Source organism: Delftia sp. WSY_16, from assembly GCF_043104415.1.
In the GTDB taxonomy this organism is placed as follows: domain Bacteria; phylum Pseudomonadota; class Gammaproteobacteria; order Burkholderiales; family Burkholderiaceae_C; genus Comamonas; species Comamonas tsuruhatensis.
The window spans coordinates 734,052-843,570 of sequence record NZ_JBICKS010000040.1 but is presented as its reverse complement, the minus strand read 5'-3'; the positions used below and the strand labels follow the sequence as shown (position 1 = coordinate 843,570).

Here is a 109,519-nt window from a genome sequence, read left to right as displayed (position 1 = left end):
CCGTGCGCGGCCCCGGTCTACGCTGCTTGTGTCGCCACTGCCAAGGAGTTCTCCATGAACCATGCCCTGAACAGCCTTGCTTCGGAACTGGACCTTGCCGCCGAAGCCGGCGAGCACCTGAGGCTGCAATTCACACAGGCCTGCGTGGACCGCATCGCGCACCTGCTAGAAGACCCGGACGTCATCCGCTGCGCACAAGGCCTTCGCCGCTACCTGGACGGCCAGATCGACAGGCAGGAGCTGGACCGCCTGGCCCGCGAGGCCGCCAGCCTGGCCAACCACCACCAGGGATCACGCTCCCTCGACGGCTGCGGCCATGCCGCCGTGTCCGCCACCTATGCCACGGCCCACGGCCTGGCGGGCCGGGCGCTGCAGGCGGCCGACTATGCGGCCTATGCCATGGTCTATGGCGAGGGCGGCCACGGCGCCGTCACGGACCGCGAGTCCTTCGAGCCTGAATACCAATGGCAGGCGCGCTGCCTGGCCTCGCTGGCGCAGGCCGCTCAGCAGCGCACGTAGCACCAGGCCGACTGCTGCAGCAGGGCCAGTGACTCGATGCCGCCCTGCGGCAGCACGCGCATGCCGGCAGGCGCCTCGCGGCCCAGCTTCCTGAGCGTGTTCGGGCAGACCAACGCATGGGCCAGGGCCTTTGCATCCAGATGCTGCGGCGTGCCCGGCGCTGCGTCCAGCAGCGCCTCGACGGCCGGGCCGTTGATGACGATGCGGACTTCGGCACCGGGCCGGTCCTGGCGCAGGTTGGCCAGATTGCTGCGTGCACGGGCCAGGGCGCCGGGTGTGGGCGCATGCAGCACGATGCGCAGCGGCGGCGCATCCGGCCGGACGGGGAACAGGTCGCTCCAGTCGCTGGAGGAGGTGGAAGCGGCGGGACAACGGCTTGTGCTCATGGTCGTCCTCGTCATTTCCTGCCACGCGGCCCCATGACCTCTTCCAGCAGGCCCGGCGGCAGGCCGGTGCGTACCTGCACCAGCCCCTTGTCATCCTTCCAGACCAGGGCCGGCGTGGCACGCAGGCCCCAGGTGGACATCAGCGAGGCATGGCTGGCCAGCACCTGCCGCGTGGCCTGCGGCACCGGGGCCAGCGGCGTGGCGCCCGCGCCTTCTGCGCTGGCGCGGCCGGCCTTGGCATAGGCACGTGCGTGCTCGGCCAGGGCCTGCTCTGGCTGGCGCGCGGTCAGCAAGGCGGCGGCCTTGCCCTCGCTGCTGGGCTTGAGGATGCCCACCAGAATGTGGCGCAACTGCACCTGGCCACTCTCCACCCAGGGCCGGGCATCGTTCCACAGCTGGTTGCAATAGGGGCAGTTGGGGTCGGTGAACACATAGACCGTGCGCGGCGCGTCGGCGCGGCCATCCGGTATGGACTGGGCGCGCTGCACATCGCTCCACAGTTGCTCGCCCATGGGCTTTTGCACGGCGGCCTGCAGGGCCTGGGCGTTCACGTCGCGGCCCTGGGCATCGATCACCGTGCCCAGCACCCAGTGCTTGCCGTCAGGCATGCGGTAGATGGGCACGGGCTGGCGGTCGCGGTAGGCGGCCCAGGCCTTGAGTCCGCCCACGGCCGGCAGCGGTCCCACCAGGGTCAGTCCCTGCTGGGCCAGGAAATCCTCCGATGGCAGCTCGGACGCCGCAGCCGGCAGGGCCAAGGCTGCCGACAGTGCCAGGGCTCCTGCCAGTGCAGGCAGGGGGAACAGGGGGGAAGCGCTCATGAACATTCCTTCAGATGCTGGGCCAGGCTGGCGCGCGACAGCTCGCCCATGCGCATGCCGCACAGCCGGCCGTCGGCGCCATAGAAATAGGTGGAAGGCAGGCCCCGCTGGCGCCAGTGCCGGCCGGCCTGCTGCTGCGGGTCGAACAGCACCTGGGCCAGCGGCAGCGGGGCCGTCGCCTGCTCGCGCCGCAAATAGCCCATCACGGCCTCTGCCGTCTCGCCCTGGTTGATCCAGATGAAACGCACATCGGGCCGCTGCTGCTGGGCCTGGGCCAGCACCGGCATCTCGCGCCGGCAGGGCGGGCACCAGGTGGCCCAGAGGTTGATTACCATGGGCTTGCCATCGGCCTGCTGCAACTGCTGCAGCGAGACCGGCTGCGCCTGTCCGTTGACCAGGGTGAAGGCCGGCAGGGCCGGTGCATCTGCGGAGGGCCGCGCCTGCAGCAGGCTGCCCAGCACCAGCAGGGCCGCCCCCGCGCCCAGCGCCAGCCCTGTGGCGCGGCGCAGCACCGGGGAGCGGCGGCTGCGCCACAGCATGTACAGCAGCGCGGCCAGCAGGCCGGCCCACAGGTTCCATCCCCCGTCGCGGATATCGATGATGCGGCCTGCGAAGGCCGGCATCCCGCTCCAATCCCAGGGGGCCGGCGCGTACTCTGTCCACCACTGCGCGACATAGGCCAGGCGCGCCGCCAGCAGGCCGGCCAGGGTGCTTTGCCACAGCAGCGCATCCACGGCCTGGCCCGTGCGCCTTTCATTCCTGCGCGCCAGCCGCTGCGCCAGCAGCCAGGCCAGCATGGCCACCACCACGCCCATCGGCAGGACCAGCGGCCCCAGCGCCAGGCTGGCGGGCAGGTGCAGCCAGGCGCCCAGCGCCGATAGCGCTGACGGCCCGCCAGGCTCTGCTGCTCCGGCAAGAACAGGCGAAGGCGCCAGCAGCAGGCCGGCAAGCAAGGGCAGGAATGACGAAAGAAGAGGGGATGACCGGAGATGCATGGAAGGGAGTTTCAGCCATGCGGGCTGACAGGCCGTGGATGCTGGCAGCGGGGAATTAACGGGGGGTTAACGGCCTGATGGCCTCACGGCCTCACCTGGCTTGCCGGGCGGCAGCGCCACCTCTTGCGCTCGCAAGAAAATCCACCTCATGGATCGAGTGTCAGAACTTATTCCAGAGTGCTGCAAATGCACCGAAAGAAATGGCAATGAAGAGGGATGCCTTGAAAACCAGCTTGTTTTTCGATGAAGTCGATGGCTTCACTATCTCGTATTTGGAAACGAGCATGACGACGACAAGGGTCAGCACGCACACGACGATAAGCCGTGTCTGAAGTTCGTTCATTGCATATCCTTCCATCAAGCGGAATACGGGGTCGCGAGCGATGCGAATCCGTGAGGGCAAGGCCTGGATTGTGCATTGGTAATTGCGTGAATTTCCGCTGTGGAAGACAAGGAGAATTCCGAAATATTTCAGGATATTTCCTAGGTGGCATAGGACTTGTCCTGAAGTTCCTGCGGAATTCAGACTTGGTGATTCTTTGCCTGTTGATGGCCCCAATCCGCTTTGCTTCCAGTCCCAGCCAATCCCATGGCCGCAGACAGCAGCAAGGCCGCAGCGGCAAATCCGCCTGACAGCCAGAGCGTGGCGTGCAGCCCCCAGCCATCGACCAGTTGGCCGCCCGCCCATGAGCCCAGCGCAATACCGATGTTGAAGACGCCAACGTACAGCGCCGTGGCAATTTCCACGGCGCGTGGCGCAGCCTGCATCATCCAGGTCATCAGGCCCACCGATACGCCGCCGTAGGCCAGGCCCCAGACCAGCAGCACGGCGCCACCACCGGTTGGCGAGTCGCCCACGGACAGGAACAGCACAGGTGCCAGCAGCAGGCCCAGGGCGATCGCCGCCAGACTCGGCACCGTGCGGTGCGCCGCGATGATGCCCGCCAGGAAGTTGCCCGCAATGCCCGCGATGCCGTAAGCCAGCAGCAGCGCGCTCATCCATTGCGCATCGAACCCCGACACCGTCAGCAGCAGCGGGCGCACGAAGGTGAAGGCCATGAAATGCCCGGCCACCAGCAGCAGCGTCAGTGCCAGCCCGGCCTGCAGCCTGCGGTTGGCCAGCTGATGACTGAATTGGCGCAGGCTGGCCGAGCCTGTGGCAGGCAGGGCGGGGAGAACGGCCATGTGCAGCGCCAGCACCAGTGCGCTGAAGCCTGCCATGCCACCGAATGCCCAGCGCCATCCCGCGAAATCGCCGATCAGCGCGCCCAGCGGCACGCCCAGCACCGAGGCCGCCGCCACGCCGCCAAAGATGATGGAGGTTGCCAGGCCCATCGACGCCTGGGGTACCAGCCGTGCCGCCAGCCCGCCCGCGATTGCCCAGATGCCGCCCATGCAAAAGCCCACCAGGACGCGCGCGGCCAGCAGCCAGATCAGCGACGGCGCCAGCGCCGAGGCCAGGTTGGCCAGCACGAGCAGGGCCAGCAGTCCGCACAGGATGCGGCGCCGGTCCATGCCGCCCGCCGCCATCACCACCAGCGGCGCGAACAGCGCGGCCAGCAGCGCCGGCAGCGAGATCATCAGGCCGGCCCTGCCCATGGAGGTGCCCAGGCTGCCAGCAATGGATGTGAGCAGGCCGACCGGCAGCATTTCCGTGGTCACCACGGAAAAGGTGGCCAGGCCCACGGCGGACACGGCCAGCCACGGGCGGCGCGCGGCGGGTTCGGGCCGCGTGGAGGAAGACGAATTCATGGTCCAGATCCCTTCAAACAGGTGGGGGGGTGTTGCACCGCCGTCGCGGGACAGAGAAAATACATACGCTGCGTATGAATAGAATCCTATATACATACGCATCGTATGTAAATAATCATGCACGCCGTATGTAAGGAGATTGGCCATGGTCCGCCGCACCCGCGCCGAGATGGAAGAAACCCGCGCCACGCTGTTGGCCACGGCCCGCAAGGCCTTTGGAGAGCAGGGCTACGCCGATGCCTCCATGGACGATCTCACCGCGCAGGTGGGCCTGACGCGGGGCGCGCTGTACCACCATTTCGGCGACAAGCAGGGCCTGTTGGCGGCCGTGGTCGAGCAGATCGATGCCGAGGTGGATGAACGCCTGAAGGCCATCACCGCCCATGCCCGGGATCCCTGGCAGGGCTTTCGCAGTCGCTGCCGGGCCTACCTGGAAATGGCGCTGGAGCCTGAAATCCAGCGCATCGTGCTGCGCGATGCGCGCGCGGCTTTGGGCGGAGCGCTGCCGCAATCGCAGCGCCACTGCATTGCGTCCATGCAGGCACTGATTGCGGACCTCATGGCGCAGGGCATCGTGGCCCGGGCCGATCCGCAGGCGCTGGCATCGCTGATCTACGGCAGCCTGGCCGAAGCGGCTTTCTGGATTGCCGAGGGCGAGGACGCCGACCTGCGGCTGGAGCGCGGCGCGGCGGCGCTGGACCTGCTGCTGGGCGGGCTGCTGGCCCGGCCCTGAGCGGGCCGCCTGGCCGCATTCTTGTGCACCCGCCTGCGAAATTCGGCGCACCGCCGCGCCAGCGCGGCAAATCTGCGATGCTCAGTCGCTTTTCGTTCCCGACTTGGATACAGACGGCGGGGCCTGGCGCCAGGCCCTGCGGACAACAACATGCATGTTCTCTTGGTGGAAGACAACGCGCTGGTGGCCAGCGGCGTGCGGGCCGGCCTGCAACTGCAGGGCTTTGGCGTGGATACCGTGGCCTCGGCCGGGCAGGCGGATGCTGCCATCCGTTCCTCGCATTTCGATGCCTGCGTGCTGGACCTGGGCCTGCCGGACGAGGATGGCCTCTCGCTGCTGGCGCGCTGGCGCGGCCAGGGCCTGCAGGTGCCCGTGCTGGTGCTGACGGCGCGCGATGCCGTGTCACAGCGCATCGAGGGCCTGCAGACCGGCGCCGACGATTACCTGGTCAAGCCCTTTGACCTGCACGAACTGGCGGCGCGCCTGCATGCGCTGCTGCGCCGCGCGGCCGGCCGCAGCGTGGACTGGATCGAGCTGGGCGAGGTGCGCATCAACCCCGCTGCCGGCCATATCCAGCGCCAGGGCCGCACCGTGGAGCTGTCGCGCCGCGAGTGGTCGCTGCTGCGCGCGCTGCTGCAGTCGCCGGGCCGCATCCTGAGTACCGAGCAACTGCGCGACAGCCTCTACGGCTACAGCCAGGACGTGGAGAGCAATGCCGTCAACGTGCATGTGCACCACCTGCGCCGCAAGCTGGGCCATGAACTGGTGGAGACGGTGCGCGGCGAGGGCTACCGCCTGGGCCTGCACCCATGATGCGCAGCCTGCGCGTGCGCCTGCTGGCATGTCTGTGCCTGGCGCTGTGCACGCTGTGGGGCGGGGTGGCGGCCTGGATGTTCTCGGACATGCGCAACGAGCTGCGCACCGTGCTGGATGACCGGCTGATCGCCTCGGCGCGCATGGTGGCAGGCATCGTCCACCAGTTCCGGCCTGCCCGGGAGCTGCCGCAGGACTGGAGCCCCATGCTCAACGTGATCGCGCGCGACGGCGTGGCCTGCGAGGTCAGCCTGGTGCGCGGCGAGGTCCAGCCCGTGCGGCCCGAATCGGCCCTGCCGCAGGTGCTGGCCAAGACCGAGGGCAGCCCCGTGTTCCCGCAGAGCATGCCGCTGGGCTTCTCGACCATCATCAAGGGGGGCAAGCCCTGGCGCACCTATGTGCTGGAGGACCACGGCGTGCGCATCGCCACGGCCGACCGCATCGATGTGCGCGAGGGCCTGATCCACGGCTTTGCCTACACCATCGTCCTGCCCTTCGTGCTGGCCCTGCTGGCCAGCATGGGGCTGATGTGGTGGGCCGTGACCCAGGGCCTCAGGCCGCTGGAGGCCCTGCGGCGCGAGCTGGCGCACCGCCCGCCCGGCGACGATTCGCCCGTGGCCCAGGGCCTGCAGACGCGCGAGCTGGCGCCGCTGGTGGGCACGCTCAACCAGCTGCTGCACCGCGTGCGCGCGGCCATCGACCGCGAGCGCCGCTGGAGCGACGACGCGGCCCATGAGCTGCGCACGCCGCTGACCGCCATCAAGACCCATGTGCAGGTGGCGCAGATGGCGCTGGCGGCGCCCGGCATGCCTGCCGGCCTTCTGGCCGCGCCGCCTGGTTCCATGGCGCGCGATTCGCTGGCACAGGCGGGCGAGGGCGTCGAGCACCTGCAGCACACGCTGGAGCAGTTGCTGCTGCTGGCGCGGCTGGAGCAGCATGAACCGGGCGCCGCCAATGCGCTGGCCTGCGGCGATGCGCCTGCCGATGCGCTGCAGGCGCTGGACAAGGCCTGGCAACTGGCGGTGAATGCCGTGAGCGCCGGAGCACCGGCGCCGGCGCAGCGCCAATGGTTGGACACGCACCAGCAGCCCGGCAATGGCGCCTGGCCGCTGGCCATCTCCGAGCCCCTGCTGGTCTCGGCCCTGCGCAATCTGCTGGAAAACGCCCTGCGCCATGCGCCGCAGCATGCCGTGGAACTGGCGGTGCGGCCCATTGGCGCCATGCCGGGCAAGACACAGCAGCCGGGCTCAGGCTATGTGGAGTTCACCGTGGCCGACCATGGCCCGGGGCTCAGCGCCGAGGAATGCGAAGAGGCCACGCGCCGCTTTTGGCGCAAGCGTCCCCAGGAGCATGGCAGCGGCCTGGGCCTGCCCATCGTGCAGCGCATCGCCGAATGCGCAGGCGGCTGCCTGCTGCTGCAGCCGCGCAGCCTGTGGAGGCCCGAAGAAGGCGATGCGAGCGGGCTGGTCGCACGCCTTTATCTGCCGTTGGCGGCGGGCGCCGGCGCACTGGTGCCGACGCACTGACGAGAGCGCACCGACGCCGGCGCATTAACGCCGACTTAATCTGCGCTGCGTATCGTGCCGACCTGGCTGGCCAGCCGCGCAGGCATTGCGCCGTGCGGGGGCAGCCGCAGGTATCCAGAACTGACCCTGTCCGCCGCTGCCGCGCACCTGCCGGCGCCCACGCATGGCAGGGCAACAGCCTCTTCCCACGATGAACCGCATGAACAAACAGACCCTGTCCCGGTCGTGCATCGCCATTGCTGTCGGCATCTGCATGCCGATGGGCGGCGCCTGGGCACAAGACACCTCCGCTGCGCAGGCGGCAGTGCAAGGCAACGCTGCCGCTGGCCAGAAGATCGCCCAGGCGGGCACGCCCCAGGGCGCGGCGGCCTGTGCCACCTGCCACGGCGCCAAGGGCGAGGGCATGGCGGGCTTTCCGGCCCTGGCCGGCCAGCACGCCGGCTATCTGGCGCGCCAGCTGCAGCACCTGGCCGACGGCAGCCGGCAGGCGCCCGTGATGGCGCCCATGGCCAAGGCCCTGTCGGCCCAGGACCGTGCCGACGTCTCGGCCTACTACGCCAGCCTGCCGCTTCCCATCCAGCCCGTGCGCGGCCCGCTGCCCAAGGGCAAGGACGATGACGGCGCCTGGCTGGTCGAACGTGGCCGCTGGGCCGACGGCATTCCTGCCTGCGCCCAGTGCCATGGCCCTGGCGGCGTGGGCGTGGGAGCGGACTTCCCCGCCATCGGCCACCTGACGGCCGACTACATGCAAAGCCAGGTCGCCGCCTGGAACAAGGGCCAGCGCGAGGCCGGCCCCCTGGGCCTGATGGGCAAGATCGCCCGCAAGCTCACGCCCGAAGACATCCAGGCGGTGGCGTCCTACTACGCCCGCCTGCATGGCGCGGGCACAGCCACCGCAGCCACGGCCTCCGCGCCGGCCAAACCCTGATGGACCGGGAGCCGATCATGTCCGACACACCACGCAATCCCGCCCCCGGCAGTTCCAACACCGCCGAATACATCGTCGTTGCCTGCCTGTTCGCCGGTCTGGCGGGCACACTTGCCTATGGCATGTACGTCAGCCGTCCTGCCCGGCCCGACGTGCCGGTCAACGTGGCCGCCGCACCCGCCGCACCCGCTGCTGTCCCCGCAAAGCCCGATGCCCAGCCCGTTCAGGGGGCTGCCGACGGCGCAGCCTTCACGCCGCCCGGTGCCCGCGACATTCCGGACACCCCCATGGGCGAGTGGATCCGCCGTGGCGAGGCCATCTTCCTGCGCACGCCGGCCAACGCCGTGGGCTTTTCGGGCAACACCCTCAACTGCGTGAACTGCCACCTGGACGCAGGCCGGCTCAAGGGCGCCGCACCCATGTGGGGTGCCTACCCGCTGTACCCGGCCTACCGCAAGAAGACCAACCACGTGGACACCTTCGCCGAGCGCGTGCGCGGCTGCTTCATGTACAGCATGAACGGCAAGGCGCCCGACGACGGCCATGACATCCTTGTGGCGCTGGAGGCTTATGCCTACTGGATGGCGCAGAAGGCGCCCACGGGCGAGAAGCTGCCGGGCGCGGGCTTCACCAAGGTGGGCAAGGCCGCGCAGGAGCCCAGCTTCGAGCGCGGCGCCAAGGTCTACGAGGCCAAGTGCGCGCTGTGCCACGGCCCTCAGGGCCAGGGCCAGGAAGTAGGCGGCGTGACCGTGTTCCCGCCTCTGTGGGGCAAGCAGTCCTACAACTGGGGCGCGGGCACGCACGAAGTGGACAAGGCCGCCAGCTTCATCAAGGGCAACATGCCCTACGGCAACCCCACGCTGGATGACCAGGAGGCCTGGGACGTGGCCACCTACATCAACAGCATGGAGCGCCCCCAGGACCCGCGCTTCACCGGCAACGTGGCCGACACGCGCAAGCAGTTCCACGACAACCCGTACTCGCTGTACGGCACCGAGGTCAACGGGCGGCTGCTCAAGGGTCTTTGAGCGGATCGGACAGGCAACGGCAGGCCGGGCGCAGGCCTGCGTTGCTGCAAGGGACAGGGCGCTGACGGCCGCCCTGCAAGCGCATCTGCGCCGGTGCGGCCTTTGCACCAGGCGGCGTACGGTCATCGGTTTGACGGCCGGCATTTCATGATTTAATAAGAATCATTCTCACTGATTTGCCGACGCATCCGGCTTGCACCGCAGCACACCGCCTTGCCGGCAAGCCCGGCCCGTGCCGCACGCGGCCATGCGCACAGGCCTTCGCGCGACCGCCGCGCGATGCTCAGGTTTGCCGAGGAAACCATGACCCAGACCTTGGACGACATTCAGCAGCTGGCGCACGAGCACCAGGTGCTGCTGCGTGGCTACGGCCACGCCCAGTTGCGCAGCAGCGAGCTGCTGTGCCTTCAAGCCCAGGAAATAGAGAGGCTGCAAAGGCTGGTGATCCGCCAGCGCGCGGCCTTGATGGCCAAGGAAACCCAGCTGCTGTGGGCGCGCGAGGAGCGCGAGGCGCTGGAGAAGGCCATTCCCGGCCTCTCGCGCCGCGTCACGCTGGCGCGGCGCGTGGAGTCGCTGCTGGTGCGCGTGCAGGACCTGTTGCGCGAGCGCGCACGCTGGCAGCGCCAATCGGCCGCGCCCCTGGCGCAGCCCGCCGTGCCTGCAGCGGGCGCGCATGCGCGGGAGCCCGAACAGGACGCCGAGGCCTTCGAGGCCAGCCTGCGCGAGGCCGACCTGGTGATCTGCCAGACCGGCTGCCTGAGCCACGGCGAGTACTGGCGCGTGCAGGACCATTGCCAGCGCACGGGCAAGACCTGCGTGCTGGTGGAGCAGCCCGATGCGCTGCGCATCGTCCGCATACACCGGGGCGCCGACGGCGGCGACAACCCCGCCATGACGCTGAGCCACGGAGACACGACCGCATGACACGCAGCAAGATGCCCCTGAGCCCGGGTGGCGAACCCGAACTGCGCAGCGTGGGCCTGAAGGCCACGCTGCCGCGCATGCAGGTGCTGGAAATCTTCAGGCAGAGCGCATCGCGCCACCTGCATGCCGAGGACGTGTTCCGCCTGCTGGCCGAGCGGCGTGCCGAAGTGGGCCTGGCCACCATCTACCGCGTGCTGTCCCAGCTGGAGGCGGCGGGCCTGCTGCTGCGCCAGACCTTTGAAAGCGGCAAGGCCGTCTTCGAGCTCAACGAGGGCCCGCACCATGACCACCTGATCTGCCTGCAGTGCGGACGCGTGGATGAATTCAGCAACGACCACATCGAGGCACTGCAGCACCAGGTGGCCCAGGCCCACGGCTACCGCCTGGCCGACCACCGCCTCGCCCTGTACGGCCATTGCAGCGCGTGCTCGCAGCTGCCACCCGAATCACCGGCACAGCCCGAGCAGGCAAGACAGCCTGCGCTGCAGGACAACGAATGAGCACCAACGACAGATCCCTGACCCCCGAGCAGCGCGTCGCCCTGGACCTGCTGATGTCGCGCCAGTCGCGCTGGCCGCTGCAGGACCCGGCGCCGGGCGCAGACGTGATCGACACCGTCATCGATGCTGCACTGCGCGCCCCCGACCACGGGCAGCTGCGGCCCTGGCGCTTCGTGCTGGTGCAGGGCGATGCGCGCCATGCGCTGGGCGAGGTGTTCGTGCAGGCCGCCAGGGCGCGCGACCCGCAGGCCGACGCCGAGAGATTCCGCGCCAAGGCCTTGTCCGCCCCGCTGATCATTGCGCTGGGCGTGCACCTGCAGCCCGAGCACAAGGTGCCAGAGAGCGAGCAACTGCTGGCTGGTGGCGCTGCCGCCATGAACATGCTCAACGCCCTGCACATCCTGGGCTTTGGCGGCTTCTGGGCCAGCGGCGCCAACAGCCACGATGCGCGCGTGCGCGAGGCCCTGGGATTCGAGCCCCATGACCGGCTCGTCGGCCTGCTGTATGTGGGCACGCCCGTCTCGGCCGGCCGCGAAGCCCTGCGGCCGCCGCGCAACCGCTTTGTGCGCGAATGGCAGCCCGGGCAAGACCTGGTGCAAGGCCTGGCCCTGGCCCTGTCTTCCAGCGCGGACGACGAAGGCTGATCCTGCTTCCTTGAAGCAAAGATGCCCGGCTTGACCGGGCATCTTTCGTTGCGGCTGCGCAATCGGCCTAAGCCGCCGTCTCGACCGACTTCAGCTGGTAGATGGCATAGAAGTGCACGCCAAAGGTCCAGCGGAATGCCGGCCCCACTAGCGAGTAGGGCGGGCCGTAGCCTTCCATCACCTGGTGCGCGGCCACCAGCTGCAGGCGGGGATGGGCTTGCGCCAGATCGGCCTCGCGGCGCAGGCCCCAATGGAACTGGGCCTGGGTGAGCCGGACCGAAGGGTGCTGGCTTGCGCGCCCGGCCGCCAGCCAGCACATGGCGTCGAACACCAGCTCCGAGCCCGGCGGGCTGCGTTGCGCAAACGTGGTCCACAGCGCCTGCATCTGCTCTGGCTGCAGGTACATGGAAACGCCCTCGGCCATCATGAACACCGCAGGCCCGGACCTGTCGGCCGGCAGTCCCAGCCGCTGCCACCAGTCGGCATCGGCCAGGTCGAATTCGCGGATCTCCTGGCGCTCCGATTGCCGGGGCAGCAGCTGCCTGCGCAGCGCGGTCACCGGTCCCAGGTCCGCATCCGTCATGTGCATCTGCCCGTTGTCCAGCCATTGGAAATAGTCGCTGAGGCCGCAGCCCAGGTTCACCACATGGCCCTGCGGCTGGCGCTGCAAGAAGTCCTGCGCCAGCGCGCGAAAGCAGTGCGTGCGCGCCAGCACGCCGTAGATGCTTTGCCGGTCCTGCAGCCACCGGCTGCCGTCGTCGCCCAGCTGGGTCAGGGTGTCCAAGGCGTGGGCGTCGCTGACGGCCATGCCGGGAAACAGCCGCTCGCCCAGGGCGCGTGCGGCCAGTGGAATGCGCAAGGTCTCGCTGACATCGGACAGTTTTTCCTGGCGTGGCGAGGAGGGCTGCGCGTCGGGCAAGGCCGTTGCGGCCGTCGGGGCAAGAGATTCGGGCATGGCGGGCTCCTGTGCGTTGCCGGCCGGGGCGGGCGGCATCCACCTTCCATGAATTGCTTCAAGGGCTGATACCCATATTAGGGCCTGTTCGCACGAATGCAGGCAACCCGAAGGGAAGCTGCCTGCCATCAATCCTTGTTCACCTTGTGGTCCTCGCCCTTGGCCTGTTCCATGGCCTCTGGCTCCAGCTCCTCGGCGGAGCGGTTGAGGTGGATGAAGGCACCCCAGCCCAGCAGCAGGACACCCACGGCGCTGACCAGGGCGGCGGGATAGAGCAGGTGGGCCGGCTCTTCCTGCGTCTTGAAGGCAGCGACCAGGGCTTCGACGGCCAGGGCCACGACCAGCACCACCAGAAAGCGCGAGAGAAACCGGCGCACGCGCGTGGGGCCGCTGATATGGGCCTCGCGTATGACCTCCTCTTCGGTGATGGTCTGGGCGATCTGCAGCGCGACCACGCCCGAGGCCAGAATGCCCAGCGCCTCGACGATGCGCAGGCCCGAATCGCCATCCACGCCATGCGCCATGGCGTTCCAGCCCTTGAGGCCTGCAATCCACAGCAGGGCGATGGCCGCCAGCGAAAACAGCAGGGCGATGAGCGCGTGCACGACGGTGAAAAGGGTATGGAGTGCTTTCATGGCAAAGGGCGGAGAGTGGGCCGTGGCGCATGTTTCCACGGCGCCGGCGCGCCGCTTGTAGGAAACGGCGAACAGCCGTGGACAGTGGCAGGCAGCGGTGGGCAGGCGCGGTGCCTGCCCGCGGGTGCGGCGCATGGATAAAATCCCCGGACCATGTCCAGATGGTTCATCGTGGCTTTTTCCCTGCACTTCGTCGTCAGCGTGGCCTTGTCCACGCTGGGGCTTGTGCCATGGCGGGCCCTGCCGGGGGCCGCTTGCGAGCCGGCCGGCGCCGCCTGCGCCAGCGTGCAGCGCACGGCAGCGCCGCTGGTGGACACGGCCTCCCTGCTCGATGACTTCGACCATGCGCTGATGGACGATCAGCAGGACCTCCCCGATGTCATGCATGCCGTCGATGGCGCGGATGCCCCCCGGCTGCAGGCCGATCGCCATGTCGCCAGCAGCCTTCGCGAAGGACCGTGGCGCAGCCTGGCCCCGCCCGACCGGCCTCCCCGGGCGGCCTGATCCCCTTTGCGACCTGCCGGGGCCGTTGGCTCCGCCGGGTCGGCGCATGCGGCATCCACGCCGTTCGCCGGGTCCTGTCCGGCATGCCCCGTCTGCGGGGCTGGCCTATCGCTTCCAATCTCTCCGGACCCAGCGCAGCATGGGCCCTTTTTGCCGCAGCGGCGGCTCCCGGTTCCCAGAACAAGCATCATGGAAATTGCCATTCTTTTTGCGCTGATCCTGCTCAATGGCGTCTTCGCCATGTCCGAGATCGCGCTGGTGACGGCGCGCAAGGCTCGCCTGCAAAAACTCATAGACGAGGGCGATGCCGGCGCCGCCGCAGCCGCCCAGCTGGGGGCCGACCCCACGCGTTTCCTGTCCACCATCCAGATCGGCATCACCTCCATCGGCGTGCTCAACGGTATCGTCGGCGAGGCCGCGCTGGCCGCTCCCCTGGCCGAGTGGCTGCAGCGCCTGGGCGTGCCCGCGCCCTATGGCGGCTACACGGCCACGGCGCTGGTGGTGGTGCTGATCACCTATTTCTCCATCGTCGTCGGCGAGCTGGTGCCCAAGCGCATCGGCCAGACCTATCCCGAGACCTTTGCGCGCCTGATCGCACGCCCAGTCAACTGGCTGGCCCATCTGACCAAGCCCTTCGTGGTGCTGCTGTCCGTGTCCACCCATGCGCTGCTGCGCCTGCTGGGCGTCAAGGAAAACAGCGGCAGCGCCGTCACGGAGGAAGAGATCCACGCCATGCTGGCCGAAGGCACGACGGCCGGCGTCATCGAATCGCACGAGCACACCATGGTGCGCAACGTGTTCCGCCTTGACGACCGCCAGATCGGCTCGCTGATGGTGCCGCGCAGCGACGTGGTCTGCCTGGATGCCGATGCGCCATTCGAGGACAACCTGCGCGTGATCGAGCAGTCCGACCATGCGCGCTTTCCCGTGGTGCGCGGCGGCATGGACTCCATCATCGGCGTGCTCAACGCGCGCCAGTGGCTGTCGCGCGCGCTGCAGGGCAAGGATCAGGGCCTGACCGACCAGCCCATGCAGACCGCGCTCTATGTGCCCGAGACCATCACCGGCATGGAGCTGCTGGAGAGCTTTCGGCTGTCCGACGTGCACATGGCCTTCGTGATCGACGAGTACGGCGAGGTCCAGGGCATCGTCACCCTGCAGGACCTGGTGGAGGCCATCACGGGCGAATTCCAGCCCCGCGATCCGCGCAACTCCTGGGCGCTGCAGCGCGAGGACGGCAGCTGGCTGCTGGACGGCCACATCCCCGTGCCCGAGCTCAAGGACCGGCTGGAGCTGGCCACCGTGCCCGAGGAGGAGCGCGGCCGCTACCACACGCTGGCCGGCATGGTCATGCTGCTCACGGGCCGGCTGCCGCGTGTCACCGACACCGTGCAATGGGAAGGCTGGCGCTTCGAGGTGGTGGACATGGACGGCAAGGCCATCGACAAGGTGCTGGCCATGCGCGTGGACGTGTCGCTGCAGGTGCCCGGCGACGAAGACGCAGGAGCAGCCCATGCACCGCGTTGAACGACGGGCACCGCGCTGCGCCTGGAAACTGCTGGCATGCGCGGCGGCCGTGGTCTTCATGGCCGCCTGCCTGGACGGCGTGCAGGGCTACCCGCAGCAGCAGGCGCCCATCATCAGCCCCTACGACATGACGCAGGAGCAGCGGCTTGCCGAAATGAACGCCATGGGCGCGGCCGGCCATGCCGACCACCGCTGGACCTACGAACTTCGCCCCGGCTGCGTGCTGCGCGTGGACCTGGACGGCCCGCAGGGCCCCAGGCCTTCGCATGACATCGCCCTGCTGGGCAGCGTGGTGGCCGTCACGGCCCAGCGTGAACGCGGCAGTTTCCGCGTGGAGTTGCAGCCCGGCGACGGCCTGCAGTCGGCACGGTCCCTGGTGCTGGAAAGCACCAAATGGGCCGACGCCAGCTGGACCCAGCTGCTGCTGCGCCTGATGCAAAAGGGTTGCATGGAAATGCAGGGCCGCCCGCACGGCAGGACCGCCAGCCGGCACTGAGAGACAGCGCACAACGGCACGGATCGGCATGCATCGGCAGGGACCGGCAGGCCAGGCAAGCGTGGCTTGCCCGGTCCCGCAAATGTGAGGGGCGGAAACGACAAGCGGCACCGAAGTGCCGCCGGGTAGGGCGCGGGGCGCAAGGTCCCGGGCCAAGGCAGATCGCCGGCTTACTTGGCCAGCGTCAGCGTGCCCTTCATCAGCGCGGAATGGCCGGGGAAGGAGCAAAAGTAGCTGTAGGCCTCGCCCGCCTTCAGGGCGGCGGTGGAGAAGGCCACGGAGTCGGTCTCGCCGCCGCCGATCACCTTGGTGTGGGCGATCACGCGGGCGTCCTTGTCCTTCACGAAGTCCTTGGCGGCGCCGGCGGCGATGCCGTCATTGGCCACGGGCTGCAGGTCGGCCGTCTTGCTCAGTACCCAGTTGTGGCCCATGGCCGTCTTGGGCAGCTTGCCCACGTGCTTGAGCTTGACCGTGAACTGCTTGCAGCTGGCGGGCACGCTGATGGTGGGCTTGTTGAACTGCATGGCGTCATTGCCTTCGATCTCGACGGCGCAGTCGGCGGCCAGCACAGGTGCGGCGACGGCAGTCATTGCGAGGGCCAAGAGGACGGGTTTCCATTGCATTGCCATTGTTTTCTCCTTGAAAAGCGGGTGAGGTGGCTGGCATCCGGTGGCCATGGACCGGCAGGCGGTCTGTCGCCATGGATGCTTTGTATGGCTGCCTCCAGCATAGACAGGATGGGGGAGGGCGGGTTGATTTGAATCAAGTCAAAACAGTTCGAAGACCTGCGCTCCAAGCATGCGGTATGGCGTCACGCCGGCAGGGTATGCGCGGTGGCTGTCGCCGGGAATCACTTGCCGTCCGTCGTCTTTTGGCGACGGGCAACCCCACAGCTCGCATGCCTCTACTCACCTCAGTCACATTTGGGTACGATTGCGGAGCATAGAGGGGGTTTATGAGAGTGATAGTTTTCATAGGTGCTGTCATTGGCGCCATCTTTCTGCTGACGGCGTTCTTCGTCGACAGCTCCCAGCAACAGACGGCGCTGGCGGGCATGGCCTGTGCCAGCGTCCTCATTCCGTACGTGCTGTTCAGGTTGCACTCGATCGCCGTCGAGCAGGACAAGCTCGATCAGATCCTGCAGCTGATGCGAAAGTCCGGCAGCCAGCCCGAAGGGGTGGCTCCGGGCGGCGAGGGGTCCCGTGAGCCGGGTGGCCCCTCGGCGCCCAGGTCCTGGATGTCCTGAGGCACGGGGCGGCAGCCAAGGCAGGTCCGGCAGGCCAGGCAGGTCTGGCAGGCCTCAGGCGAACTGCACGACCACGCGCCGGTTGGTGCGGCTTTTCTTCTCGATCTTGGTGACGGCCACCGTGCCGATCTCGGCCGTGCTGCGCACATGCGTGCCGCCGCAGGGCTGGCGGTCCAGGCCGGGGATGTCGATGATGCGGATCGTCGCCGTGCCGCCCGGGGGCGCCGCGCCTGCGGTGCGTACCAGGTCGGGCTGGGCGGCCAATTGCTCGGGCGTGATGCGGTCCACGTTCACGGCATGGCTGTCGGCGATCAGGGCGTTCAGGCGCTCCGTCAGATCGGCCTTGTCCAGCGTGGATTCAGGCAGGTCGAAATCCAGGCGTGCCGAGTCCGGCGAGATGCTGCAGCCCGTCACGGGCACGGGCACCAGCACGCCCAGCAGGTGCAGGCAGGTGTGCAGGCGCATCAGACGGTGGCGCCTGTCCCAGTCGATGGCTACCTGCACGCGCTCACCGACCTGGGGCGGCGCATCGGTCTGCAGCACATGCAGGATGCGCTGGCGGTCATCGGCATAGACGGTGTCGATGACCGCCAGGCTGCGTCCGTCGGCCAGGATCAGCGTGCCGGTGTCTCCGGCCTGGCCGCCGCTGCGGGCATAGCAGACCGTGGCATCCAGCTCGATGCCTTCGGGGCTGACCGCGATCACGGTGGCTTCGCAGCGGTCCAGGTAGGCGTCGTCGTCAAAGAGCTTGTGCGTCTGGGACAGGGGCATGGGCATGGGCATGGGCATGGGGTGTCTCCGGGGTCATGTCGCGGTCCATGGTATCGGCGGCATGGCGGGGCCGGGCAGTACGCCTGGGCGAAAAGTCCCCAGTACAGTCCATTGCCCGCAGCGGTGGCAGTCGGCTGCTTGACAGCCTGTCAAGTGCCCGGGTCCGCGACCTGACAAGATCGGCGCCCGCGCCGCGCGCGTGCCGCTGAACAATGGCGCATTCCTTGCCGACGGCGCTACAGATTTTTCCGAAGCTGACGACATACGCAGGGCATGAATCTGTGAGTTTTCCGAGGAACTGTCCGAATGGATCAAGAACCTTTGCGTCCATCCCGTGCAGGCTCCACCCCCGTCTCCATCCCGGCAGGCCCCGGTTTGCGGCTGTCCACATTGTTCATCTCCTCATCTTTATGAGCACTACCGATCTTCACGCAGCTTCCCTGAGCGATCTCTATGACCGGCTGGACGAAGGCCTCAGCGAAGAGGCCTTTGCCGCCGAACTTGATGCCCGGCTTCATGACGGGCGGGCCGATGAGGTGCAGGTTTTCCTGCGTGATTGCGAGGAGCGCTGCCTTTACATGCTGGGGCGCCTGAACAGCAGCGAATCGCCCTGGACACATGACGGTGAGCGCTGGCTGGCCCTGGCACGGCTCACGGTGCCGCGCGGCCATGCGCCGGCAGGGCTCAGCGAGAAGCTGACCAATGCCAAGGTGGCCGCCGAAGTGCGCGTGATGGCCGAGCAATGGCTGGCCCATGCCCGCAGCGCGGATCTGCCGGTCTTCAAAGGCATAGGCATGGTGCTGGGCAACCTGGTGCCCTGGCTCTGCTATCCAGGCATGCCCTACGAGGAAGTGACGGCCACGCTGGACTGGACGCTGGCGCTGCGCAAGGAAGGTGAGTACAAGCCCGACACCGAGTACCACGCGCCCTGGAAGCGGCTGATCGCCCAGCTGAACGATGCCGACCTGCAGCGCTACGCCGCCGTGGGCGGCAAGCTGTTCGCCGACGTGATAGTGCACTACCGCGAAGAGCGCCAACCCAAGCAGCCCAAGGGGCAGGGCTGGAAGTCCTGGATGGGCTTCTTTGCCGCGCATCCCGAGCTGTATGACCAGACCTACATAGGCGATCCGGACCTGATAGAGCAGCGCTGGGCCAGCGCAGATGCCCCACGGCGTGAGGAACTGGCGGGCACCCTGATGGGCCAATTGGGCCATGCCCAGGGCGGGGAGCGTACCCGTGCGCTGCAGCTGCTGGACCGCCTGGTGGCCGAGGATCCCGCGCCCTTTGCCAGGCAGCTGCGTGAGAACGGCGGCTATCGGATCAGCCTGGCGCTGGCCATGCATGTCATGAAGCAGGACGATGCCGCCTTGCTGCCCCTGCTGCTGCCGGCCATTGCCCAGCACTGCGACCGCGAGGACGAGCTGCGCCGCTACCGCAGCGCGATCCGCGAACTGGTGACCCGCCGCCCGGCCGATCTGGCCGAGGTGCCTGTCAAGGACCTGGTCAATGTGCTGCCCGCGTTCGACACCGCCAGCCTGAAGGCCACGCTGCCCACCCTGACCCCGCTCATCGCAGGCAGCAGCGCCAAGGGCCTGCGCGCCGCCATGGCCGGCCTGGCCGCCCATATTCCGCTGGCCAGCTTGGTGGATGCCGGCTGGCTGAACAAGCCGCCCAAGAACCTGCTGTTGACCTGCCGCGACGTGCTGCTGGCCCACCCCGACCCCGCCGTCGGTCCCTTGCTGGCGCAGTTGCTGGCCGGCGGCAAGCTGGATGCGGCCTCGGCCAGCAGCGTGCAGCAGCGGCTGAACCAATTGGGCCTGACCGGGCAGGGCGCCTCGGCATCGGAAGAAAGCCAGGCGGATGCCGCATCGCCAGCGTCTGCCGCTGGCGGCGTGGACCTGGAAGCCCAGATCGCCTCCATCAAGCGCCTGAGCGCGGCCATCAAGCCCTTCGACACGCCCGAGCTGCTGGCGCTGTGCGCGCCGCTGTCCGAGCACGCGGCCCGCGTGCTGCTGCACGTATCCGCCATTGCCGAAGGCGGCCTGCCGCCGCTGGCCCACGAGCTGCTGGCGCGCATTCCGGCCGACAACCGTGCCCGCCTGGCGCTGGCCCTGGTGCAGCAATGGATTGCTTCCGAGGGCGAACCCAAGCAGCGCTGGGCGCTCAGGCTGCTGCCCGGCCATGCCGATGACCGCGTGGTCGATGCGCTGGTGGCCGCCGTCCAGGCCTGGAACCGCCCGCGCCTGCAGCGCGCGGCCGCCGCTGTCGAGCATCTGGGCGAGGTGGACAGCCTCTACGCTCTGCTGCGCGTGCAGGAGATCTCCGAATCGCGCTCGCTCAAGGACCAGGTGCAGCGCACGGCGCGCAGCGCCCTGCGCGCTGCCGCTGCCCGCCGCAAGATGAGCGTGCCCGAGCTCTTCGACGAGCTGACCCCCGACTTCGGCCTGGGCCAGGGCCTGACGGTCACGGTCGGGCCGCACAGCTACCGCGTGGAGCTGCAGGGCGATCTGAGCCTGCGCGTCATCAACGACAAAAACAAGGCCAGCAAGACCATTCCTGCGGTCAAGGACGAGGCGCTCAAGCCCGAATGGGAGGCGGCCACCGCGCAGCTCAAGACCCTGGCCACCAGCCTCAAGACCGTGGTCAAGCAGCAGGCGCCGCGCATGCTGGCGGCCCTGGTCAGCGGCAAGCGCTGGCCATTGGATCGCTGGCAGCGGCTGTTCGTGGCCCACCCGCTGCTGCGCATCGTGGGGCGCAGCCTGATCTGGCGCGCAGAGGATGCGCCGGGCCTGGCGCGCACCAGCTTCCGCCTGGCCGAGGATTTCTCGCTGGTCGATGTGGAGGATGAAACCGTGGCCCTGCCCGCTGGCTGCAGCATCAGCCTCTGGCACCCGGCTACGGCCCAGCCCGGCGAGCGCGAGGCCTGGCAGGCCTACATGGCCGACTATGAGCTGGAGCCCCTGGTCGACCAGCTGGGCGCCTGCGCCGAGCAGCCCGCGCCAAGCCAGTTCAGGAACGGCATGCTGCTGCCGCCCGCGCCGATCACGCTGGCGCAGGAGCAGCTCGGCGCCATGCTCAAGAAGTTCGGCTACCGGCCCGGCCCCGTGGGCGATGGCCCCAGCATCAACGAGCATGTGTGGCGCCTGCCCGCGCTGGAGCTGAGCCTGGAGCTGTCGCACGGCTATTTCCCGCCCTACCTGGACCTGGGCCTGCCCGTGGCCGTGGAAGGCCTGCGCGTGCACGACCTGAGCAAGGGTTACGGGGCCAGCGCCGACCCGGCGCGGCTGCCCAAGCCGCTGCTGGCCACGCTGCAAGGCCAGTGGCTGGCCCTGGCGGCCAAGGCGGCTGCCTGAGCCCTTGTCTTTGTGAACCTTTGCTCCCTTGAAACGTTGGCCGGCCGATCGCCCATCACCGAAGACTCCACAGACCATGAGCAACAACGAGACAGCAGCGCTTCCCCTGCAGGCTTTGTACGAACTGCACACGGCCGCGCCGGCCGGGCGCGAGGGCATGCCGGCCTTTGCCGCCGAACTGGCAAAGCGCCTGGCCCAGGGGCGCGATGCCGAGGTGGCGGACTTCCTGCGCGACAGCAGCAGCCTGTGCCAGGAGCGGTTGCGCCAGCTGCCCGGCGAGCATGCGCCCTGGCAGCGTGACCACGCGCTGTGGCTGGCGCTGGCGCGCATCAGCCTTCCGCTGGGACAGTTCTATGGGGGCAACCCGGGCGTGCCCCGGCGCAGTGCCGAGCTGACCGCAGAGCTGACGGCACTGGCCCGCGCCTGGCTGGATGACTGGGGCAGCCGCACCCACCAGCCCTGGAGACTGCGCGATGGCTACGACCTCGTGCTCAGGCAGGTGTTTGGCGTGCTGGGCCATGAAGGCATGTCCAGTGCCGATATCACCGGCCTGCTGCGCTGGGCGCGGGAACTGAGCGCAAAGGCCGGCATTGCGCCCGGCGCGCAGTACTACTGCCAGTGGCAGCACCTGCTGCACCAGCTGCCCGAGCCCGAACTGCTGGCCATGGCCATCGAGGACGGCGGCGGCCAGCTCAGCCGCGACATCGTCCAACGCCAGCTGCCGCTGCAGCGCACGCGGCCTGCAGCGCAGCGCTGGGCGCTGTGGCGGGATTTTTTTGCGCAATTCCCCGCCGTGCTTGACCAGCTGCGCCTGCCCGAGCCCGTGCTGATCGCATCGCGCTGGGAGACGGCCGATGCCGCGCGCCGCGACCTGCTGGCCCAGGACCTGTTCAAGGCCTTGTGCTTTGCCTCGGACGATGACTGGCCGCATGACCGTGCCCTGGTGGAGCGCATGCTGCAGACCGACGCTGCGCCCCTGGCCGCCTGGTTCAAGCAACTGGGCCACCTGGCGATCAATCCCGCCGTGGCGCAGCGGCTGTGGGAAGCCCGGTGGCCGGCCCTGCTGCCGCTGCTATTGCCGGCCTGCGCAGACGGCTGCAAGCACGAATCCGACCGCGCCGGCTACGCCCCGGTGGCCGAAACCTTGCTGGCCGATCGCCCTGGCGACCTGGCCCGGCTGGCCGCCAGCCCGCTCACGCACCTGCTGCCCGCGCTGCGCGTGGACACGCTGCAGCGGCTGCTGCCGCAACTGGGCAAGGCCGCCTCCGGCAGTGCCTCCAAGGGTTTGCGTGCGGCGCTGGCACAGGCGCTGTCTGCCTTGCCCGTGGATGCGCCCCAGGCCGCCGGCTGGCTGGCCAAGCCCAACAAGAACCTGGTGCTGGCCTACCGCGATGTGCTGTTGGCCCATCCTGATCCGGCGTCTGGCAGCCTGCTGTCGGCACTGCTGTCCGGTGGATTGCTGGACGTGGCCGAGCAAGGCCCGGTGCAGGCGCGACTGAAGGATCTGGGTGCCGCAGCCCCGGTTGCGGACGCAGCCGGGTCACCTGGCGGCGAGGCCGTGCCTGCGGGCAGCGATGCCGGCTCCCTGGCAGAGCTTGAAGCCCAGGCCGCCAGCCTGCAGCGCCTGTCGCCCGCCATTGCCGCGCTGGACCAGCCGGCGCTGCTGGACCTGCTCGCGCCCCTGTCGGCCCAGGCCGCGCGTGCGCTGCTGCACCTGGCGGCCTCCAGCCCGCAGGAGCTGCCTGCGCTGGCCCACCAGCTGCTGGCCCAGGCCGGCGCGGAGAACCGTGCGCGGCTGGCGCTGGCCCTGGTCCAGCACTGGGTGGCTGCCGATGGAGCGCCCGAATCGCGCTGGGTGCTCAAGCTGCTGCCCGGCGCGGCGGACGACCGCATCGTCGATGTGCTGTCCTCGGCCGCCCTGGCCTGGCACAAGACGCGCAAGGAGCGCGCCGTGGTCGCGCTGCAGCAGTTGGGCCGGCTCGACACGGTCTATGCCCTGTCCTGCGTGCAGGCCCTGGCCACCGGCAAGACCCTCAAGCCCAGCGTGCTGGCCGCCGCGCAGGCCGTGCTGGCCGAGGCCGCCACGCGGCGCGGCATGGCGCTGGCCGACCTCGGCGACGAGCTGACCCCGGACTTCGACCTGGGCCGGGGCGTGCAATTGCAGGTGGGCGCGCAGACCTATGAAGTGCTGCTGCAGGGCGACCTGTCGCTGCGCCTGCGCACGCCGGCCGGCAAGCTGGTGCGCAGCCTGCCGGCCCTGGCCGACGAGGGCCTGCGCACGGAGTGGGATGCGGCCGCCGCGCGGCTCAAGACGCTGTCCAAGGGCATCAAGGCCGTGCTGCAGCAGCAGGCGCCGCGCCTGCAGTCCTGCCTGATGCTGGGCCGGCACTGGCCGCTGGACACCTGGCGCCGCCTCTTCCTGGAGCACCCGCTGCTGCGCGTGGTAGCACAGGGCCTGGTCTGGCGGGTGGAGCCCGCAGCCGGCCAGCCGTTCAGCCTGCGCATTGCCGAGGACCTGTCCCTGGTCGATGCCGAGAGCGACGCGGTGCAACTGCCGGCCGAGGGCCGCATCGCCCTGTGGCACCCCGCGCAGGCCACCGAACAGGAGCATGCACAGTGGCGCGAATGCCTGGCCGACTACGGCCTCAAGGCCCTGATCGAGCAGGTCGATGCGCCCGCCGACCTGCCGCTGGCCAGCCAGTGGCAGCAGGAACTGCTGCAGCCCCTGGCACCGATACGGCTCACGCAGCAGGCGCTGGACGGCCTGGCAGGGCCATGGCGCTTTCATGCCGGCCCCGTGTGCGATGGCCCCGGCATCTACCTGCACCTGCGGGACTTTGCCGTGCAGCACTGGCGCGTGGAACTGCTGCACAGCGCGGCCATGCCGTACTACGAGCCCGGCCATGAGATCGACATCGAAGGCTTTGCCCTGCGCGACATGGCCGCCGACCGCCTGCTGCCCCCGGCCGAATGGCCGCTGCCGCTGCAGGCATCGCTGTGCGCCATGCTCCAGGCCCTGGCCTCGCGTGCTGCGGGCGCGGCTGCAGCCCAGGTTTGACTCCCTCCAGAACCCCTGAATCCATGAACTCTTCGACCCTAGAACACACCGACCAGGCCACGCTCGAGGAACTGAGCGCCTCGCTGCCACCCGCCGAACTGGTCCAGGTGCTGGCCAGCCGCATGCGCGCGGGCCGGCATGACGAAGTGGGCGCCTTCACGCGCAAGGCCTTCGACGACTATTCCAACCCCATCCGCGCCCTGGGCAACTTCGATCTGCCCTGGACCCATGACCATGACCTGTGGCTGGCCTTCGCGCGGCAGACCATCCCCTTCGGACGCAGGATCGACGGCAGCCTGGACGGCGACATTCCACGCCACAGCCCCGAGCTTGCGGCCGAGTTCGAGCAGATGGCGCGCGCCAGCCTGGCCCGTCCACCTGCGCCGGACGGCGACAACGACTACCGTGAAATCCGCATCCTGGACATGTTCGGCTGGCTCTGGTACCCGGGCATCAGCCGTGAACGGGTGATGCAGCTGCTGGACTGGGCCGCAGAGCTGAACGTCCAGTCCGGTGGCGGGTATGACAGAGCCGACTGGAAGCTGCTGCTGGGCAGCCTGGACGACCAGGACCTGATGGAGCTGGCCGAGCGCGGCGGCGCGCTCTATGCCGACATCCGCGATGTCTACATGACGCGGCACAGCGACGTTCCGCACCCGCAGCGCTGCGCGCCCTGGTACGACTTCTACCGCCGCCATCCCGACTGGTTCGACGACAAGCCCATCAACGAAGACCCGGGCCTGATCGCGCTGCGCTGGGACCTGGGCGCCGATGCCCAGCGGCGCCTGGAACTGGTCAACCTGCTGCTGGGCAGGGCGGACCATGAGCCGGCCGACTACTTCATCCCCATTTTCGACCGCCTGGTGCGGGAGGATTCCGCGCCCTTCGTCGCCTGGATCGAAGGATGGCAGCCCAAGTACCACTTCGATGCGGTGGTCGCCCAGCAGATCTGGAAGGCACGCTACCCGGAGCTTTTGCCCCATCTGCTGCGCTGCATATTGCAGAAATCGCGGATCGAGCCCTTCATCGGCCTGCTCAACCAGATGCTGGCCGAGCAGCCCGACTACCTGCGCGAGATTCCCACCGTGCGCCTGGCCCCGCTGCTGGCGCAGCTGGACCCGGCCATGCTGCATGCCCGGCTGCCCCTGCTGGGCGAACTGCTGGCTGCCAGCAGCTCGCGGGCGCTGCGCGAAGCGGTGGCGCGCTTCATGCAGGGACTGGATGCGCACGCCGTAGGCGCTGTCTTCGAGTCCAACGCCTGGCTGCAGCGGCGCGAGAAGGCGATGCAGCTGGCCTGCCGCGACATCCTGCTGGTCCACCCCGATCCCGGGGTCGCGCCGCTGCTGCAGGCGCTGCTGCGCACGGGCCTGGACCTGGGCTCCGAAAGCATGGTCGAGGGCCGGCTGCTGGCCCTGGGTGTGCCAGTGCCGGGTGCTTTGACCGTGGCGCAGGGGGAGGGGGGCAGGGTGCCGCTTGACGCACTGGAGGCCCGCGTGGCGCGCTTCAAGCGCTTTTCCAGCAGCATCAAGGCCTATGACCAGCCAGAGACCCTGGCCCTGTTCGCGCCGCTGTCCGGGCATGCGGCCCGCATCGTGCTGCATCTGGTGGCCACGGCCGAGGAAGAGCTGCCGCCGCTGGTGGAGCAGTTGCTGGCCCATGTGCCGGCCGAAAGCCGCGCCCAGCTGTCCCTGCACCTGGTCAATGCCTGGGTGGCCCTGGAGGGCGAGCCCAAGGCGCGCTGGGCGCTGCGACTGGCCAACGGCCATGTCGACGACCGCCTGGTGCAGACCCTGGTGGCCGCCGTGAAGGCCTGGGGCTGGAGCAAGAAGCTGCGCGCCATCATCGCCGTGGAGCAGCTCGGTGCGCTGGACACGCTGTACGCGCTGTCCCAGGTTCAGACCCTGTCCAGCTCGCGCAAGCTCAAGGACCTGGTGATTGCGGCAGCGCATGACGCGCTGGAGGCAGCCGCCCAGCGGCGCGGCCTGAGCCTGATCGAGCTGTATGACGAGCTGACGCCCGATTTCGGCCTGGGCGGCGAAGGCCTGGTGCTGGAGGTGGGCCCGCAGCGCTACCGCCTGCAGCTGCAGGGCGACCTGAGCCTGCGCGTGGTGAGCGACAAGGGCAAGGCCTCCAAGACCCTGCCTGCGCTCAAGGACGAATCGCTGCGCCTTCAGTGGAATGCGGCACAGGCCGAATTCAAGACCGTTGCCGCTGGCGTCAAGGCCATCGCCAGGCAGCAGGCGCCGCGCATGGGTACCGCCTTCATGACGGGACAGCGCTGGTCCGTCCCGCGCTGGCGCCGCCTGTTCCTGCAGCATCCCCTGCTGCGCATCATGGGCCGCACCCTGATCTGGCGGCTGGAGCAGGGCGCCAGCTTTCGCATTGCCGAGGACTTTTCCCTGCTCGATGCCGCAGACGATGCCGTGGAGTTGCCCGACGATGCGCAGGTGCTGCTCTGGCATCCGGTCGATGCCGCAGCGGGCGAGGTTGAGGCCTGGCGCACCTGCCTGGCCGACTACGAGCTGCAGCCGCTGATCGACCAACTGGGCGCGGGTGCGCAACTGCCCGACGCCAGCCAGTGGAAGAACCATGCCCTGCACCCTGCCGGCCCGCTGCAGATACGCCAGGGCGCGCTGTCCGGCCTGTTGGCCAAGTGGAACTACCGCCCTGGCCCCGTGGAAGACGGCCCCGGCATCTACGAGCACAGGCTGGACCTGGCGGGCCCGCAGCTGTACATCGAGCTTCACCACGGGCGCTACATGCCGTTCATGGAACTGGACCACCGCGTGGACATCGCCCACGCCGTGGTCTATGACAGCAGCCACCGCGGCGAGGATGGCCGCTGGCCTCGGCTGCAGCCGCAGCAGTGGCCGCGCGCGCTGCAGGCCACGCTGATGGCGCAGTTCGCGGCCATCGCCGCCAAATCGGCCAGCACCAAAGAGAGCGACTGATGGCCACCAAACGCATTGCAGCGCCCACCCCGGAACCTGCCGCCCAGCGGCTGCCGGCCGAGATGGCCCACGCCCAGGAACTTGCGGCCCTGCAGGCCGCCGACCAGGGCCCGCGCCCCGACGGCTGGCGCCTGAGCCCGCGCTCCGTTCGGCGCTTCATCCTGGGCGGTGCGGAACCTGACGGCGGCGGGCCGGCCATCGCGCGCAAGATCCACGGCAACGATGCCCTGGTCGAACGCGCCATCGTCACCCTGGCCGGCCAGCGCGGCCTAATGCTGGTGGGCGAGCCGGGCACGGCCAAGTCCCTGCTGTCCGAGCTGCTGGCCGCCGCCATCAGCGGCGACAGCAAGCTCACCGTGCAGGGCGGTGCCGGCGTGGTGGAGGAGCAGATCCGCTATGGCTGGAACTACGCCCTGCTGCTGCGTGACGGCCCCGGCCCCGAGGCCCTGGTGCCCGGCCCGCTGCACCGCGCCATGGGCGAAGGGCGGCTGCTGCGTTTCGAGGAAATCACGCGCTGCTCCACCGAAGTGCAGGACTGCATGGTGCCCGTGCTCTCCGACCGGCTGCTGCAGATTCCCGAACTCAAGCACGAGCAGCCCTGGCTGCTGGCACGGCCGGGCTTCAATGTGATTGCCACGGCCAACCTGCGCGATCGCGGCGTCAACGAGATGTCGGCCGCGCTCAAGCGCCGCTTCAACTTCGAGACCATGCGCCCGCTCGAAGGCGTGGCCGCGCAGGCCGCATTGATAGGGCAGGAGGTGGGCCGCGCACTGGCGCAGCAGCGCATCGGCACCACCGTCGCGCCCGATGTGCTGGCCCTGCTGGCCACGGCCTTCCAGGAGCTGCGCATCGGCAGCGTGGAGGGCACGGCCGTGGAGCGGCCGGGCACCGTGCTGTCCACGGCCGAGGCCATCGACGTGGCCTTCAACGCCGCCTGCCAGTGCTGGTACTTCGGGCAGGAGCGCGTGGGTCCGGCCCACCTGGCGCGCCACCTGCTGGGCACGGTGATCAAGGACGACGACGAGGACCGCCGCCGCTTCGCCGAATACCTGCGCGTGGTGGCACGCCAGCGTGCAGGGCAGCCGGCTTGGCAGGACTTTGTCGCAGGCGGCCGTGAGCACTGACGCTGCCGCGTGGCTGGCGCCGCTGCCGCAGCTGCGCCTGGTGCCCGTGCGCCACCACAGCCCGCGCTGCGCCCATCACCTGCGCGCGCTGATGCGCGAGTTCAAGCCCAGCCACGTGCTGATCGAAGGCCCGGGCGAACTCGATGCCCTGCTGCCTGCGCTGCAGCACGCCCAGGCGCGTCCGCCGCTGGCGGCCTACCTGCATGCGACCGTGGCAGGCGGCGATGGCGCACATGAAACGAATGGCTCGAATGGCGCTTTGGAGGACGACTGGCGCTGCCGCTGCTATGTGCCCTTTGCGGCCTTCTCTCCTGAATGGGTGGCCCTGCGCGAGGCGGTGCGGCTGCGCAGCCATGTGCGCTTCATCGACCTGCCCTATGCGGCGCGGCTGGCCCAGGCCGCGCAGCTGGACTACTTCGCCTGCGCGCCCGAACCCCTGCTGGCCGACGAGCCCTCGCGGCGCGCGCCCGACGTGCTGGCTGGCCTCATCCAGGCCGGCGGCTGCCGCGACTTCGACGAATGGTGGGACCGGCATTACGAATCGGGCAATGAGGACGCCTCGCCCCAGGCGTACTTTGCCGGCGTGCTGGCCTTCAGCCAGCTGCTGCGCGAGCGGGACGAGGCAGCGGGCGGCGCGGGTCCTGATGCCGAAGACAGGGCTCGCGAGGCCCACATGGCCGCCCAGGTCCGCGAGGCCCTGGCCGAAGGCGGGCGCTGCCTGGTGGTCTGCGGCGGCTTTCATGTGGCGGGCATCGTGGCTGGCATCACCGCTGGCCTGTCGGCGCCCGAGCGTCCGGCTGCGGCCGGTCAGCCCATCGATGTGGGCGTGCATCTCATCCCCTACACGCTGCAGCGGCTGGAGCGTGCCAGCGGCTACGCGGCCGGCATGCCCATGCCCGGCTACTACCAGGGCGTTTGGCAGGCGCTGGAGCAGGGCGCCTCGCAACCCGATGCCCAGGCCTGGCCCGAGATGGCGGCACGCACCGTGAACGGCCTGCGTGCCCGGGGCCTGCCCGCCAGCCTGCCCGACGCGGCAGAGGCCGTGCGCCTGGCCCATGGCCTGGCTGCACTGCGCGCCTGCCACGGCGGCCGGGCCGAGCTGCTGGAAGCGCTGGACAGCGCCGTGTTCAAGGAGCATGCCCAGGCCCTGCGTCCGCAGCCTATGGTGCAGCAGACCGGGCAGCAGACCGGGCAGCAGACTGGTCAATGGCTGCTGGACGCCGACGACTACGGCCAGCTGCCACCCAACGCGCCGGCCGCCCCGCTGCTGGTCGATGTACAGGCCTTCTGCCTGCGCCACCGCCTGCCCGTGCGGCCTGCCGCACCCGTGCGCAAGGAGCTGGACATCTACCGCAGCGCCCGTCACCGCCGCCTGTCGCAGGGACTGCACCGGCTGCGCTACCTGGGCGTGCCCTATGCGCAATGCCTGGCGGGACCGGACTTTGTGGCGGGCACCGGCCTGGCGCGCGTGCGCGAGGTCTGGACGCTGGGCTGGCAGGTCGAGACCACGGTGGCACTCACCGAGGCCATGCGCCACGGCTCCAGCCTGCAAGAGGCCGCTGTCCACCGCGTGCTGGAGCGGCTGTCGCAGACCGCCGACACCGAGCCGGCGCAGCGCGTGCTGGAAGTGCTGGTCATGGGCCTGGACGGCATTGCCCAGCAGGTGCTGGACACCGTGCAGGCCTGGATGGAGCGCAGCCACGACGCCCTGGCCCTGGCCCGCGCCACCGGCTGCCTGGCCCTTGCCTACGAGGCCCGCCATGCGCTGGGCGGCGTGGGCCTGGCGCGCCTGCTGCCGCTGCTGCGGCGCTGCTTTGCCCAGGCTTGCCTGCGCCTGCCCTGGCTGGGCGAGGGCGATGCCGTCCAGCAGGTGCAGGCCCTGGATGCCCTGGCCGATCTGCACGGCATGGTCTGCCGCGCCGTGCCCTGGGCCGACGCCGGCCTGTTCCACGATGCCTGTGCCGCCTTGCATGAGGCAGGCGCCGACAGCACGCCCGCGCGCGTGCGCGGCGCCACCGCCGGCATCCTGAGCATGGCCGGCCGCTGGCAGATTGCGCAGACCGATGCCGCCCTGCGCGCCATGCTGGGCCTGGCGCAGGTCGATGCTGCCGCCATGGGCGAGTACCTGCAGGGCTTTGTGCGCGTGGCCAAGGGCTGGCTGCTCAGTCATCCGCCGCTGCTGCGCCTGCTCAGCGACGGCATTGCGCACTGGCCGCAAGACGCCTTCCTGGCCGGCCTGCCGGCCTTGCGGCTGGCCTTTGCCCAGCTGACCCGTGCCGAACTGCGACAGCTGGCCGGGCGGCTGGCGGGTCTGTCGGGCGCGGCCACGCCACCCGGCGCAACCACGCTGGGCCCGGTGCACCTGCCATCGGACGAGGCCCTGGCACACAGCCGCGCCCTGGCGGCCCAGGTGGGCCGGCTGCTGCAACCCTGGGGACTGTCATGAGCCGGAAAGATCCGCCAATGCACGAACTGCCAATGCACGAGCCGCCAATGCAGGAACAGGCAATCGATGCCGCCACCCTGCGGCGCTGGCGCCTCATCCTCGGGCCCGAGGCGGCCCAGCCCCTGGCTGCGGCGCAGCCGCTCGATGACGCCGATGCGCGCCGCGACGCGGCACTGGACTATCTCTACCAGCGCGAGCACCGCCTGCGCGAGCAGCCCGACGGTGCAGGCACCGACGCCTGGCAGGGCACGGGCGGGCTGTCCGCGCGCCAGGGCGGCAGCGGCGTGCCCGAGCCCCAGGCCGTGCACTGGCTGGGCGAGGTGCGCGACCTGTTCCCGCGCAGCGCCGTGGAAACGCTGCAGCGTGATGCGCTGTCGCGCTACGGGCTGCACGGCCTGCTCGGCGACCCCCAGGTACTGGCCCAGGCCACGCCCAGCATTGAATTGGTGGCCGCGCTGATGGCCGTGCGCGCCAGCCTGCCCGTGCAGGTGCTGGACGAGGCCCGGCGGCTGGTGGCACGCGTGGTGGCGGATCTGCAGGCACGGCTGTCCTCGCGCGTGCACTCGGCCCTGGGGCGGCGGCGCAGGCGCCGCAGTAGCCGGGGCCAGGGGCAGATGAGCGATCTGGACTGGCCGCGCACCCTGCGCCACAACCTGCGCCACTACCAGCGCGAGGAGCAGGTGCTGGTGCTGGAGCGCCTGTTCTTCAGGGAGAACGAGGCGCAGCGCCTGACCTGGGACCTGTGGCTGCTGGTGGACCAGAGCGGCTCCATGTACGAATCCGTCATCCACAGCGCCGTGATGGGCAGCATCTTCGCGCGCGTGCGCGCCCTGCGCACCCATGTGCTGCTGTTCGCCGACGCGGTGGCCGATGTCACCGGCCAGTTGCATGCGCCCGAAGAACTGCTGCTGGGCGCGCAACTGGGCGGAGGCACGAATATCGGTGCCGCCCTGGCGCATGCGGCCGGGCAGCTGGCCGCGCCGCGCCGCAGCGTGGTCGTGCTGATCACCGATCTCTACGAAGGCCATGACGAGGCCCGCGTCATCGCCGAGACCGAGCGGCTGATCGCCAGCGGTGCGCGCGTGCTGGTGCTGGCCGCCCTGGATCGCCGCGCCCATCCCGACTACGACAGGGACCTGGCTGCGCAACTGGTGGAACGCGGTGCGCAGATCGGCGCCATGACGCCCGACCATCTGGTGGACTGGCTGGCCTGTGCCATGCAGGGAGGGCGATCCTCATGATGCAGCAATGGCTGCGCACCCTGGACGATGACGCCATTGCCGACTGGGCCAACAAGGGCCTGCTCAAGCGCGGCGCAAAGGCCCTGGCGACATTGGATGCGGCGGCCTGGGAGCTGGATGCCAGCCATGCCCGGGCCGATATCGAAGGCCATGTCCAGACCCTGGCCGGCGCGGGCTTTGCCACGCTGCAATGCAGCTGCCCCGCCTATGGACCCTGCCACCATCTGTGCGCCTTGCTGCTGGGCCTGCGCGCGCGCCTGGCCAGCGGAGGGGCGGCCGATGAGGCAGCACAGGCCCCTATCGCGCCATGGCTGGAGGGCGATGCCGAGGCCGTGGCGCGGGCCTTCGGCAGCGCTGCCCAGCGCAAGGCCCTGCGCTGGATGGCACAGGGTTTCGAGGCCGTGCTGGAAGAGACGCCGGCCGCGCTGGTCGGTGAACTCTCCAATCCCGACGAAGTGACCGTGCGCCTGCCGCGTGCTGGCGGCCTGGCGGCGGCCAGTTGCAGCTGCAAGGCCGCCACCTGCGCGCACCGCGCCCTGGTGGCATTGCAGGCCCGGCGCGCAGCGGGCGCACCCATGCCCGAGCTGCCTGCGCATGCGCTGGAAGCCGGCGCACTGCAGCGTCTGGCGCAGGTGAGGCTCTGGCTGACCGGCTGGGTGCTGCAGGGCCGTGCCGGCATGAGCCCGGCCTTCCTCGACCAGGGCGAGGCACTGTCCACCGAACTGCGCCAGGCCGACCTGCCGCGCCCCGCCAGCGTGCTCAACCTGCTGGTGCGCGCCTTGCGCGACGAGCGCGCGGGCCGTGCCGGCGCGGCCGAGCGCGTGGCGCCCCTGCTGGCCGCGCTGTGGATGCTGCTGCGCGGCCTGGCCCAGCAACCCCTGCCTCGGCCCCTGCAGGAGCTGGCTGGCGTGCATAGGCGCAGCTACCGGCGCGTGCAAGGCCTGTGTCTGCATGCCGTGGCGGCCGAGCTGTGGCTGGCGCGCGGAGGGCAGCGCGGTTTTTCGGTGCACTTGCAGGATGCGGCCAGCGGCCGGTTCCTGACCTGGTCGGCATCGCGCGCTGAGGGCTTTGATCCGCAATGGGAGCCTGCCCAGGCGCTGGAATCGGAAACCCTGGGCGGCCTCACGGCAAGGCAGCTGCTGCAAGGTCCTCATGTGCTGGTGGACGGCTGGGTCAGCGACGACGGCCGCCTTTCGGCGCGGGATGCCACCCGGCTGGTGGCGGCCCAGGCGGCCGGCCCCTTGCCGGGGGCCGACGACCCCCAGGTCCTGCTGCGCCGCCATCTGCAGGAGCTGCATGCAGACCCCTGGCGCCAGCAGCCGCCCCTTTGGGCGCGATGGAAGGTGAGCGGCAGCGGCCTGCCGCAGACTGACCTGCTGCTGCAGCGCTGGACGATGGAGCTGCAACCGCAGCTGCCAACCTCCGGCCCCGTCATATGCCTGGCCGGTGATCTGCACGGCATGCAGGGCAGGGCGGGCGAGGCCCTGCGCCGGGAGCTGGCGTGCGGCCGGGTGCTGCAGGAGGTCTTTGGCCGCGTGGAATTCGTGGCCGGGCGATTGCAGATGGCCGTGGCATCGGTGCGCTGGCGGGACAGTACGGACTGGCACCATCCCAGCACGGCCTGGAAGCCGCCGCCAGCGCAGGGCAGCAGGGAGAAGCAGCCATGAGCACGGCACCGAACGAAAACGCCGAGGCGCCGCTGCGCCATTGGCTGGCACAGGGCCAGGTCTGGCTGGCCGATATGCAGGCCGCAGGCCTGGTGGGTGCCGGCGCACCGCTGCTGGCCGCAGGCCGGGCCTGGGCCGATCAGGCCGCACTGCTGGGCTGGTCCGCCCTGGCACGGCAGATGGACGGCGTGCTGGACCCGCAGCTTGCGCCGGTGGAGCGCGCGGCCGCCCTGCTCGATATCGCGGTCTGGGTCATGACCGCGCAGCGGCTGCAGGCCGGTGCGGATCAGTCCTTGCCCTGAAAAAAGCCATTGAGCTCGGCGCCCGGCGTGGCCTGGGCGAACGCGTCGAAGCGCCCCGTCTCGGCAATGGAGCGCGCAGCATGCAGAAAGCCGCCCCAGGCTGCGCGCGCCAGTGCGCCGCCCACGCTGATGCGGCGCACGCCCATGGCCTCGGCATCCTGCAGGCTCCATTCGCTGGCCCCTCCGATCAGCAGATTCACCGGCTTGGGTGCCACGGCCGCCACCACGGCACGGATCTGCTCGGCGCTGCGGATGCCGGGTGCGTACAGGCAGTCCGCGCCGGCCTCGGCATAGGCCTTGAGCCGGGCAATGGTGTCGTCCAGATCGGGCCGGCCCACGAAGAAATTCTCCGCACGCCCGACCAGCAAGGTGCTGCCGCCTGCCTCGTCGATGGCAGCGCGGGCGGCGCGCAGCCGGGCCACGGCGTCCTCGATGCTGCGCAAGGGGTTGGCCGCATCGCCTGTCGAATCCTCGATGGATAGCCCTGCCACGCCGGTGTCCAAGGCCATGCGAACGCTCTCTGCCACCTCCTGCGGACCCAGGCCGAAGCCGCTTTCAAAGTCCGCGTTCACGGGCAGGTCCGTGGCCGCGACCAGGGTGCGCAGATGCGCCAGGGTCATGTCGCGCGAGATGGCGCCATCGGGCCGGCCCAGCGACCATGCATGGCCCGAGCTGGTGCTGGCCAGCGCCTTGAAGCCCAGGCCCTGCAGCATGCGGGCGCTGCCGGCGTCCCATGGATTGGGCAGTACAAAGCAGCCCTGGCGGTGCAGGGCCCGGAAGCTGGCACGTTTTTGTTCGGTGGTAGGGGTCATGGAACACTCCGTTTTGGCTCTTGAGAAACTCAAGCATCGATTCTCCAAGGCCTGTGAACGCTATCCACCGCCACAGGCTGAATGGCTGCTGGACCTGCCGAGGCACCAACTTCTGCGCATCTTCCTGCATCACTGCCTGGGTTGCATCTTGACGGGCTACCGTTCGTCAGTTCGATTCGCCCCAGCACACATTGCGTTACGATGCCGCGGCTCTCAAATGAAAGCCGTCCTGAGCGAGTGTGTCGCAACGCCTTGGCTGCTATCGGAGGGACGGCTTCACCACGGCATTCTTTTGCCCAGATCATTCGACATGCAGACTCCGACCTCAGCCCTGCCGAGCACCACCTTCACCACCGAGCAGTGCCTGGAGGCGGACAGGTTCGACGCTTGGCGCAGCGGCATCTCTGTACTGTTCGATGTGACCCCGCTGGAACGCGGTACGGTGCGCGGCGGCTTCCACGCCTCGGTAGATGCAGTCCACTTGGGACAATTGCTTTTGGGAGACCTGCGCTTCGGTGCACAGCGCTTCTCGCGCGGACATGCACGCGCGGCCCATGACGGGCTGGACCACTATCTGGTGCAGTGGTACCGGGGAGGCGGCTTCACAGGGCGCTGTGACGATGGTCACGAGCTGACGGTGCAAGCAGGTGATGTGGTCTTCTTCGACATGGCTCGCTGCCAGCATACCGTTGCGGACGACTCCCATGTGCTCTCGTTGATCGTGCCCCGCAGCCTTGGCGACCAGGCAATGGGTGCATCGAGTTCAGGCTTGCACGGAACCGTGTTGACCGGCAGCAGCATCTTCGCCGGGCTATTGGCAGATCATCTTTGCGCTCTGCAGCGACGCCTGCCTTCCATCGGCCTGGAGCAGGCTGACGACATAGTGCATGCCACTACCCAGATGCTGGCAGCCTGCCTGCGCCCCAGTCTACGGACGGTGGCCGAGGCTCGGACTGAATTGCAGGCAGCAATGCTGGACCGTATCAAGCGCCATATCGCGCGAAACCTGGCTGCTCCCCTCTCGCCCGAGCTGCTTTGCCGGTGCTTCGGCATCTCACGTCACCGGCTCTACCACCTTTTCGAACCTTTGGGGGGTGTGATGCGCTATGTGCAGCATCGACGGTTGCAAGAGGCCTTCCATGCCCTGTCAAACCCTGCCTACCGACGCCTGCGTGTCGCCGAGGTGGCCGCGCGCCTGGGCTTTGCCAGTGAGGCCCACTTCAGCCGCGCATTCCGGGCCAAATTCGGCCACACACCCAGCGACATACGCGCCATGGCGAATTCCACACGCGCGGCATGCATCAAGCCTCCTTCCGGGACCACTCCCGCCACCGTGGAGTATGCGGACTGGCTGCTGGGGCTCATGGCCTGATCGCCGGATGGATGGTCTTGCCCCAGGCTGACGCTCAGTCGAAAACGTCAGGGGCTTCTGCATGCAGGATGCTCTAATAGGGCGGCCGCAAGCCACGGCCTGGCTTGTTTCCGAAGACCCACTCCCTTTTCGCATATGCATCTTCTGCAGCGTTGTAGCTTTGTTTTTGCCTGTCTTGCCCTGCCGGCATTCGTTCACGCCGCAGACTTCGACAAGAAAAACTGCACCTACAAAGGCATCCGCCTCTACGGCAAGGTCCAGCTCGTGCAGTCCTTCCCCGACATCAAGGTCCAGGCAACCAGTTCTTTCCCGGACCTCAAGGTCAAGGTGGTGAACTCCTCCGCAGACCGTTGCGGAGAGTGGCAGATCGTCACCTCTTTCCCTGACTTCAAGGTCCAGATGGTCAACTCCTTCCCGGACCTGAAAGTCGAGATGGGCAGTTCGTCGCCTGGCGTGCGATAGCGCCCCGGCGCCGCTGCGGCGGCGCCTGCTCCTCAGTCCAGAGATTGGCCCGCGCGCGCAAATGAAGAGTGCGCGAGGAAAGCTGGAGCGGGCGATGGGAATCGAACCCACGTCATGAGCTTGGGAAGCTCAGGTCCTGCCATTGAACGACGCCCGCCTTGGTTGAGCCATTGTCGAATCATGCATTTCTTCGCTAGATGCTTGTTTTCTTGAGAGTTTCACGGCGCGTTTGCCGCAAAACCTCAACTTGGCACCCAGCGAAATCTATCTGCACCTGCAACCTTGGCGTAGGTTCGGGAGTAGGTTTTTGCCTCCTACGTCGCTGGCAATAGAACCGGCGCCATGACTCTGGGTGAGATTCTAGTGCTATTCGATTCGCGGTCTGCAAAGCAGCTTCAGCCAGGCTCGCACCTGCTCGTGAAGGGGTGCGATGAATTGCGATAGGTCACCTCCCAATCGCACAAAACACGGGCCTACCGCTACAAACAGCTCTGCTGGCCTGATGAAGTAGGTGAGGCTCGGGCACTGGCCCGAGATAGCGCTTTGCAGAGGCTGTCTCAGTTCAGGGAGACAAGCGCGGGGGTAGCGCAGGAGTTGATCCGGTCACTGCCCGTCGCAAGGCAGCACTGGCCAAACATGGTCCTGCCGTATCGTCTAAGGTGCGTGCGCTGCTGGAGGGTTTCCGCGATCACCTTGCGCGGCTGCGCCAAGCCGAGTGCACGGCCCTTGCGTGGAGCGCTCTGGCGCGAATGCTGGGCGAGGTACCAGAGCTTGCCTGGACAGTGCCGCGTGACGTGACCTGTGGCCAAGCTTACGACGTACTCGATAAGCGACGAGACCCTCCCACGGCGGCCAAGCAGCTGCGGGCACAGCTGGGGCAGGCGTGGGACTGGGGCTCGATGCAGGAAAGATCGGTAGGGAGGCGCCGAACTGTTGGCGTAGCCTTCTCAAACGCCAGCTGTGTTCCAAGGGGAAAACCGCCGGGGGGAAGCATGTGGGGTTTCGGCGCCGGGTGCTGTCCCAGGCGGAACCGCGCAAGCTCCTGTCGTGTCCCCGGACGGATATGTCGCAGAGCGCGCTGGATGGCCAGCCCACTGACGTGCATGGTGGCCCGATAGGTTCCGCCCGGCTGTTTGTCATAGACGTTAGTGGCGATGGGTTAGGGTTTCGTGGTCACGATGCCGGTCCTTTCTGCTGCCGCAAGGGCTTGTGGCCGGTCATTTCGAGGTTTCCTTTCTGAGAGGGGCAGTCGCCGCAGGGCAGGGCATGGTCGCGGTGGTGGTCTTTGGGCAACTACCAATGCATCAAGCTCATGCTAGAAGGCCTGAGTCCGGTGCAGTACCGAAATCAGGCCTTGAGCCGCTAACTTCCAACCGTCCAACTTCATGGGGTCAGTTCAAAGCGGGCTTCGTCGTTTCTATGGTGCACTTGACAAGGCTGTAGGGTGCAAGCGCGCTGCCGGGCTTCCGACGGATTCCTGGGCTGGCTACACTTTTCTCTCCACAGAGAAGGGAAGTCATGGGCACAGATATCTACGTTTCGACGCTGACCGCCGATCTGGAGCAGCAGTTCATCGACGCGGTCGGACAGAGCCGCAAACTGCACGCTCCATGGGTTTCGCCGCCCAGCACGGCACAGGAGTTCCAGGGCTACCTGGCTCGCGTGCAGGAGCCGTCGGGTGCGGCATTTGTGATCTGGGAGTGGCGCAGCGATGGTTTTGCCGGGGTCGTGCAGATCACGAACATCCTGATGGACCCGTTCCGCTCTGCCCATATCGACTTCTTTGCATTCTCGGGCTTCGAAGGGAAGGGCCTGATGAAGGAGGGCCTCGCGCATGTCGTGAAGCAGGTCTTCAGGACTTCGAAGCTGCATCGGCTGGAAGCCAACATTCAGCCTGAGAACAAGGCAGCCATAGCACTGGTGAAGTCCTGTGGTTTCAAGTTGGAGGGGTTGTCGCCCGCATTCATGAAGGTCGGTGGTCGCTGGCGAGATCACGAACGCTGGGCGCTGTTGTCCGCGTAGTCGCTGCCGGATCCGTCAGCGCCTGGGGGTTCTCCATGAACTGGTCTCGCAAAGGGCGCAGCACCTTGTCATCCTGGGAAGTGACGAGACGTCGAAGAAGGTGAAGCACACCGAGGTGCAGACAAGCCCTACCAGCGGGCTTGTTCTTGCCTGACGTCTCCCCCCGAAAACAGCTGGACAGCGTCCGGAACTACAGGGGCGAGATCTGCGGCGCGACAAACGCAAAAAAGCCGCATAGGTGCTGAGATGACAGGCGAAGGCGCTCGTTACAATGGAACTCCATGGTTCACTGCACTCTCACCACTACCATCTCCACGACCGCTTCCTGCGGACCGTGTGAAGTGCCGTGAGTCCCAGTTGAACCACTTCCCAGGCCCGCCAGCGATGGACCGGGCCCTTTTTTTTGCCCTTGCGTCGCCGGCACCACGCAAGGAGTTGTACTCATGTTTGCTCTGTTAGTCCTCGATGTTCAGGTCGGCCTGGTCCGAGGCCCTGAACCCATGTGGCGCTGCACCGAGGTGCTGGACACCATCAACACCTTGATGGAACAGGCCCGCCGTGCGGGAGCGCCAATTTTTCTGGCTCGTCACATCGGTCCCGTGGGAACGCCCATTGGCCCAGGCAGCCCACTGACCCAACTCGCACCCGAACTGCAACTGGACGGCAGTGAGGTTGTGTTCGAAAAACACCGCCCAAGCGCCTTTGCAGGCACCGATCTGTTGCAGCAGCTTCAAGCACGCAACGTGACCGGCCTGGTCATCACCGGCATGAAGACTCAGTACTGCGTGGACACCAATTGCCGGGTCGCTCGCGATCTGGGCCTTGATGCCGTCCTTATTGCGGATGGACATACTTGTGCCGACACCCCCCAGCTTGCAGCGCAGAAGATTGTGGAACACCACAACGCGACGCTGGCAGGGGCGTTTTGCGCGGTCATGCCCGCAAACGCCTGGGATTTCTCGGCACCGGTTCACACCTGATCTGCGGAGTCCGCCCATATTGAGGCACACGCGAGCGATTGCAGCGCCATTCGTCTTTCAGACCACCGGGCCATGGGCCAATGCCGACGGCCTGGTCCTGCCTTGCGCTGATTCCCTGACCTGTGCTTGTCCGACAAGGGCGTGCCTGGGCGGCACCCATGCTTGAGGCCATGAACACACCTCCTCCCAACACCCCTGGCCAAGTGCCCACGTCGTCGTCCCGCAACCGGTTCGCCACCAAGCGGACCATGTACATCGCCGCAGCCGTCGTGGCCGTGGCGCTGATGATGGTGTTTGCGCCCTGGTAGGCGCGATCCACTGTCATGGTCCCGCCCATGCCCGAAAGGGCATGAGAAAGCCCGCCATTTGGCGGGCTGTCGTTTTGGGGAATCGCTTGCCTCAGTGCGCAGGGTGCGCCGTCGGTGCTTGCGCCGTGGGGAGTCGGGCCAGCTTCTGCGAGCAATCGCTGCACACGTGCCACGCATGGAATTGGCGGGCGCCTGTGGCGGGCTTTTCCTGTTCGCACTGCATGCAGAAGACGGCAGGGGCCAGGTCCAGGAGCCGGATCGGCTCTCTGCCTTTCTTGGGACTACGCATAGCTCTCCTTCAAAGTGTTGCTCCTCGGTATCCATTGGGCGCCGGGTTGGAAAAGGCGGTCGTCAGCGGGCGCGCCAAGGCGCAGCAGAAGCCGGCGCCATCGAGGGTGCGTGTTCAACTTACAGCCAGGCCGTCTCACGATTGTGACTTTTGCATGACCGTGTGGGGAAGGCGCCGCAGCTGTTTGACAGCGTGCTTCGGGCAGCCCTAGAATTTTTGCTTCCATCCCTGCGACCATTGCGAGCCTGACATGAACCTGTGACGCCTTCGGACCTTCGTCCGACCAATCCCCCGAAGCCCTTTGCCGGCCGACGGCGGACGCCTGCGTCACCTCCTGCCTGTTCGTTGATTGCTCTGCGTTTCCTGAACGCAACCCGGCGTCGCCGTGCGGCCTCCTTTCGGAATTTTTGAAAGAGTGCCCATGACGGAATCCATCGATATCCTTGCCCACAACACGGCCGCCTGGAACCAGCAGGCTGCCAAGTCCTGCGACTGGTCGCGCCCGGTCGACAGCGCCGAAATAGCACGGGCCCGCGCCGGGAGCTGGCAGGCGCGGCTCACGCCAGGCCCCTTGCCTGCCGGCTGGCTGGATGATGTACGCGGCCTGCGCATCCTCTGCCTTGCCAGCGGCGGCGGCCAGCAGGCGCCCATCCTTGCGGCAGCGGGCGCCCAGGTCACCGTCTTCGACGCCTCAGCCGGCCAGCTTGCGCAGGACCGGCACGTGGCCGAGCGCGAAGGCCTTGCGCTGACCTGCGTGCAGGGCGATATGCGCGATCTGGGGGTCTTTGCAGACGCCAGCTTTGATGTGATCTTTCACCCCATCTCCAACCTCTACGTGCCCGATGTGCGGCCCGTGTGGCGTGAATGCGCGCGGGTGCTGACGACGGGCGGGCGTCTTCTGTCCAGCTTCTGGAATCCGGTGGTCTTCGTGGAGGACCGTGATCCTGCATTGCGCGAGCAAGGACTCGTGCGGCCCGCCTGGCGTCTGCCGTATTCCGATGTGGCGGATTTGCCGCCCGAGGCGATTGCGGCCAAGCGCGAGCGCAACGAGGCCCTGGTGTTCGGCCATACGCTGGCCGATCAGATCGGGGGGCAGTTGGATGCGGGGCTTGTGCTGACGGGCTTCCACGAGGACTGGCAGCCCCACGCCCGTTTTGTGATCGAGAAGTTCGTGCCGACCTTCATTGCGACACGTTCGATGAAGGTCTGAACGCGCTACCTACGGCCTGGACCGGCCTTGCCGCGCTCAGGTGCGCAAGGCCGGTATCCAGGTCTGTTGCTGGGCGGGTTCTGCCACGGGCTGCGCCGGTTGCGGTCGGGGAGCAGGGCCTTTGGCCTGGGGCGATGGCTGGGCCTGCCGCACCTGCTCGGCGCCGGACTTGGCCAGCAGCAGCATCACGGCCATGCAGATCAACGTCAGCAAGAGCACCACGCAGATGGGGCCCAGATCCACGGAGGCGATGTCCAGCCCCTTCAGCGACTGCCAGCGTTCTGAGCGTATTTCCAGCGGTTCTTCGGGATCGGCCATGACACCTCCACTGCGTTGAGTGTGCCTCCATGCTAGGCGCAAGTGAGCATGCAAACAATATGGGAACTTCGCCAGGATGCGAGGGTATACCGCAGGCAGCTACTTGACCCACATCAATTGCGCCGCCACGGCCAGGGCGATGGCCAGCAGCACCAGCAGCACCAGCCTTGCCACGATGGTGACCGCCTTGCGGCGCGCTGCTTTGCGGGTGTTGCGCGGACGAGGTGGGGTAGGCGGCGGCTGCGTGGCATCCAGGGCTGCAATTCTTTCCAGCCAGTCCTGGGTTGTTGGCAGGGCAGTGGCGGGCGGTGACGAGGACGGGGACGAACCGGGCTTGCCGCGGTTCATGGCTCCAGCTCCTGCCGCATCTCTTCCAGCACCTCCAAGGCGCCCTGGATCATGGCCTGCCTGTGCTCCTGCGCAGCCTTCTGGGTCTGCAGCCGTTCCAGCTGCTCGGCTACCTGCGCCTCGTCGGCCCGCAGCTTCTTCAGCCGCTCCTGTATGGCCTCCATTTCCGGGGCGCTCATCTGCCAATCCTCCAGCATGCGAAGGGCGTGGCACGTGGCCCGGTCCCTTCTCACAATTCACACGATGCCGGCAATTATCTGTGCGTCTTAGCGACTGGCTATGAATGAATTGATATAGATTGTCATCGGCTGGCGCAGAAGGGGGCCGAAAGCTTGCCGCTGCACGCGCACGGTGCTGCGCAGATCAGAGCAGCGCAGTTCAATGCGCGAGGAATTTGAGAAAGATCCGCCCCTGCCGCGTTCTGACCTCGGTCCCTTCGATAAAGCCCATCAGTCTGGCCGAGCCGTCCATGGAGTACAGCGCCGGCCCATCGATGCGGTAGATGAGCCTGGTCCCGCACCGGACGAATTCATCGCCTTCGACACGCCCGATTTCGTGTCCGCGCCCATCAAGCACAGTCCACGAGCGTCCTGCAATCATGGCCTCACCCGGCGGTTGCCGGTCCCCAAGTGAAAGCGTCAATCTAAGGAACGCTGGGTGTCTGAATCTGAGCGAATCTGAGCAGTTGTGCAAAGCCGGGCCACCGATGCCTCGGGCGGTGCCCTGCGCAAATTCGTGTGCACCCGGCCCAAGCCGCATCACGCCGGCCAAAAGAAGCTGGCTGCGGTCTAGGGGCACTGCGCGCTTGGGCGATTGAGTGGTGCGCAGGCAAGTAGAATTGTTTCATATCAAAGACATGCTGCTCTGAAAGTTGCAGCGACCGGGCCCGCTTGGCGGGCCTTGTGCATGGGGTGCCGTCCCGCAGCCTGTATCTGGGTGCATGTCCTGATTCTCTGTGGGCCCGGCCTGCGATCCAATCTCGCGCATGGGGCTGAGCCTTCTCGTCAAATTGCTCTCATTTATGAAGTTCTGCTGTCGCCAACCGGATGCGCCTGTGGCATTGCCTTGCGGCTTGCCTGGGGTCGGTTCCGTCCGGTGGACGCTGCGCTGCGGAGGGCGGAGGTGAACGAGCAGGCGCTGTACGATCTGGCCCCCGTTCTGGAGCTGATGCTGCTGGGCCTGTTGCTGGCGCTGGGACCCTTGGCCTGGGTGTGGCTGCGCAACCGCAACGGTGGCTCGCTCAAGCGGCTGCAGGCACTGTCGGTGCTGACGCTGTTCCTGACTTTCGACCTGGTGCTGTTCGGCGCCTTTACGCGTTTGACCGATTCCGGCCTGGGCTGCCCTGACTGGCCGGGCTGCTATGGCAGCGCCAGCCCCATGGGCGCCCGCGCGCAGATTGCCGAGGCGCAGGCCGCCATGCCCACCGGGCCGGTGACGCATGGCAAGGCATGGATAGAGATGGTCCACCGCTATCTGGCCACCACCGTGGGCGTGCTCATCATCGCCATGACCATCATGGCCTGGCGGCGTGCGCGCCGCCAGGGCAGGGCGGGTGGCGCCCAAGGCGTGGAAGGCGCACGGCGGGGGGCCATGAGCCCCTGGTGGCCCACGCTGGCGCTGTTCTGGGTCTGCCTGCAGGGTGCCTTTGGCGCCTGGACCGTGACCATGAAGCTGTTTCCGGCCATCGTGACCCTGCACCTGCTGGGCGGCACGGGCCTGCTGGCCTTGCTGTGCGTGCCCGCCGTGGGGCTGAGCCGGGAGGCACGCCAGCAGCAGGCAACGGTGATTTCCCCGGGCCTGCGTGCTCTGCTGTGGCTGGGCCTGGGCTTGCTGGTGCTGCAGGTGGCACTGGGTGGCTGGGTCAGCACCAACTATGCGGTGCTGGCCTGCAGCAGTTTTCCGACCTGCCAGGGCAGTTGGTGGCCGGCCATGGATTTTTCGCAGGCGCTGCAGATCTGGCGTCCGCTGGGCCTGCTGCAGGACGGCAGCAACATCAGCTTTGCGGGCCTCACGGCCATCCACTATCTGCACCGCCTGGCGGCCTATGTGGTGGTGGCTGCGCTGGCCGGGCTGTGGTGGCGTTTGGGTGAAGTGCCCGCACTGGCGTTGCAGCGCCGCGTGCTGGGTGCGTTTTTGGTGCTGCAGGTGCTGACAGGCCTGTCGAACGTGGTGCTCGATTGGCCGCTGGTGGCCGCGGTGCTGCATACGGGTGGCGCAGCCGCGCTGGTGACCGTGATTGTTTGGTGCCTGGCGGCCAGTCGCCCGGGCACGCTGCGGGCCGGGTTGCCGGTTGCCCGTGGAGAGATTGCATGAGTAAACAAGCTTCCCTGAGTGTCGAGTCCTCACGCTGGACGCAGTTCTATGCCCTGACCAAGCCCCGCGTGGTGCAGTTGATCGTGTTCTGCGCGCTGATCGGCATGGTGCTGGCCGTGCCGGGCTGGCCCAACGCCGACCAGTGGCTGCACATGGCGCTGGCCTGCCTGGGCATCTGGCTGGTGGCGGGCGCCGCAGCGGCCTTCAACTGCCTGGTGGAGCGCCATATCGATGCGCGCATGAAGCGCACCTCCTGGCGGCCCACGGCGCGCGGGGAGCTGACCGGCCAGCAGGCCCTGGCCTTCTCGGCCATCCTGTGCACGCTGGGTGCGGTTGTGCTGCTGCTGTGCACCAATCCGCTGACCATGTGGCTGACGCTGGCCACCTTCGTGGGCTATGCCGTGATCTACACGGTGATCCTCAAGCCCGCCACGCCGCAGAACATCGTGATCGGCGGCGCCTCCGGCGCCATGCCGCCCGTGCTGGGCTGGGCCGCGATGACGGGCCAGGTCGGACCCGAGGCGCTGATCCTGTTTCTCATCATCTTCCTGTGGACGCCTCCGCATTTCTGGGCGCTGGCGCTGTACCGCGTGGAGGACTACCGCCAGTCGGGCCTGCCGATGCTGCCCGTCACGCATGGCAGCGAGTACACGCGGCTGCAGATCCTGCTTTACACGGTGATCCTGTTCGCAGCCTGCATGCTGCCCTTCATGTACGGCATGAGCTCCTGGCTGTACCTGGTGGTGGCCGTGGTGCTGAGCGTGGGCTTTTGCGGCTATGCCTTCGCGCTGTGGCGCAATTACTCGGACGAGCTGTCGCGCAGGACTTTCCGCTTCTCGCTGGTGCATCTGAGTGTGCTGTTCCTGGCACTGCTGATCGATCACTACCTCTGGCTGGGCTGATGGCCTGAGGGCCATGGCCGCGCAATGACAAACCGGGCCCTTGAGGCCCGGTTTGTCTTGGTGCCTGCCGTCTTACTTGATCTGCCGCTTTTCCAGCTTGCGCGCCAGCGTGCGCCGGTGCATGCCCAGGCGGCGTGCGGCCTCGGAGATGTTGAAGTCGCTCTCGGCCAGGGTTTCGTGGATGTGTTCCCACTCCAGTGTCTTGATGGAAGTGGGGTTGCGCGACAGCTCCACGTCGGTGCGGCCTTCGAGGCGGCCGAAGGCGGCCTCGATGTCGTCGGTGTTGGACGGCTTGGCCAGGTAGTGGCAGGCGCCGAGCTTGACGGCCTCCACGGCCGTGGCAATGCTGGCATAGCCGGTGAGCACGACGATCAGCGCCTCGGGGTTGTGCTGGTGCAGCATCTGCACGCAGCTCAGGCCCGAGGCATTGCCGGCCAGCTTGAGGTCCATGACGGCGTATTGCGGCGAATGCGTCTGCAGCAGCTCGCGCACTTCCTCGGCGCTGGCGGCCTGCAGCACGCGGTAGCCGCGCCGCTCGAACGATCGCGTCAGCGTGCGTGCAAACGTTGCATCGTCTTCAACCAGCAGCAGGAGGCGGGAGCTGTCCATGGGCGATTCGGGTTCCTGTGGGCGCCGCTTCAGGCGCCGGGTTCAATGGCAATCGATGACAGGGGCAGGCGGATCTCCACCTCGCTGCCCCTGGGCGGGGTGTTCCTCACCTGAACGCGTCCGCCCAGCGAGCGCGCCACGTTGAGCACCAGGAACAGGCCCAGTCCGCGGCCCGGGCGCTCCGTCTTGGTGGAGATATGGCGCTGGCCCAGCTGCTCCAGCACGGCAGGTGCAAAGCCGGGACCCTTGTCGCGCACGGTGATGCACAGCATGCCGGTGCGCACGGACAGGTGCAGCGCCACATGGCCGGGAGATGCCTCGGCGGCATTGTCGAGCACATTGCAAACCATTTGCTGCAACGCGGTATCCGAAAGAATGGGGAAGTCCTCTTCGGCCTGGACATAGTCGAAACGCTCTACCGCATGGCGTGACTGCCATTGGGCGACCACTCCATCCATGAAGGCATGCAAGGTCGTGGCCTGGGGCGCGTCGGCGCGGGTTTCGCCGGCGGACATGAGCACGCTGGAGACGATGGATTTGCAGCGCAGCAGCTGCTGCTGCATCTCCTGCAGGTCGGCGAGCAGATCGGGATCTTGCGTGATGACGGGCATGCGCTGCCAGTCGCCCAGGATGACGGACATGGTCGACAGCGGCGTGCCCAGCTCGTGCGCCGCGCCCGTGGCCAGCAGGCCCATGCGCACGATGTGCTCTTCCTCGCTGGCGCGCTGGCGCATGTTGGCCAGCCGCGCGTCGCGCCGTCGCAGGTTGGAGACGATGCGGCGCAGGAAGACCACCAGCAGCACTGTGGTCAGCCCGAAGCTGATCAGGATGCCGCTCACGTACAGGCCGGGCAGCCCGTCCGGTCCCGCCGCGCCAATGGGCAGGGGCCAGTGCACGATGGCCAGCACCAGGGTGCACAGCGAGGTGCTGGCAACGATGATCCAGGCGTGCACGGGCCTGAGCAGCACGGCGCCCAGAATGCCCTGCAGCAGGAACAGATAGATGAAGGGATTGCTGGCGCCGCCGCTCAAATACAGCTGTATGGCCAGGGCGAGCACGTCGGCCAGCAGGGCCAGGAACAGGTTGCGCGCCGAGATCTGGCGGCGGTGGCTGCGGTACCAGTAGATGTAGCCGAGGTTGGTGAATACGCTGGCCATCAGCACCAGGGCCATGGCCGGCAGCGGCAGGTTGATGCCGAAGCCGTAGTGCACCAGGGAGATGGTGATCACCTGCCCGACCACGGCAAACCAGCGCAGCTGTATCAGCAGCTGCATGTTCTGGCGTTCGGTGGTGCGCTCGACGCGGAACAGGGACTCTGAAGGCGAATTCACGCGGGCGATTGTGCGCTACCGCAGGCAGCCGTGGCGCGGCAGGGTCTTGTAGAGGACTGAAGAAAAAGGGCCACCGATGTCATCGATGGCCCCATTGCCTGCGCAAGGCGGTTCTATGGCTTGTCGGCCGGCTGCCGGTCATTGCGCCTGACCAGCCAGGCGGCACCGACCACCATCAGCGCCAATCCGTACCAGGTCAGTGCGTAGACCAGGTGGCTGTTGGGAAAGCGGATCACGGTCATGCCCGGGCGCGGCCAGGTGCCGTCCGCCACGGGCTGGCCGGGCAGGCCGGCGTCGATGAAATAGGGCGCTGCCTTGCCAAGGCCCTGGGCCTGTGCAATGGCCGCCACATCGCGCGAGAACCAGCGCTGCTGAGCAGGATCGTTCTCGCGCAGAAAACCGCCGCGCGGCTCGCTGATGCGCAGCAGGCCGGACACCGTCACCTGGTCCTGGGATGCCTGCCCGGGCTGCGCCTGCCAGCGTGCGCGCTGCTCCGTGGGGATGAAGCCCCGGTTGACCAGCACCTGGCTGCCATCGTCCAGCTGCAGCGGCGTCAGCACCCAGAAGCCTGCTCCCAGCTCGGTCACGGCCTGGGTCAGCACGGTCTTGCCTGTCAGCCATTGGCCGCTGGCCTGCACGGCGCGGTATTCATGGTCGGCGGCCGTGATCTGCGGCCATTCGGCGGGCGGGGGCAGGGCAGCGGGTGCGGCGTGCACGCGCTGCTCCACGCGCTCTATGAGATCCAGCTTCCAGGCGCGGCGCTGCACCTGCCAGCTGCCCAGGAAGATGAAGCCCAAAAACAAGGCGATGCCCACCGAGATGAGCATCGCCTGAGCGAGTGGGCCGCGCCGGCGCGATGCGCCTGCGCGGCTGGAGGGCCCGGAGTTTCCGGATGCGGTCAAGGCGTGACCACGGCCGGTGCCGTCTGCGCCGCAGGATCGGCCGGCATGGTGTGCTGGGGCATCATGTTGGTGTTCATGTGGAACATGACCCACAGCGTGCCTGCGATGCCGATGGCCACGAAGACCACGGTGAAGATGGTGGACAGCAGGGTCCAGCCGCCTTCGATCTTGCCGTTCATGTGCAGGAAGAAGACCATGTGGACCAGGATCTGCACCACGGCGAAGCCGCCGAGCACCATCACGGCCGTCGAGCGGTCCGAGATGATGTTGCCCATCACCAGCCAGAACGGGATGGCCGTCAGGATGATCGAGAGCACGAAGCCCCACATGTAGCCCGAGAACGTGCTGTGCGGGCCGGCATCGTGGTGGTGGTCGTCATGGCCGTGATGGTCGTGGTGACCGTGGCCGGCGTGGATGTCGTGTGCAGCCATTTACAGCACCCCCATCAGATAAACAAAAGTGAAGACGCCGATCCAGACCACGTCCAAGAAGTGCCAGAACATCGACAGGCACATCAGGCGGCGGTTGTTCTCGTGCGTCAGGCCGTGCTTGTTGATCTGGATCATCAGCGTGACCAGCCAGATCAGGCCGAAGGTCACGTGCAGGCCGTGGGTGCCCACCAGCGTGAAGAACGAGGACAGGAAGGCGCTACGCTGAGGCCCAGCGCCCTCGTGCAGCAGGTGGGAGAACTCATAGAGTTCCAGGCCCAGGAAGCACAGGCCGAACAGGCCGGTGATGGCCAGCCACATCTGCGTGCCGCCCAGCTTGCCCTGCTGCTTTTGCAGCATGGCGAAGCCGAAGGTGATGGACGACAGCAGCAGGAAGGCCGTGTTCATCGCCACCAGGGGCAGGTCGAACAGCTGGGCGCCCGTGGGGCCTGCAGCGTAGTTGCGGCCCAGCACGCCATAGGTGGCGAACAGCGCTGCAAAGATCAGGCAGTCGCTCATCAGGTAGAGCCAGAAGCCCAGAGCGGTGCCGTTTTCGGGATGGGGCTCCTCGGCGAGGTGGTACTCACGCGGGGCCAGGGCGGCAGCGCCGCCTGCGGTGTAACGGATATCAGACATGACGTGCCAGCTGTTGTGTGCGCAGTTCTTCCGTGGCCGCGACTTCCGCGGCGGGGATGTAGTAGTCGCGCTTGTAGTTGAACGTGTGGATGATCGACGCCAGCACGGTGGCGGCGAAGGACACGATGGCCAGGGGCCACATGTGCCAGATCATCGCGAAGCCGAAGACCGTGGACAGCGCAGCGATCACGACACCGGCGCCGGTGTTGGCGGGCATGTGCACGGGCTTGAAGCCGGTCAGCGGACGCTGGTAGCCGTGCTTCTTCATATCCCACCAGGCATCGATCTCATGCACCACAGGCGTGAAGGCGAAGTTGTACTGGGGCGGGGGCGAGGATGTGGCCCACTCCAGCGTGCGGCCTTCCCATGGATCGCCGGTTTCGTCACGCAGCTGGTCGCGCTTGAAGTAGCTGACCACGAGCTGCATCAGGAAGCTGCCGATGCCCAGGGCCACCAGGCCTGCGCCGCAGGCGGCGATGATGAACCAGATCTGCAGCGAGGGGTCCTCGAAGTGGTTGGCGCGGCGCGTCACACCCATCAGGCCCAGCACGTACAGCGGCGTGAAGGCCACCCAGAAGCCGACCAGCCAGAACCAGAACGAGCACTTGCCCCAGAACTCGTCGAGCTTGTAGCCGAAGGCCTTGGGGAACCAGAAGTTGATGCCGGCGAACACGCCGAACACCACGCCGCCGATGATCACGTTGTGGAAGTGGGCGATCAGGAACAGGCTGTTGTGCAGCACGAAGTCGGCCGGGGGAACGGCCAGCAGCACGCCGGTCATGCCGCCGATGGCGAAGGTGCACATGAAGCCCACGGTCCACAGCATCGGCACGGTGAAGCGGATGCGGCCGCGGTACATGGTGAACAGCCAGTTGAAGATCTTGGCGCCTGTCGGGATCGAAATGATCATCGTCGTGATGCCGAAGAACGTGTTCACGCTGGCGCCCGAGCCCATGGTGAAGAAGTGGTGCAGCCACACCAGGTAGGACAGGATGGTGATACACACCGTCGCGTACACCATGGAGGTGTAGCCGAACAGGCGCTTGCGGCTGAAGGTCGAGACGATCTCGGAGAAGATGCCGAAGCACGGCAGGATCAGGATGTAGACCTCGGGGTGGCCCCAGATCCAGATCAGGTTCACGTACAGCATGGGGTTGCCGCCCAGGTCGTTCGTGAAGAAGTTCGTGCCGACGTAGCGGTCCAGCGACATCAGCACCAGGGCTGCGGTCAGGATGGGGAACGAGGCCACGATCAGCGCGTTGGTGCACAGGGCAGTCCAGGTGAAGACGGGCATCTTCATCAGGTTCATGCCGGGTGCGCGCATCTTGATGATGGTCACGATCAGGTTGATGCCCGACAGCGTGGTGCCGACACCGGCCACCTGCAATCCCCAGATGTAGTAGTCAAGCCCCACCCCCGGGTTCTGCGCCCCCAGGTTGGACAGGGCCAGCCAGCCGGAGGTGGAGAACTCGCCCAGGAACAGCGAGATCATCACCAGCACGGCGCCGCCCGTGGTCATCCAGAAGCTGAAGTTGTTCAGGAACGGGAAGGACACGTCGCGGGCGCCGATCTGCAGCGGCACCAGGTAGTTCATCAGGCCGGTCACGAAGGGCATGGCCACGAAGAAGATCATGATCACGCCGTGGGCGGTGAAGATCTGGTCGTAGTGGTGCGGAGGCAGGTAGCCCAGGTTGTCGCCGAAGGCCATGGCCTGCTGCAGGCGCATCATCAGCGCATCTGCGAAGCCGCGCAGCAGCATGACCAGACCGAGGATCATGTACATGATGCCGATCTTCTTGTGGTCGATGCTGCACAGCCAGTCGCGCCACAGCGGGCCCCACAGGCGGAACTTGGTGAGAAGGCCCAGCACGCCGAGGCCGCCGAGCACCACGGCGATGAAGGTCACCAGCACGATGGGCTCATGCGCCATCGGGATGGAGTCCCAGGTGATGCGTCCCAGCAGCCAGTGGGCCTGTGCCGGGGAGGTATGTTCAGACATATCGAGTCTCTTAGGTCGTTTTGGAACGGGCGGCGGGCTGGCCGTCGTCCGCTTCCGCTATCTGCTTATTGCTGTGCGCTGGCGGCCGAGCCGTCGCGCTGGTCCAGGAAGGCCACGACGCGGTCGGCGTTTTGCACCGTGCACACATCCTGGGGCAGGTTCATGCCCACGGCCTTGAGATAGGCTTCACCGCCTGCGGCATCGATGGCCATCATGTGGTGCATGCACATCTTGCCTTCCTCGACGCAGCGGTTGAGCACCTTGTCGTACAGGCCTTCGTCCACGGTGGCGAAGCGCTCGACCGGGTTGCGCTCGCTGGGCTTGACCAGATTCAGGTAGGTGTCGCGGTTCAGGGCCTTGCCTTCGGACTTGGCCTTGGCAACCCACTGCTCGAATTCCTCGTCGCTGAGGCCGTGGAACTTGAACGTCATGCCCGAGAAGCCGGCGCCGCTGTAGTGCGATGCCAGGCCGTGGAACACACCGGTCTTGTTGATCACTGCGTTCAGCTCGGTCTGCATGCCGGGCATGGCATAGATCATGCCGGCCAGGTCAGGCACGTAGAAGGCGTTCATCGTCGAGGTGGCGGTCAGCTTGAAGTGGATGGGACGATCCACGGGAGCGGCCAGCTCGTTGACGGTGGCGATGCCCTTTTCAGGGATGAAGAACAGCCACTTCCAGTCCATGGCCACGACCTGCACTTCCAGCGGCTTGACATCGGTGCTCAAGGGCTTGGAGGCCGAGACGCGGTCCAGCGGGCGGTAGGGGTCGAGCTTGTGGGTGCTGATCCAGGTGATGGCGCCCAGCGCGATGATGATCATCAGCGGCACGGACCAGATCACCAGCTCCAGCGTGGTGGAGTGGTGCCATTCGGGGTCGTAGTGGGCCTCGGTGTTCGACTGGCGGTATTTCCAGGCGAACAGCAGCGTGAGGATGATCACCGGGATGATGATGATCAGCATCAGCAAGGTGGCCGTGACCACCAGGTTGCCTTGCTGCGCGGCGATATCGCCGGCCGGGTTGAGCACGACGGCTTTGCTGCAGCCAGTGAGACTGGCTGTCAAAGCGGCCGCGGTGAGCCACGCAGGCCCACGGAGTTCCTTGATTTTTAGCATGCTAGGGGCGCAACAAGAGCGCGTTTACATAGAAACGCGGATTACAAGATCCGGGCAAATGTATTACGAAGTATAAATTTGTCCATTGGACATTTTGTCCAACGTCAAGGAGAAGCCGGGAACTTTCTGCTACCTGGCGGGGCAGGCAGCGAGGTCCCGGCGATCCGGAGGCCGCATTTTTCGGCCGCGCGCAGCAGGAAAAACACCAAGTCCGGTCGAGGTGAAACCGCCTTGCGCCAGATCAAGCGAGGGCGTAGAACGGAGCTGTCAGTGAGACGAGACAAGGAGCATCCATCTATGAGCGGCCTCGACACAACTGCAAGCTTCCCCAACGGAAGCTACGAAAGCAAGGAATCTCTGTCCCGCGCCGACACCCACGAAGATGTCACGCCCAACGAGATCGCCGTCGGCGTGATCCTGGGGCGATCCTCGGAGTACTTCGACTTCTTCGTGTTCGGCATCGCCTGCGTGCTGGTCTTCCCGGCACTGCTGTTCCCCTATCTTTCCAAGCTTGACGGCACGTTGATGTCGTTCGGCATCTTCGCGCTGGCCTTCGTGGCGCGGCCGTTGGGCACGGCGCTGTCCATGGCCGTGCAGCGGCGCTGGGGCCGGGCGACCAAGCTGACGCTGGCGCTCTTCCTGCTGGGCGTGTGTACGGTGGGCATGGCCTTCCTGCCCAGCTACCAGCAGGCGGGCGTGAACGCCATCATCGTGCTGGCGCTGCTGCGCATCGGCCAGGGCATTGCACTGGGCGGCTCCTGGGACGGCCTGCCGTCGCTGCTGGCCATGTCGGCGCCCCAGAACCGGCGGGGCTGGTATTCGATGATCGGGCAGCTGGGTGCGCCGCTGGGCTTTGTGCTGGCGGCAGGCCTGTTTGCCTTCATCTATGCCCATGTGGATGCCGACGAGTTCCTCAGCTGGGGCTGGCGCTATCCCTTCTGCGTGGCCTTTGCCATCAACGTGGTGGCACTGTTTGCCCGGTTGCGCCTGGTGGTGGGCCAGTCCTACACCGAGCTGCTGGCGCAGCGCGAGCTGGAGCCCATGGGCGTGGTGCCGCTGATGCGCGACGAGGGCCGCAACGTGGTCATCGGCGCCTTTGCAGCCCTTGCCAGCTTTGCGCTCTTCCACCTGGTGACCATCTTCCCGCTGTCCTGGATCTCGCTGTATTCGGACCAGTCGGTGAACCATGTGCTGGGCGTGCAGATCGTTGGCGCCTTCTGTGCGGCCGGCGCCATCATGGTTTCGGGCTGGCTGGCCGACCGGGTGGGGCGGCGCAACACGCTGGGCACCATGGCCTGCCTGATCGGCATCTTCAGCTTTGTGGCTCCCTGGCTGCTGGGCAGCGGCACCACGGGCAACAACGTGTTCATCATCGTCGGCTTCATCCTGCTGGGCCTGTCCTACGGGCAGGCGGCAGGCACGGTGACGGCCAACTTCCCCTCGCGCTATCGCTATACGGGCGCGGCCCTGTCCTCGGACATGGCCTGGCTGGTCGGCGCGGCCTTTGCCCCGCTGGTGGCGCTGGGCGTGTCCTCGCGCTTCGGACTGGTGGCGCTGGGCATCTATCTGCTGTCGGGCGCGCTGTGCACGCTGGCGGCGCTGGGCATCAACCGGGCCATCGAGACGCGCGACTGAACGGGCCCTTGCAAGCCAAAGGCCGGCTCTGCCGGCCTTTTTTGTCGCCGGGCCGCCCCAAGGCAAAAAGCTGGCCCCCTGGGGGGCAGCGGACCTTGCGAAGCAGGGGAGCGTGGGGGCATTTTCCGTTGCGGCTCCGCCTCAGGGGTTTTCACCGTAGCGCTGCTTGAAGTCGAATTCGAGCCTGTCGCAGTCCTGCACCGATTCAAACTGCCGCGTCTTGCGCTCGGCCTCCGGCCTGGCGGTTTCCTTGCGGCAGATCTTGATGGTTTCGCGCTCCACCCAGCGCGCCTCGCCTTCGGGCGTGGACAGCAGCTGCCCGGCCAGCATGAGCACACCGAAGAAAGCCACGGGCAGGCCGATGAGCCAGGGCACGATGCGGCTTTTGCCTGGTTGGGCCGGTTCGGCGGAATGAGGCTCGGGTGTCGGTGGTTGCGGCATGGTGTGCTTGCTGTGGTTGCGGCTGGCGATTATCCAGGGCACCGACGGCGCACGGGCTGAGCGGGATCAGGGAACGGCGATATCGCCTGTGCCGCCCATTTCCCTCATTTCGCCCATCTCCTGCACCCGCCATTTCTCCAGCGCGAGAATCTCGGCCCTGCGGCCCAGATGGGGAGCCACCCACAGCTGCAGCCGGCGCGGCCCGCGTGCAAAGCCCAGCGGCGCAACCGGCGGCCAGTCGCGCGCCGCTGTTGCGCGCACATGTCAGCGATCCGGCCAGTGACGGGCTGGAGATCGTGCTCAAGGGCGGGCAGATGGGAGGAGAGGCCTTCTTTGGCCACGTGCGTGATGGAGGGACGGGCAGGGCTCGCTGCCGCGACGATGGGGCAAACCTATAATGCGCGTTGGTCCCGACGGGACACCCTCCCGCCAGGGACAGCGCCCCGCGTGCGCGCTCCGAACTCCTAGACACCATGAGCACACCCACTTTCACCGTTGCCGACATTCGCAAGAGCTTTCTGGACTTTTTTGCATCCAAGGGCCACACCATCGTGGAGTCGAGCCCCCTGGTGCCCGGCAACGACCCGACGCTGATGTTCACCAACTCGGGCATGGTCCAGTTCAAGGACGTGTTCCTGGGTACCGACAAGCGCCCCTACACGCGCGCCACTTCGGTGCAGACCTGCCTGCGCGCAGGCGGCAAGCACAACGACCTGGAAAACGTGGGCTACACCGCCCGCCACCACACCTTCTTCGAGATGCTGGGCAACTGGTCCTTTGGCGACTACTTCAAGCGCGAGTCGCTCAAGTGGGCCTGGGAACTGCTGACCGAGGTCTACAAGCTGCCCAAGGAGCGCCTGCTGGCCACGGTCTACGCCGAGGACGACGAGGCCTACGACATCTGGACCAAGGAAATCGGCCTGCCGCCCGAGCGCGTGATCCGCATCGGCGACAACAAGGGCGGCCGCTACAAGAGCGACAACTTCTGGATGATGGCCGACACCGGCCCCTGCGGCCCCTGCTCGGAAATCTTCTACGACCACGGCGCGCACGTGGCCGGCGGCCCTCCGGGCAGCCCTGACGAAGACGGCGACCGCTTCATCGAGATCTGGAACAACGTGTTCATGCAGTTCGACATGGACGAACAGGGCAACGTCAAGCCGCTGCCCGCCCCCTGCGTGGATACCGGCATGGGCCTGGAGCGCCTGGCCGCCATCCTGCAGCATGTGCACAGCAACTACGAGATCGACCTGTTCCAGGCACTGATCAAGGCGGCTGCGCGCGAGACGCATATTGCCGACCTCGAGACCCCGTCGCTCAAGGTCATTGCCGACCACATCCGCGCCACCTCCTTCCTGGTGGCCGACGGCGTGATCCCGTCCAACGAAGGCCGCGGCTACGTGCAGCGCCGCATCGTGCGCCGCGCCATCCGCCACGGCTACAAGCTGGGCCAGAAGACGCCGTTCTTCCACAAGCTGGTCAAGGACCTCGTGGCCGTGATGGGCGACGCCTATCCCAAGATCCGCGAGCAGGAAGCGCGCATCACCGAAGTGCTCAAGGTCGAGGAAGAACGCTTCTTCGAGACCCTGGCCAACGGCATGGAAATCCTGGATGCGGCGCTGGCCGGTGGCGCCAAGGTGCTGCCCGGCGACGTGGCCTTCAAGCTGCACGACACCTACGGCTTCCCGCTGGACCTGACCAACGACGTCTGCCGCGAGCGTGGCCTGGGCGTGGACGAGGCAGGCTTTCAGGCCGCCATGGAAGAACAGAAGAACAAGGCCCGCGCGGCTGGCAAGTTCAAGATGGACCGCGCCCTCGAGTACACGGGCCAGGCCAATGCCTTCACCGGCTACCAGAAGCTGGCCGAGGCCGCCAAGGTGGTCGCGCTGTATGCCGAAGGCAGCGCCGTGCAGGAACTCAAGGCCGGCCAGAGCGGCGTGGTCGTGCTCGACACCACGCCCTTCTACGCCGAGTCCGGCGGCCAGGTGGGCGACCAGGGCGTGATCAGCACCGCAGGCGCGCGCTTCGCGGTCGAGGACACGCTCAAGATCAAGGCCGATGTGTTCGGCCACCATGGCGTGCTGGAGTCCGGCAGCCTGAAGGTGGGCGATGCCGTGCAGGCCGAGGTGGACACGCAGCTGCGTGCCGCCACCATGCGCAACCACTCGGTCACGCACATCATGCACAAGGCCCTGCGCGAAGTGCTGGGCGACCACGTGCAGCAAAAGGGCTCGCTGGTCAACGCCGAGCGCACGCGCTTCGACTTTGCCCACAACCAGTCCGTGACCGCTGCCGAGATCCGCGAGATCGAGCGCCGCGTGAACGCCGAGATCCTGGCCAACACGCCCACCGACGCGCGGGTGATGGACATCGAATCGGCCAAGGCCACGGGCGCCATGATGCTGTTCGGCGAGAAGTACGGCGACTCCGTGCGCGTGCTGGACATCGGCACCAGCCGCGAGCTGTGCGGCGGCACCCACGTGCAGCGCACAGGCGACATCGGCCTGTTCAAGGTGGTGGGCGAAGGCGGCGTGGCCGCTGGCGTGCGCCGCATCGAGGCGGTGACCGGCGAGAACGCGCTGGCCTACCTGCAATCGCTGGAATCCACGGTGGACCAGGCGGCCGCTGCGCTGAAGGCGCCGACGGCCGAGCTGAACACCCGCATCGGCGGCGCGCTGGAGCAGATCCGTGCGCTGGAGAAGGAAGTGGCTGCGCTCAAGGGCAAGCTCGCTTCCAGCCAGGGCGACGAACTGGCCGGTCAGGCCGTCGACGTCAAGGGCATCAAGGTGCTGGCCGCCAGGCTGGAAGGCGCCGATGCCAAGACCCTGCGCGAGACTATGGACAAGCTCAAGGACAAGCTGGGCGCCGCCGCCATCGTGCTGGCGGCGGTCGATGGCGACAAGGTGCAGCTGGCTGCCGGCGTGACCAAGGCCGAGACCTCGCGCATCAAGGCTGGCGAGCTGGTGAACTTCGTGGCCAGCCAGGTCGGCGGCAAGGGCGGCGGCAAGCCCGACATGGCCATGGCCGGTGGCACGGATGCAGCGGGCCTGCCGGCCGCGCTGGCCGCCGTGCAGGCCTGGGTGGCAGAGCGCGCCTGATCCAGAGCTGCGCGGCAGATGATTGCTGCTGCTCCCGCTTCGGGACGCCCCGGTGGATTCCTCCACCGGGGCGTCTTGCCGTGGGCGCTGCGCATGGCGTGGGTGATGGGCGTGGTGGCGCAATCGGCCGCTGCCGCCGCGCAAAGCGTGGTCTTCATCAACCCCGGCCGGTCCGACGAGCGCTACTGGACCACGGTCAGCGAGGCCATGCAGGACGCGGCCAGCAGCCTGGGCATGCAGCTGCAGGTGCGCTATGCGCAGCGCGACCACCTGCGCCCCATCGAGATCGCGCGGCAGATCGCGGCCCTGCCCAAGGCGCAGCGGCCCCGCTACGTGATGTTCACCAACGACTACAGCGTGGCGCCCGAAATCCTGCGCACGCTGGAGGCGGCAGGCATAGACAGCTTCATGGCCTTCAGTGGCGTGCCCGAGACATTGCGCGGCCAGACCGGCGTGGCGCGAGAGCGCTATCGCCACTGGCTGGGCAGCCTGGAGCCGGGCGCCGAAGAGGCCGGCTACCTCACGGCCAAGGCCCTGTTCGCCGCCGCGCGGGCGTCGGGCCACGCGCGTGCGGCCGATGGCCGGCTGCACATGGTGGCCATTGCCGGCGACCGCTCCACGCCCTCGTCGGTGGAGCGCAATGCCGGCATGCGCCGCGCAGCGGCCGAGGCCGGTGACGTGGTGCTGCAGCAGGAAGTCTTTGGCGAATGGCGCCGCGAACGCGCCGAGCAGCAGGCGGCCGTGCTGTTCCAGCGCTATCCCGAAGTGCGCCTGGTATGGGCCGGCAACGACGAGATGGCCTTTGGCGCCATGCAGGCCTGGCGCGCGCGCGGGGGAGCGCCCGGGCACGATGCCTTCTTCAGTGCCATCAATTCATCGGCCGCCGCCATGACGGCGCTGCGCACGGGCGAGCTGAGCGCGTTGGCGGGCGGCCATTTCCTCACGGGCGCCTGGGCCCTGGTCATGCTGTACGACTATGCGCACGGCAGCGATTTCGCCACCGAAGGGCTGGAGCAGGTGCGGCCCATGTTCGCCTTGCTGGACAAGTCCCAGATCGACCGCTACGAGCACAGGATCAGCGCGCCCCTGGCTCCGCTGGACTTTCGCAGCTACAGCAAGCACCTCAATCCCCGGCTGCGGCGCTACGGATTCGAGTTGAAGCACCTGCTGCGCTGAGCGCCTTCCATGCCCCGCTTCCGTTCGATCGCCTCCTTGCTGATTGTGCGCATCATGCTGCTGGCCGTGGCCTGCATGCTGGTGTTCGGCGGTGCCCACGCCTGGTGGGAGTACCGCAAGGGGCAGCAGGAGTTTCGCCGTTCCATGGAGACGGTGGTGACCAACAGCATGATCTCGCTGTCGGCAGCGCTGTGGGATATAGAGCCTGCCCTGGTGCACGAGCAGGTGCAGTGGCTGGGCCGGTTGCCCCTGGTCGGCCATGTGCAGCTGCGCGTCACCTCCACGGGCGAGATGTACGAGGCCGGCGAGCCCAGGGATGGCCAGGCTCCCGCCGTGTCCATGGCCATTGCGGCGCCCAGGCACAGCCAGTCCAGCCTGCCGCTGGGCGAGTTGCAGGTCTGGGAAAACCGGGGCCACTACCTGGAGGTGCTGCGCGACTCCACGCTGCGTGTGCTGCTGGGTTATGCGCTGTTCACGGCCCTGGTCTGCCTGATGGTGGCCTGGGTGATGCGCCGCGAACTTCGCCAGCCGCTACAGCAGATTGCAGGCTTTGCGGCCAGCCTCAAGCCCAACGAGCTGTCGCGGCCACTGGTGCTGGAGCGGACCCGGCGCGGCCAGCACGACGAGATCGATCTGGTGGTGCAGGGCTTTGCCCAGCTGCAGCATGACCTGCGCGGCCACATCGAGCATCTGGACCTGCTGGTGGCCCAGCGCACCGGGCAACTGCAGGAGCTGGTGGAAGAGGTCAAGCGCATGTCGCTGACCGACGCGCTGACCGGCTGCCTCAACCGGCGCGCCATGGACGAGCGCCTGGCGACCGAGGTCGTCCAGAGCCGGGACCGGGGCGCGGCGCTGAGCGTGATGTTCGTGGACGTGGACCACTTCAAGCGGGTGAACGACAGGCACGGCCATGCCGCTGGCGACGCCGCGCTGCGCGAAGTGGCGCTGCGCTGCCAGCGTGCGCTGGAGCTGGATTCGTCGGTGCACTGGATGGCGCGCTACGGCGGGGAGGAGTTCCTGATCGTGATCCCAGGTGTCGCTGCTGCCCGGGCCGGGGCACTGGCCGGTCAACTGCGCGAGACCGTGCGCACCACGCCCGTGCATGTCCACGGGCTGGATCTGATGCTGACGGCCAGCTTTGGCGTGGCCCAATTGCGTGGCGGCGAGGGCGTGCAGCAACTGCTGCAGCGTGCCGATGCCATGCTCTATGAAGCAAAGCACGCCGGGCGCGACTGCGTGCGCGTGGCCGACCCGGCCTGACCGGCCTGCCCTCAGGTCGGGCTCAGAACAGTTCGATGTCGTTGCTGTTCACCTGGGGTGCCAGCAATCCCTGGGTGATCAGGTCGCCGTAGTACCAGGTCTGGTTGCGGCCATGTTCCTTGGCGTGGTAGAGCGCCTGGTCGGCATGCCCCAGAACCTCCACGGGCGCGCCGGTGCCCATGGCGGCAAATCCCGCGCTCACGGTGATGCGGCCGACCTGGGGAAACTCGTAGCTCTCCACATCGTGGCGCAGGCGCTCCAGCGCCTTGCGCGCATTGGCCAGGCTGACCGAGCGCAGCAGCACCACGAACTCCTCTCCGCCGAAGCGGAATACGCGGTCCTTGGCATCGAAGCAGCTGCGCAGGATGTTGGCCACCAGGATCAGCACCTCGTCGCCATACAGATGGCCGAAGCGGTCGTTGATGCGCTTGAAATGGTCGATGTCGATGGCGGCCAGCCACTGGCCCGGAACATCTTGCGTGGCCACGCCAGGCATGGCTGCCGGCGGCTCCTGCAGAGACAGGCGCAGGAACTGCTCGTCGAAGGTCTTGCGGTTTAGCAGGCCGGTCAGCGCGTCGCGCTCGCTGTAGTCCAGCAGGCTCTGGTAGTTGTGATAGACGCCGAAGATGCCCTGGATCACATCCAGCCGGCTGGGCGAGAAGGCCGTGGACTGGGCAATCTCCAGGCAGTGGTAGGCCGTCTCCTGGCGCCACAGCGGCAGCCACAGCACATGGCGGCCATCGGGCTGCACGGCCGAGGCGACCAGGGCGCGCTGCTGCAGGGCCTGCTGCAGCGAGGGCATGGAGGACAGCTCCACGCTCTGCGGGTCGTACAGGGCCTCGGCATCGGTGGACATGACCTCATCGCCCTGGCTCCAGGTGCGCGCACGCACGCAGTGCCTGCCGTCAGGCATGGCGAACAGCTCCAGCGCCCGCACCTGCACCACGCCGTTGAGCTTGAACAAGGTGGACAGCACCGAGATTTCCAATCGCAGATGGTCCCGGTGGGCCGTCATCTCGACCAGATTCTGTAGCAATGGCTGCATGCGAGGCCTTGTCTTGGAGGAGGGCGCGACCGGCTCAGCGGCGCTCAAACACCAGATCCCATACGCCGTGGCCCAGGCGGATGCCGCGGTTCTCGAACTTGGTCAGCGGCCGGTAGTCGGGCTTGGCGGCATAGCCTTGTGCCGTGTTGGCCAGCAGTGGCTCGGCGCCCAGCACTTCCAGCATCTGCACTGCGTAGGGTTCCCAGTCGGTGGCGCAGTGGATGTAGCCACCGGGGCGCAGCCGGCGCGCCAGCTTGGCCACCAGCGGCTCCTGGATCAGGCGGCGCTTGTTGTGCTTCTTCTTGTGCCAGGGATCGGGAAAGAAGATGTGCACGCCGTCGAGGCTGGCCTCGGGCAGCATGTTGTCTATGACTTCGACGGCGTCGTGCTGCAGGATGCGGATGTTGGTGATGTCCTGCTCGCCAATGCGCTTGAGCAGGGCGCCCACGCCAGGCTCGTGCACCTCGCAGCAAAGGAAGTTGTCGTCCGGGCGCACGCGCGCAATGTGTGCCGTGGCCTCGCCCATGCCGAAGCCGATCTCCAGGATCAGCCGGCCCTGGCGGCCATAGGTGGCTGCGGCGTCCAGCGGCGCGGCCTGGTAGTTGAGCACGAAGCGCGGGCCCAGTTCCTCGAAGGCCTTGGCCTGGCCGGTCGTGGTGCGGCCGGCGCGGCGCACATAGCTCTTGATGGTCTTGGGATGGGCCACGCCCTCGGGCGGCTGGCCGGTACGCGCGGCCGCAGGCGTGGAGGGTGAAGGGCAATCATGCGGCGTGCCGGAGGCAGCGGGCATGGTGTTCGGGATGTCGCCGTCCATGGACTGCTCGGCGTGGGAGGAAGGAATTGGGTTCACGGGCTCAATTGTATGTATGGCGCCAGCTCCGTACCCAGAACTGCAGCGCTTCGCCCAATGCGGTCTGTGGAGAAGGCTGGGGCAGGCCCAGGTGGGTGGCGGCGGTGCGAAGCGTGGCCAGGGGGACGCTCAGGTCCAGGGCGGGGGCGCCGTGCTGCTTGGAAAGTTTCTCGCCGTCAGGCATGAGCACCAGCGGCGTATGCAGGTACTGCGGGGCGGGCAGGCCCAGGGCGCGCTGCAGCAGCATCTGGCGGGGCGTATTGTCGGCGAGGTCGGCGCCGCGCACCACATGGGTGACGCCCTGCAGGCCGTCATCGACGACCACGGCCAGCTGATAGGCCCACAGGCCATCGGCCCGGCGCAGCACGAAGTCGCCGACGCTGTGGGTCACGTCCTGTTGCTGGGCGCCCATGCGGCGGTCCTGCCAGCGCAGCACGGGGTGGTGGCCGGCAAAGTGGTCCAGCGCAAAGCGCCAGGCGCGGGGGCTCTTGCCATGCAGGCCGTCGCGGCAGGTGCCGGGGTAGGGGCGCTCCACATGGCGTTCATGGATCCAGCCCAGGCGGTCCCAGGCGGCCTCGATGTCCTTGCGTGTGCAGCCGCAGGGATAGGCCAGGCCGCTGGCCTTGAGCTGCTCCACAGCGGCCTCGTAGAGGGCGCCGCGGCGGGATTGCCAGACCGGCTCCTCGTCGGGCAGCAGGCCGCAGGCGGCGAGCTGGCCCAGGATGGCCATGTCGGCACCGGGCTGGCAGCGCGGGGGGTCTATGTCCTCGATGCGCACCAGCCAGCGCCCGCCGTGGGCCCGGGCATCCAGCCAGCTGGCCAGCGCTGCCACCAGGGAGCCCGCGTGCAGCAGGCCCGTGGGCGAGGGCGCAAAGCGGCCCACATAGGGGGAGGCCGCGGTGGCAATGCCGGGATCGGGGGACTGAGGAACGGCGCAAATCATCGGGGCCGGATGTTAAAGCCTCGCGCCGCCCCTTGCCATGACCTGGGAGCCGGACACTGCCGCGGCTCAGTCCGCAACCATGGCCAGCGCCATCTCCAGCCCCGAGACAAAGGCATCCTCGACACGGCGGCCAATGCACCAGTCGCCGCACAGGCCCAGGCCGGCGTCCTTGTTGCGCAAATGGCTGCTGCCCAGCGGCGACAGGGTCTGGGCATGGGGCCAGAGATAGACGCTGGCATGGCGGGGGGGAATGCGGATGCGCGTGATCTCGCCAAAGGCCTTCTGCATCTTGGCCAGCACGCGGGGCGCGTCGTCGGAGCGGTGCTCCTGGGACCATTGGGGGCTGGCCAGCACGGTCCATCGCTCGCTCTGGGAGCGTCCCGGCTTGGACGATTCGCGCGCCACCCAGACTGCACGCTCATGGGTGGTACGGGCTGCATTCCACTGTGGGCCCAGGGTGGACAGGCCGGCCTCGGTGGCCATGGGATAGGACAGCGTCAGCGCCCAGCAGGGTGCCATCTCCACGGCCGCCATGCCCTGCACCAGCGACAGGGCCAGGGGCGTGGTCTGCAGCAGCTGGCGCGCCTGGGGCGCGGGCAGGGCGAGTATCACTTCATCGAATCCCGTGCGGATCTGCGTGGTCGGCTCGGTCGTCTCCACATGCAGGCTCCAGCCGCGCGAGCCGGGCTGGCGTTCGAGCTTGGTCACGCGCTGGCCCAGATGCAGGCGGTCGGCGTCCCACAGCGGCGCGGCCCAGGCCATGGGCAGGGCCTGCATGTCGGGCGTGGCCACCCAATGGGCCTCGGTGGGTGCGGGTGCGGCGCTGGACTGGCGACCCTGCGCATCCAGCACGCGCAGCGTGCTCACGCTCCAGGGGCGGCACAGGCCGGGCACGGTCTGCAGGGCCAGCTCGAAGCGCTTGTCGCGCACGGTGAAATACTGCGCGCCGATGTCGAAGGCGCCATGCGCGGCGTTGACGGAGCGCATGCGCCCGCCCACCTGGGGCAGCCGTTCGTAGACATGGACATCGTGGCCGGCCTGCATCAGCGTGCGGGCGCAGGCCAGGCCCGCCATGCCGGCACCGATCACGGCGATGCGGCGCGCGCCGGCCTTGGGGCGCGCCTTGGAGGCTTCGGGGGGCTTGGTGGCCTTTTTCTTGACCGTGGACTTGGAGGCGGCGCGGGAAGCGTTCATGGAGCAGACCTTTGCGGGCAGTGGCAGATTCCGGGAAGCATGTCCTTGCCGGCCTGCTTCGCCGCAGCGGCGGAGCAGGCCGGGACCTGTAACCACTCTACACCCGCACAGACCGCCCGGCGGCGTGCGCCAGCTCAATGTCGGTGATGATTTTCCATGAGAGCGCGGCGCGTGGCGGGGCTTTCCAGCTGCTGCAGCCACCACTGCAGCGCGCGCGGCGGGTCCTGCTGCGGCGGGCAGGACCATGCGTAGTGCATGCGCACATTGCGCGAGGGCCGGGCGACCTGGCGCGTTACCAGCAGGCCGGCCTGCACATAGACGTCGGCCATGAAATGGGGCAGGAAGCCGCAGCCTATGCCGCGCACCTGGGCCTCGATCTTGGCCTGCATGGAGTCCACGGTGAAGATGTCCTGGCCGCTGAGCAGGCCCATGCTGGCGCTGTCGCGCAGGCCTGAATCGGCCACGGCGATGATGCGGTGCTGCAGCAGCGTCGCGTCGGTGATGGGCTCGGGCGCCGTGGCCAGCGGATGGTGTGGCGCCACGGCAAAGACGAAGTCCAGCTCGCCCAGCTCGCAGGCCTGCAGGCCTGCCACGTTGCTGGAGTTGACGGCCACGCCGATGGCCAGGTCGGCGCGGCCCGAGGTCAGCGTCTCCAGCGTGCCGGTGAGGATGCCGTCGCGCAGCTTCAGCCGCGTGGGCGGCTGCATGGCGTAGAAGGCCTCGACCAGTTCCAGCATGGGCGTGCGCGCCACGGCGCCGTCCACCACGATGGTCAGGTGCGGCTCCCAGCCCGTGGCCACACGGCGCACGCGGTGGGCCACGGTGTCGATCTCATGCAGCAGCCGGGTGCCTTCGCGCAGCAGTTCCCGGCCGGCCTCGGTGGGCTGGGCGTGGCGCGAGCGGCGGTCGAACAGCAGCACGTCCAGCGCATCCTCGATCTGGCGCACGCGGTAGGTCAGGGCACTTGGCACCAGGCCCAGCTGGCGTGCGGCGGCGGCAAAGCTGCCGGCCTCGGCAATGGCCTGGAGCATGGCCAGGCTGTCGGGAGTGAGCACGTCGCGGGGGCTGGGCATGGGGCGTTATGGATTCAAAAGCTTTGAATGATGCCATCAATCCCGCTGTGCCTGGCCTGCTACAGCGGCTTCTACAGTGGAGCCACCGACGCAAGAGTTTTGAAGATCTGACCAGTTGAAAGGGACATACACATGATCGCCCTGCGCAAATCCCGCGAACGCGGCCATGCCGACCACGGCTGGCTGCGCTCGCACCACAGCTTCTCGTTTGCGGGCTATCACGATCCGCGCCACATGGGCTTTGGCAACCTGCGCGTGATCAATGAAGACCATATCGCCCCGGGCACGGGCTTTGGCGCCCATGGCCACAAGGACATGGAGATCATCAGCTACGTGCTCGAAGGCCGGCTCTCGCACAAGGACAGCATGGGCAATGAGCAGACCATCTCGCCGGGAGAGGTGCAGCGCATGAGCGCCGGCTCGGGCGTGGTGCACAGCGAGCACAACCACGCACCGGGCCAGACCACGCATTTCCTGCAGATCTGGCTGCTGCCCAGCGAGACGGGCATTGCGCCCGGCTATGCGCAGAAAGCCTTTGCCGACGAGGAAAAGCGCGGCCGCCTGCGCCTGGTGGCCTCGCCCGATGGCGCGGATGGCTCGGTCACCGTCCATGCCGATGCCCGGCTCTATGCCGGCCTGTTCGACGGCGATGAGCACGCCGAAATGGAGCAGCCCCCCGGCCGCAAAACCTATGTGCATCTTGTGCGCGGCGCGCTGAGCGTCAATGGGCAACGGCTGACAACGGGCGATGCGGCCCTTGTGGAGAATGAACCGCGACTGCGCCTGCACGACGGGGAACAGTCCGAGGTCCTGGTGTTCGATCTGCAAGCCTGAGCATTCACGAGGAGTAACCATCATGCTGAACCGTCTGAGCAACCCGCTGGCGCTGGCCGGCCGCATCCTGATCGCGCTGATGTTCGTGCCTGCGGGCTTTCAGAAAATCGGAGGCTTCGCCGGCACGGTGGGCTATGCGGCCTCGGTGGGCATGCCCATGCCGCAGATCGGCGTGGCCGTGGCCCTGGTGGTGGAGATCGTCGGCGGGCTGGCCCTGCTGCTGGGCTGGTGCACGCGCTGGGCGGCCCTGGCGCTGGCCTTCTTCACGTTGGTGGCCAGCTTCTTCTTCCATGCCTACTGGAGCGTGCCGGCTGACGCGGCCATGATGCAGCAGCTGCTGTTCTGGAAGAACATCGCCGTCACGGGCGGCCTGCTGGGCTTTGCCGCCCATGGCGCCGGTGGCTGGAGTGTGGATGCACGGCTCCATTGAGTGGCCCGCGCACTGCCGCCGGCTCCTTTATTTTTGTTAGGCTACCGGCCTGAGTGGGCCCCGCAGCAGCGCTGTGGGGCCTTTTGGCGTGGATGATCGATGAATGTGGCGCCTGCCTGCCTGGAGCCGTGGCCGGCGCCCGAGGATTTCTTGTATGGCAGATATCGTGGTGGTCTACCACTCGGGTTACGGGCACACCCAGCGCATGGCCCAGGCCGTGGCCGATGGCGCGGGTGCGCGCATGCTGGCCATAGACAGCGACGGCCAGCTGCCTGCCGGCGGCTGGGAGCTGCTGGCGGCGGCAGATGCCATCATCTTCGGCTCGCCCACCTACATGGGCGGGCCCAGCTGGCAGTTCAAGCGCTTTGCCGATGCCTCGTCCAAGCCGTGGTTCGTGCAGGCCTGGAAGGACAAGCTGTTCGCCGGCTTCACCAACAGTGCCAGCGTCAACGGCAACAAGCAGACCACGCTGGACTATCTGTTCCAGCTGGCCATGCAGCACGGCGGGCTGTGGGTGGGCAGCGGCATGCTGCCGTCCAACGCGCGCGCCGCGCAGCGCAACGACCTCAACTGGATAGGCGCCTTCAGCGGCGCCATGGCGCAATCGGCCTCGGATGCCTCGGCCGCCGAGATGCTGCCGGGCGACCTGGAGACCGCGCGCCTGTTCGGCGAGCGCGTGGCGCAGCAGGCGCTGCGGTTGATGCGCCAGGCCGGCGCGGCTTGATCGGCCGGCTCCACTGAACCTCACGCACCCAGCCGATCCAGCAGGCTGTACCAAGCCACCCCTGCCGCTATGTACAACCGTTGTAACCCATGCAGCGGTATCGGCTGAACCGGCGTTACCGGAAAGGGGCAGGCCGGCGCATTTCCGCCGGCCATCAGCACGGCCGCCTCCCGCCCCAGCAGGGTAGCCATGGCAATGCCGCGGCCGTTGTAGCCCAGGGCCATGGTGATGCCGGGGGCAGGCTGGTGCAGGTGGGGCATGAAGTCGCGTGTGACGGCGATGCGCCCTGCCCAGCGGTACTCGTATTGGAGGGGGCCCAGTCCGGGGAACATCAGCGCCACGGCGCGTTCCAGGTGGGCATAGTCGCCTGCACCCTGCGGGTCCGCAAAATGTCCGCGCCCGCCCATGAGCAGACGGCCTTGTGCGTCCTTGCGAAAGTACAGCAGCAGGCGCTGCGAGGTCGAGCCTGTCTCGCCCCCGGGCAGGATGTGCGCGCCCGCCTTGCCCAGGGGCTGTGTGGCCACGATGAAGCTGTTGGCTGCCAGTACCGTGCGCGCCAGGCCAGGCCACAGGCCATCGGTATAGCCGTTGGTGGCCAGCAGCACCTGCCTGGCCTGTATGCGTTGACCCTGGGCCGTGGTGGCGGCCCAATGGTCCGTGCCCTGTCGCTCCAGTGCCAGCACGGGCGATCCGCTGTGGACCTGCGCGCCCAGGGTCTGTGCGGCGCGCACCAGTCCGCGCACGTAGGCCAGGGGCTGTATGGCGCCGGCGCGGCCGTCCAGCCAGCCGCCGGCAAACGCGGGCGTGCCGGTGCGTGCTGCCGTGGCAGTGCGGTCCAGCAGTTCCACGCGCACGCCGCGCCGCTCCCACTGCCGGGCGCGCGCATGCATGCCGTCCACCGCCTGCTGGGTGTATCCGACCTGCAGCCAGCCGGCGCGCACGGGCGCACAGTCGATGTCGTGGCGTTCGATCAACCCGTACACAAGGTCGGCCGAGCGGGAGACGGCGTCGATCAGCCGCTCGCCAAGAGCGGCACCGTGGATGCGCTGCAGTTCGTCGGGGTCGTACTTGAGGGTGGGGTTCACCTGGCCGCCGTTGCGGCCCGACGCGCCCCAGCCGGGAGCATGGGCGTCAAGCACGCACACGCTGGCGCCGCTTTCGGCCAGATGCAGTGCTGCCGACAGGCCGGTATATCCCGCGCCGATCACCAGCACGTCGGTGGTGGTCAGCGCTGTCGCCAGCGGTGGCGTGGGCGGTGCGGCGGGTGCAGTGGCCGCCCACAGCGATGGCGCTGACGGGTGCGACAGCACGGGGCGTACCGACGAAGACGATGCGATGGAGGCGGTAGCTGCCATCGTCATGCCGCACCTTCTGATGGCGCACAGTGCTGGTGCAGCACGCGCCGCAGGAAGTCCTGCGTGCGTGCATGGCGCGGTGCGCCCAGCACCTGGGCCGAAGGGCCTTCCTCCACGATGGTGCCGCCGTGCAGAAAGCACACGCGGTCGGCCACCTCGCGAGCAAAGGCCATCTCGTGCGTGACCACGATCATCGTCATGCCTTCTTCGGCCAGCTGGCGCATCACGCCCAGCACGTCGCCTACCAGCTCGGGGTCCAGGGCCGAAGTGGGTTCGTCGAACAGCATGGCCTCTGGCTTCATGGCCAGGGCGCGGGCAATGGCCACCCGCTGCTGCTGCCCGCCCGAAAGCTGTGCGGGCCAAGCCTGTGCCTTGTCTGCCAGACCTACCTTGCGCAGCAGCTCCAATGCCTCGGCATGGGCCTGGCCGGGCGCCTGGCCCTTCACATGGATGGGGCCTTCCATCACGTTCTGCACCACGGTGCGGTGCGGGAAGAGGTTGAAGCGCTGGAAGACCATGCCCATGCGGCTGCGCAGCGCGTGGATGGACGGCGCGCGTGTGTCCACGCGCTCACCGAAGGCGCGCACCTCGCCGCCCTGGTACGACTCCAGGCCGTTGATGCAGCGCAGCACCGTGGACTTGCCTGATCCCGAAGGGCCGATCAGACACACCACTTCTCCACGTGCCACGCGCAGGTTGACGCCCCGCAGCACGCGATGCTCGCCGTAGGCCTTTTCCAGGTGATCGATCTCGATCATGGCGACTTCCTTCCCGCTCCAAAGCGCTTCTCCAGACGCCTGAGCCCCCATACCAGCGGCAGGCTCATGGCCAGGTAGAGCAGGGCGACCAGGGTGTAGACCGTCATGTTCTGGAAGGTGGACGCTGCGATCAGCTGGCCCTGGCGCGTCATCTCGGCCACGGTGATGGTGGAGACCAGGGACGAGTCCTTGAGCATCATCACCAGGGTGTTGCCGTAGGGCGGCAGCGCTATGCGGAATGCCTGCGGCAGCACCACGCGGCGCATGAGCAGGGCCGGTCGCATGCCCATGGCCAATGCGGCTTCCCGCTGGCCTGGGTCCACCGCCTCGATGCCGGCGCGGAAGTTTTCTGCCTGATAGGCCGAATAGGCAATGCCCAGGCCGATCACCCCGGCCTGGAAGGCGGTGAGCTGGATGCCGACCTCGGGCAGCACGAAGTAGATGTAGAACAGCTGCACGATGATGGGCAGGCCCCGTATCACATTGACCACGGTCGACGCGGCCCACGAGACGGCGCGCACGGGTGAGAGCTTGCCCAGCGCCAGCACCAGTCCGATCGCGCTGGACAACAGGAACGACAGCGCGGTGACCTGCACCGTGACCACCGCTCCTTGCAGCAGGATGGGCAGGAACTCTCGCGCGTGCTGCACAAATGCTTGCATGGCGTACTTTCCTCGAAGGTGTCATTGCCGTGCATTGCGCGGCAAAGGGGGGTGATGCGCGAGGCGATCCGACGGGCGTCCGATGTCCTCAGATGCCCCACTTCTTGACGATCTGGGCCAGGGTGCCGTCTGCCTTGATGGTGGCGATGGCTTTGTTCAGGCGGGCCAGGGTTTCGGTGTCACCCTTGCGCACCACCAGGCACACATCCCCCACGTTGGAGGGCTTGTAGCTTTCGGCCAGCTTCACGCCCTGGAAGCTGTGCTGGCGTATCTGGTTGAGCGCACTGCCCGATGAAGAAGCCCTGGCCCTGCTGCGCCAGAGCGAGCGGACCGCGCACACACGTTTCACCATCACGGACGAGGCCGCCATCCTCAATGAGCTGGCCCAGGCGCGTCAGCGCGGCTATGCCGTCAACCGGGAGGAACTCTTTCTGGGCGACATGACGCTGGGCGCGCCCGTCATCGGCAGCCATGGCCGCCCCGTGGCTGCCGTGCACATCGTCGCGCCGACCAGCCGATGGACGGTGGAGGAGGCGCAGGCCCGCCTGGGCCCAGGGCTGCTGGCCTGCGCCCGCTCGCTCAGCAACTCGGTGCGTGCCCTGGGTTGAACGGCAGCCGATGCTGCAGCCGGTATGGCCGCATTGGTGGTGCACGCCGCAAGCGTGGCGTGCATGCCCCGGGCTTCAGGTCAGGGCTGGGGGATCGGCCTATGCAGACGGAGTCTCCTGGGCCTGCGGATGCTCCAGCTGGGGGGCGGCCGCCAGGTCCGCGTCCACGGCGCGGCGCTCGTCGAAGACGAAGCAGCCGCCGTCATAGAAGGCGCCGTCGGTCTCCTCGAAGTACTTGAGGATGCCGCCCTCGAGCTGATAGACATGGTCCAGGCCTTCGTCCTGCATGAGGATGGCGGCCTTCTCGCAGCGTATGCCGCCCGTGCAGTAGCTGACCACGGTCTTGCCGGCCAGTTCGGCCTTGTGGGCACGCAGCGCGGGCGGGAATTCGGTGAACTTGGTGATGCGCCAGTCGATGGTGCCCTTGAAGGCGCCGGCATCGACCTCGAAGTCGTTGCGCGTATCCAGCGTCACCACCTCGCGGCCCTCGTCATCGTGGCCCTGCTGCAGCCAGCGGCGCAGCGTGGCGGGGCTGACAGAAGGCGCGCGACCCTCTGCCGGGCGGATGGTGGGGTGGTCCATGCGGATGATCTCGCGCTTGACCTTGACCAGCATCTTGCGGAAAGGCACGGTGTCGGACCAGCTTTCCTTGGGGGCCAGGTCGGCAAAGCGCTCATCGCTGCGCAACTGATCGACGAAGCTGTGCACCGCCTGGGCGGGGCCTGCCAGGAAGAAGTTGATGCCTTCCTCGGCCAGCAGGATGGTGCCCTTGAGCGCCAGGGCCTGGGCGCGTTCGGCCAGGGTGTCGCGCAGCGCCGCTGCGTCGGGCAGCGGCGTGAACTTGTAGCAGGAAATATTGAGGATATCGGGCACAGGAAGGCAGGCGGGGGGCGGCAAGGGCCGCAGGTTGGATCGGGTCGCCGGCGAGGGGCGGCCCGATCAGCCGCCCGACACCAGCAGGGCCTTGATTTTATTGGCCAGCTGGGCCACGGCCAGCGAAGCCGGTGCACCGGGCATGGATTGCAGCAGCAACTGGCGTCGCATCACGGCCTCGCGCACGGCCGGGTCGGAGGGAATGTCGCCCAGGTGCGTGAGCCGCAATGGCTCGCCGGAGGCCGTGCTGACAAAGCGGTTGAGCACCTGCTGGAGCTGACCCGTGATGGCGCGGCCATCGCCGGGACGCGCGGCCTGGTTGATGGCCAGGCGGATCTGCTGGCGCTTTTGCTGAATGGCAAGCACCTTGATGGCTGCATAGGCATCGGTCAGCGAGGTGGGCTCGGGCGTGGCGATGACCAGCACTTCGGTGGCCATGGACACCGAGAACAGCACCACGTCGGAGATGCCCGCGCCCGTGTCCAGCAGCACGATGTCGTAGCGAGGAGCCAGCGTCTCGATGGTGTGCGTGAACTGCTGGCGGATCTCGGGCGTGAGCCGCGAGTACTCGATCATCCCGGAGCCGGCCAGCAGCACCGAGTAGCCGCCGGGGGCGGGCAGGATGGCTTCCTCCAGCGTGGAACGGCCGGTGAATACATCGTGCAGCGTGACCTTGGGGTAGAGGTTGAGCACCACGTCCAGGTTGGCCAGGCCCAGGTCGGCATCGAGCACCAGGACCTTGAGGCCATGGCGTGTCAGCGCTGCGGCCAGGTTGGCCGAAACGAAGGTCTTGCCCACGCCGCCCTTGCCGCTGGTCACGGCGATGATGTGTCCGCGCGGCTTGGCGCGCACGGCATCGCTCATCGAAACGGCAGCGGGCAGGGAGGGGTGGGGAATGGCGTTGTCGCTTACCACCGGGCTATCAGCGGAGTCCATCTTCGGGGTCCACATCGGTTGCAATATCTGGATTCAGCCCATTGTCAAACGGGGAGGGGGCATACAAAGGTCCGAAAAGCAGGCTTTTTTCCTCCGCGCTTACCGTACTGTCTGGTTGTTCTTCAATGTGCACGCGGTTGCGGCCGGCAGACTTGGCCAGGTACAACTGTTTGTCGGCACGCTCGGTCCACAAGGTCGTGGTGCTGCGTATCCACTGCAGCGCATAGGCGCCGCCGATGCTGATGGTGATCTGCAGTGTCAACGTGGGTGAGATGACCACCGGCATACGCTCGATGGCGCTGCGTATGCGCTCGGCCACGGACAGGCCGAACGTCGCAGGGCAGGCCGGTAGCACGATGGCAAACTCCTCGCCTCCGTAGCGGGCCAGCGTGTCCATGGGGCGCACGCAACTGGTCAGGGTCCGGGCCACCGACTGCAGAACCCGGTCGCCGACGATATGGCCGTGCTGGTCGTTGATCTGCTTGAAATGGTCGATGTCCAGCATCAGCATCAGCGCCGCTTCGCCCGAGCGCGCCACACGGTCGATCTCGCGCTCGGCAATGGTGCGGAAATGGCGGCGGTTGGCCAGCCCCGTGAGCGGGTCGCGCAGCGACAGCGAACACAGTTCGTCGATCAGCGCCTGCAGGTATCGCGTCGGCGAATCCGTGGGCAAATGGACCGCCCCGCCAGCGTGGGTAACCAGCGCGTGGGCTGTGGCCAGGCGCAGGTCGCGCAGGTATACGGATTGGTGGGAGGCGGGGGCAGTCACAGAGGGCTGAATCAAAAGCCGGTGAAGTGTATCAGTGTGTAGGCTCAATTGTCGCCGCGCCGGCGTCGACTTTTGCACCATCGCTGGTAACAGATGTTGATCCCGGCCGAGATATGAAGGGCGGCAGGGCCAGCGCGGCGAGGAATTCCGCATCGGTGCGGTACAGCCGCAGGTGCGGCCCGCGGTGCAGGGCGCCGGCGCGCAGCAGCACCTGCTCGGCCGGCAACTTCAGGCCCACCACGTGCAGCACGCCGCTGCGCTTGGCCACCAGCAGTTGCAGGCGCACGAAGGTCTCCACGCCCGTCACGTCGATGCGGTTGATGGGCTGGGCCAGCAGGCACAGGTGGTGCGTCTCGGGGCGCAGCGCCCATTCGTCGCCGATGCGTCGCTCCAGGGCCGAGGCCGAGCCGAAGTCCAGCTCGGCATCCATGCGCAGGGCCAGCAGGCCTGGCGCCAGCGGTGGCAGCTGCCAGAGGTTGCGGTCGCGCAGGCTGCCATCAGGATGCTGGCCCACCTCGATGATGCGCGGGTGCAGGCGCTGGTAGAGGAAGTAGCCCAGGCTCAGCACGATGCCCGCGAACACGCCCCAGTACATGCGCGGCGCCGTGACGATGGTCAGCAGCAGCGTGGCCAGGGCAATGCTGCCCTCCACGCGCGACACCTTGAACAGCTGCAGCAGCACACGCGGCTTGACGAGGTTGACCACGGCCGTGATCACGATGGCCGCCAGCGCCGCCTTGGGCACGTGGTACAGCGCCGGGATGAACCACATCACCACGATGACCACCAGCAGGATGGAGAACACGTTGGACCATCCCGTCTTGGCGCCGGCCAGCAGATTCACGGCCGAGCGCGAGAACGAGGCGCTGGTGGCAAAGCTGCCGAACAGGCCCGCACTGATCTTGGACAGGCCCTGGGCGACCAGGTCCTGGTTCTCGTTCCAGCGCGTGCCGGCCTGCTGGTGCTCCACCTGGGCGCTGGAGGCCGTCTCCAGAAAGCTCACCAGCGAGATCACCAGCACCGGCATCACCAGGGCGCCGAACTCGTCCCAGCTCAGCAGCCCCGGCAGCTGGAAGCTGGGCAGGCCCGCGGGCAGATGGCCGACCACGGCGCCGCCGTCGTCGGCAAAGTCCGTGGCCCAACTGATCACGCCGGTCAGCGCGATGATGAAGATGGCCGAGGGAAAGGCCGCACGCCAGCGCTTGGCGAGCACGAGCAAGGCAATGCTGGCCATGCCGTAGACGATGGACTGCCAGTCGAAAAGCTGCAGCGACGGCGTGTTCCAGACGGCACCCCAGGTCGAGCGCAGGCCCAGCAGCGTGGGCAGCTGCGAGGCCAGGATCAGCAGCGCCGCAGCCTGCGTGAAGCCCGTGAGCACGGGCGAGGTCACCAGGTTGAGCAGCCAGCCGGCGCGCATCAGCCCCAGCGACCACTGCACCAGGCCCGACAGAATCGCCATCCATGCGGCCAGCGCCACCCAGTGCGCGGAGCCTGGCTCGGCCAGGCCCGTGAGCGAGGCGCCGATCAGCAGCGCGCTCAGGGCCGTGGGTCCCACGCCCAGACGGGGCGAGCCGCTGAACAGCACGGCCACCAGGGCCGGAACGATGGATGCGTAAATGCCCGTGATCAGCGGCATGCCCGCAAGGGCGGCATAGGCCACGCCCTGGGGCAGAAGCATCAGACCAACGGTGAGACCTGCCCAGAACTCCCCGCGCAGCACGGCTGCCGAAGGTTTGGGCCATGCCAGGAAGGGAAACCAGCGCGCCAGGGAATGCATGGCCGCTATTGTCATGCTAACTGGATGGTGCCGGGATGTTCGGGCTTGTCCTACAGGCGCTTGCGTCGGCGTCGTATGGGTTTGTCCCAGGGCCCTCAATAAAGTCGAGGCCTGTGTTGACCGCCTCACAACTATTCAAGGAGTAACCGCATGACTTTCATCACCCAACGCTGCTGCCAGATCCTCGCCGTGTCTGCCCTGGCCTTCGGCCTTGCCGCCTGCGGCAAGACCGAAGACACTGCGGGCCAGAAGCTCGACTCTGCGGTTCAGCAGTCCCAGCAGGCCGCGCAAAGCGCCGGCCAGAAGATCGACAACGCCATGAGCAGCGCCGGCACCAAGATCGAGGAAGGTGCTGCCAAGGCCGAAGCGGCCACCAACAACGCCATCAGCCAGGCAGGCGCCGCACTCGACGACGCCGGCATCACCGCCCAGATCAAGGCCGACCTGATCAAGGAGCCCGATATCTCCGCCCTCAAGATCGACGTGGACACCAAGGCAGGCGCCGTGACGCTGACCGGCTCGGTCCCCAGCGAAGCACTCAAGATGCGCGCAGGCGACATTGCCAAATCCGTCAAGGGCGTGAACAACGTCAGCAACATGCTGGAGATCAAGGCCAGCTGATCGCAGCCACCGGCTCCGTTGCCCTTGTGAAAACCAGGCGGATTCCCCGCCTGGTTTTTTTATGCCTGAACGCTGCAGCCCAGCGCATAAGATGCGCTGCATGACCACACCCGACCTGCAGATCAGCACCCATCTCATCCACCATCCCTACCAGCCGCCCGAGGGCTTTGTTGCGCCGCAGCCGCCCGTGCACAAGGCCTCGACGGTGATCTTCGAGAACGTGGCGGCCATGCGCCGCCGCCAGTGGCTGGACAAGAGCAGCTATACCTACGGCCTGCACGGCACGCCCACCACCTTCTTGCTGGAAGAGCGCCTGAGCGCGCTGGAAGGCGGCCTGCAGTGCCTGCTGGTACCCAGCGGCCTGGCTGCGATTGCGACCACCTCCCTGGCCCTGCTGCGCACCGGCGACGAGATGCTGCTGCCCGACAACGCCTACGGCCCCAACAAGACCCTGAGCGAGGGCGAGCTGGCCCATTTCGGCGTGCGCCACCAGTGCTATGACGCCATGGATGTTGCCGACCTCGAAGCCAAAATCACGCCCAAGACGCGGCTGGTCTGGCTGGAGGCGCCGGGCTCGGTGACCATGGAGTTCCCCGACCTCATCGCCATGGTGCGCCTGTGCCGCGAGCGGGGCGTCACCACCGTGCTGGACAACACCTGGGGCGCGGGCCTGGCCTTCAATCCCTTCGATCTGCTGGCCGATGGAACGCACAGCCTGGGCGTGGATGCCACCGTGCATGCGCTGACCAAGTACCCCAGCGGCGGTGGCGACGTGCTCATGGGCAGCATCATCACGCGCGACCAGGCGCTGCACATGCGCATCAAGCTGGCGCACATGCGCCTGGGCCTGGGCGTGGGCGGCAACGACACCGAGGCCGTGCTGCGCTCCCTGCCCAGCATTGCGCTGCGCTACCACGCACAGGACCGCGCCGCGCGCGAGCTGGCGCGCTGGCTGCAGCAGCAGCCGGCCGTGGTCCAGGTGCTGCATCCCGCGCTCGAGGGCGCTCCGGGCCACGAGAACTGGAAGGCGCTGTGTGGCGCAGCCGCAGGCGGCGAGGGCGTGGCCGCCGGCCTGTTCAGCGTGGTCATCGATCCGCGCCACGGCCAGCAGGCCGTGGACCGCTTCTGCGACAGCCTGCGCCTGTTCAAGATCGGCTACAGCTGGGGCGGTCCCATCAGCCTGGTCGTGCCCTATGAGCTGTCGTCCATGCGCAGCTGCCCCACGCCCCAGCTGCGCAGCGGCACCGTGGTGCGCTTTGCCATCGGCCTGGAAGCGGTGCAGGACCTGCGTGCCGACCTGGAGCAGGCCCTGGCCGCCGCGTTTGCATAGTTGAGCGCCAGGCGCAGGTGACATCTGCCTGTCACCTGCGCCGCCGATGCTCGCTGGCTTCATACCACCCCACGGAGGCCTTCGGGCCCCGGTCCAGCATGAAGCACAAAGAGAGCATCACCAACATCCTGCAGCAGGCGAAAGCCGGCTCCCGCGAATCCGGCCTCGTGGCCAGCCGCCGCCATTTCGTGCGCGGCATGGGCGCCTCGGCCCTGGCGCTGCCACTGGCCGGCTGCGGCGGGTCGGATGGCGACAGCCGCATTCCCGTCGAGTTCCGCCACGGCGTGGCCAGCGGCGACCCGTTGAGTGACCGCGTCATCCTCTGGACCCGCGTGACGCCGCCGCAGGGCCATTCCAGCGACATCGAGGTGGAGTGGGAAGTGGCATCGGACGCCGACTTCAAGACCCTCGTGACTTCGGGCAAGGCCATGGCGCGCGCCACCCAGGATTTCACCTTCAAGGCCGATGCCACGGGCCTCAGGCCCGCCACGCGCTACCACTACCGCTTTCGCTGCCAGGGCATGACCAGCGCCACGGGCCGCACGCGAACCCTGCCCGTGGGCGCCGTGCAGCAGGTCAAGCTGGCCGTGTTTTCCTGCGCCAACTACCCGGCCGGCTACTTCAATGTCTACGCGCATGCGGCGCGCCAGGGCGACCTGGACGCCACCGTGCATCTGGGCGACTACATCTACGAATATGCGCGCGGCGGCTATGCCAACGGCAAGGCCGAAGCCATGCAGCGCCAGAGCCTGCCGGCCAACGAAATCGTCAGCCTGGCCGACTACCGCCAGCGCCATGCCCAGTACAAGAGCGATGCCGACCTGCAGGCCCTGCATGCGGCAGCGCCCATGATTGCGGTCTGGGACGACCACGAAGTCTCCAATGACACCTGGATGCACGGCGCCGAGAACCACCAGCCGGCCACCGAAGGCGACTTTGAGCTGCGCAAGGTGGCCGCGCTCAAGGCCTATCACGAGTGGATGCCCACGCGCAACGCACAGCCCGAGATCATCTACCGCAGCTTCGCCTTCGGCGACCTGCTGGCGCTGCACATGCTGGACACGCGCGTCATCGGCCGCGACGAACAGCTGGACTACGCCGACTATTTCACGGCACAGGGGCTGGACGCGGCGCGCTTTTCCTCCGACATGGCCAATCCCGCACGCCAGCTCATGGGCGCCACGCAGACCCAGTGGCTTGGCCAGCAGATGGCGGCCTCGCAGGCCACCTGGCAGGTGCTGGGCCAGCAGGTGCTGATGGGGCGCATGGAGCTGCCGGCGCCCTTGCTGATGGACATCCTCAGCCCCGGCAGCGGTGTCTCGCTGCCGGCCTACGCGGCGCTGCTGGCCAAGGCCCAGGCCAACCCGGCCAGCCTGACGGCGGCGGAAAAGGCCATCCTGGCCCAGCCCAGCATTCCCTACAACCTCGATGCCTGGGACGGCTACGCCGTGGCTCGCGAGACCGTGCTGGCCACGGCGCGCAGCCTGGGCAAGAACCTGGTCGTGCTGGCCGGTGACACCCACAACGCCTGGGCCAGCGAGCTGCGCGACCGCAGCGGGCAGGGCGTGGGCGTGGAGTTCGCCACCTCGTCCGTCAGCTCGCCCGGCTTCGAGGACTACCTGCCCGGCCAGGATCCGGCCCAGTTGCGTGGCGCGCTGCTGCAGTTCATCAACACGCTCAAGTACTGCGATACCTCCCGCCGCGGCTACATGATCGTCACGGCAACCCCCCAGGCCTGCCAGGCCGAATGGATCTATGTGGATACGGTGTTCAGCCGCCAGTACCAGGCCGTGCGGGACGCGGCCTGGAAGGTGCTGCCCGGCCAGCCGGGCAAGCTGGTGCAGGCCTGAGGGCGGACCGGGGTGCGGGCCTGCGCGGTCTGGGCGGGGGCCCTCGGTAGTTTCCGCCATGGCAGCGCGGCCATGGCTGCGCTAACTTGGGGCTCGCTGATCCAGGAGGTCCAGGCATGCAGGCATCCCCCGCTCCCCAGAAAGCTTCCGACCACCCGGCTGGCGCGCTGCAGGTGCAACCGCTGCGCATGGCCGATCCCTGGCGCTGGCTGGCGCTGGGCTGGCGCGATCTGCAGCGGGCGCCGGGCGTTGCGCTGTTCTATGGCCTGTGCTTCTGGGCCATGGCCCTGCTCATCGGCTGGGTGTTCCGTGCCAGCCCTGAATACAGCATGGCCATGGCCAGCGGCTGTCTGCTCATCGGCCCCTTCCTGGCCATGGGCCTGTACGACACCAGCCGCAGGCTGGAGCGGGGATTGCCGCCCCAACTGAGCAGCTCGCTGACCTGCTGGGACACGCAAATGGGCAGCATGGGCATGCTGGTCATGGTGCTGCTGGTGCTGGAAATGCTCTGGGCGCGCGCCTCCATGGTGGTGTTTGCCGTGTTCTTCGATACCGGCATGCCCACCACGGCCGGCATGCTGCAGGCCGTGGCACGGCCGGAGAATTGGGAGTTCCTGGCGATCTACATGCTGGTCGGCGGCGCCTTCGCGGCCCTGGTGTTCGCCAGCATGGTGGTGGCGCTGCCGGCCATGCTGGACCGGGGCAGCGATGCGCTGACGGCCTGCATCACCAGCATGCGCGTGGTCGGCCTCAACCTGGCCGTCATGCTGCAATGGGCCGCGATCATCACCGTGCTGGTGGCTGCTGCGCTGTGGTGGCACGGCGTGGGCCTGCTGCTGGTGGGGCCTTTGCTGGGCTGCGCCAGTTGGCATGCTTACCGCTGCAGCGTGGGTGAATCTGCCGACCCTGCGTCCCCCCTATCCTGAGGTTTTACGGCCGGGCCCCGTCTTGCGGCTACAGTGGGGCTTGCAACAACAGAGGAGTCCACCTGTGGCGACACCCAACTACGCCTATGAAAAACGCCAGCGCGAACTGGCCAAGAAGCAGAAGAAGCTTGAAAAGGAGAAGGCCAAGGCCGAAAGAAAACCCGACGACCATGAGGGCGGCGGTATGGCGGGTGAAGACCAGGCATCCCCCGCAGCGGCGCATTCCGGCGAGGAAGGCCGCAGCAGCTGACAGCCTGGCTGCCCTGTGCTCAGGGCAGCAGTTTGCTGAGCTGTGGCCAGACGTTGTCCAGCATGCGCGGCTGGGCCTTGGCCGTGGGGTGGATGCGGTCAGCCTGGAACCACTGGGCCGAGTCGGCCGCATCGCCTATACCGGCCAGCAGGAAGGGCACGAGCGGTACCTTCTGCTCCTGCGCCACCTTGGAGAACAACTGCTCGAACTGGCGCGTATAGCCGCTGCCGTAGTTGGGAGGCACCTGCATGCCCACCAGCAGCACCTTGGCCCCTGCATCACGGGCCGCGCGTACCATGGCGTCCAGATTGCCCTGCGTGCTTTGCAGCGGCAAGCCGCGCAGCGCATCGTTGCCTCCCAATTCGATCACCACCACCGACGGCTTGTGCTGCTTGAGCAGGGCCGGCAGGCGCGAGCGGCCGCCCGAGGTGGTCTCGCCGCTCACGCTGGCGTTGACCAGCGGCACATTTTTCTGGCTCTCCTGCAGGCGCTTTTGCAGCAGCGCCACCCAGCCCGTTCCGCGGGCCAGACCGTACTCGGCACTCAGCGAATCGCCCAGTACCAGCAACGGGCCGGCGTCTGCAGCCCGGGCGGGCATGGCCGTCCAAGTACCCAGCGGACCGAAGGCCAAGCCGGCCGAGATAAAGTGGCGGCGTCGGCGCATTGCGCGCAGCTTGTCTTGCATCGTCTTCCCATCCTCCATGTCACAAAGCACTGCCCAGCCCCTGATCGAAGTCGAGCATGTCTTCAAGTCGGTCAGCGATTCGACCGGAACACTGGATATTCTGAGGGATATCGATCTGCGCTTCGCGGCAAGGGAAACCGTGGCCATCGTCGGTGCCTCGGGCTCGGGCAAGAGCACGCTGCTGTCCATACTCGCAGGCCTGGATACGCCCACGCGCGGCACGGTGCGGCTGCAGGGTCAGGACATGTTTGCGCTGGACGAGGATGCGCGCGCTGCCGTGCGTGCGCAGAAGCTGGGTTTTGTCTTCCAGAGCTTCCAGCTGCTGGGCAATCTGACGGCGCTGGAGAACGTGATGCTGCCGCTGGAGCTGGCCGGCAGCCGCGACGCCCGCCGCCGCGCCACCGAAATGCTGGAGCGCGTGGGGCTGGGCCAGCGCCTGGGCCACTATCCCAAGCTGCTGTCGGGCGGTGAGCAGCAGCGTGTGGCGCTGGCCCGCGCCTTCGTGGTCGAGCCCGCCGTGCTGCTGGCCGACGAGCCCACGGGCAGCCTGGACTTTGCGACCGGCGAAACCATCATGGAGCTGATGTTCGCGCTCAACCGTGAGCGCGGCACCACGTTGGTCATGGTCACGCATGACCGAGCCATCGCCGCGCGCTGCGAGCGGCGCGTGACCATCGAGGCCGGCCGCGTCGCCAGCATCGAAGAGGGGCAGGCGCTGGCGGCTTGACCTCAGGCGGCGACAGCTTCGCGCCGCCCGGCCGCCTCGCAGGCCGCGGCCGTGAAGATCACGTCCGTGGAGGAGTTGAGTGCGGTTTCGGCCGAGTCCTGGATCACGCCGATCACAAAGCCCACGCCCACCACCTGCATGGCCAGATCGTTGGAGATGCCGAACAGGCTGCAGGCCAGCGGAATCAGCAGCAGCGAGCCACCGGCCACGCCCGAGGCGCCGCAGGCGCACACCGCGGACACCACGCACAGCAAGATGGCGGTCAGCAGATCGACCTGGATGCCCAGGGTATGGGCCGCAGCCAGGGAGAGCACGCTGATGGTGACGGCGGCGCCGGCCATGTTGATGGTGGCGCCCAGCGGGATGGAGACGCTGTAGGTGTCCTCATCCAGGCCCAGGCGCTTGGCCAGCGCCAGGTTCACCGGGATGTTGGCGGCCGAGCTGCGCGTGAAGAAGGCCGTGACCGCGCTCTCGCGCAGGCAGGTCAGCACCAGGGGATAGGGATTGCGGCGCGTCTGCGTCCAGACGATGAACGGATTGACCACCAGGGCCACGAAGAGCATGCAGCCCAGCAGCACGGCCAGCAGGTGGGCATAGTCCAGCAGCTTTTCCAGGCCCGACTGGGCAAAGGTGCCCGCCACCAGGCCGAAGATGCCCAGCGGCGCCAGGCGGATCACGCCCTGGATCACGCGGGTGATGGCCTGGCCCAGGTCATGCATCACGGCGCGCGTGGTCTCAGAGGCGTGGCGCAGGGCCAGGCCCATGGCCACTGCCCAGGCAAGGATGCCGATGTAGTTGGCATTCATCAGCGCGCGTACCGGGTTGTCGAAGGCGCTTTGCACCAGGGCCATCAGCACTTCACCAATGCGCCCAGGCGCGCCCTGGGCGGAGGCGGCGTCCTTGAACTGGATGGTGGACGGGAAGGCCATGCTGGCCACCACGGCCACCACGGCCGCGGCAAAGGTGCCCAGCACATACAGCCACAGGATGGGCCGTATCTGCGTGGCGTGGCCGGGCCGGTGGTTGCTGGTGGCCGAGACCACCAGCAGCAGCACCAGGACAGGGGCAACGGCCTTGAGGGCGGAGATGAACAGCGTCCCCAGCAGGGATACGGACTGGGCGGCCTCGGGCCAGAGCCAGGCCAACAGGCCGCCGGCGACCAGACTGATGGCGATCTGGCCCACCAGGCTGGTGCGGGCAAGCCAGGCAAGAAAGGCTTTGAGCATGATGGTTGAGAAAGAAATGGAAAAACAGGGCGATGAAAAATGCAAAGCGGCATGCCCGTGGCTTCGGTGCATGCCGCAATGAGAGGGGCCCGCTGGAAAGCGGCCAACCCGCGCAGTGTAGCGGCTACGTAAAAACCACAGGAGCCGTTGCGTGCAGACGGGCTTCGTCCGGCGGGTGCCGGGGCTGCGCCCAATTGGCGGGATAATCGCGCCCCATGTCGTCCCCCAAAGTTCTCTTCGGCTTCCACGCCGTCGGCGTGCGCATGAAGACCGCGCCCCAATCCATCATCGAGGTCTACTACGAGGCCACGCGCCGTGATGCGCGCATGCGCCAGTTCCTCGACCGCGCCAAGTCGGCCGGCGTCCGGCTGATCGAGGCCGACGGTGAACGCCTGGCCAAGCTCGCCGGCAGCCACGGCCACCAGGGCGTGGCCGCGCGCGTGGAGGCGGTGGCACAGGTGCATTCGCTGGATGAACTGCTGGAGCAGCTGGAGGCCGATGGCGTCAGCAACCCGCTGCTGCTGGTGCTGGACGGCGTGACCGATCCGCACAACCTCGGCGCCTGCCTGCGCGTGGCCGATGGCGCAGGCGCCCATGCGGTGATTGCCCCCAAGGACCATGCGGTGGGCGTGAACGCCACCGTGGCCAAGGTGGCCAGCGGCGCGGCCGAGACCGTGCCCTATTTCATGGTCACCAATCTGGCGCGCACGCTCAACGAGCTCAAGGAGCGCGACATCTGGATCATCGGCACAAGCGACGATGCGCCCAAGACCCTGTACGAGGTGGACCTCAAGGGCCCCACGGCCCTGGTGCTGGGCGCAGAAGGCGACGGCATGCGCCAGCTCACGCGCAAGACCTGCGACGAGCTGATCGGCATTCCCATGATGGGTGCCGTCTCCAGCCTCAATGTGTCCGTGGCCAGCGGCGTGTGCCTGTACGAGGCGCTGCGCCAGCGCGGCCTGGGCACCACGCCTGCCGTATCCGCCGCCCCGGCCGACCAGATCTAGGCTGGCGCGCCGTCGGCGCCCAGCTCCACCACGCTCTCGAAGCCGCCCCAGAACATGCGCTTGGCGTCGAAGGGCATGGTGGCCGGGTCCATGGAGGCAATGCGCGGGTCCTTCATGACGGCGGCATTGATGCGGTCGCGCTCCGCGCGCGAGGCATAGACGATCCATGAAAAGAACACGATCTCGCCTTCCTTGAGCTGCACGGCCTGGGGAAACGAGGTCAGCTTGCCCATGGGCACGTCGTCGCCCGCGCATTCCCAGTACTGCAGCGCGCCGTATTCCATCCAGACCTTGCCTGCGGCCTCGGCCACCTCGCGGTAGGCCTGCAGGTTGGCCCGGGGAACGGGCAGTACGAATCCGTCGATGTAGTGCATGGTGCTCTCCTGGTGAAAACCGGCGTCAGAGCCGGGCTGCGAGTTCCGCCAACTGGTCTGCGCACTGGCCCCAGCCGCTGTGAAAGCCCATGGCCTCGTGCTGGGCGCGGTCGGCGGCATTCCAATGGCGCACCCGGGCGGTATAGCGGGTCTGGCTGCCTTCGGGGTCGAAGGTGACGATGCCCGTCATGAAGGGCTTGTCGGCTGGCACCCAGCCTTGGGTGAAGGCGTCGGTGAAGACCAGGCGCCGGTTGGGAATGACTTCCAGGTAGACACCGCTGCCGGGCATCTCCTGGCCTTCGGGGCTGCGCATGACGATGAGGCTGTGGCCGCCGGGCCGCACGTCGTTGTCCACCCGGGCCACGCTCCAGGGGCTGGGTGCAAACCATTGCTGGATCAGCGCCGGCTCGGTCCAGCAGCGGTAGAGCCTGTCGGCGGGGATGTCGAACAGGCGCGTGAGCACCAGGTCGTTGGCGTGTTCGGGAAGGTCTTGTGCTGTCATGGTGCTCCTCATTGCATGGAGTGCAGGCCGATGCGGTTGCCCTCGGTGTCCACCACGACGGCGCAGTGGCCGTGGGGGCCGATGGAGAATTTGGCCTGCTCGATGCGCCCGCCTGCGGCCTCGACGCGGCCCTGTTCTATGGCGCAGTCCTCGCAGCCGAAATAGACCAGCGTGCCGCCGCCCCCGGAAGGTGCGCCGTCCATCCGCACCAGCATTCCGCTCGCGCCGGGGCCTGTCATGTCCATCGGAAAGGACAGCATCTCCTGGCTGTCGGAGCCATCGGGCGCGGGCAGGTGCTCCAGCTTGCCCTGGAAGACGGTTTCATAGAACCGGCGCGCACGCGCCATGTCCTGCACATGGATCTCGAACCAGACGACGGGATTGGCGTTCATGAGGACTCCTTCTTGGGTGACAGAGGCAATGTGTCGGCCGGCCTTGTTCAGGCCTCGCCCTTGACGTTGACCATCCAGGGTGTGTTGAAGCGGTCCGTCACCATGCCAAAGCCCGGCGACCAGAACGTGGCCTGGAAGGGCATGGTCACCTTGCCGCCTTCGGCCAGCGCGTTGAAGATGCGGCCGCCTTCGGTGGCGTCGTCCACGCCGATCGAGATCCACATGCCCTGGGCCTGCTGGTAGCCGCCGCCACCGCAGTTGTCGGTGGCATCAGAGGCCATCAGCGCCTGGTCCTTAATCTGCAGGTGGGCATGCATGATCAGGCGCTTGTCGGCCTCGGGCATCTGCTCCATGCCCGGCGTCTCGCCAAAGGTGCTCTGGTGCACGATGGTGCCGCCGAACAGCCTGGCGTAGAAGGCGAAGGCCTCGGCGCAGTTGCCGTTGAAGTTCAGATAGGGGATGAATTGCATGGAACGCTCCTGGGAGGGACGGTGGCGAGGGGAGTGGAGGAACGGGAGGGCGGGACGACGGGAGGAGGGGACCAGGAGGCTTCAGCCGCCGTCATGCGCGCGCTCAAGAGCGGCGATGTCCAGCTTTTGCATGCCCAGCAGGGCCTGCATCACGCGCTGGGCGGCGGCCATGTCGGGGCCTCCCATCCAGCTCGCCATCTGGGACGGAACGATTTGCCATGACAGGCCATGGCGGTCCTTGAGCCAGCCGCATTGACGCGCCGCCGGGTCGCCGCCCTCGGACAGGGCGCCCCAGTAGTGGTCTATCTCGTCCTGTGTATCGCAACTGACCATCAGCGAGACGGCCTCGTTGAAGCGGAACATAGGGCCGCCGTTGAGCGCCAGAAAGGGCTGGCCTTCCAGCTCGAATTGCACCGTCATCACGCTGCCCGCCGGCCTGCCGTGGATGTCGTGGCCTGCTTCGCCGTAGCGCGCAATGGCCGTGATGCGGGAATCGGGAAAGACTTCGGTATAGAAGCGCGCCGCCTGCTCGCCCTGGTTGTCGAACCAGAGGCAGGGCTGTATGCGGCCGGTGTGCAAAGCCATGCTTGTCTCCTTGGTGACGGTGATAACCGTTTTATGCCGTTCGATGCCGGCTTTTTATCGATTTCTGCCCGGCGTGTGTACGCCGTTCACATATGCTAGGGACTAAAATGGACGCTGTCCACATCATGCGCTGTCAGCTTCGGTGTCAAGCTGTAAATCGGCGGGGCAGGGCTGTCTTCCCTCTCGGGTGATGTGGCCACGCGGAAAAAAGGAAGCAAAACAGTGACGCAGCGACGTGTCAGGCGTGAGTCATATCACCATGGCGACCTGCGCCAGGCCCTGGTCGAGGCTGGCCTGGCGCTGGCGCGTGAAGGCGGTCCCCAGGCAATCGTGCTGCGCGAGGCCACGCGCCGCGCGGGCGTGGCGCCCAATGCAGCCTATCGTCACTTTGCCAACCGCCAGGCGCTGTTTGATGCCGTGCGCGCCGCGGCCCTGGGCGCATTGGCCGCAGCCATCGAGGCCGAAATGGCCCAGGCGCGCACCCTGCCCGATGTGCTGCAGCGCTCACGCGCGCTGCTGGCTGCCGTGGGGCGCGGCTATCTGGGCTTTGCCCAGACGGAGACCGGCTGGTTTCGCACGGCCTTTGCTTCGGTCGAGTACGACGTGGACCTGCCGCCGGACACCACGCGTGCAGCGGCCATGGGACTGAACCCGTTCGAGCTGCTGGGCTATGCGCTGGACAGCATGGCCGAGGCCGGCGTGCTGCCTGCCGAGCGCCGGCCCCAGGCCGAGTTCCTGGCCTGGTCCGCGGTGCACGGCATGGCCTTGCTGGTGATAGACGGGCCGCTGCGCCACGCCACCGCCGAGCAGCGGCGCGCGCTGGCGCTGCGCCTGCTGGAGATGGTGGAAAAAGGCATTTGATGCGTGGCGGGGCGACACTGCCTCACAATGGCCTGCCTTTTTTCCATCGCCGCCCCGATGCCCGACGAACATTCCCTTTCCTCGCCTTCCCCCGCTGAGCCTGAACTGGCCGGCCAGGGCGAGCTGCGCGACCGCATCGCGCGTGCAGCCCATATCGCGGTGCTCACGGGCGCAGGCGTCAGCGCCGAATCCGGCGTACCCACCTTTCGCGACGACAAGAACAGCTACTGGGCACAGTTCAACCCGCAGGACATGGCCAGCGAGGCAGGCTTTCGCGCGCATCCGCAGCGCGTCTGGCAGTGGTATGCGCACCGGCGCGAAGCCGTGGCTGCGGTGCAGCCCAACGCCGGCCACCATGCGCTGGCGCAATGGGCCTTGCGCCACCCGGGCCGCATGACGCTGGTCACGCAGAACGTCGATGGCCTGCACCAGCGCGCAGGCAGCCCCGGCGTGCTGTGCCTGCATGGTGAGCTGATGCGGGACCGCTGGCTGGAAAGGCCGCGCGCATGCTGCGATCTGGCCCAGGTGAAGCCGGGCGAGCCGCCGCAGTGCGCCGTCTGCGGCAACCTGGTGCGCCCGGGCGTGGTCTGGTTCGGCGAGTCCCTGCCCATGGGCGTGTGGCAGGCCGCCGAGGCGGCGGTGCAGCACTGCGATGTGCTGCTGGTGGTGGGCACATCGGGCGCCGTGTACCCGGCTGCAGGGCTGGCGCGAATCGCACGCAGGGCGGGCGCGCATGTGGCCGTGATCAATCCCGCACCGTCCGAGCTGGATGACGCGGCCCACCAATGCCTGCGCGGCCCGTCGGCACAGGTGCTGCCGCTGCTGCTGGGCGACTGAAGGCGGAGGGGCAGGCCGCCCGACGCGGCCCAGGGGGAGGGAAGGGGCTTGCGCCATGGCGGCTCCTTTTGACGCACAACCGGGGCAGTCCCCTCCCTCTCGCGCATCCGCTCAGATCCAGCCCAGCGCTCCCAGCGCCGCGCCGGCGCCCAGCAGCCACAGCAGGTGAATGCGCGTGCGCCAGACCAGCAGGGCGCAGACCAGGGTCAGCAGCCACAGGCGCCAATCCTGGGCGGGGCGGCCGCTGCCCGTGCCCAGCAGCCAGCCCGTGGCCAGCAGCAGGCCGATGACCAGAGGGCCCATGCCCTGCTTGAAGGCCCGCACGCCGCGCCGGTTCCTGTTGCGCTGGCCCCAGCGCGATGCCTGCCAGGCCAGCAGCGAACTGGGCAAGAGGATGCCCACCATGCAGATGGTCACGCCCAGTGCTCCAAAGGCCCAGGCCAGCAGGCCCGTGCCTCCGCCTGCGTTCAGGCCCAGGTTCCATCCCAGCAGGGCGATGAACAGCACATTGGGCCCGGGCGCCGCCTGGGCAATGGCGATGGAGGAGCTGAACTGCGCCTCGCTGAGCCAGCCATGGCCATCGACCAGAAAACGGTGCATGTCGGGCGCCGTGGCAATGGCCCCGCCCACGGCCATCAGCGACAGCGTCAGGAAATACAGCAGCAACTGCAACCAGTCGGCGGGCTGCAGGCTCAGTGCAATCTGGTGGGCAGCATTCATGGCGTGAGCTTTCTCCAGGTCAGCACGCAGCCCGCGCCGCCGACCACCAGCAGCACCCAGGCCAGCGGAATGCGCATCACCGCCATGGCAATGAACGAGGCCAGCGCCAGGCCCGCGCTGCACCAGCGCCCCAGCGGGTGGCGGCTCAGCGTGCTGGCCAGCTTCAGGCCCATGCCCGCCACCAGGCCGGCTGCGACGGCGCCCATGCCGCGCAGCGCGCCGGCCACGGCGGGGTGGTCGGCCAGCTGGGAATAGATCACGGTCAGCGTCAGCACCAGCAGCATGGGAAAGCACAGCATGCCGCACACGGCCACCACGGCACCGCGCCAGCCGAAGTAGCGCTCGCCAATGGTGATGGACAGGTTGACCACATTGGGGCCGGGCATGATCTGGGCCACGGCCCAGTCCTCCACAAACTCTTCATTGGTCAGCCAGCGCTTTTTCTCGACCAGCTCGCGCTGTACCACGGCCAGCACACCGCCAAAGCCCTGCAGGGCCAGCCAGGTGAAGGACCAGAACAGATCGCGCAGATTGACGGGGGCGGGACGCCGGGCCGGCACATCGGCGGGGTCGTGTGGCGGGAGGGCCTGGGGCGGCGATGCGGGCATGTTCTGGCTTGTGTCTGAGCCGCCCGGGCAGGGCCCCGGGAGGGCATCGCTGTTGTCGTGGGGGAACCGCGCGGGCCGGTCCTGTCTTCGTGCGTGCCGCCGGGGCGGCACGTACGGAATGTTAATCCTGCGCAGCGGCCTTGTCGGCAGCGGCCCCATCGGCAAAGGCGATGGGGGCATTGCAAGCGCAGATGGCTTGCTGCCGGCATGCGCCCAGGCCTGCCCGCCGGCATGTCTGAACAGGAGTAGATTCTCTCCACCCACACAACCCGAGGATCTCCGACATGGACATGGATTGGAGCAAGGCGCTGCAGGAAAGCCTGGTCTGGCTGGCGGCGGCCTCAGTGATCACCGTCGTGGCTTTCGCGGCCGTGGCGCTGCTGGTGGTTCGATTCACCCGCTGGGGTCGGCAGTTCTGGCAGCTGGCCGGCCCGTTCCTGCACCCCAGAAACAGCTGGTGGCCGCTGCTGGTGTTCACGCTGCTGCTGGTGCTGGCCCTGGTCTCGGTGCGCATGAACGTGCTGTTTTCCTACTGGTACAACGGCTTCTACAGCGCGCTGCAGGAACTGGACCAGAAGGGCTTTTGGCGCTTCCTGGGTATCTTTGCGGTGCTGGCCACGGTCCACATCCTGCGCGAGCTGTTCAATTTCTATGTGAACCAGGCGTTTCGCATCCGCTGGCGGGTCTGGCTCAACGAGCGCGTGACCACCGACTGGATGCGCGGCGATGCCTACTATCGCAGCCACTTCCTGGACGAGCCGGTGGACAACCCCGACCAGCGCATCGAGCTGGATGTGAACACCTTTGTCTCGAACTCGCTGACCCTGGCGCTGGGTGCCGTCAGCGCGGTGGTCTCGCTGGTGGCGTTCACGGGCATTCTCTGGGGGCTGTCCGCGCCCATCGCGGTGGCGGGCGTGGAGGTTCCGCGGGCCATGGTGTTCGCGGTCTACCTCTATGTGATCGTCGCCACGCTGATCGCCTTTCGCCTGGGCCAGCCGCTGATCCGGCTGAACTTCCTGAACGAGAGGCTGACCGCCAACTTCCGCTACGCCCTGGTGCGCGTGCGCGAATATGCGGAGAACATCGCCTTCTACCAGGGCGCGGCCATCGAGCGCAACACGCTTTTGACGCGCTTTTCGGCGTTGATCGCCAATGTCTGGGCGCTGGTCTACCGCAGCCTGAAGTTCGACGGCTTCAACCTCACCGTCAACCAGGTGGCCGTGGTCTTTCCCTTTCTGCTGCAGGCGCCGCGCTTTTTCAGCGGTGCCATCAAGCTCGGTGATGTGATGCAGACCTCGCAGGCCTTTGGGCAGGTGCAGGATGCGCTGTCATTTTTCCGCACCTCCTACGACACTTTCGCCCAGTACCGCGCTGCGCTTGATCGCCTGTGCGGCTTTCTGGATGCCAATGCCCAGACCCGCGAACTGCCCCAGGTCGTCCACAGAGAGCAGCCCGGCGCCCTGGACATCGAGGACCTGCAGGTCAGCCGCCCGGACGGCCACCACCTGCTCAGCGGCCTGCAACTCAAGCTCATTCCCGGCCAGGCGCTGCTGATCAAGGGGCCTTCGGGCAGCGGCAAGACCACCTTGCTGCGGTCCATTGCCGGCCTGTGGCCGCATGCCCAGGGCACGGTGGGCCGCCCGGGCGGCCACCAGGCGCTGTTCCTGTCGCAGCGCCCGTATCTGCCGCTGGGGGACCTGCGTACGGCCATTGCCTATCCGATGGATGCTTCACCGCAGGACGACGAGCACCTTCAACAGGCGCTGCGCCAGGTCAGCCTGGCCCATCTGGCCGACAAGCTGGATGTCAACCAGGATTGGTCCCGCATCCTGTCGATTGGCGAGCAGCAGCGCCTGGCCTTTGCGCGCGTGCTGTTCAACCGGCCCGCCATCGTCTTTCTCGATGAATCCACCTCGGCCATGGACGAGGGCCTGGAGCATGCGCTGTACACGCTGCTGCGCGAGCAGATGCGCTCGACCATGCTGGTGAGCGTGGGCCACCGCAGCACGCTGGCGGGTTTCCATACCCACGCGCTGGCGGTCGATGGCAATGGCGGGTGGACGCTGTCGGAAGTAAGCGCACCGCAGAGCGCGCCCCAGGCTTGATCCGCGTGCGGCCCAGGGCCGCGCGCGATCAATCGTCCATGGGCAAAGAATCGCAGTTGCCCAGGTCGGAGGGCGGCTGCTGTGGCAGCTGGCGCGCCGCATCGCGCAGGGCGGTGCGCAGGCCCTCTTCCAGCACGGGGTGGTAGAAGGGCGCACGCAGCAACTCATGCACGGTCAGTTGCTGCTGCACGGCCAGGGCCAGCAGATGGGCCAGATGCTCGCCGGCCGGCGCGCACATTTCCGCGCCCAGCAGCCGGCCGCTGGCCGTGTCCGCATAGACGTGAAGCAGGCCCGCGTTGTGCTGCGCAGCGCGCGCACGCCCCTGGTGCGCGAAATCCACGCGGCCCACCACGAAGTCCTGCCCCAGCAGCGCCTTCATGGGCTGGCCCACGACGGCCGCGTTGGGCGAGCTGAAGACGATGGACAGCGGCGCGCGCCGCTCGAAGCAGGCCACGTTCTCTGCCATGGCGTTGGTGCCGGCGATATGGCCTTCGTCCACGGCCTCATGCAGCAAGGGGCGGTCGCCATTGGCATCGCCCGCGAGGAACAGCGGCAGCTCGCCGACCTGCAGTGTCTCGCGGCTTACGGGCGGCTGGCCGTGTTCGTCCAGCTCAAGTCCCAGCGTCTCAAGGCCCAGGCCTTCGAGCTGCGGGCGCCGGCCCATGGCGGCCACCACATGGTCCACGACGATGCGGGTGTCGCCTGCACGCACGACGATGCTGCTGTCCGGGCCCTTGCTCAACTGCACTTCATGGTCGGTGATCACCGTCATCTCTTTCTCAAGCAGATGCCGCAATGCGTCGGTGACATTCGGGTCGGACAGGCCGGCAAGCTTCGGGCCGCGTCCCAGTGCGGTGACCTCCAGTCCCAGCCGTGCCAGCGCCTGTGCAATCTCCACGCCCAGCGGGCCCAGGCCGACGACGGCCACGCGCGGGCCCAGCGTCTTGCGTTCGAACAAGGTGTCGGTGGTCAGGATGCGCTTGCCAAAGCGCTTCCATTCCTCCGGCACCACGGGGCTGGAGCCTGGAGCGAGGATGAGCTTGCGCGCAGCCAGCACCTTGCCATTGACCTCGATCCGATTGGCCGCCAGCAGCCTGGCACGCCCGTCGATGGCCCGCCAGCCCAGGCCCTCCGTGGCCTTGATCGTGCTTGCCACGAACTCGTCGCGCAGCTTGCGCACGCGGCGCAAAACGGCGGGCAGGTCCAGCTGCAGCCCGCTCGCGCCGCGTATGCCGAAGGCATCGAAGTGATGGCGTGCATGGAAGGCGTTGGCCGCCTCGATCAGCAACTTGGACGGCATGCATCCCACCCGCGCACAGGTCGTTCCCCAGGGCCCGTCGTTGACGATGGCGAAATGCTCCGTGTGCTTACGCACCTCGCGCAGCGCCGACAGTCCGGCCGAGCCGGCACCGACGATGATCACGTCGAGGGCGGTGGTGGGTGGGTTTTTCATGCTGTCTGATTCCTTTGACTGTGGCACCAGGTCCCGTGGAGGTCTCCGCTGCCGGTGGATGTGCCGAAAGGTGTGCCGACTGAAGTGCCGACAGATGGTCGAGATGACTGCATCGCCTGCCATGGGACATGCGTGCCAGTCTGCATGCTGGCGCTCGCGGCAGTCGTAGGCGAAGGGCCGAAACCGCTGCTGGACATTCAGGCCCGGCCCGTGCCGCGCAGGGGCTAGCCGGATGCCCAGTGTTGCCATGCCGCGTCCGTGCGGCTGCCTGATGCGCCGAAATCAGCTTCCCGCGCAAAGCGCCTGAGGGATGTCTCGGTAACCCTCAAATGGCTGACACGGCACAAGCGGCTTTGTGCCGTCTGCAGCCAGCGGCGCAGGGACCAATGAAGCTGCGCCATCACCCCGCCGTGCACCTGTGCGCTGTGCAGGCGCAGGCGGCCATCGAGGATGAAGGCCTTCACCGACCGTGCGGACAGCTGCAGGTCCTCGCAGACCTGCCGCAGCCCGACGCCCTCGCGGACCCGGATGCTCAGGCCGCGCCTGTGCATCTGGCAGCGAACGGAGCGCTCGCTGCGGTTCAGCCGGCGGCAGATCACCTGCACGGGCAGGACGCCGGCCCAGCGTTCGAGTGCAAGCAGTTCTGCGGGACTCCAGCGGCGGCGAATTGCGCCATTCGGCCATGCGCTGTCGGATCTCAGGCAGTGTGTGATTGCCATGGAAAGCCCCCATTCATATGGCGCTGCGCTGTGGCATGGCCTGAATCCCGGATGCCGATGAGACAATTATTGATGGGGGATTCTTTTGCAAGCTTTTGATTTTGTTGATTGTTTTTTTTGTTTTGATTGCTGCTCGGATGGACGGCTCCATACCGCGATGCCTATCGTGGAGCCGGGATGCGGATCACGGAAATAGCGTCTGCACCGGCGCGCATATGCCAAGGCCCATGCGGATTTCCTGTTCGGCGCCCGATTTCCATGAACGACTTCTTTGCTTTTTCAGGAGAACCCTTCATGCGCCTTCAGCCAAAGCATTTGAATTTTTCCGTTGCGTGCCTAGCGTTGCTGGCACTGCCGGCCGCGCAGGCCCTGCCCATGCAGGACGTGGGCACATCGGCAGGTCCGCAATGCGTGGGCCTGGACATCAACAACAGCGGCCATGTCGTGGGCGCCTGTGCAGAGAGCGACGGCTCGTCCGCAGGCTTCGTGTCGCTGGCGCCGGGCAGTGCGGCAGACCTTGCACGCCTGTCGCCGGGGCGCAACTGCAACGCGGCGGCCATCACCAACAGCGGCCAGGTGGTGGGCAGCTGCCTGGACGGCAATTCGGTGTCCGTGGGGGTGTTCTGGAATGCGGCCACGCCGGCCACGGTGCAGACACTGCAGCCGCTGACGCTCGATGTGCGCAGCATGCCCACGGCATTCAACCAGGGCGGCTATGTGGCAGGCGTCAGCCTGAGCGGCAGCAACACGGCCCGCCCTGTCATGTGGCGCAACAATGAAACCACGGCACGCGCGCTGCCGGCGGGCCTGCTGGGCCTGAACAGCACCAACTGCGTGCCGTCCGATGTGGACAATTTCGTGGTGGGCGGCAACATGCCGGGCATCGTGGGCAACTGTCCCGACAACAGCGGGCATCCGCGTCCTGTCTATTGGTCTGCCGCAGTCCTGGGCGGCTATATGGCCACGGCCCTGAACCTGCCTCTCAATGCCGTCTTCTGCCGCGCAAAGACCGTCGTCAATACCCGCATCATGGGCTACTGCGATTTTGGTGCCCAAGGTGGACGCACCGTCGTCTGGCTCAACTCGTCCTCCAGTCCGCAGGTGCTGTCCATATCGTCCCCGCCCGCGCGAAACAGCGGCGTCGATCTCAACATCCTCGGCGAGGTGATTGGGCACTACCAGTTGGCAGACGGGCGCAGCATGCCCTATTACTGGAACAGCCAGACCGGTGTCATCCGCGATATTCCTCCGCTGCCTGGCGGCATGAATGCACGTGTGGTGGATATCGGTGACAACGGAACGGTGGCGGGTCGCAGCGAGCTTGGCGATGGAAGTTACCACGCTATCACTTGGACGCCGACGGGCGGCACGGTGGACCAGGGAACCCTCGCAGGCGGCGAGAACAGTGCGGCCTCGGCACTGAGCCAGGATGGCTGCTATATGACAGGCAAAAGCGAAGTCACGCAGCTTGCGACGCACGCTTTCATACAGAACCTGTGTGCGCCATGAAAGCCTGAAATCATTTCAAATCCAAAAAAGGTGATTTTATGAAAAAGCGATATGCAGGATTTACAGCGGCAGTGTCAGTTGCCATTGCGGCTTTTTGGTCATGTGGAGTCCAAGCAAATAGTATAGGGATGTGGTCATTGGAAAATCCAATTTACTCTTTTGGTGGATATTCTTCATTGGTTGGAATGGGTAAAGATGTCCAGCAAAAACTGATCGATGATCATTTTCTGTTTTGAGCACAACTGCCTTCGTTTCAAGCCGATTTCGCATATCCCTGGTGGCCGACCCAAGACTGCCGCTGAAGCGCTACCTGTGGTCCTTGTCGGCCCTTGCAGAGGCCTCAGCCTGGCCGGGCAGGGCAGAGGCCTTGCCTATGCGACGGCTGGAGGGCCATCGCACATCAAATCGACCATCAGGCCTCGCAGGATTGCCAGCGTCGGCGCCTCGCTGCGCTGACGCAGCGTGACCAGCCCGAAGCGGGCGGTGCTGCGCATGGGCGGGTCCATGGGCAATTCGGCCAGGTCCGGGGCGACGGCGCGCACGGCCAGCAGCACGGTGTCGCTGTTGCGCGCAACGTCCACAAGGCTGGGCAACTCCTCGCACTGCAGTGTGACGAACCGCGCCGGGTGGGCCGTGGCGCCATAGGTCTCCACCAGCAGCCAGGCCACCTGGTCGCTCAATGGTGTGGAGGCGACGGGGTAGCGCTGCACATCCTCGAAGCGCAGATCCCGCTGCAGGCGGGCCAGTGGATGGTCGGTGCGGCACATGAAGGCGGCGCGCATTTCGTGCACGACGTCCAGCGCAAGGTCGGGTGCGGGCCGCAGCGCGCGCAGGTCCACGACCAGGGCGTCGAGCAGGCGCTCGCGTAGCGAGTGCACCAGCAGATCGGTGCTGCCGCGCGCCACCTCGGTTCGCACGCCGGGATGGTGCACGGTCATGTGCTGCAGGAACGGCGTCATCAATATTGCGCCGGGGCCCGATCCCAGGCCCACACGCACGGTGCCGGCCGCACCCTCGCGCAATTGGCGCCCCCTGTCACGCAGCTCGTCGGCTTCAGCCACCAGGGCGCGTGCCCGTCCCAGCATCTCGCGGCCGAAGGCTGTGAGTTCGCTGTGGCGGCCGATGCGGTCGAACAAGGGTATGCCCAGCTCCTGCTCCAGCGCGCGCACGCTGCGGCTGAGGGCCGGCTGTGTCAGATGCATGGCCTCGGCCGAGCGGCTGAAGGAGCCGGTCTGCGCCACCGATATGAGATGCCTGAGCTGCACCAGCGTCATGATTTTTCGCGCCCTGAAGTCTGCATGAAACTCATGCTAATGCAGCCAACAATGCATTGGACGTTCGATGACCCGGCTCCTAGGATGCCGCGTATCCGGCCGACCGAGCCGGAGCCATCCACCAAGGAGACATGATGAGATTTTTGTTCCAGCGCGTTTGGCTGACGGGCGCCGGCCTGTTGCTGAGCGCGGGCCTGGCCTGTGCGCAGAGCCCGTCCTCCAGGCCCGTGAGCCTGATGGTTCCCTATCCGGCCGGCGGCCCTTCGGATGCCATTGCCCGCATCTTCAGCTTGCCGCTGTCCAAGGCACTGGGCCAGCAGGTCATCGTGGAGAACCTGGGCGGCGTGAGCGGCGCCATGGCCGCGCAGAAAGTGCTGGCCGCTCCGCCTGACGGGCACTACGTCTTCCAGGGCTCGCCCAACGAGGTGATCCTGTCGCCGCTGGCCAATGCCGCCGTGCGGCTCAAGGCCGAGGATTTCCGCCTGGTCCATCCCGTGGCCGAGGCCGTGATGGTCTTCGTCGCTCGCAAGGACCTGGAGGCCGGCAACGTGGATGAGCTGATCGCGCTGGCCCGCAAAAGCGCCAGCCGGCCGCTGTCGTACGGCAGTGTCGGCATTGGCTCGCTCTACCACCTGATCCTGGAGAAGGTGCAGCAGGACGCCGGCATACAACTCATGCATGCGCCCTACAAGGGCAATGCGCCGCTGCTGCAGGACATAGGCAGCGGGCAGGTCGATTTCGCTGTGCTCGTCTACAGCGCTGCCATGGGCGCGCTGGCCGAGCAGGGCCGGCTCAAGATCCTGGGCCAGCTGGGGGAGCAGCGATCGGAGCTGCTCAAGAATGTGCCCACGGTGCGTGAGGGCCGGGAGCTGAAAAACTTCGCCTACAAGACTTGGACCAGCTTCCTGGTGCGCAAGGACACGCCGCAGGAGGTGGTGCAAAGGCTGCACCAGGCGATAGGCGCCATGCTCAAGGACCCGGGCGTGCGCGAGCAACTGGCCCTGCAGACCCAACTGGCCGCGGCGCCCATGTCGCTGGCCGAAGCGGCGCAGTTCTATGAGGCCGAGACGGCCCGCTACCGCAGCATTGCCCGCTCCATCCGCCTGCAACCCCAGTGAGACGCCGCACATGAACACCCTTCTGGACACTTTGCGCGGCTCGGCCGCAGCCTTCGTCGAGCTGCGCCGCGACATCCACAGGCACCCCGAGCTCGGCTTCGAGGAACACCGCACCAGCGCCCTTGTCGCGCAGCAACTGGAGCAATGGGGCTACGAGGTGGAACGCGGCCTGGGCGGCACGGGCGTGGTGGGGCGGCTGGTGCGCGGCAGCGGCAGCCGGCGTCTGGGTCTGCGCGCCGACATGGACGCGCTGCCCATCGCCGAGGCCAATGAATTCGCCCATGCCAGCACGCATGCCGGCGTCATGCATGCCTGCGGCCATGACGGCCATACCGCCATGCTGCTGGCAGCGGCCCGGCATCTGGCCGAGCACGGCGGCTTCGACGGAACGCTCACGCTGATCTTTCAGCCTGCGGAGGAGGGCGGCGGCGGGGCCTTGCGCATGATGGAAGACGGCCTCTTCGAGCGACATCCCTGCGACGCCATCTTTGCCATGCACAACATGCCGGGCCTGCCCCAGGGAAGGCTGGCCTTGCGCGAGGGCGCAGCCATGGCGTCCTCCGACTACGCCACGCTCACGCTCACCGGGGTGGGCGGGCATGGTGCCATGCCGCACCGCGCGGCCGACCCCATCGTTGCGGCCGCCAGCATCGTCATGGCCTTGCAGACCATCGTCTCGCGCAACATCGATCCGCTGCAGATGGCGGTGGTGACCGTGGGCGCCATCCATGCGGGCAAGGCCAACAACGTGATCGCCCACAGCGCGGTGCTGGAGTTGAGCGTGCGTGCGCTGGATGCCGATGTGCGCAGGCTGCTGGAGCAGCGCATTCGCGATCTGGTGAGTGCGCAGGCCGAGAGCTTCGGCGTGCAGGCGCAACTCGACTGGCGACCCGGCTATGCCGTGCTGGTCAACACGCCCAAGGAGACGGACTTCGCGCGCCAGATCGCGCTGGAGCTGCTGGGCCCGGAACATGTCACGCTGCAGGCGCCACCCTTGCCTGGCAGCGAGGACTTTGCCTTCATGCTGCAACGCGTGCCCGGCAGCTACCTGCTGATCGGCAATGGCCATGCAAGCGAGCAGGGCGCCTGCATGGTGCACAACCCGGGCTATGACTTCAACGACGACAACATCGCCGTGGGAGCCGCCTATTGGGTGCTGCTGGCGCAGCGGTTTCTGGTGGCCGGTTGAACTGCTTGAGCCCGGCGCATCTCATTCGCCGGGGTGGACTTCCAGCCAGCCCACGCGTCCTTGACCGCTCTCGTTGAGGCGGCTCACAAAGCCTTCAGCCTGCGACTGCGGCAGGCGCAGATCGAACTGCACCAGCGATCCATGCTCGACCTGGAGCAATTCGGCGCCTGCCGCCTCGATCTCGCGCCGCACCAGGCCTTCGAGCGCATAAGGGACACTGCAGCGCAGCAATTGCATGCGCTGCAGCGTCACCTTTTCGGCGGTCAGCAAGGCCTGGGCCACGGCATCGGTGTAGGCACGGACCAGGCCGCCGGCGCCCAGCTTGACGCCGCCGAAGTAGCGCACCACGGTGGCCAGCACGCCTTCCAGGTCCTGGTGGCGCAGCACGTCCAGCATGGGGCGGCCTGCCGTGCCGCTGGGCTCGCCGTCATCGACGGCTGCCGACTGGCCGCCTGCCAGCAGCGCCCAGCAGACATGGGCGGCGCCGGGGTGCTCGCGCCATAGCGCATCGACCACCGCCTGGGCGCTGGCGCGGTCGGCCATGGGCTGCACGCAGCCGATGAAACGGCTTTTCTTGATGAGGAGTTCGCTGTGCGCAGGCGCGCGGAGTGTCTGTGGCATGGAGGGCGGCAAGCTTACCCGATTGCCCCTGGCTCGGTGTTTGGCGCATGGATTCATTACGCCTTTATTACGAAGCGCTACACATTTGTGAGCATGCGTACCTTGTGTCATTTCAGCTTCAGAGGGTTGCATCCAGGTTTGTCCTACAGAAATCGTGAAAGATTCGCAGTAAGCTTTCTGTCAAGGAGGCGCAACCATGAACACCCCACCTTCCCGCGATCCCGTTCTCACCGAACACACCTTTGGCCGCGATCATTTCAGTCCTCCGCCCATGGCGTTGGAGCAGGCAGGCCAGGACCATGAAGCCGCCGGTGGCGGCCTTCCTCTGGACCTGGACCAGCGCATTCGCAACGTAGGCGAATGGTGATGGCTGCAGCCGTGCAGCCAAGGGCCATCCGGCCAGGCTGAGCGGCTCCAACGACCGCCGACAGGAACGCAGCAGGCAATGGCCTCGCTGCGCTGGATTTATCATTCCAACATCTTCACCCAGGCCGGCTGCGCAATGCACCGGCCTTTTTGCATTCCTGCCACAGCCTGTTCCCGCACCCATGAGCAATGACACCGTCCGCAGCCATTGGCTGCTGGCACCTGCCTGCGCCAGCGATGCCAGCCTGCCTGTGCCGCTGGGCGATGTGACGGCGCTGCTGGAGCAGGTGGGCCGTTCCAGCGGCAGCAGCGACGAGGTGGCCGGGCAGCTGCTGCACCTGCTGGGCCGGCATGTGCCGTTGGCGCAGTGCACGATCTTTTCGTTCCAGGGGCGATCTCGGCCGCGCATCGTGGGGTTCGGGGACCGGGCACGCACAGGCGCACTGCCTTTGATTTCCCAGGATTACAGCGAGCGCTTCTATCCACTGGACGGCGCGCAGCGCGTGATGCAGGCCGAGCTGGCGCGGCAGCAGCGCAATCCCCAGGCGCCAGCGCGCGTCTGGCTCCATCGCCAGAAGCCTTCGGACGTGAGCCATCCCGAGTACCGCCGTGTCTGCTATGACCTGCCCCGCCTGGTGGAGCGGCTTTCGCTGCTGACCCTGCAGACCGGCGCACGCTGGCTGGCGGTGAATCTGTACCGGGGTGAGGAGCACGGCGGCTTTGACCCGCAGTCCATTGCACGCATCGAGGCCTTTGCTCCGCTGGTCATGCAGGCCATGCGCCTGCATTACGCGGGCCAGGCCCTGCAGGACGATCTGGCGGGCCTGGTGCTGGCGCGCCTGGCGCGGCGCTTTGCGCATCTCACGCAACGCGATATGGACGTGGTGCGCTGCGTGGTCGAGGGGCTGGACACCGAGCGGCTGGCGCAGCGCCTGGGCATCACGGTGGCCAGTGCCCGGACCTATCTCAAGCGCGTCTGCGGCAAGCTGGGCGTGCAGGGGCAGCGCGAGCTGTTTGCCTTGCTGATGGAGCCCGAGGCGCTGTCCTGAGCCTGGGGGCTGGAGGGTCCTGTCTGTCCCCATCCGGGGACATTGCCGGAGCGGGGGCTGCCTACACTGCGGCCTCACAAAGACGCAAGACGCAAGACGGAGACATCCATGCACCAGCCCCATGCCCAGCCGCGGCATTCCATCTACTACCGGTACCGGGTGCACCAGCCCTGGCTGCCTTCGCAGCATCCAGGGGTGCAGCGCCATCCTGTCGTCATCGTCGGCACGGGCCCTGTGGGGCTGACCACGGCGCTGGAGCTGGCGCGCCACGGCCAGCGCTGCGTGCTGCTGGAGTCCGAACTGCAGGTGTCCGAAGGCAGCCGCGCCATCGTCTTCACGCGCCGCTCCATGGAGATCCTGCAGCAGGTGGGCGTGGCCGAGCGGGTCATGGCGAACGCCTTGCCCTGGCGCTGTGGCAACTCGTTCTACCGGGGGCAGCGCGTGTTCCGCATGGAGGCGCCGCACAGCGATGACGATCGCTTCCATCCCATGACCAATCTGCAGCAGCAGTACCTGGAGGAATACCTGGTCGATGCGGTGCTGGCCCATCCGCTGATCGAACTGCGCTGGGGCAACCGCGTGGACCGGGTGGAGCAGGTCGGCAGCGACGCCGCCGCAAAGGCGCGGCTGGAAGTGGACACGCCGCAAGGCCCGTATGCGATGGAGGCCGACTGGCTGGTCGCCGCCGATGGCGCCCGCTCCGGCATACGCACGGCCATGGGCCTGGTGATGGAGGGGGCGTCGTACGAGGGCCGCTTCGTGATCGCCGACATCCGCATCGACCTGCCACTGCCCACGGAGCGCCTGGCCTTCTTCGACCCGGTCTGGAACCCCGGCAACACCATCCTCATGCACCGCGAGCCGCATGGCATCTGGCGCGTGGACTACCAACTGCCTGCGGGCGAGGACGCGCAGCAGGCGCTGCAGCCCGAATCGCTCAAGGCGCGCATCGACGCGCAGCTGGAGATGATCGGCTTCGGCGGCACGCCCTGGGAAATGGACTGGAGTTCGGTCTACTCCGCCCGCGCGCTGACCTTGCCGGACTATGTGCACGGCCGCGTGATCTTCGCGGGCGATGCGGCCCACATGCTGCCCATCTTCGGCGTGCGCGGTGCCAACACGGGTTTTCAGGATGCCCAGGCCCTGGCCTGGCGGCTGGCCCTGGTGGCGCGCGGCGTGGCGCCGGTGAGGCTGCTGGACAGCTACAGCGGCGAGCGCGTGGGCGCGGCGCGCGAGATTGTCGAAGAGGCCGGCAAGAGCACGCGCTTCATGGCGCCGCCCTCGCGCGGCTTCCGGCTGCTGCGCGATGCCGTGCTGTCGCTGTCGCTCACCCAGGAATTCGTGCGGCCGCTGTACCACTGGCGCACCTCCCGGCCGCACGAATACGCGCACTCGCCGCTCAACAGCGCGGATGACGACAACCACCTGTTTGAAGCCGGCCCTGGCCATGGCGCACCGCCGCTGAACCTGCGCCTGGGGACCGATGACTATTTGCTGGACCACCTGGGCGGTGGATTCGACCTGCTGTATTTCACCGATGGCACGCCCGTGCCTGCCCAGTGGTGCGAAGTTGCCAGGATGGTGCGCGGCCGTGGCGTGGGCCTGCGCATCGTGGCCATCTCCAGCCAGGCGGCCGCGCAGCCAGTCCAGGGTGCCGATCTGACCCTGGCCGATGCAGATGGCCGCTGCCGTGCACGCCATGGCGTGCCGGCAGGGCACCCGCCCGGCGCCGCCTATCTGCTGCGGCCCGATCAGCATGTCTGCGCGCGCTGGCTGGCGCTGGATGCCCGGCGCCTGCAATCGGCCATCGACAACGCCACCTGCACGCAAGGAGTTCCGGCATGAGCCAAGAACAGACATCACCCCACACCCTCGATATCGCCGGCCTGGAAACTGTCTACGACCAGCTGGCCACAGCCATCGACACGGCGGGCCCGCAGCGGTCCGAGCTGTTCCTGGTCAAGCTGGCGCTGCTGGCGGCCAAACGGCTGGGCAGCGCGTCCGTGTTCTCGGAGCTGGTGCAGGCGGCGCAGCAGGATCTCTAGTGCGTAGTCGCGCTCCAGGGAAAACCGCTATCGCTGTCGGGGTGCCGACGGGCCGTGGCATGGCCGGCACTGGCTAACATCGGCCCGAAAACAAGGGTCCCGCGAGCCATGGATGTACTCAGTGAAGTTCTCGATATTTGCCGCTCGGAGCGCGCCGTCACGGCGCGCTTTGCGCTGACGGCGCCGTGGAGCCTGAAGTCCACGGGCGTCACCGGCGCCATGATCCGCATGGCGCGCGGCGCGCCTTACTGGATCCAGGTGGAGGGCATGCCGGCGCTGCGGGTCGACCCCGGCGATCTGGTCATGCTGCCCATGGGCGCCGCGCATGTGGTGGCGTCCGACATGGACGTTGCCAGCGAGCTGTTCTCGCGCATGATCGCCCGCCACGCCGAAGGACCGCGGGACGAGAATCCCCTGGTCTTCAGCCATGGCGGCGGCGGCGAGGCCACGGACATGTTTTCGGCCCTGTTGTGGTTTTCCGCCTACTGCCGTCATTCGGTGTTCCGCATCCTGCCGCCGCTGATCCACATCCGGGCAAGCGACCTGCCGCTGGCCGGCTGCCTGGCCACCACCATGGAGTCGCTCACGCTGGAGACGCTGGCGCGGCGCCCGGGCTGGCGCCTGTCGGCCGCGCGCATGGGCGAGCTGCTGCTGGTCAACATCCTGCGCGAGCACTTGGCGCGCGAGGCCGCCGTGGGTGAAGGCTGGCTGCGGGGCCTGGGCGATCCCTGTGTTGCGCGTGCCCTGGTGTGCATGCACCGCGAACCGCAGCGGGCCTGGAGCGTGGAGACGCTGGCCATCGAGGCCGGCATGTCGCGCACCCGCTTCAGCATGCGCTTCAAGCAGCTGGTGGGCGCCACCCCCATCGGCTACCTGACGGCGCACCGCATGGCGCTGGCGGCCCAGCAGATGGAAGCCGGCGGGCTGTCATCGGCCCGCATCGCCGAGAACGCGGGCTACGACTCGCCGAAGGTGTTTGCACGGGCATTTCGCCGCTGGTCCGGGCACACGCCCAAGGCCTGGCTGGCGCAGGAGGCCGCAAAGAGGTCGGGCTGGCAGCAGCAGGAAGGCCGTATCAGGGGGCTGGAGCAAGACCCTTGACCAGCAGGGTTGAGTGCCGAAACGTACACTGGCCGGTTCCTTCCGCACAGGCTCCCAGAAGCCGAACCGCCCATCATGAACGCCCCCGTTGACGTTTCCTTCTTCCATCGCGCCGCCAAGCCGCTGACCAGCTATCGTCCTTACTGGGCCAAGCGCTTTGGCACGGCCCCGTTCCTGCCGATGAGCCGGGCCGAGATGGAACAGCTTGGCTGGGACAGCTGCGACGTGATCCTGGTGACGGGCGACGCCTATGTGGATCACCCCAGCTTCGGCATGTCGGTGATCGGCCGGGTGCTGGAGGCACAGGGCTTTCGCGTGGGCATCATTGCCCAGCCTGACTGGCAAAGCGCCGAGGCCTTCAAGGCCCTGGGCCGGCCCAACCTGTTCTGGGGCGTGACGGCGGGCAACATGGATTCCATGATCAACCGCTACACGGCCGATCGCAAGATCCGCTCCGACGATGCCTATACGCCGGGCGACGTGGGCGGCAAGCGCCCTGACCGCGCGGCCATCGTCTACAGCCAGCGCTGCCGCGAGGCCTACAAGGACGTGCCCATCGTGCTGGGCGGCATCGAGGGCAGCCTGCGCCGCATCGCCCACTACGACTACTGGAGCGACAAGGTGCGCCGCTCCATCGTCGTGGACAGCAAGTGCGACATCCTGCTGTACGGCAACGCCGAACGCGCCCTGGTCGAGGTGGCCCACCGCCTGGCTGCGCGTGAGCCCGTGGAAAGCATTACCGATGTGCGCGGCACGGCCTTCTTCCGCCGCGAGTCGGAAGCGGGCTGGTTCGAGCTGGATTCCTCCGTGGTGGACGAGCCCGGCGTGGTCGAGCCCCACATCAACCCCTACATGACCACCAGCGAGCAGGCCGAGGCCCAGGGCCAGACCTGCTCCAAGGAAGAGGGTGATGCCGACGCTAAGCCGGACGGCGCCTCGGTCGCCGCCGTTCAGACCATCCAGTTCGTGCCCAACCCGTCGCTGCGCGGCAAGGGCAAGCAGCCGCCGCGCGACAAGACCGTGCTGCGCCTGCCCAGCTACGAGCAGGTCAAGGCCGATCCCATCCTCTACGCCCACGCCAACCGCGTGCTGCACCTGGAGACCAATCCCGGCAACGCCCGCGCCCTGGTCCAGGCCCACGGCGAAGGCGTGACCGCGCGCGATGTGTGGCTGAACCCGCCCCCCATCCCGCTGACCACGGCCGAGATGGACTGGGTCTTTGGCCTGCCGTATGCGCGAAGCCCCCATCCCAGCTATGCCGACGCCAACGGCAGCCATGAGGGCGAGACCAAGATCCCGGCCTGGGAGATGATCCGCACCTCGGTCAACATCATGCGTGGCTGCTTCGGCGGCTGCACCTTCTGCTCCATCACCGAGCATGAAGGCCGCATCATCCAGAGCCGCTCCGAGGAGTCCATCATCCAGGAGGTCGAGGACATCCGCGACAAGGTCAAGGGCTTCACCGGCACCATCTCCGACCTGGGCGGCCCCACGGCCAACATGTACCGCCTGGGCTGCAAGAGCCCCGAGATCGAGGCCGCCTGCCGCAAGCCCAGCTGCGTGTTCCCCGGCATCTGCCAGAACCTGCACACCGACCATGCCCCGCTGGTCAAGATCTACCGCCGCGCGCGCAATCTGCCGGGCATCAAGAAGATCCTGATCGGCTCGGGCCTGCGCTACGACCTGGCCGTGAAGTCGCCCGAGTACGTCAAGGAACTGGTGCAGCACCATGTGGGCGGCTACCTGAAGATCGCGCCCGAGCACACCGAATCCGGGCCGCTGACCAAGATGATGAAGCCGGGCATAGGCAGCTATGACCGCTTCAAGCAGATGTTCGAGCAGTTCAGCGAGGAAGCGGGCAAGAAGCAGTACCTGATTCCCTACTTCATCGCCGCTCACCCGGGCACCAGCGACGAGGACATGATGAACCTCGCCATCTGGCTGAAGAAGAACGGATTTCGCGCCGACCAGGTGCAGACCTTCTACCCCAGCCCCATGGCCACGGCCACGGCCATGTACCACTCGGGTCGCAACACCCTCACCAAGGTGCGTCGCCAGATGCGCGACGTGAACGAGGAGTCGGTGGACATCGTGCGCGGTGAAAAGCGCCGTCGCCTGCACAAGGCCTTCCTGCGCTACCACGACCCCAACAACTGGCCGCTGCTGCGCGAGGCCTTGAAGGCCATGGGCCGTGCCGACCTCATCGGCAACGGCAAGCAGCACCTGATCCCCACCTTCCAGCCCCTGGTCGATGGCGGCTACCAGAGCGCGCGCCGCAAGAACAGCACCCAGGGAACGGGCGTGGCCGCGCGTGCCGTGGTCTCCCAGCAGGGCAAGGCCTATGCCCTCAACAAGGCCGGTGGCAAGAGTGCGGGGCCGGGCAAGGCGCAGGCACAGGCCCGCGACCCCGGAGGCGACGTGCGCTTGCGCTCCAGCCAGCCCAAGCCCGGCCGCATGCTGACCCAGCACACGGGCCTGCCACCGCGCCCTGGCGTGGGCGGCTCCGCAGGCGCTGGCGGGGCCGGCCGCAAGGCCGCGCCGGGCGGACGCAAGCCGCGCTGACGCGCCTCAGCCGACTGCCGGCGCCAGCGTGCCCTGCCATTCGCGGCGGGCGGCCTGGGCACCGCTTTCGAAGTACTGCGTGTCCAGCGGCACGGGCCGCGCCAGGGCAAAGCCCTGTGCGTAGTCCACGCCCACGGCCTGCAGGGCCTGGGCGATCTCCCGGCTTTCCACATACTCGGCCACCGTGCGCTTGCCCAGGATATGGCCTATGCGGTTGATCATCTCCACCATGGCGTGGTTGCTGGGGTCCTGCAGCATGTCGCGCACGAAGCCGCCGTCGATCTTCAGATAGTCCACGGGCAACTGCTTCAGATAGGTCAGCGAGGACATGCCCACGCCGAAGTCGTCCAGCGCAAAACGGCAGCCCAGCGTGCGCAGGGCCTGGATCAGCCGGGTGGCGCTGGACAGACTGGCGATGGCGCTGGTCTCGGTGATCTCGAAGCACAGCAGTTGCGGCGCGATGCCGTGCGTGCTCAGCTGCGCCTGCACAAAGTCCAGCAGCCCGTCGTCGTCGAGGCTGGGGCCTGACAGATTGATGGCGCAGGTGTCGATATGGCGCAGCGCGGCCGGATGCTCGGCCAGCGTGGCCAGCGTTCTGGCGATCACCCAGCGGTCGACGGTTGGCATGATGCCGTAGCGCTCTGCCGCGGGTATGAACGCGGCTGGCGAGATGATCTGGCCCTGCTCGTCGCGCAACCGCAGCAGCACCTCGAAATGCAGGCCGCGCTGGCCATCGGGCTGCAGCGGTGCAATGCTTTGTGCATACAGGCAAAAGCGCTCCTGCTCCAGCGCCGTGCGTATGCGCGTGACCCATTCCATCTCGCTGACGTGGCGGGTGTATTCGCCGTCGTCGCTGCGGTAGACATAGATGCGGTTGCGGCCGCGCTCCTTGGCGCGGTAGCAGGCCATGTCGGCCATGCGCAGCAGGTCCTGGGCCGACTGGACCTCGCCGCCGATGTGGACCAGTCCAATGCTCAGTCCTGTGCGCAGCACCTGCTTGCCCCAGTGCACGTGCAGGGCTTCGGCAGCCTGGCGCAGCTTTTCGGCAATGCGCAGCGCGGGCTCGGGCGGACAGTTCTCCAGAAGAACGCCGAATTCGTCGCCGCCCAGGCGGGCCAGGGTGTCTGTCTCGCGCAGGTTGTGCAGCAGCAGACGGCTGACCTCGCACAGCATTTCATCGCCCGCCGGATGGCCGCAGGTCTCGTTGATGAGCTTGAACTGGTCCAGATCCATGTACAGCAGGGCTGCGGGCCGCAGCCTGTGCTGGCCCTGGTTGAGCAGGCGCTGCAGGCGGCGCTCGAATTCCACGCGGTTCTCCAGCCCGGTCAGGCCGTCATGGCTGGCATGCCAGGAAAGCTGGTCCAGATACTGCTGCTCACGCGAGACATCCCTGAGCACGATCACCGCACCTGCCGGGCGCTCCCCGCCGCCGCTGATGGCCGAGCCCATGAGCTTGACCGGCACGATGCTGCGGTCATGGCGCCGCAGCCACCGCGTGTGCTCTTCGCGCAATTGCCGACCCGACAGCAGATGGGTCAGCAGGCTTTCCGCCGTCTGGGTGGTGTCGATGCTGTTGAAATGCAGGCCCTTGGCCAGGTGCCGTCCCTTGAGCTGCTGCTCGCTGCTGCCCAGCAGGCCCAGCGCGGCAGGGTTGGCATAGTCCACCACGCCCTGGGCGTCCGTGGTGATCACGGCATCGCCCAGCGATGCCAGCGTGGTCTGGGCCCTTTCCTTTTCGGTCAGCAGGTCGTTTTGCACCTGCTGGCGCTGCTGCAGCATGCGCCGCGTATGCCAGAGTGCCACCAGGATCAGCGCCACGCCCAGCATCAGGTGAATGCACTGCAGCCACACCACCATCTGCCGGGAGCTGCGGCCCAGCGAGGCGCTGAACTGCTGGGTGGCGGGTGTGACGCCGGCGTTGATCTGCTCGATCTCGCGCTTCCAGGTGATGACGTCCTCGGCGCTCACGCTTCCCACGGTGTGGCGCTGCTCTATCTCCTGCGCCAGCCGGTCGAGCTGCTGCAGGTACTGGTCGCCCTGCTTCCAGTAACGATAGGGCTCCTCCAGCAGTTCGACATGGCGAAAAGTCTGCATCAGCCAGATCAGCGCGTCGGCATCGTCCGGGTGGTTGCCTCCCAGCAGAATGCCGGCGCGCGCGTCCTTGACCCTGGCCGGCACATCGTCCAGCGCCATACGGGCCTGCCAGTCGCCTGCAGGAACGATCATGGCCTGCTCGAAGCGCGCCAGGTCGCGCGCCGAGCCGCTGTCCACATAGCGGCTCAGGGCGTAGATGGCATCCTTCTGTGCCTTGGACCACAGGCTTTCTCCGGCCACGAAGGCGCGCACCGCAGACACAAGGTAGAGGCTGCCGCTGGCCATGACCACCAGCACCACGACCACCAGCACCAGGGGCCAGATGCGCTGCACCAGCTGCAGTACCGGCACATGGGCTGGGGGCTGGCTTTGCATAGGCGGTGGACGGAAGGGGGACCCGGCGGCGGCCTCAGGCGCTGGCGCCGATGCGCTGCAGGCCAGGCGCTGAGTGGCTAGGTGGCTGACGCATCCCGGATAGCGGGGCGGTCGATGGATGTTCTCGAACCATGGGGCTGCCTCCAGATGAGCCGATTATGGGTGTTTCCAGATGTGTTCGGGTTGTCTGGTTGTATGCGCAACTCTGATTTAAGAGGAGCAGGCTATCGCGGTAAAGAGGGTCGTCGGCAGCAGCATGTTCATACTCGGCGGGCAGCCGCGACCCAGGCGGCTTGTAGGCCGTGCGCAGATGCTGCCTTTCGGCATTCGCCTACAAGCGGCGCGAGGCCGCTGGCTGAGCGGCGAGCGGATGCAGGGGCAGGTCGTGGCGCTCGGCCAGGTCTGCCAGTTCGGCGCAGGACAGGGCAGCCAGGAAGGCTTCCAGGGCCGCATGCGTGGCCGGGTTGCGCATGCAGGCGATGCTGCCATCGCCCGGCACCGATGCTGCTGCGCACAGGCGTGCCGCGAAATGCGGCTCCAGTGCCGCCACGGCCACCGAACCGTCGGCGCAGGCATAGACGCGATAGCCTGCGTGCGCGCCGCCCACATCCCCGTCGGGCCGGGTCAGGCCCCAGTGCCAGGGCAGGGCCAGCCATTGCGCTGCCTGTGCCAGTCCTGTTTCCTGGAGGTTGCCGTGGCCGCTGCGCTGGCGCAGCAGCCAGGCCTTGAGCACGGCCTCGCTGGCCATCAGCGCGCCAGCCATGTCGGCAAACAGGCTGGGGGGCATGGCGCCGCCCTGCACCAGGCCGGCCTCCGCCTGATAGGTCAGGTCGTGGCCGGGCACATCGGCCAGCGCACCCGCACTGCCGACGATGCGCACCAGCGACAGCTGCGGATGGCGTTGCTGCAATGAAGCCCAGTCCAGCCCCAGCTTGGCCAGCGCGGCGGGGCGGAACGAGGTCAGCAGGATATCGGCGCTGTCCAGCGCCTTGTGCAGCGCGGCCTGTCCGTCCTCGGTCTTGAGCTGTGCCTGCCAGACCGCGATGCCCTGGTGCATGTCGGAATAGGCCTGCGGGCTGTAGAGCGCCATCGGGTCCGCGCCGGCAGGCCCTGGCTGCGCAGAGGGCGGCTCCAGCTTGCTGCACTGCGCGCCCATGGCCGCGCAGCGCATCAGGGCGGCGGGACCCGGCAGGTTCAGTGCCAGGCTCAGAATGCGTACGCCGGACAGGGGCAGCCCGTCTGCAGGCGAGGAGGTGAAGGGAGTGAGGCAGGCGTGATCTGGCATGGGAATGGAGCGTCTCGTTCTTCATTCGATGTTTCGGCTGCCCGCAT

Annotated in this window: 106 protein-coding genes, 1 tRNA gene and 2 pseudogenes; 58 read left to right on the top strand and 51 right to left on the bottom strand. The window is 67.4% G+C overall.

Annotated elements, in window-relative coordinates; translation table 11 throughout:
- Positions 1-54: 54 nt before the first annotated feature.
- Positions 55-519: a hypothetical protein gene (locus ACF8O7_RS23545; RefSeq protein ID WP_012206046.1), complete on the top strand. Its 465-nt coding sequence runs from the start codon at positions 55-57 to the stop codon at positions 517-519.
- On the opposite strand, the gene ACF8O7_RS23540 is transcribed toward ACF8O7_RS23545, so the two are convergent.
- The 5 genes from ACF8O7_RS23540 to ACF8O7_RS23520 form a co-directional block, all read right to left on the bottom strand.
- Complete coding sequence (locus ACF8O7_RS23540; protein WP_126311486.1) at positions 504-905, bottom strand: hypothetical protein; 402 nt, start codon at positions 903-905, stop codon at positions 504-506. The genes ACF8O7_RS23545 and ACF8O7_RS23540 overlap by 16 nt on opposite strands.
- Before the next feature lie 11 nt (positions 906-916).
- Positions 917-1,723, bottom strand: coding sequence for a thiol:disulfide interchange protein DsbG (dsbG, locus tag ACF8O7_RS23535; protein ID WP_046985196.1), 807 nt, complete (start codon positions 1,721-1,723; stop codon positions 917-919).
- On the bottom strand, positions 1,720-2,718 hold the full coding sequence (locus ACF8O7_RS23530; RefSeq protein WP_126311485.1) for a TlpA disulfide reductase family protein: 999 nt from the start codon (positions 2,716-2,718) through the stop codon (positions 1,720-1,722). The genes dsbG and ACF8O7_RS23530 overlap by 4 nt, the downstream gene beginning before the upstream one ends.
- A 160-nt stretch (positions 2,719-2,878) precedes the next feature.
- A complete protein-coding gene (locus tag ACF8O7_RS23525; RefSeq protein WP_043821398.1) occupies positions 2,879-3,061 on the bottom strand; it encodes a hypothetical protein in 183 nt (60 codons plus the stop codon).
- Positions 3,062-3,240: 179 nt separating this feature from the next.
- On the bottom strand, positions 3,241-4,470 hold the full coding sequence (locus ACF8O7_RS23520) for an MFS transporter (protein WP_126311484.1): 1,230 nt from the start codon (positions 4,468-4,470) through the stop codon (positions 3,241-3,243).
- A 145-nt stretch (positions 4,471-4,615) separates the two neighbouring features.
- Between ACF8O7_RS23520 and ACF8O7_RS23515 the strand changes: the two genes are divergently transcribed.
- The 8 genes from ACF8O7_RS23515 to ACF8O7_RS23480 all read left to right on the top strand — a co-directional run bounded on the left by ACF8O7_RS23515 (position 4,616) and on the right by ACF8O7_RS23480 (position 11,566).
- Complete coding sequence (locus tag ACF8O7_RS23515) at positions 4,616-5,203, top strand: TetR/AcrR family transcriptional regulator (protein ID WP_016446229.1); 588 nt, start codon at positions 4,616-4,618, stop codon at positions 5,201-5,203.
- A 150-nt stretch (positions 5,204-5,353) separates the two neighbouring features.
- Positions 5,354-6,016, top strand: coding sequence for a response regulator transcription factor (locus ACF8O7_RS23510; protein ID WP_012206042.1), 663 nt, complete (start codon positions 5,354-5,356; stop codon positions 6,014-6,016).
- Positions 6,013-7,542, top strand: coding sequence for an ATP-binding protein (locus ACF8O7_RS23505; RefSeq protein WP_126311482.1), 1,530 nt, complete (start codon positions 6,013-6,015; stop codon positions 7,540-7,542). The genes ACF8O7_RS23510 and ACF8O7_RS23505 overlap by 4 nt, the downstream gene beginning before the upstream one ends.
- A 190-nt stretch (positions 7,543-7,732) precedes the next feature.
- On the top strand, positions 7,733-8,470 hold the full coding sequence (locus tag ACF8O7_RS23500; protein WP_016446227.1) for a c-type cytochrome: 738 nt from the start codon (positions 7,733-7,735) through the stop codon (positions 8,468-8,470).
- A 17-nt stretch (positions 8,471-8,487) separates the two neighbouring features.
- A complete protein-coding gene (locus tag ACF8O7_RS23495; protein WP_026061998.1) occupies positions 8,488-9,498 on the top strand; it encodes a c-type cytochrome in 1,011 nt (336 codons plus the stop codon).
- Between the two features lie 303 nt (positions 9,499-9,801).
- Entirely contained in the window at positions 9,802-10,422 is a 621-nt protein-coding gene (locus ACF8O7_RS23490; RefSeq protein WP_016446225.1) for a DUF2325 domain-containing protein, read from the top strand.
- On the top strand, positions 10,419-10,922 hold the full coding sequence (gene fur, locus ACF8O7_RS23485; RefSeq protein WP_047327410.1) for a ferric iron uptake transcriptional regulator: 504 nt from the start codon (positions 10,419-10,421) through the stop codon (positions 10,920-10,922). The genes ACF8O7_RS23490 and fur overlap by 4 nt, the downstream gene beginning before the upstream one ends.
- The gene (locus ACF8O7_RS23480; protein ID WP_126311480.1) at positions 10,919-11,566 is read left to right on the top strand and encodes a nitroreductase; all 648 of its coding nucleotides are present in this window, start codon (positions 10,919-10,921) and stop codon (positions 11,564-11,566) included. The genes fur and ACF8O7_RS23480 overlap by 4 nt, the downstream gene beginning before the upstream one ends.
- Positions 11,567-11,633: 67 nt before the next feature.
- On the opposite strand, the gene ACF8O7_RS23475 is transcribed toward ACF8O7_RS23480, so the two are convergent.
- Both ACF8O7_RS23475 and ACF8O7_RS23470 read right to left on the bottom strand, forming a co-directional pair.
- The gene (locus ACF8O7_RS23475; protein WP_016446222.1) at positions 11,634-12,521 is read right to left on the bottom strand and encodes a class I SAM-dependent methyltransferase; all 888 of its coding nucleotides are present in this window, start codon (positions 12,519-12,521) and stop codon (positions 11,634-11,636) included.
- A gap of 128 nt (positions 12,522-12,649) precedes the next feature.
- Entirely contained in the window at positions 12,650-13,156 is a 507-nt protein-coding gene (locus ACF8O7_RS23470; RefSeq protein ID WP_026061999.1) for a hypothetical protein, read from the bottom strand.
- A 153-nt stretch (positions 13,157-13,309) separates the two neighbouring features.
- Between ACF8O7_RS23470 and ACF8O7_RS23465 the strand changes: the two genes are divergently transcribed.
- From ACF8O7_RS23465 to ACF8O7_RS23455, 3 genes are all read left to right on the top strand, one after another.
- Positions 13,310-13,660, top strand: coding sequence for a hypothetical protein (locus tag ACF8O7_RS23465; RefSeq protein ID WP_126311479.1), 351 nt, complete (start codon positions 13,310-13,312; stop codon positions 13,658-13,660).
- A 189-nt stretch (positions 13,661-13,849) separates the two neighbouring features.
- On the top strand, positions 13,850-15,187 hold the full coding sequence (locus tag ACF8O7_RS23460; protein ID WP_016446219.1) for a hemolysin family protein: 1,338 nt from the start codon (positions 13,850-13,852) through the stop codon (positions 15,185-15,187).
- The gene (locus tag ACF8O7_RS23455) at positions 15,174-15,683 is read left to right on the top strand and encodes a hypothetical protein (protein ID WP_126311478.1); all 510 of its coding nucleotides are present in this window, start codon (positions 15,174-15,176) and stop codon (positions 15,681-15,683) included. The genes ACF8O7_RS23460 and ACF8O7_RS23455 overlap by 14 nt, the downstream gene beginning before the upstream one ends.
- A gap of 170 nt (positions 15,684-15,853) precedes the next feature.
- Here the strand turns inward: ACF8O7_RS23455 and azu are convergent, their stop codons facing one another.
- Entirely contained in the window at positions 15,854-16,312 is a 459-nt protein-coding gene (gene azu / locus ACF8O7_RS23450; protein WP_126311477.1) for an azurin, read from the bottom strand.
- A gap of 326 nt (positions 16,313-16,638) precedes the next feature.
- Between azu and ACF8O7_RS23445 the strand changes: the two genes are divergently transcribed.
- Positions 16,639-16,929, top strand: a complete 291-nt coding sequence (locus ACF8O7_RS23445; protein ID WP_034365997.1) for a hypothetical protein — start codon at positions 16,639-16,641, stop codon at positions 16,927-16,929.
- Between the two features lie 54 nt (positions 16,930-16,983).
- Here ACF8O7_RS23445 and ACF8O7_RS23440 read toward each other — a convergent pair whose 3' ends face one another.
- Positions 16,984-17,706, bottom strand: a complete 723-nt coding sequence (locus ACF8O7_RS23440; protein ID WP_017403871.1) for an alanyl-tRNA editing protein — start codon at positions 17,704-17,706, stop codon at positions 16,984-16,986.
- Positions 17,707-18,110: 404 nt separating this feature from the next.
- Here ACF8O7_RS23440 and ACF8O7_RS23435 point away from each other — a divergent pair, with 404 nt between their 5' ends.
- From ACF8O7_RS23435 to ACF8O7_RS23400, 8 genes are all read left to right on the top strand, one after another.
- Positions 18,111-21,053: a DUF4132 domain-containing protein gene (locus ACF8O7_RS23435; RefSeq protein WP_126311476.1), complete on the top strand. Its 2,943-nt coding sequence runs from the start codon at positions 18,111-18,113 to the stop codon at positions 21,051-21,053.
- A gap of 76 nt (positions 21,054-21,129) precedes the next feature.
- Positions 21,130-24,111: a DUF4132 domain-containing protein gene (locus ACF8O7_RS23430; RefSeq protein ID WP_252652483.1), complete on the top strand. Its 2,982-nt coding sequence runs from the start codon at positions 21,130-21,132 to the stop codon at positions 24,109-24,111.
- Between the two features lie 23 nt (positions 24,112-24,134).
- Positions 24,135-27,062, top strand: a complete 2,928-nt coding sequence (locus ACF8O7_RS23425; RefSeq protein WP_252652482.1) for a DUF4132 domain-containing protein — start codon at positions 24,135-24,137, stop codon at positions 27,060-27,062.
- A complete protein-coding gene (locus ACF8O7_RS23420; protein WP_126311473.1) occupies positions 27,062-28,186 on the top strand; it encodes an AAA family ATPase in 1,125 nt (374 codons plus the stop codon). Before ACF8O7_RS23425 ends, ACF8O7_RS23420 begins: the two co-directional genes overlap by 1 nt.
- Positions 28,176-30,632, top strand: a complete 2,457-nt coding sequence (locus ACF8O7_RS23415; RefSeq protein WP_126311472.1) for a DUF5682 family protein — start codon at positions 28,176-28,178, stop codon at positions 30,630-30,632. The genes ACF8O7_RS23420 and ACF8O7_RS23415 overlap by 11 nt, the downstream gene beginning before the upstream one ends.
- A gap of 47 nt (positions 30,633-30,679) precedes the next feature.
- On the top strand, positions 30,680-31,873 hold the full coding sequence (locus ACF8O7_RS23410) for a VWA domain-containing protein (protein ID WP_126311471.1): 1,194 nt from the start codon (positions 30,680-30,682) through the stop codon (positions 31,871-31,873).
- Positions 31,870-33,540, top strand: a complete 1,671-nt coding sequence (locus tag ACF8O7_RS23405; RefSeq protein ID WP_275823652.1) for an SWIM zinc finger family protein — start codon at positions 31,870-31,872, stop codon at positions 33,538-33,540. Before ACF8O7_RS23410 ends, ACF8O7_RS23405 begins: the two co-directional genes overlap by 4 nt.
- On the top strand, positions 33,537-33,842 hold the full coding sequence (locus tag ACF8O7_RS23400; protein WP_017403878.1) for a hypothetical protein: 306 nt from the start codon (positions 33,537-33,539) through the stop codon (positions 33,840-33,842). Before ACF8O7_RS23405 ends, ACF8O7_RS23400 begins: the two co-directional genes overlap by 4 nt.
- Here the strand turns inward: ACF8O7_RS23400 and ACF8O7_RS23395 are convergent.
- Positions 33,827-34,654, bottom strand: coding sequence for an oxaloacetate decarboxylase (locus tag ACF8O7_RS23395; protein WP_016451625.1), 828 nt, complete (start codon positions 34,652-34,654; stop codon positions 33,827-33,829). The genes ACF8O7_RS23400 and ACF8O7_RS23395 overlap by 16 nt on opposite strands.
- On the opposite strand from ACF8O7_RS23395, the gene ACF8O7_RS23390 reads away from it, so the two are divergent.
- Positions 34,653-36,026, top strand: coding sequence for a helix-turn-helix domain-containing protein (locus ACF8O7_RS23390; protein WP_392444397.1), 1,374 nt, complete (start codon positions 34,653-34,655; stop codon positions 36,024-36,026). The two genes, ACF8O7_RS23395 and ACF8O7_RS23390, sit on opposite strands and share 2 nt — an antisense overlap.
- Before the next feature lie 135 nt (positions 36,027-36,161).
- Positions 36,162-36,488, top strand: coding sequence for a hypothetical protein (locus tag ACF8O7_RS23385; protein WP_016446204.1), 327 nt, complete (start codon positions 36,162-36,164; stop codon positions 36,486-36,488).
- Between the two features lie 83 nt (positions 36,489-36,571).
- Here ACF8O7_RS23385 and ACF8O7_RS23380 read toward each other — a convergent pair.
- Positions 36,572-36,645, bottom strand: a tRNA-Gly gene (locus ACF8O7_RS23380).
- Between the two features lie 1,128 nt (positions 36,646-37,773).
- Here ACF8O7_RS23380 and ACF8O7_RS23375 point away from each other — a divergent pair.
- The 5 genes from ACF8O7_RS23375 to ACF8O7_RS23355 all read left to right on the top strand — a co-directional run bounded on the left by ACF8O7_RS23375 (position 37,774) and on the right by ACF8O7_RS23355 (position 41,297).
- Positions 37,774-37,854: an IS3 family transposase gene (locus ACF8O7_RS23375; protein ID WP_354004185.1), complete on the top strand. Its 81-nt coding sequence runs from the start codon at positions 37,774-37,776 to the stop codon at positions 37,852-37,854.
- 152 nt (positions 37,855-38,006) lie between these two features.
- Entirely contained in the window at positions 38,007-38,510 is a 504-nt protein-coding gene (locus ACF8O7_RS23370) for a GNAT family N-acetyltransferase (RefSeq protein WP_016447197.1), read from the top strand.
- A 443-nt stretch (positions 38,511-38,953) separates the two neighbouring features.
- Positions 38,954-39,490, top strand: a complete 537-nt coding sequence (locus ACF8O7_RS23365; RefSeq protein ID WP_080945370.1) for a cysteine hydrolase family protein — start codon at positions 38,954-38,956, stop codon at positions 39,488-39,490.
- Between the two features lie 170 nt (positions 39,491-39,660).
- Entirely contained in the window at positions 39,661-39,798 is a 138-nt protein-coding gene (locus tag ACF8O7_RS23360; RefSeq protein ID WP_162233967.1) for a hypothetical protein, read from the top strand.
- Positions 39,799-40,508: 710 nt separating this feature from the next.
- Positions 40,509-41,297, top strand: a complete 789-nt coding sequence (locus ACF8O7_RS23355; protein ID WP_017403885.1) for a class I SAM-dependent methyltransferase — start codon at positions 40,509-40,511, stop codon at positions 41,295-41,297.
- 36 nt (positions 41,298-41,333) lie between these two features.
- On the opposite strand, the gene ACF8O7_RS23350 is transcribed toward ACF8O7_RS23355, so the two are convergent.
- From ACF8O7_RS23350 to ACF8O7_RS23340, 3 genes are all read right to left on the bottom strand, one after another.
- A complete protein-coding gene (locus ACF8O7_RS23350) occupies positions 41,334-41,615 on the bottom strand; it encodes a hypothetical protein (RefSeq protein WP_016447192.1) in 282 nt (93 codons plus the stop codon).
- Positions 41,616-41,714: 99 nt separating this feature from the next.
- A complete protein-coding gene (locus ACF8O7_RS23345) occupies positions 41,715-41,963 on the bottom strand; it encodes a hypothetical protein (RefSeq protein WP_017403886.1) in 249 nt (82 codons plus the stop codon).
- Entirely contained in the window at positions 41,960-42,142 is a 183-nt protein-coding gene (locus ACF8O7_RS23340) for a hypothetical protein (protein ID WP_392444395.1), read from the bottom strand. Before ACF8O7_RS23340 ends, ACF8O7_RS23345 begins: the two co-directional genes overlap by 4 nt.
- 943 nt (positions 42,143-43,085) lie before the next feature.
- On the opposite strand from ACF8O7_RS23340, the gene ACF8O7_RS23335 reads away from it, so the two are divergent.
- Both ACF8O7_RS23335 and cyoE read left to right on the top strand, forming a co-directional pair.
- Positions 43,086-44,276 carry a heme A synthase gene (locus tag ACF8O7_RS23335; RefSeq protein ID WP_047475383.1) on the top strand — a complete coding sequence of 397 codons (1,191 nt, stop codon included), beginning with the start codon at positions 43,086-43,088 and terminating at the stop codon, positions 44,274-44,276.
- The gene (gene cyoE / locus ACF8O7_RS23330; protein WP_126311449.1) at positions 44,273-45,178 is read left to right on the top strand and encodes a heme o synthase; all 906 of its coding nucleotides are present in this window, start codon (positions 44,273-44,275) and stop codon (positions 45,176-45,178) included. Before ACF8O7_RS23335 ends, cyoE begins: the two co-directional genes overlap by 4 nt.
- A 72-nt stretch (positions 45,179-45,250) precedes the next feature.
- Here the strand turns inward: cyoE and ACF8O7_RS23325 are convergent, their stop codons facing one another.
- From ACF8O7_RS23325 to cyoA, 7 genes are all read right to left on the bottom strand, one after another.
- Positions 45,251-45,787, bottom strand: coding sequence for a response regulator transcription factor (locus ACF8O7_RS23325; RefSeq protein ID WP_012205888.1), 537 nt, complete (start codon positions 45,785-45,787; stop codon positions 45,251-45,253).
- 29 nt (positions 45,788-45,816) lie between these two features.
- A complete protein-coding gene (locus ACF8O7_RS23320; RefSeq protein ID WP_016447187.1) occupies positions 45,817-47,118 on the bottom strand; it encodes an ATP-binding protein in 1,302 nt (433 codons plus the stop codon).
- A 113-nt stretch (positions 47,119-47,231) separates the two neighbouring features.
- Positions 47,232-47,945, bottom strand: coding sequence for an SURF1 family protein (locus tag ACF8O7_RS23315; protein ID WP_074921320.1), 714 nt, complete (start codon positions 47,943-47,945; stop codon positions 47,232-47,234).
- Between the two features lie 71 nt (positions 47,946-48,016).
- Positions 48,017-48,451, bottom strand: a complete 435-nt coding sequence (gene cyoD, locus ACF8O7_RS23310; RefSeq protein WP_016447185.1) for a cytochrome o ubiquinol oxidase subunit IV — start codon at positions 48,449-48,451, stop codon at positions 48,017-48,019.
- A complete protein-coding gene (cyoC, locus tag ACF8O7_RS23305; protein ID WP_016447184.1) occupies positions 48,452-49,084 on the bottom strand; it encodes a cytochrome o ubiquinol oxidase subunit III in 633 nt (210 codons plus the stop codon).
- Positions 49,077-51,083, bottom strand: a complete 2,007-nt coding sequence (cyoB, locus tag ACF8O7_RS23300) for a cytochrome o ubiquinol oxidase subunit I (RefSeq protein WP_016447183.1) — start codon at positions 51,081-51,083, stop codon at positions 49,077-49,079. The genes cyoC and cyoB overlap by 8 nt, the downstream gene beginning before the upstream one ends.
- 65 nt (positions 51,084-51,148) lie before the next feature.
- Complete coding sequence (gene cyoA, locus ACF8O7_RS23295) at positions 51,149-52,195, bottom strand: ubiquinol oxidase subunit II (RefSeq protein WP_016447182.1); 1,047 nt, start codon at positions 52,193-52,195, stop codon at positions 51,149-51,151.
- Between the two features lie 297 nt (positions 52,196-52,492).
- Between cyoA and ACF8O7_RS23290 the strand changes: the two genes are divergently transcribed.
- The gene (locus ACF8O7_RS23290) at positions 52,493-53,830 is read left to right on the top strand and encodes an MFS transporter (RefSeq protein WP_016447181.1); all 1,338 of its coding nucleotides are present in this window, start codon (positions 52,493-52,495) and stop codon (positions 53,828-53,830) included.
- Between the two features lie 141 nt (positions 53,831-53,971).
- Here ACF8O7_RS23290 and ACF8O7_RS23285 read toward each other — a convergent pair whose 3' ends face one another.
- Positions 53,972-54,271: a hypothetical protein gene (locus ACF8O7_RS23285; protein ID WP_126311448.1), complete on the bottom strand. Its 300-nt coding sequence runs from the start codon at positions 54,269-54,271 to the stop codon at positions 53,972-53,974.
- A 66-nt stretch (positions 54,272-54,337) separates the two neighbouring features.
- Entirely contained in the window at positions 54,338-54,532 is a 195-nt protein-coding gene (locus ACF8O7_RS23280; RefSeq protein WP_126311447.1) for a hypothetical protein, read from the bottom strand.
- Between the two features lie 212 nt (positions 54,533-54,744).
- Here ACF8O7_RS23280 and alaS point away from each other — a divergent pair, with 212 nt between their 5' ends.
- The 3 genes from alaS to ACF8O7_RS23265 all read left to right on the top strand — a co-directional run bounded on the left by alaS (position 54,745) and on the right by ACF8O7_RS23265 (position 59,805).
- Positions 54,745-57,369: an alanine--tRNA ligase gene (alaS, locus tag ACF8O7_RS23275; protein ID WP_126311446.1), complete on the top strand. Its 2,625-nt coding sequence runs from the start codon at positions 54,745-54,747 to the stop codon at positions 57,367-57,369.
- A 93-nt stretch (positions 57,370-57,462) separates the two neighbouring features.
- A complete protein-coding gene (locus ACF8O7_RS23270; RefSeq protein WP_392444392.1) occupies positions 57,463-58,545 on the top strand; it encodes an ABC transporter substrate-binding protein in 1,083 nt (360 codons plus the stop codon).
- 9 nt (positions 58,546-58,554) lie between these two features.
- A complete protein-coding gene (locus tag ACF8O7_RS23265; protein ID WP_392444390.1) occupies positions 58,555-59,805 on the top strand; it encodes a GGDEF domain-containing protein in 1,251 nt (416 codons plus the stop codon).
- A gap of 22 nt (positions 59,806-59,827) precedes the next feature.
- Here the strand turns inward: ACF8O7_RS23265 and ACF8O7_RS23260 are convergent, their stop codons facing one another.
- The 5 genes from ACF8O7_RS23260 to ACF8O7_RS23240 all read right to left on the bottom strand — a co-directional run bounded on the left by ACF8O7_RS23260 (position 59,828) and on the right by ACF8O7_RS23240 (position 64,910).
- Positions 59,828-60,850, bottom strand: a complete 1,023-nt coding sequence (locus ACF8O7_RS23260) for a GGDEF domain-containing protein (RefSeq protein WP_016447176.1) — start codon at positions 60,848-60,850, stop codon at positions 59,828-59,830.
- 34 nt (positions 60,851-60,884) lie between these two features.
- Positions 60,885-61,640 carry a tRNA (guanosine(46)-N7)-methyltransferase TrmB gene (gene trmB, locus ACF8O7_RS23255; RefSeq protein ID WP_197065211.1) on the bottom strand — a complete coding sequence of 252 codons (756 nt, stop codon included), beginning with the start codon at positions 61,638-61,640 and terminating at the stop codon, positions 60,885-60,887.
- Between the two features lie 64 nt (positions 61,641-61,704).
- Complete coding sequence (gene gluQRS / locus ACF8O7_RS23250) at positions 61,705-62,643, bottom strand: tRNA glutamyl-Q(34) synthetase GluQRS (protein ID WP_277849911.1); 939 nt, start codon at positions 62,641-62,643, stop codon at positions 61,705-61,707.
- A 66-nt stretch (positions 62,644-62,709) separates the two neighbouring features.
- Entirely contained in the window at positions 62,710-63,837 is a 1,128-nt protein-coding gene (locus tag ACF8O7_RS23245; RefSeq protein ID WP_016447173.1) for an NAD(P)/FAD-dependent oxidoreductase, read from the bottom strand.
- Positions 63,838-63,971: 134 nt separating this feature from the next.
- Positions 63,972-64,910 carry a LysR family transcriptional regulator gene (locus tag ACF8O7_RS23240; RefSeq protein WP_016447172.1) on the bottom strand — a complete coding sequence of 313 codons (939 nt, stop codon included), beginning with the start codon at positions 64,908-64,910 and terminating at the stop codon, positions 63,972-63,974.
- A gap of 132 nt (positions 64,911-65,042) precedes the next feature.
- Here ACF8O7_RS23240 and ACF8O7_RS23235 point away from each other — a divergent pair, with 132 nt between their 5' ends.
- The 3 genes from ACF8O7_RS23235 (at position 65,043) to ACF8O7_RS23225 (ending at position 66,898) form a co-directional block, all read left to right on the top strand.
- Positions 65,043-65,744 carry a pirin family protein gene (locus ACF8O7_RS23235; RefSeq protein WP_126311444.1) on the top strand — a complete coding sequence of 234 codons (702 nt, stop codon included), beginning with the start codon at positions 65,043-65,045 and terminating at the stop codon, positions 65,742-65,744.
- A 22-nt stretch (positions 65,745-65,766) separates the two neighbouring features.
- Positions 65,767-66,174: a DoxX family protein gene (locus ACF8O7_RS23230; protein ID WP_126311443.1), complete on the top strand. Its 408-nt coding sequence runs from the start codon at positions 65,767-65,769 to the stop codon at positions 66,172-66,174.
- Positions 66,175-66,328: 154 nt separating this feature from the next.
- Positions 66,329-66,898 (top strand): flavodoxin family protein, encoded by a 570-nt coding sequence (locus ACF8O7_RS23225; RefSeq protein WP_016451661.1) that lies wholly within the window; start codon positions 66,329-66,331, stop codon positions 66,896-66,898.
- A 20-nt stretch (positions 66,899-66,918) separates the two neighbouring features.
- Here the strand turns inward: ACF8O7_RS23225 and ACF8O7_RS23220 are convergent, their stop codons facing one another.
- The 4 genes and pseudogenes from ACF8O7_RS23220 to ACF8O7_RS23205 form a co-directional block, all read right to left on the bottom strand.
- Positions 66,919-68,253, bottom strand: coding sequence for an NAD(P)/FAD-dependent oxidoreductase (locus ACF8O7_RS23220; RefSeq protein WP_392444513.1), 1,335 nt, complete (start codon positions 68,251-68,253; stop codon positions 66,919-66,921).
- A 2-nt stretch (positions 68,254-68,255) separates the two neighbouring features.
- On the bottom strand, positions 68,256-69,011 hold the full coding sequence (locus ACF8O7_RS23215; RefSeq protein WP_016447167.1) for an amino acid ABC transporter ATP-binding protein: 756 nt from the start codon (positions 69,009-69,011) through the stop codon (positions 68,256-68,258).
- Positions 69,008-69,673, bottom strand: coding sequence for an ectoine/hydroxyectoine ABC transporter permease subunit EhuD (gene ehuD / locus ACF8O7_RS23210; RefSeq protein ID WP_016451664.1), 666 nt, complete (start codon positions 69,671-69,673; stop codon positions 69,008-69,010). The genes ACF8O7_RS23215 and ehuD overlap by 4 nt, the downstream gene beginning before the upstream one ends.
- Before the next feature lie 88 nt (positions 69,674-69,761).
- Positions 69,762-69,950: pseudogene (locus ACF8O7_RS23205) on the bottom strand (transporter substrate-binding domain-containing protein); the annotation flags it as partial.
- Here ACF8O7_RS23205 and ACF8O7_RS23200 point away from each other — a divergent pair.
- Positions 69,940-70,281 (top strand): annotated as a pseudogene (locus tag ACF8O7_RS23200) (IclR family transcriptional regulator C-terminal domain-containing protein); the annotation flags it as partial. The pseudogenes ACF8O7_RS23205 and ACF8O7_RS23200 sit on opposite strands and share 11 nt — an antisense overlap.
- Positions 70,282-70,380: 99 nt before the next feature.
- On the opposite strand, the gene ACF8O7_RS23195 reads toward ACF8O7_RS23200, so the two are convergent.
- The 4 genes from ACF8O7_RS23195 to ACF8O7_RS23180 form a co-directional block, all read right to left on the bottom strand.
- Positions 70,381-71,154, bottom strand: a complete 774-nt coding sequence (locus tag ACF8O7_RS23195; RefSeq protein WP_046239833.1) for a sulfurtransferase — start codon at positions 71,152-71,154, stop codon at positions 70,381-70,383.
- A 66-nt stretch (positions 71,155-71,220) separates the two neighbouring features.
- Positions 71,221-72,090, bottom strand: coding sequence for a MinD/ParA family protein (locus tag ACF8O7_RS23190; RefSeq protein WP_016447162.1), 870 nt, complete (start codon positions 72,088-72,090; stop codon positions 71,221-71,223).
- Complete coding sequence (locus tag ACF8O7_RS23185) at positions 72,077-72,859, bottom strand: GGDEF domain-containing protein (protein ID WP_017403908.1); 783 nt, start codon at positions 72,857-72,859, stop codon at positions 72,077-72,079. The genes ACF8O7_RS23190 and ACF8O7_RS23185 overlap by 14 nt, the downstream gene beginning before the upstream one ends.
- 31 nt (positions 72,860-72,890) lie before the next feature.
- Positions 72,891-74,636, bottom strand: coding sequence for a SulP family inorganic anion transporter (locus ACF8O7_RS23180; protein ID WP_016447160.1), 1,746 nt, complete (start codon positions 74,634-74,636; stop codon positions 72,891-72,893).
- 150 nt (positions 74,637-74,786) lie between these two features.
- Between ACF8O7_RS23180 and ACF8O7_RS23175 the strand changes: the two genes are divergently transcribed.
- From ACF8O7_RS23175 to ACF8O7_RS23155, 5 genes are all read left to right on the top strand, one after another.
- Entirely contained in the window at positions 74,787-75,257 is a 471-nt protein-coding gene (locus tag ACF8O7_RS23175; RefSeq protein ID WP_392444388.1) for a BON domain-containing protein, read from the top strand.
- Between the two features lie 100 nt (positions 75,258-75,357).
- Positions 75,358-76,587, top strand: coding sequence for a PLP-dependent transferase (locus ACF8O7_RS23170; RefSeq protein WP_126311441.1), 1,230 nt, complete (start codon positions 75,358-75,360; stop codon positions 76,585-76,587).
- 98 nt (positions 76,588-76,685) lie between these two features.
- Positions 76,686-78,437: an alkaline phosphatase gene (locus ACF8O7_RS23165; RefSeq protein ID WP_046988000.1), complete on the top strand. Its 1,752-nt coding sequence runs from the start codon at positions 76,686-76,688 to the stop codon at positions 78,435-78,437.
- 116 nt (positions 78,438-78,553) lie between these two features.
- Complete coding sequence (locus ACF8O7_RS23160; RefSeq protein ID WP_126311439.1) at positions 78,554-79,363, top strand: DUF2189 domain-containing protein; 810 nt, start codon at positions 78,554-78,556, stop codon at positions 79,361-79,363.
- A gap of 64 nt (positions 79,364-79,427) precedes the next feature.
- Positions 79,428-79,613 (top strand): hypothetical protein, encoded by a 186-nt coding sequence (locus ACF8O7_RS23155; protein WP_016447155.1) that lies wholly within the window; start codon positions 79,428-79,430, stop codon positions 79,611-79,613.
- A gap of 19 nt (positions 79,614-79,632) precedes the next feature.
- Here ACF8O7_RS23155 and ACF8O7_RS23150 read toward each other — a convergent pair whose 3' ends face one another.
- Positions 79,633-80,298: an arylesterase gene (locus ACF8O7_RS23150; RefSeq protein ID WP_392444386.1), complete on the bottom strand. Its 666-nt coding sequence runs from the start codon at positions 80,296-80,298 to the stop codon at positions 79,633-79,635.
- 16 nt (positions 80,299-80,314) lie between these two features.
- Here ACF8O7_RS23150 and ACF8O7_RS23145 point away from each other — a divergent pair, with 16 nt between their 5' ends.
- Entirely contained in the window at positions 80,315-81,025 is a 711-nt protein-coding gene (locus tag ACF8O7_RS23145; RefSeq protein WP_017403911.1) for an ABC transporter ATP-binding protein, read from the top strand.
- Between the two features lie 2 nt (positions 81,026-81,027).
- Here ACF8O7_RS23145 and sstT read toward each other — a convergent pair whose 3' ends face one another.
- Positions 81,028-82,251 (bottom strand): serine/threonine transporter SstT, encoded by a 1,224-nt coding sequence (sstT, locus tag ACF8O7_RS23140; RefSeq protein WP_126311438.1) that lies wholly within the window; start codon positions 82,249-82,251, stop codon positions 81,028-81,030.
- 215 nt (positions 82,252-82,466) lie between these two features.
- Between sstT and rlmB the strand changes: the two genes are divergently transcribed.
- Positions 82,467-83,258, top strand: coding sequence for a 23S rRNA (guanosine(2251)-2'-O)-methyltransferase RlmB (gene rlmB, locus ACF8O7_RS23135; protein WP_016447151.1), 792 nt, complete (start codon positions 82,467-82,469; stop codon positions 83,256-83,258).
- Here the strand turns inward: rlmB and ACF8O7_RS23130 are convergent.
- The 5 genes from ACF8O7_RS23130 to ACF8O7_RS23110 form a co-directional block, all read right to left on the bottom strand.
- A complete protein-coding gene (locus ACF8O7_RS23130; protein WP_016447150.1) occupies positions 83,255-83,632 on the bottom strand; it encodes a DUF1428 domain-containing protein in 378 nt (125 codons plus the stop codon). The genes rlmB and ACF8O7_RS23130 overlap by 4 nt on opposite strands.
- Positions 83,633-83,657: 25 nt before the next feature.
- Positions 83,658-84,134 (bottom strand): SRPBCC family protein, encoded by a 477-nt coding sequence (locus tag ACF8O7_RS23125; RefSeq protein ID WP_017403914.1) that lies wholly within the window; start codon positions 84,132-84,134, stop codon positions 83,658-83,660.
- Between the two features lie 8 nt (positions 84,135-84,142).
- Positions 84,143-84,526: a VOC family protein gene (locus tag ACF8O7_RS23120; protein WP_046988004.1), complete on the bottom strand. Its 384-nt coding sequence runs from the start codon at positions 84,524-84,526 to the stop codon at positions 84,143-84,145.
- Between the two features lie 47 nt (positions 84,527-84,573).
- A complete protein-coding gene (locus ACF8O7_RS23115; RefSeq protein ID WP_034365141.1) occupies positions 84,574-84,996 on the bottom strand; it encodes a VOC family protein in 423 nt (140 codons plus the stop codon).
- Between the two features lie 81 nt (positions 84,997-85,077).
- The gene (locus ACF8O7_RS23110) at positions 85,078-85,581 is read right to left on the bottom strand and encodes a VOC family protein (protein ID WP_016447147.1); all 504 of its coding nucleotides are present in this window, start codon (positions 85,579-85,581) and stop codon (positions 85,078-85,080) included.
- Between the two features lie 222 nt (positions 85,582-85,803).
- Between ACF8O7_RS23110 and ACF8O7_RS23105 the strand changes: the two genes are divergently transcribed.
- Positions 85,804-86,442, top strand: coding sequence for a TetR/AcrR family transcriptional regulator (locus ACF8O7_RS23105; protein WP_016447146.1), 639 nt, complete (start codon positions 85,804-85,806; stop codon positions 86,440-86,442).
- 57 nt (positions 86,443-86,499) lie between these two features.
- Positions 86,500-87,279 (top strand): NAD-dependent deacylase, encoded by a 780-nt coding sequence (locus tag ACF8O7_RS23100; protein ID WP_026062008.1) that lies wholly within the window; start codon positions 86,500-86,502, stop codon positions 87,277-87,279.
- Positions 87,280-87,390: 111 nt separating this feature from the next.
- Here ACF8O7_RS23100 and ACF8O7_RS23095 read toward each other — a convergent pair whose 3' ends face one another.
- Together ACF8O7_RS23095 and ACF8O7_RS23090 are read right to left on the bottom strand one after the other, a co-directional pair.
- On the bottom strand, positions 87,391-87,999 hold the full coding sequence (locus ACF8O7_RS23095; RefSeq protein WP_017403920.1) for a chromate transporter: 609 nt from the start codon (positions 87,997-87,999) through the stop codon (positions 87,391-87,393).
- Entirely contained in the window at positions 87,996-88,607 is a 612-nt protein-coding gene (locus tag ACF8O7_RS23090; RefSeq protein WP_126311437.1) for a chromate transporter, read from the bottom strand. The genes ACF8O7_RS23095 and ACF8O7_RS23090 overlap by 4 nt, the downstream gene beginning before the upstream one ends.
- Before the next feature lie 284 nt (positions 88,608-88,891).
- On the opposite strand from ACF8O7_RS23090, the gene ACF8O7_RS23085 reads away from it, so the two are divergent.
- Positions 88,892-90,712 carry an ABC transporter ATP-binding protein/permease gene (locus ACF8O7_RS23085; protein WP_126311436.1) on the top strand — a complete coding sequence of 607 codons (1,821 nt, stop codon included), beginning with the start codon at positions 88,892-88,894 and terminating at the stop codon, positions 90,710-90,712.
- 28 nt (positions 90,713-90,740) lie between these two features.
- On the opposite strand, the gene ACF8O7_RS23080 is transcribed toward ACF8O7_RS23085, so the two are convergent.
- The gene (locus tag ACF8O7_RS23080; protein ID WP_126311435.1) at positions 90,741-92,165 is read right to left on the bottom strand and encodes a dihydrolipoyl dehydrogenase; all 1,425 of its coding nucleotides are present in this window, start codon (positions 92,163-92,165) and stop codon (positions 90,741-90,743) included.
- A gap of 224 nt (positions 92,166-92,389) precedes the next feature.
- Positions 92,390-92,884, bottom strand: coding sequence for a hypothetical protein (locus ACF8O7_RS23075; RefSeq protein ID WP_126311434.1), 495 nt, complete (start codon positions 92,882-92,884; stop codon positions 92,390-92,392).
- A 294-nt stretch (positions 92,885-93,178) separates the two neighbouring features.
- Between ACF8O7_RS23075 and ACF8O7_RS23070 the strand changes: the two genes are divergently transcribed.
- On the top strand, positions 93,179-94,393 hold the full coding sequence (locus ACF8O7_RS23070; RefSeq protein ID WP_280047666.1) for an HAF repeat-containing protein: 1,215 nt from the start codon (positions 93,179-93,181) through the stop codon (positions 94,391-94,393).
- A 38-nt stretch (positions 94,394-94,431) separates the two neighbouring features.
- A complete protein-coding gene (locus ACF8O7_RS23065) occupies positions 94,432-94,629 on the top strand; it encodes a hypothetical protein (protein WP_392444383.1) in 198 nt (65 codons plus the stop codon).
- A gap of 135 nt (positions 94,630-94,764) precedes the next feature.
- On the opposite strand, the gene ACF8O7_RS23060 is transcribed toward ACF8O7_RS23065, so the two are convergent.
- Positions 94,765-95,667, bottom strand: coding sequence for a LysR family transcriptional regulator (locus ACF8O7_RS23060; protein WP_209802579.1), 903 nt, complete (start codon positions 95,665-95,667; stop codon positions 94,765-94,767).
- A gap of 134 nt (positions 95,668-95,801) precedes the next feature.
- Here ACF8O7_RS23060 and ACF8O7_RS23055 point away from each other — a divergent pair, with 134 nt between their 5' ends.
- Both ACF8O7_RS23055 and ACF8O7_RS23050 read left to right on the top strand, forming a co-directional pair.
- A complete protein-coding gene (locus tag ACF8O7_RS23055; RefSeq protein WP_392444381.1) occupies positions 95,802-96,785 on the top strand; it encodes a tripartite tricarboxylate transporter substrate binding protein in 984 nt (327 codons plus the stop codon).
- Between the two features lie 10 nt (positions 96,786-96,795).
- A complete protein-coding gene (locus ACF8O7_RS23050) occupies positions 96,796-97,974 on the top strand; it encodes a M20 aminoacylase family protein (RefSeq protein WP_126311430.1) in 1,179 nt (392 codons plus the stop codon).
- Between the two features lie 21 nt (positions 97,975-97,995).
- On the opposite strand, the gene ACF8O7_RS23045 is transcribed toward ACF8O7_RS23050, so the two are convergent.
- Positions 97,996-98,595, bottom strand: a complete 600-nt coding sequence (locus ACF8O7_RS23045; protein WP_126311429.1) for a YigZ family protein — start codon at positions 98,593-98,595, stop codon at positions 97,996-97,998.
- 196 nt (positions 98,596-98,791) lie between these two features.
- On the opposite strand from ACF8O7_RS23045, the gene ACF8O7_RS23040 reads away from it, so the two are divergent.
- The 6 genes from ACF8O7_RS23040 (at position 98,792) to ACF8O7_RS23015 (ending at position 105,718) form a co-directional block, all read left to right on the top strand.
- Positions 98,792-98,962, top strand: a complete 171-nt coding sequence (locus tag ACF8O7_RS23040; protein WP_016447134.1) for a hypothetical protein — start codon at positions 98,792-98,794, stop codon at positions 98,960-98,962.
- Between the two features lie 181 nt (positions 98,963-99,143).
- Positions 99,144-100,010, top strand: a complete 867-nt coding sequence (locus ACF8O7_RS23035; RefSeq protein WP_016451682.1) for a helix-turn-helix transcriptional regulator — start codon at positions 99,144-99,146, stop codon at positions 100,008-100,010.
- Between the two features lie 108 nt (positions 100,011-100,118).
- On the top strand, positions 100,119-101,855 hold the full coding sequence (locus ACF8O7_RS23030; RefSeq protein WP_126311428.1) for an FAD-dependent monooxygenase: 1,737 nt from the start codon (positions 100,119-100,121) through the stop codon (positions 101,853-101,855).
- Positions 101,852-102,055, top strand: a complete 204-nt coding sequence (locus ACF8O7_RS23025; RefSeq protein WP_126311427.1) for a DUF2783 domain-containing protein — start codon at positions 101,852-101,854, stop codon at positions 102,053-102,055. Before ACF8O7_RS23030 ends, ACF8O7_RS23025 begins: the two co-directional genes overlap by 4 nt.
- 108 nt (positions 102,056-102,163) lie before the next feature.
- On the top strand, positions 102,164-103,156 hold the full coding sequence (locus ACF8O7_RS23020) for an AraC family transcriptional regulator (protein WP_126311426.1): 993 nt from the start codon (positions 102,164-102,166) through the stop codon (positions 103,154-103,156).
- A gap of 75 nt (positions 103,157-103,231) precedes the next feature.
- Entirely contained in the window at positions 103,232-105,718 is a 2,487-nt protein-coding gene (locus tag ACF8O7_RS23015) for a YgiQ family radical SAM protein (RefSeq protein ID WP_126311425.1), read from the top strand.
- 6 nt (positions 105,719-105,724) lie between these two features.
- Here the strand turns inward: ACF8O7_RS23015 and ACF8O7_RS23010 are convergent, their stop codons facing one another.
- Positions 105,725-108,187: an EAL domain-containing protein gene (locus ACF8O7_RS23010; protein ID WP_043790148.1), complete on the bottom strand. Its 2,463-nt coding sequence runs from the start codon at positions 108,185-108,187 to the stop codon at positions 105,725-105,727.
- 331 nt (positions 108,188-108,518) lie between these two features.
- The gene (locus ACF8O7_RS23005; RefSeq protein WP_017403937.1) at positions 108,519-109,472 is read right to left on the bottom strand and encodes a CoA transferase; all 954 of its coding nucleotides are present in this window, start codon (positions 109,470-109,472) and stop codon (positions 108,519-108,521) included.
- Between the last annotated feature and the right edge of the window lie 47 nt (positions 109,473-109,519).

Coding starts and splice junctions, on each gene's coding strand:
- ACF8O7_RS23545 (WP_012206046.1), top strand. CDS start 55: ATGAACCATGCCCTGAACAGCCTTGCTTCGGAACTGGACCTTGCCGCC.
- ACF8O7_RS23540 (WP_126311486.1), bottom strand. CDS start 905: ATGAGCACAAGCCGTTGTCCCGCCGCTTCCACCTCCTCCAGCGACTGG.
- dsbG (WP_046985196.1), bottom strand. CDS start 1,723: ATGAGCGCTTCCCCCCTGTTCCCCCTGCCTGCACTGGCAGGAGCCCTG.
- ACF8O7_RS23530 (WP_126311485.1), bottom strand. CDS start 2,718: ATGCATCTCCGGTCATCCCCTCTTCTTTCGTCATTCCTGCCCTTGCTT.
- ACF8O7_RS23525 (WP_043821398.1), bottom strand. CDS start 3,061: ATGAACGAACTTCAGACACGGCTTATCGTCGTGTGCGTGCTGACCCTT.
- ACF8O7_RS23520 (WP_126311484.1), bottom strand. CDS start 4,470: ATGAATTCGTCTTCCTCCACGCGGCCCGAACCCGCCGCGCGCCGCCCG.
- ACF8O7_RS23515 (WP_016446229.1), top strand. CDS start 4,616: ATGGTCCGCCGCACCCGCGCCGAGATGGAAGAAACCCGCGCCACGCTG.
- ACF8O7_RS23510 (WP_012206042.1), top strand. CDS start 5,354: ATGCATGTTCTCTTGGTGGAAGACAACGCGCTGGTGGCCAGCGGCGTG.
- ACF8O7_RS23505 (WP_126311482.1), top strand. CDS start 6,013: ATGATGCGCAGCCTGCGCGTGCGCCTGCTGGCATGTCTGTGCCTGGCG.
- ACF8O7_RS23500 (WP_016446227.1), top strand. CDS start 7,733: ATGAACCGCATGAACAAACAGACCCTGTCCCGGTCGTGCATCGCCATT.
- ACF8O7_RS23495 (WP_026061998.1), top strand. CDS start 8,488: ATGTCCGACACACCACGCAATCCCGCCCCCGGCAGTTCCAACACCGCC.
- ACF8O7_RS23490 (WP_016446225.1), top strand. CDS start 9,802: ATGACCCAGACCTTGGACGACATTCAGCAGCTGGCGCACGAGCACCAG.
- fur (WP_047327410.1), top strand. CDS start 10,419: ATGACACGCAGCAAGATGCCCCTGAGCCCGGGTGGCGAACCCGAACTG.
- ACF8O7_RS23480 (WP_126311480.1), top strand. CDS start 10,919: ATGAGCACCAACGACAGATCCCTGACCCCCGAGCAGCGCGTCGCCCTG.
- ACF8O7_RS23475 (WP_016446222.1), bottom strand. CDS start 12,521: ATGCCCGAATCTCTTGCCCCGACGGCCGCAACGGCCTTGCCCGACGCG.
- ACF8O7_RS23470 (WP_026061999.1), bottom strand. CDS start 13,156: ATGAAAGCACTCCATACCCTTTTCACCGTCGTGCACGCGCTCATCGCC.
- ACF8O7_RS23465 (WP_126311479.1), top strand. CDS start 13,310: ATGTCCAGATGGTTCATCGTGGCTTTTTCCCTGCACTTCGTCGTCAGC.
- ACF8O7_RS23460 (WP_016446219.1), top strand. CDS start 13,850: ATGGAAATTGCCATTCTTTTTGCGCTGATCCTGCTCAATGGCGTCTTC.
- ACF8O7_RS23455 (WP_126311478.1), top strand. CDS start 15,174: ATGCACCGCGTTGAACGACGGGCACCGCGCTGCGCCTGGAAACTGCTG.
- azu (WP_126311477.1), bottom strand. CDS start 16,312: ATGGCAATGCAATGGAAACCCGTCCTCTTGGCCCTCGCAATGACTGCC.
- ACF8O7_RS23445 (WP_034365997.1), top strand. CDS start 16,639: ATGAGAGTGATAGTTTTCATAGGTGCTGTCATTGGCGCCATCTTTCTG.
- ACF8O7_RS23440 (WP_017403871.1), bottom strand. CDS start 17,706: ATGCCCATGCCCCTGTCCCAGACGCACAAGCTCTTTGACGACGACGCC.
- ACF8O7_RS23435 (WP_126311476.1), top strand. CDS start 18,111: ATGAGCACTACCGATCTTCACGCAGCTTCCCTGAGCGATCTCTATGAC.
- ACF8O7_RS23430 (WP_252652483.1), top strand. CDS start 21,130: ATGAGCAACAACGAGACAGCAGCGCTTCCCCTGCAGGCTTTGTACGAA.
- ACF8O7_RS23425 (WP_252652482.1), top strand. CDS start 24,135: ATGAACTCTTCGACCCTAGAACACACCGACCAGGCCACGCTCGAGGAA.
- ACF8O7_RS23420 (WP_126311473.1), top strand. CDS start 27,062: ATGGCCACCAAACGCATTGCAGCGCCCACCCCGGAACCTGCCGCCCAG.
- ACF8O7_RS23410 (WP_126311471.1), top strand. CDS start 30,680: ATGCAGGAACAGGCAATCGATGCCGCCACCCTGCGGCGCTGGCGCCTC.
- ACF8O7_RS23405 (WP_275823652.1), top strand. CDS start 31,870: ATGATGCAGCAATGGCTGCGCACCCTGGACGATGACGCCATTGCCGAC.
- ACF8O7_RS23400 (WP_017403878.1), top strand. CDS start 33,537: ATGAGCACGGCACCGAACGAAAACGCCGAGGCGCCGCTGCGCCATTGG.
- ACF8O7_RS23390 (WP_392444397.1), top strand. CDS start 34,653: ATGGAACACTCCGTTTTGGCTCTTGAGAAACTCAAGCATCGATTCTCC.
- ACF8O7_RS23395 (WP_016451625.1), bottom strand. CDS start 34,654: ATGACCCCTACCACCGAACAAAAACGTGCCAGCTTCCGGGCCCTGCAC.
- ACF8O7_RS23385 (WP_016446204.1), top strand. CDS start 36,162: ATGCATCTTCTGCAGCGTTGTAGCTTTGTTTTTGCCTGTCTTGCCCTG.
- ACF8O7_RS23370 (WP_016447197.1), top strand. CDS start 38,007: ATGGGCACAGATATCTACGTTTCGACGCTGACCGCCGATCTGGAGCAG.
- ACF8O7_RS23365 (WP_080945370.1), top strand. CDS start 38,954: ATGTTTGCTCTGTTAGTCCTCGATGTTCAGGTCGGCCTGGTCCGAGGC.
- ACF8O7_RS23360 (WP_162233967.1), top strand. CDS start 39,661: ATGAACACACCTCCTCCCAACACCCCTGGCCAAGTGCCCACGTCGTCG.
- ACF8O7_RS23355 (WP_017403885.1), top strand. CDS start 40,509: ATGACGGAATCCATCGATATCCTTGCCCACAACACGGCCGCCTGGAAC.
- ACF8O7_RS23350 (WP_016447192.1), bottom strand. CDS start 41,615: ATGGCCGATCCCGAAGAACCGCTGGAAATACGCTCAGAACGCTGGCAG.
- ACF8O7_RS23345 (WP_017403886.1), bottom strand. CDS start 41,963: ATGAACCGCGGCAAGCCCGGTTCGTCCCCGTCCTCGTCACCGCCCGCC.
- ACF8O7_RS23340 (WP_392444395.1), bottom strand. CDS start 42,142: ATGAGCGCCCCGGAAATGGAGGCCATACAGGAGCGGCTGAAGAAGCTG.
- cyoE (WP_126311449.1), top strand. CDS start 44,273: ATGAGTAAACAAGCTTCCCTGAGTGTCGAGTCCTCACGCTGGACGCAG.
- ACF8O7_RS23325 (WP_012205888.1), bottom strand. CDS start 45,787: ATGGACAGCTCCCGCCTCCTGCTGCTGGTTGAAGACGATGCAACGTTT.
- ACF8O7_RS23315 (WP_074921320.1), bottom strand. CDS start 47,945: ATGCTCATCTCGGTGGGCATCGCCTTGTTTTTGGGCTTCATCTTCCTG.
- cyoD (WP_016447185.1), bottom strand. CDS start 48,451: ATGGCTGCACACGACATCCACGCCGGCCACGGTCACCACGACCATCAC.
- cyoC (WP_016447184.1), bottom strand. CDS start 49,084: ATGTCTGATATCCGTTACACCGCAGGCGGCGCTGCCGCCCTGGCCCCG.
- cyoB (WP_016447183.1), bottom strand. CDS start 51,083: ATGTCTGAACATACCTCCCCGGCACAGGCCCACTGGCTGCTGGGACGC.
- cyoA (WP_016447182.1), bottom strand. CDS start 52,195: ATGCTAAAAATCAAGGAACTCCGTGGGCCTGCGTGGCTCACCGCGGCC.
- ACF8O7_RS23290 (WP_016447181.1), top strand. CDS start 52,493: ATGAGCGGCCTCGACACAACTGCAAGCTTCCCCAACGGAAGCTACGAA.
- ACF8O7_RS23285 (WP_126311448.1), bottom strand. CDS start 54,271: ATGCCGCAACCACCGACACCCGAGCCTCATTCCGCCGAACCGGCCCAA.
- alaS (WP_126311446.1), top strand. CDS start 54,745: ATGAGCACACCCACTTTCACCGTTGCCGACATTCGCAAGAGCTTTCTG.
- ACF8O7_RS23270 (WP_392444392.1), top strand. CDS start 57,463: ATGGCGTGGGTGATGGGCGTGGTGGCGCAATCGGCCGCTGCCGCCGCG.
- ACF8O7_RS23265 (WP_392444390.1), top strand. CDS start 58,555: ATGCCCCGCTTCCGTTCGATCGCCTCCTTGCTGATTGTGCGCATCATG.
- ACF8O7_RS23260 (WP_016447176.1), bottom strand. CDS start 60,850: ATGCAGCCATTGCTACAGAATCTGGTCGAGATGACGGCCCACCGGGAC.
- trmB (WP_197065211.1), bottom strand. CDS start 61,640: ATGCCCGCTGCCTCCGGCACGCCGCATGATTGCCCTTCACCCTCCACG.
- gluQRS (WP_277849911.1), bottom strand. CDS start 62,643: ATGATTTGCGCCGTTCCTCAGTCCCCCGATCCCGGCATTGCCACCGCG.
- ACF8O7_RS23245 (WP_016447173.1), bottom strand. CDS start 63,837: ATGAACGCTTCCCGCGCCGCCTCCAAGTCCACGGTCAAGAAAAAGGCC.
- ACF8O7_RS23240 (WP_016447172.1), bottom strand. CDS start 64,910: ATGCCCAGCCCCCGCGACGTGCTCACTCCCGACAGCCTGGCCATGCTC.
- ACF8O7_RS23235 (WP_126311444.1), top strand. CDS start 65,043: ATGATCGCCCTGCGCAAATCCCGCGAACGCGGCCATGCCGACCACGGC.
- ACF8O7_RS23230 (WP_126311443.1), top strand. CDS start 65,767: ATGCTGAACCGTCTGAGCAACCCGCTGGCGCTGGCCGGCCGCATCCTG.
- ACF8O7_RS23225 (WP_016451661.1), top strand. CDS start 66,329: ATGGCAGATATCGTGGTGGTCTACCACTCGGGTTACGGGCACACCCAG.
- ACF8O7_RS23220 (WP_392444513.1), bottom strand. CDS start 68,253: ATGGCAGCTACCGCCTCCATCGCATCGTCTTCGTCGGTACGCCCCGTG.
- ACF8O7_RS23215 (WP_016447167.1), bottom strand. CDS start 69,011: ATGATCGAGATCGATCACCTGGAAAAGGCCTACGGCGAGCATCGCGTG.
- ehuD (WP_016451664.1), bottom strand. CDS start 69,673: ATGCAAGCATTTGTGCAGCACGCGCGAGAGTTCCTGCCCATCCTGCTG.
- ACF8O7_RS23190 (WP_016447162.1), bottom strand. CDS start 72,090: ATGGACTCCGCTGATAGCCCGGTGGTAAGCGACAACGCCATTCCCCAC.
- ACF8O7_RS23180 (WP_016447160.1), bottom strand. CDS start 74,636: ATGCATTCCCTGGCGCGCTGGTTTCCCTTCCTGGCATGGCCCAAACCT.
- ACF8O7_RS23175 (WP_392444388.1), top strand. CDS start 74,787: ATGACTTTCATCACCCAACGCTGCTGCCAGATCCTCGCCGTGTCTGCC.
- ACF8O7_RS23170 (WP_126311441.1), top strand. CDS start 75,358: ATGACCACACCCGACCTGCAGATCAGCACCCATCTCATCCACCATCCC.
- ACF8O7_RS23165 (WP_046988000.1), top strand. CDS start 76,686: ATGAAGCACAAAGAGAGCATCACCAACATCCTGCAGCAGGCGAAAGCC.
- ACF8O7_RS23160 (WP_126311439.1), top strand. CDS start 78,554: ATGCAGGCATCCCCCGCTCCCCAGAAAGCTTCCGACCACCCGGCTGGC.
- ACF8O7_RS23150 (WP_392444386.1), bottom strand. CDS start 80,298: ATGCAAGACAAGCTGCGCGCAATGCGCCGACGCCGCCACTTTATCTCG.
- ACF8O7_RS23145 (WP_017403911.1), top strand. CDS start 80,315: ATGTCACAAAGCACTGCCCAGCCCCTGATCGAAGTCGAGCATGTCTTC.
- sstT (WP_126311438.1), bottom strand. CDS start 82,251: ATGCTCAAAGCCTTTCTTGCCTGGCTTGCCCGCACCAGCCTGGTGGGC.
- rlmB (WP_016447151.1), top strand. CDS start 82,467: ATGTCGTCCCCCAAAGTTCTCTTCGGCTTCCACGCCGTCGGCGTGCGC.
- ACF8O7_RS23130 (WP_016447150.1), bottom strand. CDS start 83,632: ATGCACTACATCGACGGATTCGTACTGCCCGTTCCCCGGGCCAACCTG.
- ACF8O7_RS23125 (WP_017403914.1), bottom strand. CDS start 84,134: ATGACAGCACAAGACCTTCCCGAACACGCCAACGACCTGGTGCTCACG.
- ACF8O7_RS23120 (WP_046988004.1), bottom strand. CDS start 84,526: ATGAACGCCAATCCCGTCGTCTGGTTCGAGATCCATGTGCAGGACATG.
- ACF8O7_RS23115 (WP_034365141.1), bottom strand. CDS start 84,996: ATGCAATTCATCCCCTATCTGAACTTCAACGGCAACTGCGCCGAGGCC.
- ACF8O7_RS23110 (WP_016447147.1), bottom strand. CDS start 85,581: ATGGCTTTGCACACCGGCCGCATACAGCCCTGCCTCTGGTTCGACAAC.
- ACF8O7_RS23100 (WP_026062008.1), top strand. CDS start 86,500: ATGCCCGACGAACATTCCCTTTCCTCGCCTTCCCCCGCTGAGCCTGAA.
- ACF8O7_RS23095 (WP_017403920.1), bottom strand. CDS start 87,999: ATGAATGCTGCCCACCAGATTGCACTGAGCCTGCAGCCCGCCGACTGG.
- ACF8O7_RS23090 (WP_126311437.1), bottom strand. CDS start 88,607: ATGCCCGCATCGCCGCCCCAGGCCCTCCCGCCACACGACCCCGCCGAT.
- ACF8O7_RS23085 (WP_126311436.1), top strand. CDS start 88,892: ATGGACATGGATTGGAGCAAGGCGCTGCAGGAAAGCCTGGTCTGGCTG.
- ACF8O7_RS23080 (WP_126311435.1), bottom strand. CDS start 92,165: ATGAAAAACCCACCCACCACCGCCCTCGACGTGATCATCGTCGGTGCC.
- ACF8O7_RS23075 (WP_126311434.1), bottom strand. CDS start 92,884: ATGGCAATCACACACTGCCTGAGATCCGACAGCGCATGGCCGAATGGC.
- ACF8O7_RS23070 (WP_280047666.1), top strand. CDS start 93,179: ATGCGCCTTCAGCCAAAGCATTTGAATTTTTCCGTTGCGTGCCTAGCG.
- ACF8O7_RS23065 (WP_392444383.1), top strand. CDS start 94,432: ATGAAAAAGCGATATGCAGGATTTACAGCGGCAGTGTCAGTTGCCATT.
- ACF8O7_RS23060 (WP_209802579.1), bottom strand. CDS start 95,667: ATGACGCTGGTGCAGCTCAGGCATCTCATATCGGTGGCGCAGACCGGC.
- ACF8O7_RS23055 (WP_392444381.1), top strand. CDS start 95,802: ATGAGATTTTTGTTCCAGCGCGTTTGGCTGACGGGCGCCGGCCTGTTG.
- ACF8O7_RS23050 (WP_126311430.1), top strand. CDS start 96,796: ATGAACACCCTTCTGGACACTTTGCGCGGCTCGGCCGCAGCCTTCGTC.
- ACF8O7_RS23045 (WP_126311429.1), bottom strand. CDS start 98,595: ATGCCACAGACACTCCGCGCGCCTGCGCACAGCGAACTCCTCATCAAG.
- ACF8O7_RS23040 (WP_016447134.1), top strand. CDS start 98,792: ATGAACACCCCACCTTCCCGCGATCCCGTTCTCACCGAACACACCTTT.
- ACF8O7_RS23035 (WP_016451682.1), top strand. CDS start 99,144: ATGAGCAATGACACCGTCCGCAGCCATTGGCTGCTGGCACCTGCCTGC.
- ACF8O7_RS23030 (WP_126311428.1), top strand. CDS start 100,119: ATGCACCAGCCCCATGCCCAGCCGCGGCATTCCATCTACTACCGGTAC.
- ACF8O7_RS23025 (WP_126311427.1), top strand. CDS start 101,852: ATGAGCCAAGAACAGACATCACCCCACACCCTCGATATCGCCGGCCTG.
- ACF8O7_RS23020 (WP_126311426.1), top strand. CDS start 102,164: ATGGATGTACTCAGTGAAGTTCTCGATATTTGCCGCTCGGAGCGCGCC.
- ACF8O7_RS23015 (WP_126311425.1), top strand. CDS start 103,232: ATGAACGCCCCCGTTGACGTTTCCTTCTTCCATCGCGCCGCCAAGCCG.
- ACF8O7_RS23010 (WP_043790148.1), bottom strand. CDS start 108,187: ATGCAAAGCCAGCCCCCAGCCCATGTGCCGGTACTGCAGCTGGTGCAG.
- ACF8O7_RS23005 (WP_017403937.1), bottom strand. CDS start 109,472: ATGCCAGATCACGCCTGCCTCACTCCCTTCACCTCCTCGCCTGCAGAC.